Below are 111673 nucleotides of genomic sequence, written 5' to 3'. Positions count from 1 at the left end.
GCCGCGCGTGATGAAACCGCTGCTGAAGCTGCCTTCGTCGACGTCGCTGCGCGTCGGATCGATGTCGACCAGCGACCAGTGGAAGAAGTCGACGCGCGGCAGGCTCGCCGGCACTTCGCGGTCGCTCTGGTTGACGTCCTCGCCGCTGCTCGGCACGTCGACGTCGTGGCACGTCAGCACCAGCGAGCGCGTGCCGGGCGGCACCCCGTCCCACGCCAGGTGCGGGTTGACGTCGTCGGCGAACGTGACGCCGCCTGCCGGGTCGATCCGGCCGGCGGCGTGGCGCTCGGGCAGCGGCTCGCCGTCGGTCCAGTTGCGGCTCCAGAGTCTCATCGATGCCTCCTCGTGAACGGGCCGGGAAAGCCGGTCCGGCTTCTCACGTGCCCCAGGTGATGTCGGCCTTCTCGGCCAGCGCGCGCCGCATCATCTCGAGCATCGGCCAGGCCCGCTGGCGCAGCGTGACGCGGCGGTTGCCGCGGCCGTCGGCGCGATCGTCGTCGCGAGTGGCGGTGTCGCCGTCGGTGACGTCGCCTTCCATCGCGCGCGAGCGCGCCTCGTCGGCCTCGATCGCGCGCTCGATCGCGTCGATCGCCGCCGGCAGCGCGGCCGCCTCGATGATCCCGCGCGGCGACGGCTCCTTGCCGACGATGCGCAGCACCTGCTCGCCCGGGCCCTCGAGCATGATCAGGTCGCCCGCGGCCTTGGACTTGAACTTGTAGATCATGGGTTGCCCTGGCGCCGCGGCGCGTACATGTAGCTGCGATTGAACGGAAAGACCGATTGTGCGCCGCGCATCGGACCGTCGGTCACCGAACCGGTGCGGCGCGCGCCCAGCATCTGGTGCAGCGACAGCCAGCCGCGCTCGAAGCACATCGCGCTGCCGGCGAGGTAGAGCCGGTACGCGCGCACGACCTCGGGGCGCGTCACCTTGGCCGCCTCGTCGAGGCGCGCCTCGAGCGCGTCGCTCCAGGCCCAGAGCGTCCTCGCGTAGTGCGGGCGCAGCGACTCGACGTCGACCGGCTCGAGCGCGGCCTCGCTCATCACGCGCAGCACGTGCGAGACGTGCAGCAGCTCGCCGCCCGGAAAGATGTTGCGCTCGATGAAGTCGCCGAGGCCGGCGCCGAGGCGGTCGTTCTGGGTGCCGCCCGCGGTGATGCCGTGGTTCATGAGAAGGCCGCCGGGCTTGAGCAGGCGGTGGATCTTGTCGAAGTAGCGCGGCAGCTGGGCCCGCCCGACGTGCTCGAACATGCCGACCGACGCGATCTTGTCGAACGGCTCGCTCTCGGGCAGGTCGCGGTAGTCGAGCAGCTGCACCGACACGCGGCCGGCGAGCCCGCGCTCGTCGATGAGCCGGCTCACGTGCGCGTGCTGGTTGCGACTCAGCGTGATGCCGTGGCCGCGCACGCCGTAGTGCTCGGCGGCCCACATGAGCAGGCCGCCCCAGCCGGCGCCGATGTCGAGGAAGCGCTCGCCCGGCTGCAGCATCAGCTTGCGGCAGATGTGGTCGAGCTTGGCTTCCTGCGCCTGCGCGAGCGTCATCTCGGAAGACGCGTAGTACGCGCACGAGTAGAGCCTGAGCGGGTCGAGCCAGAGCTTGTAGAAATCGTCCGAGACGTCGTAATGGAACTGGATCTGCTCGGCGTCGGTCTCGGGCCTGTGGCGCTTGCGCGAGCGCAGCACCAGGGCGAGCTCGCGCACCCAGGCGAGCGGCGGCGGCACCGCGGGCGGGCGCGTCGGGTCGGCGCCCATCAGCTCGGCGCCGATGTCCATCAGGTCGCGCATGCTGCCGTCGATGTCGAGCCGGCCGTCGACGTAGTCCTGGCCGACCTTGCCGACCTGCCCCGACGCGATGTGGGCGAGCGGGCCGAGCTCCTTCAGGCGCACGGTGACCGCGGCGTCGGCGGGGCCGATGCGGCTTCCGCCGGGCAGCACGACGGCGAGCGGCAGGGTGAGCGAGCCGAGCTTGTGTTCGAGGATTCCTTCGACGGCAGACATCCGGGCGCAACCTCCTGGCGCAACTTTAGCGAGTCGCACCGGGCGGCCGCAGGGACCGCACGGCGATTGCGGTTGCTGCAAGCAAGTCGCCGGCCCGGATGACGAGCCGCGCGACGCCGGCCGGCGCGTCAGGCCGGCTCGAGCTCGGGGGTGAACGGCTCGAAGAAGTACGCCACGCGCTGGGCCGGCGCGAGGTAGTCGAGCGCCGGACGCGGCAGGTGCGTCGGCTTGATGCTGCGCCGCACGCCGATCCCGTCGGCGGTCTCGAGGTCGAGGTGCAGCGCCTCCTCGCGCGGCACCGAGGGCTCGTAGACCAGCACGCGCGGCTTGAGCGGGCGCGTCGAGTTCACCGACACCACCATTGCATACCGATCGTCGGTCAGCTGCACCGTCGAGCCCGGCGGGTACACGCCCATCATCTTGATGAAGCGGTTGAGGAGGGTCGCGTCGAACGTGGCCTGACCATTCGCGAACAGCGTCGACAGCGCCTCGTGCGGCGTCAGCGCGCGCGCGGCGGCCGGCGGGTTGCACAGCTTGTCGTAGCGGTTGACGAGCGCGACGATGCGCGCCGCCAGCGTGATGCGGTCGCCGTTCAGGCCGGCCGGAAAGCCGCTGCCGTTCACCGCCTCGTGGTGCTGCTCGATCACCGCGGTCGCGCCGGGGGTGAGCTGCATCGACTCGGCGAGCGCGGCGCCGAGCGCCACGTGCTCGCGATAGGCGCGCTTCTCGCTCGGCAGCAGGCTCTCGTCGAAGTGATGCAGGCGCGAGGGCAGCTTGATCTTGCCGATGTCGTGCAGCAGCGCGCCGAGCCCGAGGTCGAGCAGCTCGGCCTCGTCGAACCCGAAGCAGCGCCCCATCAGCATCGACACCACCGACACGTTCACCGCGTGCGCCGACGCGTTGTCGCCGGTCGATTCGGTGAGCAGGCGCACCGTGAGCTCGCCGTCGCCGACCATCTTGTCGATCAGCGTGCGGGTGAGCGTCTCGGCTTCGGCGCGCGCGTCGGCGGGCCGGACGAGGACCAGCGCGGCGGCCTGCTTGAACGCCTGCGTCGCCGCGGCGTACTGGCGCTGCGCCGCCTTCTGGGCGGCGCGCTGCACCACCAGCCGGCGCCGCCGCATGGCGCGCTCGCGCGCCTCGCGCTGGGCCGCTTCGGCTGCTGCGACCTCGTCGGTGGGCACCTCGGCCACGTCCGCGTTCGCGGTGGCCCTGGCCGCGCCGGGCGGCGCGGCGTCGACGAGGTCGGCCGGGCGCGTCTGCGCCGGCACCACGCCGCCGACCGTGGCGTCGCTCTGCTGCGGGCTCCAGTAGACGCGCTTGAGGCCGAGCGAGCGGATCGTCGCGATCTGCGCCGGCGAGCTGATCTTGAAGCTGCTGGTCGGAAACGGGTGCGACATCCAGCCCATGTCGAGATGCACGAACATCCCGACACGCAGGGCTTGGACGTCGATCAAATCGGGGTGGGCGACCTTCATGCGGAGAACCGGAACCGCTCGGGCAACCACGCCCGAAACCTGTGAACCGTTATCGGCGCGGCGCGCAAGCGCTTGAGTCCGCGGGCCGCGTGAGGACGTCACGCCCGCCCGAACCGCAGCGCGCTCGAGCCGGCGAACTGGCGGGTCTTCAGCCGCCGAACGCCGCGATCCCCGTGATCGCGCGGCCGAGGATCAGCGCGTGCACGTCGTGCGTGCCCTCGTAGGTGTTGACCACCTCGAGGTTGACGACGTGGCGGATCACCCCGTACTCGTCCGAGATGCCGTTGCCGCCCAGCATGTCGCGCGCCACCCGTGCGATGTCGAGCGCCTTGCCGCACGAGTTGCGCTTCATGATCGACGTGATCTCGGGCGAGGCGATCCCCTCGTCCTTCATCCGCCCGAGCCTGAGGCACCCCTGCAGGCCCAAAGCGATCTCGGTCTGCATGTCGGCGAGCTTCTTCTGCACGAGCTGGTTGGCGGCAAGCGGCCGGCCGAACTGCTTGCGCTCGAGCACGTAGCTTCTGGCGCGATGAAAGCAGTCCTCGGCCGCGCCGAGCGCCCCCCAGGCGATCCCGTATCGGGCGCTGTTGAGGCAGGTGAACGGGCCCTTGAGCCCTCTGACGTCCGGAAACGCGTTCTCCTCGGGGCAGAACACGCCGTCCAGCACGATCTCGCCGGTGATGCTGGTGCGCAGGCCCACCTTGCCATGGATCGCGGGGGCCGTGAGGCCCTTCATCCCCTTCTCCAGGATGAAGCCGCGGATCGCGCCCTCGTCGTCCTTGGCCCAGACGACGAACACGTCGGCGATCGGGCTGTTGGTGATCCACATCTTGGCGCCGCTGAGCGAATAGCCGCCCTCGACCTTCCTGGCCCGCGTGACCATGCCGCCGGGGTCGGAGCCGTGGTCGGGCTCCGTCAGGCCGAAGCAGCCGATCCACTCGCCGCGCGCGAGCTTCGGGAGGTACTTCTGCTTCTGCGCCTCGGTGCCGAACGCGTTGATCGGCACCATGACGAGCGAGGACTGCACGCTCATCATCGATCGATAGCCCGAGTCGACGCGCTCGACCTCGCGCGCGACGAGGCCGTACGAGACGTAGTTGAGGCCGGCGCCGCCGTAGGCCTCGGGAATGGTCGCGCCCAAGAGGCCCAGCTCGCCCATCTCGCGAAAGATGGCCGGATCGGTGGTGCCGTTCCGGAACGACTCGGTCGCGCGCGGCAGCAGGCGCTCCTGGCAGTAGCTCGCGGCGGCGTCGCGGATCGCGCGTTCGTCGTCCGTGAGCTGGGCGTCGAGCAGGAGGGGGTCGTCCCAGTGGAAGCGAGCCTTCGGGTCAGCCATCGCGCAGTCTCCCGTGAACCGAACGCCGACGCGAAGCGCCCTCTCGTCGAGGACGCACCGGCGCGACGCGGCGGGACCGGCCGGCCGGCGGAGCGTAGCGCAGCCGCGCGAGCCTTCGCCCCTACACTCGCCCGCAACCCTGCGTCCCGCGAGGCTTCCGATGGCGTACGAGTACGGCTCGGGGTCCAAGACCCTCGAGCTGCCGAACCCCTACCAGCTGCAGAACCGGCTGCTCGCGCTGTGCGCCGTGCTGCTGGCCGGCGCCGGCGTCACCTGCCTTTTCTGGGCGCAGGGCGCGATGCAGGAGAGCGCGCTCGGCCGCGTTGCCGCGCCGCTGCTGGTCGGACTGGCGCTGCTCTCGGGCGGCGTGGTGGCCGGCGCGACGGCGTCGACCCGCCTGCGCTTCTTCTTCGGGCGCGGCCGGCCGAAGTCGCTGGCGGAGGAGTTGCCGCCCGGCGTCACCGGAACCTCGCCGCGTGCGGACGCCCTCAAGGAGCTGATGCGTCAGGGCGGCCTCACCTACGAGGAGCCGGTGGGCGCCGTCGAGGGCCTGCTCTACCACTGGGTGCCGACGCTGATCACCGCCCCGAGCGCGGTGCAGCAGCTGGCGCGCCGCACCATGTTCAACCTGGCGGCGATCGCGGCGACGCTGCTCAGCTTCATCGTCTCGTGGCTGGTGTTCGGGTCGGCGGCGACGCGGCCGTGGATCGGCATCCTCTATTTCGTGTTCGGCGTGGTGTTCCTGCTGCGGCCCGTGTGGACCGAAGGCCGGGCGCGCGTCAGCATCGCCGCGCTGGTCGGCCTGGTGGCGGCGGCGATCCTGGCGCCGGTCGCGATCGGCCTCGTCGCGCCGCACCTGCCGTCGCTCGGCAACTTCTCGGTCAACACGCAGACCTTCGTGATGCTCGGAGCGGCGCTGGTCGCCTGCGCACTCTCGATGGCCGCCGTGCTCGCGCAGGTCGACGCCGCGCCGCAGACGCGCGCCAGCGTCGAGCAGCACCGGCTCTCGATGAACGCGCCGCCGGCGATGCTGATGGACGAGCTCGACCGCATCCTGCAGGCGGCGTGGACCGAGCGCATCCCGAACCGGCGCTACGCGCGCATCGACCCGGCGACGGACGCCTCGACGCCGAGCGGCGCCTTCGCCGGCGAGCTGCTCCAGGAGAGCCAGCCGATCCCGGTGTCGGGCACCAGGGCGCCGACGTTCGCGGTGGCGCTGCAGGCGCCGCGCTACCGCGCGCTGCTCGCGCTCGACGTCTTCGCAACCGTTCTGGTCGCTCTCGCCTGCGCGATCGCGCTGGTCTTCGTGCACGGCTTCGACGTCACCGTGCCGTGGCAGCAGAACCGCTTCTCGCTCGCCGGCACCTCGGCCATCCTCGCGCTGGTGGCGATGTTCTGCTTCCAGTCCGCGGCCCGCCTCTGGGGCCGCTTCAACTTCGAGTCGATGCTGACCTGGGTCGAGCTGATGGGCAGCTACCAGACCTCGCGCATCGGCACCGGCAACAACTTCTCGAGCCGCATGAACACCGACAACACGGTGGTGCGCACCGAGTCGATGACGCTCAGGGTCTGGCGTGCGCGCATCGAGTCGGTGGTGTTCGGCAAGGACGCGCCGCGTCAGGTGACGGCGATGTTCTCGACCGACGCCGACGCGCAGGCACTGGCCGCCGACCTGATGCAGTTCGCGCGCAGCCAGAGCGTGCTGGTGGCGCCGTTCAGCGGCGAGGACGAGACCCGCATTGCCGCCTTGAACGCCGGCGAGCGCGCGATGCTCGGGCCCGGAGAAGGCGCATCGGCGGCTCAGGTGCAGCACCACCTGCGCACCGCCGCGGCGCTCGCCGGCGGCAGCGCCGCGAGCGCGCCGGCCGCGCCCGCCACGCGCTTCTGCCCCGCGTGCGGGCACGCCGTGACGCCGGGTGCGCGCTTCTGCGCCAACTGCGCCGCGCCGCTCACCACTTCCACCGATACGGAAAGGCTCCCATGAGAACCCAGGTCGCGATCATCGGGGCGGGCCCGTCGGGCCTGCTGCTGGGCGCGCTGCTGCACAAGGCCGGCATCGACGCCGTCGTCATCGAGCAGCGCAGCGCCGACTACGTGCTCGGGCGCATCCGCGCCGGCGTGCTCGAGCAGGTGACGGTCGACCTCCTCGAGCAGGCTGGCGTCGCCGAGCGCCTGCACGCCGAGGGCCTGCCGCACGACGGCATCGAGCTCTGCTTCGGCGGCGCGCGGCATCGCATCGACATGCACGCGCTGACCGGCGGCAAGCGGGTGACGGTCTACGGCCAGACCGAGGTGACGCGCGACCTGATGCAGGCGCGCAGCGCCGCAGGCCTGCCGACGGTCTACGAGGCCGCCCAGGTGACGCCGCACGACTTCGACGGCGCCCGGCCGTACGTCACCTACACCGCCAAGGACGGCAGCGCGCAACGCGTCGACTGCGACTTCATCGCCGGCTGCGACGGCTACCACGGCGTCTGTCGCCAGAGCGTGCCGGCCGTCGCGCTCACGACCTTCGAGCGCGTCTACCCCTTCGGCTGGCTGGGCGTGCTGAGCGACACCCCGCCGGTGTCGCACGAGCTCATCTACTCGAACCACGAGCGCGGCTTCGCGCTCTGCAGCATGCGTTCGCCGACGCGCAGCCGCTACTACGTGCAGTGCTCGCTCGACGACGCCGACGCGTGGAGCGACGCCGCGTTCTGGGACGAGCTGCGGGCGCGCCTCGACCCCGAGGCCGCCGAGTCGCTGGTCACCGGGCCCTCGATCGAGAAGAGCATCGCGCCCCTGCGCAGCTTCGTGGCCGAGCCGATGCGCTTCGGGCGCCTGTTGCTGGCCGGCGACGCCGCGCACATCGTGCCGCCCACCGGCGCCAAGGGGCTCAACCTGGCGACCGCCGACGTCGGCTACCTTGCCGCGGCCATCGGCGAGCACTACGCCGAGCGCAGCGACGCCGGCATCGACGCCTACTCGGCGCGCTGCCTGCGCCGGGTCTGGCGCGCCGAGCGCTTCTCGTGGTGGTTCACCTCGCTGATGCACAAGTTCCCGGAGACCGGCGCGTTCGGCCAGCGCATCCAGGCCGCCGAGCTCGACTACCTCGTCCACTCGGTCGCGGCGTCGACCGCGCTCGCCGAGAACTACGTCGGCCTGCCGCTCGAGCTGCCGCTGCAGCGCGGCTGACGCAGCGGCGCTGCACGCCACGCGGCCGACCGCTTCGGGCCGCCAGGCAACGCCGCTAACATCCGCCGCAATTCGCCTCAACCCGCCGCCGTCGCGCGCTCGTCAGGACCCGCCTTGGAACAGTTCCTCACCCCCGCCTTCTGGCTCGCGGTCGGTCAGATCATCATGATCGACATCCTGCTGGGCGGCGACAACGCGGTGGTGATCGCCCTCGCGTGCCGCAAGCTCCCGGCCGATCAGCGCCGCAAGGGGATCATCTGGGGCACGGTCGGCGCGATCCTGCTGCGCGTGATCCTGATCTTCTTCGCGCTCACGCTGCTGCAGATCCCGTACCTCAAGATCGTGGGCGCGCTGCTGCTGCTGTGGATCGGCGTCAAGCTGCTCGCCCCCGACGACGAAGGGCACGGCGAGATCGAAGGCAGCGACCGCCTCTGGTCGGCGGTCAAGACCGTCATCGTGGCCGACCTGGTGATGAGCATCGACAACGTGATCGCGATCGCCGGCGCCGCCGAGAGCGCGGGCGGCGACCACAAGATGCCGCTGGTGATCTTCGGCCTCCTGGTGTCGATCCCCATCATCATCGGCGGCAGCCAGCTGGTGCTCAAGCTGATGGACCGCTTCCCGTTCATCATCACGCTGGGCGGCATGCTGCTCGGCTGGATCGCCGGAACCATGGCGGTCACCGACCCGGCGATCGTCGGCCACGTGCCGCAGACCGACGCCGTGCGCTACGGCTTCGGGGTGGCCGGCGCGCTCGTCGTGCTGGCGATCGGCAAGCTCGTGAGCGCACGCCGCGGCGGGGGCAACGCCGCTCCCTGACGCCCGGCGGCGCGCCCGTGCACGGGCGCCCCGCGCCCTCGGCCCCCCGGCGAGCCGGCGCCTACACCCCGCACGCGATGTGCGAGCGGCGGCTGCGGGTCGCCGAGGCGATCCGCTCGAGCGGGATCTTGGGCGAGCGGTCGGCGCCGAGCAGGCCGTTCGACTCCTGGAACGTGTCGGCGAACTGCGTGTAGCAGAAGCCGCTGAAGAGCGGCGTGTGGATCACGGTCTGCATCAGCTTCTCGAACTTGCCGGCGAATTCCTCCGCGTGGTCGGCATTCGAATAGCCCCAGATGTCGGCGCCGGTGCAGCCCTCGGGCGCGAACGCCACGCCGCCGAACTCGGTCAGCATGATCGGCTGGCCGCGGTGCGGATAGCCGTCGAGCAGCAGCACGCGGCCGCCCGGGCGGCGCCGGTCGAACAGTTCCTCGGTGTTCGACTCGGGGCCGTAGCGCTGGCGCATGTGCTCGGTGTTCGCGTCGTAGTCGTGGATGCCGATGATGTCGGTCGCGCAGCTTTCCCAGCCGTCATTTCCGATAACCGGACGGGTCGGGTCGAGCGTCTTGGTGAGGTGGTAGAGCGCCTGGACCGCATGGCGCTGCTCGCCCACCGACGCGAGCTCGGGCACGCCCCACGACTCGTTGAACGGCACCCAGACCACGATGCAGGGGTGGCTGTAGTCGCGCGCGATCACCTCCGTCCATTCCTTCACGGTGCGCTTCACCGCGGTCGGCGTGAAGCGATAGGCCGATGGCATCTCTTCCCAGACCATCAGCCCGAGGCGGTCGGCCCAGTAGAGGTAGCGCGGGTCCTCGATCTTCTGGTGCTTGCGCACGCCGTTGAAGCCCATCGTCTTGGCGAGCTCGACGTCGCGGCGCAGCGCGGCATCGTTCGGCGCGGCGAGCAGGCTCTCGGGCCAGTAGCCCTGATCGAGCACCATCCGCAGAAGATAAGGGCGGCCGTTCAGCATGAAACGGTCGCGCAGCACGCTCACCGAGCGCAGCGCCGTGTACGACGTGAACTCGTCGATCACCTCGTCGCCGCGCAGCAGGCGGATGCGCGCATCGATCAGCGTCGGGCGCTCCGGGCTCCAGAGCAGCCGGTTGCGGAAGTCCTCGATGCCGGGGTCGGGCAGCGCGATCGATCGATCGACGTCGCGGTCGACCACGCGGTAGCGGTCGTGGGCGAGCAGACGCTCGCCGCAGCTGAGGCGGATGTCGATCGACAGGTCGTCCGCCGCGTCGCCGCTCACGCGGGCCTCGAAGCCGATCGCGAAATCCTCCACGCGCGGCGTCCAGCGCACCGACTCGACGTAGGTGCGGCCAACCACCTCGAGCCACACCGTCTGCCAGATGCCGGTGGTGCGCGGGTACCAGATCGAGTGCGGCTCGCGCTCCCAGTCCTGCTTGCCGCGCGGCTTGGCGAGGTCGTGCGGATCGTCCTCCGCGCACACCGTCACGGTCTGCAGGCCACCCTCGCCCAGCAGTGCGGTGATCTCGACGGAGAACGGCGTATGACCGCCTTCGTGGACCGCCGCGAGGGTGTCGTTCACCCACACGCGGGCCGAGTAGTCGACGGCACCAAAGTGCAGGATCACCCGGCCCTCGTCCCTGGCGACCGCGAACTCGCGCTGGTACCAGCACGCCTGGTGGTAGCCCTGATCGGCAATGCCGCTGGCGCGCGACTCGGGCGGGAACGGCACTTCGATGGTGCGCGGCCAGGCGTCGACGTCGCGCGGCGTGCGAAAGCGCCGCTCGTTGTCGATGCAGAAGCGCCAGGTGCCGTTGAGCGAGCTCCACTGCGCACGCTCGAGCTGTGGCCGCGGATAGCCGAAGCGCCCGCTCGTATCCGCCGCGCCCGGAACGGGCTCCATGAACCGCATGTTCGACATGTCCATCGCGTTCCGAACCTCTCTTCCGCTGGCGGTGGTCGACACCCCACTGTGATGAAGAAAACGACGTACGGTTCGCGCTGTTGACGAGTCGAGGGCCCGACTCGTGATGAATGTCGGTAAAGAAGGTTGGAGTTGTTTGCCTGAGGCGACGGTGCGCACCGCCGGCCCCGTGGTCGAGCGCTTCCCGGAACCTGCGGCCGCCCCGCAATGACGGCTCCCGACGATCGACGAGGTGCGCCGCCGCGACGTGTCCGACCGCGCTGCGCAAGCGCCGTGGGACAGCGTGTCAGCCCGGGCAGCGCCTCGCGCGGGGACGTGGTCAGTGCTGCGCCACCGCGAGCCAGCGGTCGAGCCGCTCCCGGTCGGCGAGCAGCTCGGCGCTCGCGCCCTCGTGCACCACCGCGCCGCGGTCGAGCACCACGGCACGGCTGGTGATCGGCAGGATGAGGCGCGGGTTCTGCTCGACGATGATCGCCGACATGCCTTCGTCGCGGACCACGCGGGCGATCGATGCCAGCAGCTCCTGCACGATGATCGGCGCGAGGCCCTCGAGCGGCTCGTCGAGCAGCAGCAGCTTGGGGTTGAGCACCAGCGCACGCGCCACCGCGAGCATCTGCTGCTCGCCGCCCGAGAGCTGGTTGCCGAGGTTGGCGCGCCGTTCCGCAAGGCGCGGGAACATCTCGTAGGCGCGCTGCACCGTCCACGGGCCCGGCCGCGCGACCGCGGTGAGGTTCTCGTCGACCGTGAGCGACTTGAAGATGTTGCGCTCCTGGGGGACCCAGCCGATGCCGGCGGCGGCGCGCCGGTGCGACGCCAGCGCCGTAAGGTCGACGCCGTCGAGCGCGATCGTCCCGGCGTGGCGCCGCGTCACGCCGATCAGCGAGTTGAGCAGCGTCGTCTTGCCGGTGCCGTTGCGGCCGAGCAGCGCGAGCGAATGGCCGGCCTCGAGCGTGAGGTCGACGCCCTGCACCACCACCGCCTGGCCGTAGCCCGACTTCAGTCCGCGCACCGCGAGCAGGTCAGCCATGCACGTCCTCGCCGAGGTACACCGCCTTGACGCGCGGATCGTTCGAGATCGTCGCGACGTCGCCTTCGGCGAACACCGCGCCGTTGACGAGCACCGTGACGCGCCTGGCGAAGTTGAAGACGAGGTCCATGTCGTGCTCGATGAGAAGGATCGACACGTCCGCCGGGAGCGCGTTGATGGTCTCGAAGATCTCCTGGCGCTCGCCTTCGGGAACGCCGGCGACCGGCTCGTCGAGCAGCAGCACGCGCGGCTCGCAGGCGAGCGCGGTCGCGATCTCCAGAAGGCGGCGCTTGCCGTAGGCGAGCTCGCCGACGGTCTGGTTCATCACGTCGGCGAGGCGGAACTGCGTCAGCAGCCGCTCGGTCGACTCCACCACGCGCGGATCGCTGCCGAGCGGGCGCCACCAGCGCGCGCTGCGCCCGAGGTGAACCGACACCGCGAGCGCGAGCGACTGCAGCGGCGTCAGGGCATTGAAGAGCTGGTTGATCTGGAACGTGCGCACGACGCCGCGGCGCACCCGCCGATGCGGCGCAAGGTGCGTGATGTCGGCGCCGTCGAGCGCGATCGTTCCGGAGGTCGGCTCGAGCACGCCGGTCAGCAGGTTGATCAGCGTCGTCTTGCCGGCGCCGTTCGGGCCGATGAGGGCGTGGCGGGCGCCGCGCTCGACCTTGAGCGACACGTCGTCGGTCGCCGCCAGGCCGCCGAAGCGCTTGACGAGCGAGCGCGTCTCGAGGACGGTGGCGGTGCCCGCCGGCATGCCGGCGGCCGGCGGGGCCGATGCGAGGGGAACGGCGCTCATCGGCGCGCTCCGAACCAGGTCCAGGGGCGGATGAAGCGGTCACGCCCGACCAGCACCAGCACCACCAGGAAGAGGCCGAGCCAGAAGTTCCAGTACTGCGGCGTCCACGCGGCGATCAGGTCGCGCAGCAGCGTGAAGACGATCGCGCCGAAGATGCCGCCGTACAGGTACCCCGTGCCGCCGACCACCAGCACCAGCAGCACCTCGGCGCTGCGGTGGAAGTCGAACACGTCGAGCGAGGCGAAGCCGCCGGTCTGCGCCTGCAGCGCGCCGGCCGCGCCGGCGATGCCGCCCGCCACCGTGTACGCCGCGACCAGGCGCCAGTTGGTGGAGATGCCGATGCTGGTGGCACGCAGGCGGTTGTCGCGCAGCGCCTGCAGCGAGGCGCCGAACGGCGACAGCACCAGGTGGCGCATCAGGAACAGCACGACGATCAGCACCGCGAGCGCGTAAGCGTAGGCGACCCGCCCCGAGAGGTCGAAGTCGAACGCGCCGAACGGCGTGAGGAGCGGCCCCATCACGACGCCCTGCAACCCGTCGGCGCCGCCCGTGATGTGGTCGAGCTTGTTGGCGAGCTCGTAGAGGATCGACGCGACGCCGAGCGTCACCATCAGCCGCGTGAGGTCGCTGCCGCGCAGGATCAGCACGCTGGTCACCGCACCGAGCAGCGTGCTGACGCCGATCGCGAACGCCAGGCCGACCCAGGGGTCGGGCATCACGTGCTTGGCGAAGAGGGCCGCCCCGTACGCGCCGAAGCCGAAGAACGCGGTGTGGCCGAGCGAGACCACGCCGGCGTAGCCGAGCACGAGGTCGAGCGACATCGCGAAGATCGCGACGATCGCGATCTCCTTGAGGATCAGCGCGTGCTGCGGCAGCACGAACCAGCTCAGCACGAGGCCGGCGATCAGCGCGAACTCCCACCAGCGCCAGCGCGCGTGGCGCCCCAGGCTGCGCGCGATCGCGCCGCGCGGGTCCTGCGCGGTCGACACCGGGATCGGCGCGGCGGCGCCGGGCGACGCGCTCATCGGGCGCCCGCCCGCGCGAACAGGCCCTGCGGGCGCATGAGGAGGATCACGATCATCAGGCTGTAAACGATGAAGGCACCGAGCTTGGGCACGTAGTACTTGCCGGCGACGTCGGCGATGCCCAGCAGCAGCGCGGCGAGCAGGGGGCCGGTGATCGTCGTCGTGCCGCCGACCGAGACGACGATCAGGAAATAGATCATGAACTTGAGCGGGAACGACGGCTCGAGGCCGAGCACTTCGGCGCCGAGCGCGCCGCCGAGCCCGGCAAGGCCCGAGCCGACGGCGAAGGTGAGCAGGAAGATGCGGTTGACGTCGAGCCCCATGCCGCCGGCCACCCGCGGATCGTCGACCGATGCGCGCAGGCGCGCGCCGAAGCGCGTGCGCGAGATCGTCCACTGCAGCACCAGCGTGAGCGCGGCGCAGACCACGATGATGAAGAGGCGGTACTTGCCGATGCCGACCGCCTCGATCGGCAGGCGACCCTGCAGCCAGTCCGGCAGCCGGATGATCTGCTGCATCGACCCGACGGTGTAGTCGACCGCGGTCACCACCATGAAGACGAGGCCGATCGAGAACAGCACCTGATCGAGGTGCGGCTTGGCGTACATGCGCCGGTAGAGCGTCGGCTCGAGGATCGCGCCGAGCAGCGCCGCCCCGAGGAAGGCGATCGGCAGGCAGGCCAGAAACGGCACGCCCAGCCGGTTCATCAGCAGCACCGTGATGTAGCCCCCGGCCATCGCGAACGCGCCGTGCGCGAGGTTGATGAAGTTCATCAGCCCCAGCGTCACCGCCAGGCCGACGGCCAGCACGAAAAGCAGCATGCCGTAGGCGACGCCGTCGAAGAGGAGGGTCAGCATCGGAAGAGGTGTCGCGGTCGAGGCCGATGAATCGCGAAGGGGCGCGCCGGAGAATAGCCGGAACGGGCGCTCGAGCCGCCCCGCTTGCGGCCGCGCCGACCGGCGGCGCAGAATCGAGCGCCGCCACGGAGGGAGCCGTCCATGCTGGCCGATTCACCCGTCACCACCATGTTGCCGGTCAAGGACCTGCAGCGCGCCCGGGACTTCTACGAGGGCAAGCTGGGCCTCCGGCCCGGCGAGCTGCGCCCCGACGGCAAGTTCACCTACGTCTGCGGCGGCAGCACGCTCGCGCTCTTTCCCAAGGAAGGCGGCACCAAGGCCGACCACACCGCGGTGAGCTTCCGCGTCGGCGACATCGCCGGAACGATCGCGGAGCTCGAGCGCGCCGGCGTGGTGTTCGAGGACTACGACTTCCCGGGCCTCAAGACGGTCGGACACGTGTGCGTGCTCGGCGCCGAGAAGGCGGCCTGGTTCGTCGACACCGAAGGCAACATCCTCTGCCTGCACGAGGAGCTGTCGGAGGCCTGAGGCGCTCGCGCGAGCGGCGCGGTCGAACGGACGTCGGCGAGGGCAGCCGGGCGCGCTTCGTGCCCGGAACGCGCAGCCTGTCCGCCACGAGGAGCGCCCGTTCATGCCCCCGACCCGTCGTCGCCTGCTCATCGCCGGTTCGCTCGGCCTTGCCGGCTGCGCGTCGCCGCGCGGCACCCAGCCGCTGCGCCGCGATACCGTGGCCCTGCTCGACGTGCCGACCGTCGAGTGGCAGGAGGCTTCGCCCGAGCGCCACGGCATCCCGGCGCCGACGCTCACGGCGGTGCTCGACGACGGCGTCAAGGTCGAGGGCCTGCGCGGCATGGTCGTCGTTCGCGACGGCTTCCTGCTCGGCGAGCGCTACTACGCGGGCGCCGAGCCCGACGACCTGCAGCCGATCAACTCGGTGACCAAGAGCGTCACGTCGATGCTGGTCGGCAAGGCGCTCGAGCGCGGCACCCTCCGCGGCCGCCTCGATGCGACGGTGCGCGAGCTCTTGCCCGACGCGATACGCAAGAACCCCGACTCCGCCCTCGGCGGCCTCACGCTGCGCGCGATCCTCGCGGGGCGCAGCGGCTTCGCCTGGGACATCTTCGACAGCAGCGATCTCGCCAACGCGCCCGACCCGGTGGCGGTCGCGCTCGGCCAGCCGCGCGGCGTACCGCCGCCGTCGGGCTGGACCTACAACGACCCGGTGGTCGGCCTCGTCGGACCGATCCTGGCCGAGGCCGAAGGCACCAGCCTCGCGATGCTGGCCGCGCGCGACCTCTTCGCGCCGCTCGGCATCGGCCGCTACTCGTGGCGCCGCGACCGCCAGCGCCGCCCGCTCGCCTACGGCGGCCTCGCCCTGCGGCCGCGCGACCTCGCGAAGCTCGCCTGGACCATGTGCGACGGCGGCAAGTGGCGCGGCCAGCAGGTGCTGCCGGCCGACTGGGTCGCCGAGAGCACGACCCGCCATGGCCCGGCCGACTGGCGCGTCGCGCCGGTCGACGACGTCGGCTACGGCTATCTCTGGTTCACCGGCGCGATCGGCGCGCGCCGCGTGGTCTGGGGCTGGGGCTACGGCGGCCAGTTCGCCCTCTTCGTGCCGGAGCACCGCCTCGCGATCGCGACCGCCGCGACGTCGCCGCGGCGCGCCCAGCTGCGCGCGCAGACCGACGCCGTGATGCAGCTCGTCGCGCGGGTCGTCGAAGCCGCGAAAGCTTGAGCCCCCGCGACGCCGCGCAGGAGGCGCGGGCGCTCCGTTTGCTTCGCCGCGGCATGGCTCACGGCGAGCTCCGCATCGGCATCTCGGGCTGGCGCTACCCGCCGTGGCGCGGCGTGTTCTATCCGCCGGGCCTCGCGCAGCACCGCGAGCTGACGTTCGCGTCGCGCATGCTGCCGACGATCGAGGTCAACGGCTCGTTCTACTCGCTGCAGCGCCCCGAGCTCTACGCGGCGTGGCACGACGAGACGCCCGACGACTTCGTGTTCGCGCTGAAGGGCTCGCGCTACATCACGCACATGCTCAAGCTCAACAACGTGCGGGTCGCGCTGGCGAAATTCTTCGCCTCGGGCGTGTTCCGGCTGCGCGGCAAGCTCGGGCCGATCCTCTGGCAGTTTCCGCCGCAGCTCGCGTTCAACCCGGATCGCTTCGACACGTTCTTCGACCTGCTGCCGCGCGACACCGCAGCGGCGCGCGAGCTCGCGCGCGAGCACGACGGCCGGCTCGAAGGCCGCGCCGAGCTCTCGATCGATCGCCGCCGGCGCCTGCGCCACGCCGTCGAGATCCGCCACCCGAGCTTCGTCGACCCGGCGTTCATCGCGCTGCTGCGCAAGCACGGCATCGCGCTGGTGGTCGCCGACACCGCCGGGCGCTGGCCGCTGATCGAGGACCTGACCGCCGACTTCGTCTACGTGCGCCTGCACGGCGACAAGGAGCTCTACGCGAGCGGCTACGGCGACGACGCGCTCAACCGCTGGGCCGCGCGCATGGCCGCTTGGCGCGACGGCACGCAGGTGCCCGATGCCCGCCTCGCCTCGCCGCTCAAGGTGCGCCGGCGCGGCGGCCGCGACGTGTTCTGCTACTTCGACAACGACGTGAAGGTGCACGCGCCGTACGACGCCGGCCGGCTCGCGGCCCGGCTCGGCGTGCCCACGGGCATGAACGCCATCGGGCACTTCGTGCCGCCGCCGGGGCTGGTCGGACCGCGGGCGAGCTGGCCGGCGCTGGGCCGCGCCGCCTAGGACGCGGCCGCGTGCATGGAGCCCAGGCTCAGAGCCCGAGCTCCTTGAGGATCGCCTCGCGCAGCGCCTGCGACTCGGGGCTCGCGAGGCGCCGCGGGTGCGGCATGTCGACGCGGAACGTCGCCTGGATGCGCGTCGGTCGCGGCGACAGCACCATGATGCGGTCGGCCATGTAGACGGCCTCCTCGACGTCGTGCGTGATCAGCAGCACCGTGTGGCGCTCCTCGGCGAGGATGCGCAGCAGCTCGTTGCGCATCCTGAGGTTCATCAGCGCGTCGAGCGCCGAGAACGGCTCGTCCATGTAGAGGATCTCGGGCTTGACGACGAACGCGCGCGCGAGCTCGACGCGCTTGAGCATGCCGCCCGAGAGCTCGTGCGGGTACGCCGCCTCGAACCCCTTGAGCCCGACCATCGCCGCGTAGTGGTCCGCGAGCGCCGCCTTGTCGCCGCGGTCGGCGTGGCGGTCGTTGGTCAGACCGAACATCAGGTTCTGCTGCACCGTCAGCCACGGGAACACCGAGCCGTGCTGCGAGATCACGATGCCCTTCGGGCTCGGTGCCCTGTGCTCGACGCCGTCGACCTCGACCGAGCCGCGGTCGGGCCGCTCGAACCCCGCGATGATGTTCATCAGCGTCGACTTGCCGCAGCCCGACGGGCCGACGATGGCGACGAACTCGCCGTCGGCAACGTCGAAGCTCACATCGTCGATGACCGGAAGCTCGGCACCGTTCGAGACGAAGCGCTTGGAGACGCGGTCGACGACGATCTTGCGGGGCTTACCGGACATAGCGCCAGCGCACGGCCTTGAGTCGTTCCAGGAGGCGCGTGATGCCGTCGAGCAGCAGGCCGATCACGCCGATGATGATCATGCTGGCGATCACCAGGTCGTAGCGGTTGCCGGCGTTGCGCGAGTCCATGATCAGGTAGCCGAGCCCGGAGCGCAGGGCGATCATCTCGGCCGCGACCACCACCAGCCAGGCGACGCCGATGCCGATGCGCATGCCGACGATGATCTCGGGCAGCACCGCCGGGATCACGACCTGGCGGAACAGCACGCCGCGCGAGACGCCGAAGTTCGCCGCCGCGCGCAGGTAGCGCCGCTCGATGGTGTGAACGCCCGAGGTGGTCTGCACCATCATCGGGAACACCGACGAGATGAAGATCAGGAAGATCGGCGAGACGTCGCCGACCCCGAACCAGAGGATCGCGAGCGGGATCCAGGCGATCGGCGAGATCGGCCGCAGCATCTGGAAGACCGGGTTCAGCGTGCGGTATGCGCCGCCGACCCAGCCCATCCACAAGCCCAGCGGAATCGCCACCAGCAGCGCGAGCCCGAACCCGCTGCCGACGCGGAACAGCGACGCGCCGATGTGCTCGAACAGCGTGCCGTCCTGGGCAAGCTCCCAGGCGCCCGTGAGCACCTGCCACGGCGTCGGAAAGATCGGGCTCTCGGTGCGCGCGACGACGATCCACCACACCGCAATCAGCAGCGCGATCACGAGCGCCGGCGGCACGATGCGGCCGAGCCCGCGGCCGCCGCGGCGTGCGGGCCTGCTCGGTGGTGGCGCCGGCACCGCCTCGGTTTGCACGCCGTTCATGCTGCAGCGCCCGGTGCCTTGCCGGAAAGGCGCCGAGCCCAGTCGCCGAGGCGCCAGCGCAGCGTCTCCCAGCCGCGCGCCGGCGTCGGCTCGACGATCACCTCGAGTTGGCCGTTGGCGTGCGCGGTGCAGGCGAAGCTGTAGGTCGACGCCACCGTGAACGGCAGGCGGAAGCTCTGCCCCGGCATCACGAGCGCGGGGCCGAAGGTCTGCGGCACGCTGTCCGCGTTGCGCAGCAGGAGGACGTCGTTGATGCCGAGCGTGAGGCGAATCGTGCCCGGCAGGACCTCGACGCGGTCGCCGGCCATGCGGCGCGCCCAGGTGCCCGGCGGAATCTCGAACAGCGCGTCGCGCGACGCGGGGACGATCGGCGCGAACGCCGCCCACGCGAGGGCGCCGGCGAGCGCGAGCACGAGCACAGCGACGCCGACGGTGCGCCTGCGCTGCCCCGCGGGACGCGAGCCCATGACGGCCGGCGCCGCCGGTGCGAGGTCGAGGGCCCGCATCACGAGCCGAGCAGCAGCTTCACGTCGTGCGCGTAGTCGCCCGCGCTGCGCCCGTAGGGCATCAGCGCGCGCAGCTTGCCGCCACGGTCGATCAGGTAGACCGACGACGAATGGTCCATGACGTAGCCGTCGCCGGTGGGCACCTTGCGTGCGGTGACGCCGTAGTCCTTGCGCATCGCGGCGAGCGCCGCGGGCGTTCCGGTCGCGCCGATGAAGCTCGGGTCGAACGCCGCCATGTGGGCCTTGAGCCGGGCGACGTCGTCGCGCTCGGGGTCGACGGTCACGAACACCACCTGCACCGCCTCGCCGGCCTTGCCGAGGCTCCTGCGCGCTTCGGCCAGCGTCGCGAGCGTCACCGGGCAGACGGCGGCGCAGTGGCTGAAGCCGAACGACATCAGGACGACCTTGCCGCGCAGCCGTGCCAGGCTGAGCTCGTTGCCATCGGAGCTGCGCAGGGTGAAATCGGGCGCCTGGCGCGGCGGCTCGAAGGTGCCGGCGCGCAGCGCCGGCGCCACCGGCGTTGCCGCCGGCAGCGCGAGCGATGCGCTCGCGAGGCAGGTCGCCAGCAGCGCCGGCAGCACGCGCATCGGGCCTGAACGGGGCATGCGTCTACAGGGCGATCGCCGCCGGGCGGGCCGCACGCGCGAAGCTCTCGTCCACGTACTTCTCGTAGGGCACGGGCGTCTTCAGCGTGCCGGCGGCGACCGAGAGCTGCATCAGCTCGTCGAACTCGGCCCGGATCATGCGCAGGTCGCCGTAGGTCACGCGGTCGGTCGGGTTCTCCATCACGAAGCGGATGATCGCCGGGTCCTGGTTGAAGAACTTGCGGCCGGCGGCGATGGTGACCGCCTTGTTGCGGTTGTCCTGCTTCTGGTCGAGCCACAGGCCCGCGCCGAGCACGTGGTTCACGAGGTCCTGCACCAGCGGCCGGTTCGACCGGATCAGCTCCTCGCGCACGGTGAGCACGCAGCAGATGTAGTTGCGCCATTCGTCGCGCGTCATGCGCAGCGGCCGCGCATAGCCGGCGCGCTGCGCCGCGGCGCCGAACGGCTCGCCGGTGCAGTAGGCGTCGACCGCCTTGGCGTAGAGCGCCGCCGGCATGTCGGCCGGCGCCATCTCGACGAGCTGGATCTCGCTGGCCTGCATGTTCTCCTGCGCGAGCATTCTGCGCAAGAACAGGAAGTCGACCGCGAAGCGGCTCGGGATCGCGATGCGCTTGCCGGCGAGGTCCCTGAAGCGCTTGTAGGCCGAGTCGGTGCGCACCATGATCACCGCGCCCGAGCGATGGCCGAGCGACACGATCTTGACCGGGATCTTCTTGTCGGCCAGGTCCATCACCAGCGGCGCGAGCATGTACGCGGCCTGGATCCGGTTCGCCATCAGCGACTCCTTCACCTCGGGCCAGCCGTTGTACTTGCTGTACTCGAACGCGAACGGCGGCGCGCCGCTTCGGTCGGCGCTGTTGGCCTGCGCCCTGGCGACGCAGGCGACCGGCAGCGTGAGGTTGCAGGTGACCGCGAGGCCGCCGACCACCAGCGGCGCGGGCGCGGCGCGAGCCGTCCCGAGCACGCCGGGCAGGGTCGCGGCGAGCGCGCCGCCGACGAGGCGGCGGCGAGCGGGATCAGGTGTTCGGAGCGGCGCGAATGGCATCCAGGTAAGGCGCGGTTGACCGGCGCGCATTCTCCGCCAAGCCTCGCGAGGCCGGCAGCCGGCGACGTCGACTCGCACCGCCGCTCACAAGCCTCGCGGCAAGCGGGCGCCGCCGCAGCAGCGCCTACTTCGTCTTCGCCGGATCCTTGACCGCCTTCTGCACGTCGAACTCGACGTTGTAGAGCTGGTTGCCCATCGCGGGCACGCGCTCGACCTTGCGGATGTAGACGTCCTGCACGATGTCGCGCGTCTGCGCGTCGATCAGCACGGTGCCGCGCGGGCTCTCGAAGAGCTGGCCCTTCATCGCGGCGAGCAGCTGGTCGCCCGTGCCGCTGCCCTTGGTCGCCTCGAGCGCCTTGTAGATCACGCGCATGCCGTCGTAGCCGGCGACCGCCATGAAGTTGGGGCGGAACTTGTTGGCCGCCTCGAACGCCTGCACGAAGCGCTTGTTGAGCGGCGACGGGTGCGCGGCCGAGTAGTGGTGCGAGTTGACGACGTTGAGCGCGACGTCGCCCATCTCGTTGAGCTGGTCGTCGTCGGTCACGTCGCCGGTCGCGATGAGCTTGATGCCCGACTTGTCGAGCCCGCGCTCGCCGAACTGCTTCATGAACGCGGCGCCCTGCCCCGACGGCAGGAACACGAACACCGCATCGGGCTTGAGGTCGGCCACGCGCTGCAGGAACGGCGCGAAGTCGGGGCTGCGCAGCGGCGAGCGGATCTCGCCGACGATCTTGCCGCCGTTGAGCTGGAACTGGCTCTTGAAGAACTTTTCGGCATCGAGCCCCGGGCCGTAGTCGGCGACGAAGGTGACGACGCTGCGGATCTTGTTCTTGGCCGCCCACTCGGCGATCGGCACCGTCACCTGCGGCAGCGTGAAGCTGGTGCGCACGATGTACGGCGACTGCTCGGTAATGATCGACGTCGCCGCGGCGGTGACCACCATCGGGGTCTTGCTCTGGGTCGCGATCGGCGCGGTCGCCAGCGCCAGCGGCGTGAGGCCGAAGCCCGCCAGCACGTTGACCTTCTCGTTGACCACCAGCTCCTGCGCGAGACGGCGCGTGGTGTCGGCAACGCCGGCGTCGTCCTTGATGACGAGCTCGATCTTGCGGCCCGCGACCGTCGACCCGTTCTGCGCCATCCACAGCTTGGCAGCCGCCTCGATCTGCTTGCCGGTCGACGCCGACTGCCCGGTCATCGGGAGGATGAAGCCGATCTTGAAGGTGCCGCTGGTCGGCGCCTGGGCGAACGCGGGCGCGGCACCCCCGGCGAGGGCGACGGCCAGCGCCGAGAGTGCGAACGAACGACGATGCATGAGGGAGTTCTCCGTGAGTGAGCCGGCGCCGCGACGGTGGGCCCGGCAAGCGCCCGGGGCGCCGAAGGCCCGGAAATCTAGCGCGATTCGTGCCGGGCGGCATCCTGCAAAACCAGCACCGCATGTTCGCCCCCGACCACGGGCTTTCACGGGTGCCGAGCGGCACATGCCTTGCCGCGACCTCGCCGGCCGGCGACGTCGCTCGCCCGGATCGCACCACCAAGGAGACATGCCGATGAACCACCCCGCGCATTCGCGCCCTCTTGCCAAACGCCCGTTCGCCCGCGCCGGCCTCGTCGCCGCCGTCGCAGCCGGCGCGCTGCTCGCCGCCTGCGGCGGCGGCCACGACGACGATGACGACGACGACGCCGCGTCGGCGCTGCAGCAGACGCCCGCCACCTGCGCGGCACTGAACGGCCGCACCGTCGCCGCGTCGAGCATCGGCGAGCCGACCACCGGCGCCGTGGTCACGTCGGCGACCTACGTGTTCGCGGTGCCCGACACGCTCAACGCCGCCGGCACCGCCGTCACGCAAGGCCTGCCGGACTACTGCCGGCTGCTGGTCGACATCAAGCCGGTCGACCCCAACGCGCCGCTGATCAAGAGCCAGGTCAACCTGCCGACCAACTGGAACGGCAAGAAGCTCCAGTTCGGCGGCGGCGGCTACAACGGCACGCTGGTCACCGGCACCGGCGCGCTGGTGGGTGCCGGCCCCGACATGCCGCTGCCGCTGACGCGCGGCTACATGACGGCCGGCACCGACAGCGGCCACCAGACGGCCGCCGGCGTCGAGGCGTTCGCGTTCGCGCTCAACGCCGAGGCGCTCGCGAACTTCGGGTACGCGTCGTACAAGAAGACGCACGACGTCGCCGTGCAGCTCGGCGAGGCGTACTACGGGAAGAAGCCGACCAAGAGCTACTACGGCGGCAGCTCCGAGGGCGGGCGCGAAGGCATGGTGATGGCGCAGCGCTATCCCAACGACTTCGACGCGATCATCTCGAACGACCCGGTCATGAACTGGAGCGGCCTGCAGACCTTCGGCAACCAGGCCGGCGGCGCCAACCAGCAGGGCGCCGCGTGGCTCGGCACCAAGATCAACCTGGTGCACCAGACCGTGCTCGGCGCCTGCGACGCGCTCGACGGCATCGCCGACGGCGTGATCAGCAACTACCGCGGCTGCAAGGGCCCGGCCGATGCGGCGCTCGCGGCCATCGTGTGCCCGGGCGGCGGCGACACCGGCTCGAGCTGCCTCTCGACCGCTCAACTCCAGGCGGTGAACGCGCTGCACGCCGGCTACACGTTCAGCTTCCCGCTCGCCAACGGCATGACGTCGTACGCCGGCTGGGGTTACGGCGGCGAGGCGCTGCCGGGCAACTGGTCGAGCTGGACCACCGGGTCGGCGGCGCCGACGTTCACCGCGGCGCCCAACCCCGCCGGCATCAGCAACATCTTCGCGTTCGGCAACGGTTACGTGCGCTACTTCATCGCGCAGAACCCGAACTTCAACCCGCTCACCTACAACCCGGCGCAGTTCCAGGCGCGCGTGCAGGCGGTGTCGCAGATCATGGATGCGACCAATCCCGACCTCGGCCCCTACTTCCGGCGCGGCGGCAAGCTGATCCTGAAGGAGGACATGGCCGACTACGCGCAGAGCCCGTACACGGGCCTCAACTACTACGACGCGGTGGTCGCGAAGCTCGGCGCGTCGACCGTGACGCCGTCGTTCAAGGCCTACGTGGCACCGGGCCTGTCGCACAGCAGCGCCGGGATCGCCGCGGGCACGGCCAATGCGCCGAGCTACGGCATTCCGGGCCGCATCGACTGGCTCGCGGTGCTCGAGAACTGGTCCGAGAAGGGCGTCGCGCCGGCCGACCAGCTGACGGTGACGCTGAACCAGGCGGTGCCGCCGTACCTTGCCACGGCATCGAAGCCGCTCTGCGCATACCCGAAGTACCCGCGCTTCACCGGCACGTCGACGGCGACGGCGAACCTGGCGTCGAGCTACACCTGCGTGAACTCGTGAGCGCGGCTTGAGTGGGCGGGCCCGCGGCGCTGGCGGGCTCGTCCACTTCGGCTTCATGAGGGGCCGGCCGAGCGCCGGCCTTTTCGCGTCGACGCATCCGCAAGCGCCGCTCGAACGATCTGCGCCGGTCGGCTGCCGCCGCTGGGCATCGGGCCGGCGCGAGCGCCGCAGCGACGGTCGCGCGTAAGATTTCCCGCTACTTTCCTCAGCCGCCGCGAGTCCGCGCCGGCGTGTTCCCGAACCGGAGATATCGAATGAGCCAGAACCCGCCGTTCCGCGCCGACCACGTCGGCAGTTTCCTGCGCCCCAAGCGCCTGCTCGAGGCGCGCGAGCGCAAGCACAAGGGCGAGATCTCGGCCGAGGAGCTGCGCAAGGTCGAGGACGACGCGATCACCGAGATCGTCAGGTTCCAGCAGGACGTCGGCCTGCAGAGCATCACCGACGGCGAGTTCCGCCGCACCTACTTCCACATCGACTTTCTCGAGCAACTCGGCGGCGTGAAGACGCAGCCGCCCGTGCTGGTCAAGCATGCCGACGGCACCGAACACCTCGCGCCGCCCGTGATGCACGTGGTCGACAAGGTGCGCCACGTAAAGGAAATCCAGCGCGCCGACTTCGAGTACCTGCAGTCGCAGCTCGCGCCGGGCAAGACCGCCAAGGTGACGATCCCGTCGCCGACCATGCTGCACTTCCGCGGCGGCCGCGCCGGCATCAGCCGCGAGCACTACCCCGACCTCGAGCCGTTCTACCAGGACGTCGCCAACGCCTATGGCGAGGAACTGCGCTCGCTCGCCGCCGCCGGCTGCACCTACGTGCAGATGGACGACACCAACCTCGCGTATCTGTGCGACGACCAGATGCGCGAGGCCGCCCGCCAGCGCGGCGACGACCCCGACGAGCTGCCGCACCGCTACGCCAGCTTCATCAACCGCGTCGTCGCGCAGAAGCCGCAAGGCATGACGCTCGCGGTGCACCTGTGCCGCGGCAACTTCAAGAGCACCTGGGCCGCGCAGGGCGGCTACGAGCCGGTCGCCGAGGCGCTGCTGTCGGAGATGAACATCGACGGCTACTTTCTCGAGTACGACGACGCGCGCAGCGGCGACTTCAAGCCGCTGCGCCACCTGAAGCCCGGCAAGACGGTGGTGCTCGGCCTCGTGACCACCAAGCTCGGCGAGCTCGAGCACAAGGACGATATCAAGCGGCGCATCGACGAGGCGGCGAAGTACGTGCCGCTCGATCAGCTCTGCCTGTCGCCGCAGTGCGGGTTCTCGAGCACGGTGCACGGGAACGACATCGCGGTCGAGGCGCAGCGCGCGAAGCTGGCGCTGATCGTGGAGGTGGCGAAGGAGGTCTGGGGCTGAGCGGCGACATCGGCGAGCAGCGCGGGAAGTCCGGGCCGATCGACCCAGCGGAAGCCGCGCACGTCAGCGTCGTGCCGGCTCTGCGACAGGTTCAGCCCGAGCCCGCCCTCGAGTGAGCAACGCTCAAGCGGGCCGGCGCCTCGTCCCAGGCGCTTCCAGCCCGCTGCTCCCGCCCTCTGCGGAGCGCCTGCCGTACCAACCGAATGCCCAGCGCACGGCGACGTAGTAGACGAGCGATCCGACCACGAGCACCGGCACGGCGACCGCGAGCACGATCGGCAGCCGCAAGGCGTAGAGCGCCAGTTTCGCCTGCGACCACGGAAGCACGGCCAAGAAGACGACCGCCGCCGCCAGCAGCCCGAGCGCCCAGGTGGCACCGATCGCCTGACGCGCGAACGAGATCCGCTCGGCAGGCGTCGGACCGCGGGCGTGGTCACGCACGAAGACGTGTGCGGCGATGAAGGCGGCGCCAAGACCGGCCGCCAGGTTGAAGGCGCTGCCGCCTTTCGCCTTCAGCATCTCGGCCAGCAGGCCCACGGCCACGCTGCACAGCACATAAGCAAGCAGATAGACGGCGGTGTACTTCTTCATCGCAGTGCCGCGTCGGCGATGACGCGCGAGAGCTGTAGCGAGCTCCGGCACTCTAGGCACCTGATCGGCACGCGGGCCGCGGCCGCGGAGGGATTCGCGGGGGAAAGGGATTACGCGCGCGTGCAAGTCGTCGCAGGTTGCCGCCGCGCGAATCGTCAACCCGGAATGTCGGGCTCCACCAGCGCCGCGAGTTGCAGCAGCGACTCCTGCCAGCCGAGGTAGCACATCTCGAGCGGAATCGCCTCCGGAATGTTGGCTTGCTCGATGCTCAGTTCCGTGCCGCAGATCACCGGCTTCAGCGTCACCGTGACCTCGATGAGGCCCGGCAGGTTGGGGTCATCGAACCGGTCCGTGTAGCGGATTCGCTCGTTCGGCACCAGTTCGAGGTACTCGCCCCCGAACGCGTGCGAGCTGCCCGACCCGAAGTTGCGGAACGACATGCGGAACGTGCCGCCGACGCGCGCGTCGAGGTGGTCGACCCTGCACGTGAAGCCGTACGGCGGCAGCCACTTGGCTAACGCGTCGGCGTCGAGGAACGCGCGGTAGAGCTTCTCGGGTTGGGTGCGGAGGACGCGGTGGAGGTGGACGGTGCGGTTGGGCATAAGGGACCTTCTTCAAGTGGCGGCAAGCTACTGCACGACGAGTGACCATGAAGGACAGTGCGCTGCGGTCGGCCGGGGCCCATGGTCGCCAGACGATGAAGACCCTGAGGAAGCCAGCGTCCCGCAGCGACCAACTTGCGCACCCGCATACGCAGGCAATCCGGGTCCAGCGGGCTCCTGGCCTTGTGTCGTGTACGGTTGCAGTGAACGCACGCGGCGACGATGTTGTCGCGGCAAACACTCCCACCCGCGGATCGAGGAAGCAGATGCTCTGCACTGCTCCGCAGCAGGCTTGCCTGGCGCGCAGACAGCTGGTGGTACCCGGCGAAACGCGCGAGGTCTTCTTCCCACATCAGACATTGGCAGTAGTAACAACGGCCACTCTGACGTGCGAAAGCTTCACGCCGATACCGAACGAGAGAACGAGGCATACGGAGACTCCAGGTTGGTTGAAGTCCCGTTGCCTTCTATCGAAGAACTTACGGGGCGCCGGCGCCACAGGCACTCCGACGGCCGGTCGCCAGCAGCGATCCGGTTCCGCCCATGCCGGGCGGCGCTTGCATTGTTACTTGGCGCCGTCGAGCGTCGCAAGGTGGTGCCATCCCTAAGCTGCCGAGCGGCGGCATCAGCGATCCGCTTTTCGTAGGCTGAGTGTCCGGTATGACGTAAGCCTCGCCATCACCGTTGCGACGGCGGACTGTCCACCACCTTCATCAACAACTCCACGAGCAACGCTCTCTCGGCCCCCGAGAGACCCTTCAGCGCTCCACTCTCCATGTTCGCGGCGATCTTCTCGCTCTTGCGCACCAGTTCCCGCCCCGCATCCGTCAGGTGAATCTGCTGCGCGCGCCGATCCCGCGTGCTGCGCACCCGCTCCACCCAGCCGCGCTCGACCATGCGATCGAGCGTCACCGCCATGTTCGGCGGCGAGATGTCGAGGGTCTGGCCGAGCTGCTTCTGGTTCACGTCGGGGTTGGCCGCGAGCAGCATCAGGATCGAGTACTCCGTCGTCTTGAGGCCGAGCGGGCCGAGGTTCTGGGTGAAGCACTTGCGCAGCTCGAGCGAGGCGCGCGACGCGGCGTAGCCGACCAGCGACGTGAGGCGCGACTGATCCAGCGGGCGGTCGCTGCGCGCGCCGCGGCGCTCTGGCCGCTCGATCGATGGCGAAGCCGCTTCGACAGCCGCCTCGTTTGTGCCGACGTCTTCAGCGCCGGTTGGGAGCGACGCCGCACGCGCTCTGCCAGCACCCGCCCGCCCACGCCGCACCGACCCGGCCACAGCAGCGACGTTGTCCGCCGCGCCGCGCCCGTCCATGCTCACGCGTCGGCCGCCTTGCGGGCGGCGCCAAGGTAGGTGTCGACGACCCGCGGGTCGGCGGCGAGCTCGCGGGCGGGGCCCTGCAGCGCGATCTCGCCCATCTCGAGCACGTAGCCGTAGTCGGCCACCTCGAGCGCAGCGCGCGCGTTCTGCTCGACGAGCAGGATCGTCACGCCGGTCGAGCGCAGCGTGTCGATGATGCGGAAGATCTCCTTCACGATCAGCGGCGCGAGTCCCAGGCTCGGCTCGTCGAGCATCAGCAGCGCAGGCCGCGCCATCAGCGCACGCCCCACCGCGAGCATCTGGCGCTCGCCGCCCGACAGCGTGCCGGCCAGCTGCTTGCGGCGCTCCTCGAGGCGCGGGAACAGCTTGAACACTTCGCCGAGCGCCGACGCGCTGTCGCTCTTGCCGAGCCGCACCTGGCGGTAGCCGCCGAGCAGCAGGTTGTCCTCGACCGGCATGCTGCCGAACAGCGCGCGCGTCTCGGGCACCAGCGACATGCCGGCCATCACACGGTCTTCGAGCGACAGGCGACCGACGGGCTTTCCGGCGTAGGCGATCGTGCCGCGCGACGGCAGCACGCCCATCAGCGCGTTCAGCAGCGTCGACTTGCCGGCGCCGTTGGGGCCGATCACCGTGATCACCTGGCCGGCGTTGGCGGAAAGGTTGAGGCCGTGCAGCACCTCGGCGCGGCCATAGCCGGCGTGCAGGTCGACGACGTCGAGCAGGCGCTCGGAAAGCCCCGTGCCGTGGCTCCCGGTGGCGTGCGCCGCGGCGGCGGACGAGCCGGCCACGCCGCTCGGAGCGGGTTGCATCGGGGCCATCAGTGCTCCGTCCCCAGGTAAGCCGCGCGCACTTCGGGGCTCGCCTGCACGACCTCGGGCGTTCCCTCGATCAGCTTGGTTCCGAACTCCATGACGACCACGCGATCGACAAGGCCCATCACGAGGTCCATGTCGTGCTCGACCAGGAGGATCGACAGGCCTTCGCTCCTCAGCTGACGCAACACGTCGGCGAGGCCCTGCTTCTCCTTGTGGCGCAGGCCCGCGGCGGGCTCGTCGAGCAGCAGCAGCGTCGGGTCGGCGCACAGCGCCCGGGCGATCTCCATCAGGCGCTGCTGGCCCAGCGCCAGGTTGCCGGCGTACTCGTGCGCGAGCTCGGCCATGCCGATGCGCGCGAGCTGGCGCTCGGCCTCGCGCATGAGGCGGCGCTCCTCGTCGCGGTCGAGGCGCAGCATCGCCGACGCGACGCCGCGGCCGCCGCGGAGGTGCGCGCCGAGCGCGACGTTCTCGAGGACGGTCATGTTGGGGATCATCTTGACGTGCTGGAACGTGCGGGCGACGCCGCGCCGCGCGATCTCGCGCGAAGCCTGGCCGTCGATGCGCGTGCCCTGCAGCCGCACCTCGCCGCCGCTCGCCGGCAGCACGCCGGTCACCAGGTTGAAGGTGGTCGACTTGCCGGCGCCGTTGGGACCGATGAGGCCGAGGATCTCGCCGGCGCGGACCTGGAACGACACGTCGTTGACCGCCACCAGCCCGCCGAACACCTTGCGCACCGCCTGCACGTCGAGCACCACCTCGCCGTGCGGCGGGCGGGTGCGTTCGGGCAGCGGCTGCGCGTTCTGCCAGTCGACCTTGCGGCGCAGACGCGGCAGGCGGGCCTCGACGAAGGCCCAGATGCCGTCGCGCGCGTACTGCAGCACCAGCACCAGCAGCACGCCGAACACGATGACCTCGTAGTTGCCGCTGCGGCCGAGCAGCTTGGGCAGGAGCACCTGCAGCTGGTCCTTCAGCAGCTGCACCGCGCCGGCGCCGACGAGCGCGCCCCACACGTGGCCGACGCCGCCGACCACCGCCATGAACAGGTACTCGATGCCCATGTTCAGGCCGAAGGGTGACGGATTGACCGTGCGCTGGAAGTGCGCGAACAGCCACCCCGAGATGCTGGCCAGCAGCGCGGCCAGCAGGAACGCGGTCACCTTCACCGCAAAGGTGTTGACGCCCATCGCCTCGGGCATGGTCGATCCGCCCTTCACCGCGCGCATCGCGCGGCCGACGCGCGAGTCGAGCAGGTGCGTCACCGCGATCGCCGCGAGCAGCACGATCACCCACAGCAGGTAGAAGAAGCTGCGGCCGGACTTGAGCTCGATGCCGAAGAAGTTGAGTGCCGGCACCCCGAGCAGGCCGTCGTACTTGCCGAGGCCCTCGATGTTGCCGAGCAGGTAGAACAGCGACAGGCCCCAGGCGATGGTCGCGAGCGGCAGGTAGTGGCCCGACATGCGCAGCGTGACCACGCCGAGCACCAGCGCGACCACGGCGGTGATCGCGAGACCGGCCCACACCGTGAGCCACGGCGACATGCCGTAGGTGAGCGCGAGATAGGCCGCGGTGTAGGCGCCGAGCCCCACGAACGCGGCCTGGCCGAACGACGTGAGGCCGGCGATGCCGGTCAGCAGCACGAGGCCGATCACGACCAGCGTGTAGAGGCCGATGTAATTGGCCTGCGTGATCCAGAACTCGGGCACCGGCAACGCCGGCAGCAGCGCGAGGACGACGACGAACGCGATGAGAAAGGCGCGGCGCATGCTCAGCCCTCCTCGTCGTCGTGCGGGTTCTGGAACGAACGCCAGAGCAGCACCGGAATGATGATGGTGAAGACGATCACTTCCTTGAACGCGCTGGCCCAGAACGAGCCGAAGCTCTCGATCACGCCGACGAAGAGCGCGCCGAGCGCGGCCGCCGGGTAGCTGGCGAGGCCCCCGAAGATCGCGGCGACGAAGCCCTTGAGGCCCACGAGGAACCCCGAGTCGTAGAACATCGTCGTCGCCGGGCCGATGAGGAGGCCCGAGAGCGCGCCGATGAACGCGGCAAGACCGAAGCTGAGGCTGCCGGCCTGCGACGTCGAGATGCCCATCAGCCGCGCCCCGAGCCGATTGACCGCGGTTGCGCGCAGCGCCTTGCCGCGCAGCGTGCGCTCGAAGAAGAGGTAGAGCGCCAGGATCAGCGCGGCCGACACCGCGAAGATGATGATGGTCTGACCGGAGAGCGTGAGCGCGCCGGCCGAGAAGCGCTCGTTCCAGAAGCTCGGGTTGCGAAAGCCCTCGGCACCGAAGAACACGAGCCCGAGCCCGGTGAGCGCGAAGTGGACGCCGACCGAAACGATCAGCAGCACCAGCACGGTCGCGTCGGCGAGCTTCTGGTACGCGAGACGATAGACGAGCGGGCCGAGCGGTGTGACGATCGCCAGCGTGAGCAGGCACTGCACCAGCAGCGGCAGCTTCAGCGGCGCGGCCCACAGCGTGAGGCCCAGCACCACCAGCGGCACCAGCAGCAGCTTCAGCACCGCACGCATCACCGCGGCCGGCGCGGCGCCGCGACTGCGCGCCGACAACACATCGATGACCGCGCACACGGCCGCGAGCACGATCAGCAGCCACACCGTGCCGGGCACCTTGCCCATCTGCAGCAACGCCAGCGTGAGCGCGCCATAGGCGACGAACTCGCCCTGCGGGATGAAGATGACGCGGGTGACCGCGAAGACCAGCACGATGGCCAGCCCCAGCAGCGCGTAGATGGCGCCGTTGGTGACGCCATCGAGCAGCAGGATGCTGGCGATTGAGAAATCCATGGGGGAGCCGGATGGTCGACGGCCGGCGCGAGCGCCGGCCGGCTTCAGAGCGACGGGATCAGTTCGGAACGACTTCCCAGTCGCCCTTCACGACCTTCAGAAGCACGCCCGTCTCGGGCGTGTAGCCGAAGTGGTCGGTCGCGGTCCAGTTCAGGACGCCCTGCGAGACCGGGGTCCGGCCCATGGTCTCGAACGCCTCCTTGAGCGCGGCGCGGAACTCGGGCGTGCCCGGCTTGCCCTTCTTCAGCGCGATCGGCACCGCCTTCTGCAGCACGATCACGACGTCGAATGCGTGGGCGCCGAACTGGTTGGCGCTGCCCTTGCCGTAGAGCTTCTCGAACTCGCTGATGTAGCGCATGCCGAGCTGCTTGCTGGCGTTGCTGGCCGGCAGCTTGTCGGCGACGACCGCCGGGCCCGACGACACGAACGAGCCCTCGACGTCGGCACCGCCGACGCGGATCAGGTCGAGCGTCGCGGCGCCGTGCGTCTGGTAGATCTTCGACTTGGCGTAGCCGCGCTCGACCAGGCCCTTGTGCGGCATCGCCGCGCCGCTGCCCGAGGCGACGACCAGGATCGCGTCGGGGTTGGCCGAGACGAGCTTGAGCGCCTGCCCGGTGACGCTGGTGTCGGTGCGCGCGAAGCGCTCGGTCGCGACGAGCTTGATGCCGGCCTTCTCGGCGAGCGGGCGGATGTCGCTGAGCCACGCTTCGCCGTAGGCGTCGGCGTAGCCGAGGAAGCCGTAGGTCTTGACGCCGGTCTTCTTCCAGTGCTCGACGATCGGGATCGCCATCACGGCCGTCGATTGAGGCATGCGGAACGACCAGCCGCCGCGACCCTCGGGCAGGTTCACCGGCGACAGCATCAGCTGCACCGTCCTGCCTTCGGCGGCGACGTCGGCCATCGCCGCGGCGACCGGCGTCGCGACCGAGCCGACGATGATGTCGACCTTGTCCTCGGTGAGGAACTTGCGGGTGTTCTGCACCGCCTTGGTCGGGTCGGTCGCGTCGTCGAGCACGATCACGTTGAGCTTCTCGCCCGCGATCTCCTTCGGCCAGAGCGCGATGCCGTTCTTGGTCGGGATGCCGAGCGCCGAAGTCGGGCCGGTCAGCGAGAGGCTCACGCCGATCGTGATATCGGCGTAGGCGCCGGTCGTCGCGGCGAGCGTCAGCAACGCGGCAGCCAGGGGTTTGCAGAGCTTCATCTTCGTCGTCTCCTTGAAGAGGCAGGGTTCGGGCAGTTGCCCGCTATTCGCACAAGGCGCGGATGTCGTCGGGAACCGGCAGCGCGCGCAGCCGGTCCGGGTCTTCGGGGTCGCGGTGCACGAAGGCGCGCACCTCGGTGCCTTCGCAGATCAGGTCGGCCCCGCCGCCGTCACGCGCCCGCGTGACGCGGTGCACCTGGGTGAACGTCCGGGCGCGCCACTCGGACACGTGGGTCTCGACCGTGAGCCGCTGCCCGTAGGTGGCGGCCTGCTTGAAGCGGGTGTTGATCTCCAGCAGCGGCGTGCCGACGATGCCGCGCGTCTTCACCAGCTCGCGCCACGGCGGCACCCCGCACTGCATGAAGAACGAGAGCGACGCCGCATCCATCCAGCGCGAGAAGTTCGGGAAGAACACGATCCCGGCGGGATCGCAGTCTCCGAATTCGACTTGAACGGAATGGGTCGTGGTGCGCGGCATGCGGCAGGAAAAACGAAGGGCGTGCTCAGCGCGGCGCGAGCCGCAGCGCGCCGTCGAGGCGGATCACCTCGCCGTTGAGCGAGGGGTTCGCGATGATGCCGGCGGCGAGCTGCGCGAACTCTTCGGGTTTGCCCAGACGCTTGGGGAACGGAATGCTCGCGGCCAGGGATTCCTGCACGTTCTGCGGCAGCTCGGCCATCAGCGGGGTGAGGAAGAGCCCCGGCGCGATGGTGACGACGCGGACGCCGAACTGGGCGAGGTCGCGCGCGAGCGGCAGCGTGAGCGAGACCAGCCCGCCCTTCGACGCGGCGTATGCCTCCTGCCCGACCTGGCCGTCGTACGCCGCGACCGATGCGGTGCAGACGATGACGCCGCGCTCGCCGTCGGCGAGCGGGTCGAGCTTGGCCATCTCGGCGGCGGCCTGGCGAATCACGTCGAAGGTGCCGACCAGGTTGACGTCGATCACCTTCCTGAAGTCGGCCAGCGGCATCGGCGCGCCGTCGCGCCCGATCACGCGCTTGGCGGTGCCGATGCCGGCGATGTTCATCAGCAGGCGCGCCGGGCCGTGCGCGGCACGCGCGGCGTCGAGCGCGGCGGCGATGCTGTCGCTCGACGTGATGTCGCAGCCGACGCCGATGCCGCCGATCTCGGCCGCGACCGCGGCGGCACCCTCGGCGTTGCGGTCGAGGATGGCGACCTTCGCGCCCTGCCGCGCGAGCTCGCGCGCGGTCGCGGCGCCGAGGCCCGAAGCGCCGCCGGTGACGATCGCGGCCTGTCCGTTGATGTTCATGCCGAGGAGTCCTTGCTGACAGGGTCGCGCGGGACGGCGCCGCGCGCGACGAAGACGCGCTGGCCGGGTGCCGCGGGTTGCGCACCCGCCGGCGTGGCGTAGAGGCGCGCGACCAGGGCGGCGCGATGCGCGAGCACCGCGCGCTGGTTGATCGATCCCTTGTCGGTGACCTCGCCGACGTCGATGCTCGGCGGGTCGGCGAGCACCATCAGACGGGCGACCCGCGACGCGCTGCCGGTGCCGGCCGCGTGCAGGTCGTCGACGAGCTGCTGGAAGAAGTCACGCAGTGGCGCCGACTCGAGCGCGTCGACGAGCGGCACATCATCGGCCAGCCCGGCGCGCGCACGGCACGCGTCGGCGCGCGGGAAGATCAGCGCGCCGACCTCGTCGCGGTCGATGCCGGCGATCACCGCGTCCTGCACGCACGGATCGCCGAGCGCGATGATGCGCGCGCGCAGCGGCCCGACCGAGACGAACGTGCCGGTCGAGAGCTTGAAGTCTTCGGCGGTGCGGCCGTCGAACGCGAAGCCGCGCTCGGGGTGCGCCGGGTCCATCGGCCGCACCGCGTCGCCGCTGCGATAGAAGCCTTCCTCGTCGAACGAGTCGGCGGTCTGCTCGGGTGCGCGCCAGTAGCCCGGCGTGACGCTCGGGCCGCGGTAGCGCACCTCGACCTTGTCGCCTTCGGGAACGAGCTTGACCTCGACCCCGGGCGCCGGCAGTCCGACGTGGCCCGACTTCACCGGGTAGGCGTTGGCGCACATCGCGAACGGCGAGGTCTCGGTCATGCCGAGGCCGGTGAGCATCTTGATGCGCTCGCCGCAATGCGCTTCGGCGATCTGCTCGAGCTTGTCCCAGACCGGCTGCGACAGGCCCGCGCCCGAGAAGAAGAACATCTTGACGCGGCTCAGCAGCGACTGGCGCAGGACGGCGTCGACCTCGAGGGCGTTGGCGATCTCCTCGAAACCGCGCGGCACGTTGAAGTAGATCGTCGGCGCGATCTCGCGCAGGTTGCGCAGCGTCTCGGCCATGCCCGCCGGCGTCGGCTTGCCCTCGTCGATGTAGAGCGTGCCGCCGTTGTAGACGGTGATGCCGACGTTGTGGTTGCCGCCGAAGGTGTGGTTCCACGGCAGCCAATCGACCAGCACCGGCGGCTCGCGCCCGAGGTCGGGGAACGACTGCAGGATCATCTGCTGGTTGCTGCAGATCATGCGCTGCGTGTTGATCACGCCCTTGGGCAGCTTGGTCGACCCTGAGGTGAACAGGAACTTGGCGATGGTGTCGGGGCCGACCGCGGCATGCGCGCGGTCGACGGCCGAGGTCGGCACCTTGGCCAGCAGCGACTCGAACGCAAGGGTGCTGCGGCCGGGCACCGTGCCGCTCGTGACGACAACCGGCGTGTCGGCCGGCACCACCGCGTCGATGGCCTTCGCGTAGGCCGCGCCGTCGGCGGCGAACACGAGACCGGGCGTCAGCACGCCCATGATGTGCTTCAGCTTGCCGTGATCCTGCGAAACCAGCGAATAGGCCGGCGAGATCGGCGCGAACGGCACGCCGGCGAGCATGGCGCCGAGCGCCAGCAGCAGGTGCTCGATGTCGTTTTCCGAAAGGATGGCGAGCGGCCGCTCGGGCGACAGGTCGTGCTCGAGCAGCGCCTGGGCGATCGAGCGCGCGCTCGCCAGCGCCTCGGCGAAGCTGACGCGGCGCCAGTCGCCGCCGTTCACGCGCTTGGCGACGAGGGTGCGGTCGGGCGCCTCGGCGGCCCAGTGCAGCAAGCGGTCCGTCAGGCGCCGCGGGTACTCGCCTAGCGGTTCGGTCGACTCGACGTAGGTGACGCCGTCGGCGCGCCGCGTGAAGCGCGCCTCGAGCGAGCCGCCGAGCGCGACCGCGCGGTAGCGCGGCGCGCCGCCGTCGCCAGCCGAGGAAGCCGGGGCAGCCTCGCTCACCGGGTCACCCGTTCGACGCCGGCGGCCGCGCACCGGTCGAGCCGGTGGGCTGCGCGACCTTGGCGGCCTTGCCGTCGAGGAAGGCCTGGATGCGATCCTTGGCGGCATGGTCGCCCTGCGCGATGGCCGCCATCAGCGATTCGACGAACAGCCCTTCGGCCTGCCCCATGTCGGCGATGCGCGGCAGCGCGTGCAGCACCGCGAAGTTGGAGAGCGGCGCGTTGGCGGCGATCTTCCCAGCGAGCTCGAACGCGGTCGCGAGCCCCTGGCCGTTCTCGACGACGTATTGCGAGAAGCCGACGCCCTGCCCCTCGCGCGCGTCGTAGACGCGGCCGGTCAGCATCATGTCGGCCATGCGCGCGGCGCCGATGAGGCGCGGGATGCGCGCCGAGCCGCCGCCGCCGACGAAGAGGCCGCGCTGGCCTTCGGGCAGGCCGTAGAACGCGCTCGCCTCGGCGACGCGGATGTGCGCCGAGGCCGCGAGCTCGAGGCCGCCGCCGACCACCGCGCCCTGCAGGACGGCGACCACCGGCACGCGGCCGAACTGGATCTGCTCGAACGCGCTGTGCCACGAACGCGAATGGAAGACGCCCTCGGCGACGCTGCGCTCCGAGAGTTCGGAGAGATCGAGGCCTGCGCTGAAGTGCGCGCCTTCGCCGCTCAGCACCACCACGCGGGTGTCGCCCGGCAGGCCGCCGAACGCCGCCTGCAGCTGAGCCACGAGTCCGTCGTTGATGGCGTTGCGCTTGGCGGGCCGGTTGAGCCGCACGTGCGTGATCGGGCCGGCATGCTCGATGCGCAGCAGGTCGAGCGCGGCGAGCGCGCCGGTGGCCGGTCGTGGCGCGGCCGCAAGGGTGTGTTCGGGCGAATCGGACAAGGCAGCGTGCTTCCTGAATTGATTAAGCATCGTAAACACCTGGATGATTCACGCGCCGGTACTTACCCCTAGTCGGCGGCTGCGTGGTTCCGACTCCGTGCCCTCGCGACGTCAGACGAAAGGCTCCGGGTAACCACCGAGCGCGGGGCCGATGATTCGGAAAGATAGTTATCGAACGTCACCGTTTTCGGTGCCTTGCAGTGCGCGATCGGTGCCCTGCAGACGTCCAGATCGTTCACTCAGCTCTTCATCATCCTGGAGTTCGCATGAAGCCCGTTCGCATCCTCCTGCTGCTCGCATCCGCGACGCCGCTCGCCCTGCTGGGCGCCTGCGGCGGCGGAGACGACGACGACCGTGACCCGATCCCGCAACTGGGTGCCGCGACCGGCGGGACCCTCGCGTCGTGCGCCAACCTGGGTTCGTTCACGTACGCCAACACCACGGTGAGCGCCGCGTCGGCCGTCGCCGCCGGAACGCTCAGCGTCGCCGGCACGCCCATTCCCGCCCACTGCCGGGTCACCGGCTCGATGTTCCAGCGCACCAGCGCCGTCGACGGCAAGCCGTACGCAATCGGCTTCGAGATGCGGTTGCCGAACACCTGGAACGGCCGCTTCTGGTATCAGGCCAACGGCGGCACCGACGGCTCGGTCTCGACCGCCGTCGGCGCGCTCGGCGGCGGACCGACGACGAACGCCCTGCTGCAGGGGTTTGCGGTGATCAGCTCGGACGCCGGCCACAACGCCTCGCAGAACCCGACCTTCGGCATCGATCCGCAGGCACGCCTCGACTTCGGTTACCAGGCGGTCGGCAAGCTCACGCCGATGGCCAAGGCGCTGATCGCCAGCGCCTACGGCAAGGGGCCCGACCGCTCGTACATCGGCGGCTGCTCGAACGGCGGGCGCCACACGATGGTCGCCGCGGCGCGTTACGCCGACCAGTACGACGGCTTCCTCGCGGGCGATCCCGGCACGGTGCTGCCACGCGCCGCGGTCGCGAACATCGCGGGGGCACAGACCTACGCGAGCCTCGCCACCAACCCGGCCGACCTCGGAACCGGGTTCACCCAGGCCGAGCGCCAGCTCGTGTCGAGCGCGGTGCTCGCCAAGTGCGACGCACTCGACGGCGCCAGCGACGGCCTGGTCCAGGCGACCAAGGCGTGCCAGGCTGCGTTCGACCTCGCCCGCGACGTGCCGACCTGCAGCGGCACGCGCAACGGCAGCTGCCTGACGCCGGCCCAGAAGACCGGGATCGCCAAGCTGTTCGCACCCGGTGCGCAGACCAGCAACGGGACCACGATCTACTCGAGCTTCCCGTACGACGCCGGCCTCGGGACGGCCGGCTGGGCGTTCTGGAAATTCAACGTTCCGACGTCGCTCGACTCGGGCGCCGTGGCCTTCATCTGGGCCGTGCCTCCGGAGAACCCGACCGGATTCAACGGCACCACCTTCGCGCTCGGCAGCAGCATCGACAACCTTTACGCGCGCATCCAGGCGACGAACGCGACCTACACCGAGAGCGCGCTGTCGTTCATGACCCCGCCGCACCCGACCGAGATCGACACGCTGCGCAACCGCGGCGCCAAGATCATGATCTATCACGGCACCAGCGACCCGATCTTCTCCAGCGACCACAGCGTCTCGGTCTGGGAAGGCTGGCGCAACACCTACGGCAGCGAGGTCTCCGGCTTCGCGCGGCTGTACCTGATTCCCGGCATGAATCACTGCAGCGGCGGTCCGGCGACCGATCAGTTCGACATGATCACGCCGCTCGTGAACTGGGTCGAGAAGGGTCAGGCGCCCGAGTCGGTGGTCGCCAGCGCCCGCGGCACCGGCAATGCCGGCGGCGCCAACGCCGACCTGCCCGCGACGTGGGCCGCGAACCGCACGCGCCCGCTCTGCACGTATCCGAAGGTGGCTACCTACGTCGGCAGCGGCAGCCTCGAGGCGGCCTCGAGCTTTGCCTGCCGCTGACGCGGCACCCCGCCCGGGCCTTATAAGGGCGGAGGGTGGCGCACCACCGGTGCGCCACCGGCCCTGCGGAGCACAGCCATGAACCACGCCGACCTGATCGCGATCGACACCCACACGCATCTCGAGGTGTCGTGCTGGAACCCGTTCGACAGCTACGGCGAGGAATACGACCGCGCGGCCGACAAGTACTTCCGCTCGAGCCGGCGGCCGACGCTCGAGGAGACGGTGAACTTCTATCGCGAGAAGAAGATCGGCCTCGTGCTGTTCACGGTCGACGCCGAGACCCAGCTCGGGCGGCGCCGCATCCCGAACGAGGAGATCGCCGAAGCGGCGCAGAAGAACCCCGACATCCTGATCGCGTTCGGCTCGATCGACCCGCACAAGGGAAAGATGGGCGCCCGCGAGGCACGCCGGCTGATCGAGGAGCACGGCGTCAAGGGCTTCAAGTTCCACCCCACGGTGCAGGGCTTCGAGCCGCAGGACCGGATGGCATGGCCGATCTACGAGGTGATCGCCGAGTACAAGCTGCCGGCGATCTTCCACAGCGGCCATTCGGGCATCGGCAGCGGCATGCGCTGCGGCGGAGGCCTGCGCCTGCAGAGCTCGAATCCGATGCTGCTCGAGGACGTCGCGATCGCCTTCCCCGACATGGAGATCGTCGTCGCGCATCCGTCGTGGCCATGGCAGGACGAGGCGATCTCGCTGGCCATGCACAAGCCCAACATCTGGATCGACCTTTCGGGCTGGAGCCCGAAGTACTTTCCGCCGCAGCTCGTTCAGTACGCGAACACGCTGCTCAAGGACCGGGTGCTGTTCGGCAGCGACTTCCCGCTGATCACGCCCGACCGCTGGCTCAAGGACTTCGCCGAGGCCGGCTTCAAGGACGAGGTGCGCCCGCTGATCCTGAAGGAGAACGCGAAGCGCCTGCTGAAGCTGGTCTGACCAGCACTCAGCGCGGCGAGCGCGCCGGCTGCGGCGCGGCGACCAGCTCGTCGAACACCTCGGCGAGCCGACGCGCGGTCTCGCGGCGATCGAAGCGACGCACCGCGGCGGGGTCGGCGCCCTCGCGGTCGAGCGTTCCGGCGCACCACGCTGCGTAGAGTCGGCCGAGTTCGGCGGCGACGCCCGGCACGTCGGCCGGATCGAGGGCGCGGCCGCCGCCGACGGCGCCGAGCAGCTCCGAGACGGCACCCTCGAGCACGAGCGCGAGGATCGGCCGGCCGAGCCGCAGGTACTCGTAGAGCTTGGCCGGCACCAGCCCGCGCGTGTCTTCGGACGCCTGCAGCAGCAGCAGCACCGACGCGCGCGCCGACGCCGCGAGCGCCTGCGCGTAGGTGACGCGGTCGACGAACTCGACCGCCTCGCGCAGGCCCAGCGTGTCGATCTCGGTCTGCAAGGCGACCGATCCCGCGTACGCACCGCCGCCGAAGAAGCGCACGCGCACCCGCGCCGGGTCGAGGGCGCCGGCATCAGCGGCGCGGCGGATGGCGCGCAGCAACGGGATCGGGTCGCGGAAATCGGCGTTGATGCTGCCGGCGTGCAGCAGCTCGAAGCGATCGACGCGAGGCGCGTCCTGCGGCAACGCGGCGAAATCGGCCTCGTCGTAGCCGTTGGCGAGCGCGATCGTCCTCGCCTCGATGTCGGGGTGGCGCCGCACCAGCTCGCCGCGCAGATGGCCGGTGCTCGCGACGACGCGCGACGCTTCGGCGACGACGCTGCGCTCGAGGCGGCGGTCGATCGCGCGGAACACGCGCCCGCTCGGCGCCCCGGGCTCGGGCGGCTCCTCGAACCATGGGTCGCGGAAGTCGGCGACCCATGGAACGCCAAGCCGGCGCGCGACGGCGCGTGCGACGAGATGCGCAGTGGCCGGCGGACTCGTCGAATAAACCACCTCGAAAGGGTCGTCGGCGGCGATGCGCCACGCCGCGCGCAGTGCGAACGGCAGCCAGCCGACCCACACGTCGGGCAGCGCGCTGAGCGCGAGGTAGCGGCCACGCACGCCGAGGTGTCGCTTGCTGTTGAGATAGCGCGTGCGCACCACCTTGACGCACTCGGGCACCTGTGCAACGAGGTCGCGGTCGAGGTGCTCGTAGGCGTCGACGCTCGGGGCGAGCACCGTCACGCGCCAGCCGAAGTCGACCAGGTAGCGCGTGTGCTTGAGGGTGCGCAGCACGCCGCTGCTGCTGCCGTCGGGCGGATACTGGAACGCGGCGAACAGCGCGTGCTTCATGGGCGCCGTCGGCCGCGTTCGGCCGTGGCTCGGCGGCTGTCGCAGCGCCGCGCGGGGCTCCGCCACTTACATCTTGCAAGCACTCGCACCGGTAGACGCCCCGATAGGGTTAGCACCGCCGCACGCTAGCATGCCCTCACCCCATGAAGACCACCCGCCCGTCCGACGCTGCGTTGCGCATTCGTGTCGTCGACGACGACATCGGGTTTCGCGGACTCGAGGCGGGCTGGAACGCGCTCGCCGCGCGTGGCGGCGGCTCGGTCTTCATGCGCCACGAATGGCACGCCGCGGCCTGGGCCTGGCGCCGTCTCGATGCCGACCTCCTGATCATCTGTGCGCACGGTGCGGATGACGATCTGGTCGGCGTGCTGCCGCTGCTGCGGCCGCGCGCCGCCAGTCGCACGCTCGAATTCCTGGCCGTGCCCGACGCGCAATGGTGCGACGTGCAGACCGACCCGACGCGCGCGTTCGCCGTCTGCGAGGCGATCGCCCACGCGCTGCTCGACATCGCGTCGACGTGGGACGTGCTGCGGTTCGATCGCCTCGCGCCCGACTCCCTGCTGCAGCGCGCGCTGCTGCCGGCGCTCAAGGCGCGTGAGGCGACCTGGCGCCTCGCCGCCGACGACTGCAACCTGTACGTCGACCTGCGCGGCACCTGGGACGCGTACCACGCCGAGCGCTCGCGCAAGCTGAAGAAGGCGTTCAACCTCGCGTCGAACCGGCTCGCGCGAATCGGCACGGTCGAGATCGAGTGCATCGACACTGCCGCGCACGACGTTCGCCGCGCGCAGGCCGCCTTCGACGAAGCGGTAGGCATCTCGCGGCGCAGCTGGAAGCACACCACCAGCACCGGCCTCGAACAACCCGGGCCGCTCGCCTTCATGCGCCAGCTCACCGACGTGGCGTTCGCCAACGGCTGGCTCTCGCTTTGGCTGCTGCGCGTGGGTGGCGAGCCGATCGCCATGGAGTACCAGCTCGTCTATCGGCGCTGCGTGCATGCGCTACGCGCCGACTTCGACGAGACCCACCAGCACGCCTCGCCGGGCACCTACCTGAACCGCGAAGTCATCCGGCGCCTGTTCGACGGCCGCCACGACCGCTACTACCTCGGCCCCGGCCGCAACGCGTACAAGCGCTACTGGAGCGTGACGGGCGATGCGGTGTACTCGGCAGCGGTATTCGCCCCGACCGCGCGCGGCCGTGCGCTGGCGCTCTGGTCGGGGCTCAAGCCGACGTTGCGGATGCTGCGCAACCGCATCACTGCCGGCAAGCCCGAATTCGACCCGGAGTACGACCTGCCGATGCTCTGAAGCGGCCGCCGCGGGTCGTGCCGAGCCGCCGGTGCGATCGCGATTCGGAAGCCGTCGTCAGGGCCTGGGGGCGCGGTGCTTTGGCGTCTGCCGGTCAGCCGGCGATCCGCAACACGCTCGAGCCGCCGTGGCGCGAAACGCGCCCCGGCGCGCGCGGCACCGGGGCGGCGCCCGCCTATTGGCAGACGAAGCTGCTCGCGCTGTTGACGTCGCCGCCGACGTAGCGCGCCTGCCTCGGATAGGCGCAAATCGGTCGGCTCCGACCCGGGAACGCGGCGCCGGTGGCGAGCAGGCTGTCGGGCGCGTTGCCGTTCTCGACCCAGTCCATGATCGCTGCGAACGAGTCGAAGCGATCGGTCGCCGGGCCGCCGCTGCAATGCACCATGCCCGGCACCGGAAAGTGGCGCACGAAGGTCGAGCCCTCGGCCTGACCGCCGTTCCTGGCCCAGACGCGGTTCACGTAGTCGATGCTCTCGACCACCGAGAAGATCGGGTCCGCGATGCCGTGGTAGATGAGCAGCTTGCCGCCGTGGGCGCGGTACGCGGCCAGCTGATCGTCCTTCCACGTGCCGTAGATCGCGTCCTCGGCGAGCATGCGCGCCGGGTCGGTATCGAAGTTGAAGTTGAAGATGTTGAACGCGGGGTCGGGCGGCGTGAAGAACTCGTTGGCCATCGCGTCCTGGATCAGCGAGACGAATGCCGAGTTGGGCGTCGCGGTGGTCGACGTGCCGAGCTTCCAGGAGCGCCAGCCGGCGTTGGAGATGTCGGGATCGTAGGCCCAGTTGACGTAGAGCGGCTGGCCAGCCGAGTTGCGCGGCCCGCCGAACCCGGTGCGCAGCGCGGTCACCTGCTCCGGCGCGAGGCAGCTCGCGGTCTTGGGTCCGGTGCACTGCAGCACGCCGGGGTCGAAGTTGCAGGCCTGGTAGTTGTTGACGCTGCCGTCGGCGAGGCCGTCGAGCGCATCGCACTGCTGCAGGATCGCGTTGCCCACCAGCGTCAGGTCGGCGTTCGAGAACGCCTGGCTCAGAATGGGCTGACCATTCGCGTTGGTCGGCGCGATCGAGCGGTAGACCTGCGATTCCCAGGCGGCCGAGATCGACGCGCCGGTCGCGACGCGCATCGCCGGGGCGCCGGCGATCACGCCGTCGAAGTATTCCGGGAAGCGTTGCGTGAACATCATGCCCTGGCGCCCACCGCCCGAGCAGCCCTGGAAGTACGACCGATCGGGGTTCTTGCCGTAGTAGAGGTTGGTGAGCGCCTTGGCGATCACCGCCGACTTGTCATAGGCGTTGTAGGCGTGATCGATGCGCGCCTGCTCGTCGAACCCGAACGACGCGGCGCTGCCGCCGGTGTGGCCGCCGTCGGTCGAGACCACCACGAAGCCGCGCGCCAGCGTCGGCAGCCCGCCGGTGCTGTTGCCGGTCGCGGCGCCGATGCTGCCGTCGTTGCCACCGCCGCCCTGGAACGAGAGGCGGCCGCTCCACTGGGTCGGCAGGCGCACCTCGAAGCCGATCGCGAAGCGGGTGCCGTTGGCGCCGACGTGCGGGTTGGCCGTGCCGCGCACGATGCAGTGGGCCGGCAGGGTGGCCGTGGCCGCCGTAGGTACCGCCGAGGTGATGGTGACCGCGTCGGCGGGCTCGTCGAGCAGCGCCGGCGGGATCTGGATACCGACCAGCGAGGCGCAGCCGAGCTGCGGCGTCAGCGCTGTCGAGACCGTGTAGCGCGCGAGCGGCGGGCCGGAGGTCTTGCCTGCGAAGACCTCGAACAGGTTGACGCCGGTGCGCAGGCCGGTGACGGTGCCGGCCAGGGCGCCGCTGCCGTCGGGGACGAGCAGGGACGTGACGTTCTGGCCGTTGAGCCGCACCGTCGAGCGCAGCACGAGTGCCGTGCTCGGCGCCGTCACGCGGATGCGGACGCTGTTGCCGTCGCGCACGAACTCGGGTGTCGGCTGATCGTTGAGGCTCTGGATGGTGTAGCCGTCGGCGGCGTGGGCGGCACCCGCCCCGCCGGTCGCCACGGCCGCAGCCAGGGCGATCGGGCGGATCGATCGAAGGTTCATGTTGTCTCCAGGGGCGCCGGTACGTGCCGGCGCCCTCGTTGGGTCAGCGCGTCATGCGCGGTGCGTCAGAGGTTGGCGCAGCTGTAGCTGGCCGCGTCGGTCACGCTGCCGGTGCCGTTGTAGCGCGGGTACTTCGGGTACTGGCAAAGCGGGAGCGAGCGCGCACCGCTCGTCACCGTGGCCGTGAGCGGCGGGGCGACGCCGCGCTCGACCCAGTTCACCAGCATCGTCACCCGATCCAGGCTGTTCGGGATGTTGAAGGTGGTGTTGGGCTGACCCTCGCCGTTGACGTTGTAGCTGGTCCCGCCCAGGCCGTGGTTGCCCATCGGCATGACCCAGAAGCGGGCGAACTGGTCGAGGGTGCCCTGTCCCATCAGGTTGATCACCGACTGGTAGTAGTCGAGCTGCGAGCCCGGCGAGGCCAGCGTGTCGTTGGTGCCGATCACCGACAGCAGCTTGCCGCCGGAGGCGCGGAACGGATTGAGGTTCGGATCGGTCGCGTCGAGGAACGGCGAGATCGCGACGCGACGATCGTTCAGCGCGCCGCCCTCGACATAGTCGAGCGGGTTCGCGTTCAGGTCCTGGTACAGGAACCCGGTGACGCCGGCGATGCCCAGATGCGAGTGGATCGGCGCGTTGGCCGCGGCGCCCTCCTGGCCGCGGTAGCGCTGCGATTCGATGAGGCCGCTGCCGCCCGGATCGGTGCCCGGCAGCCACATGCCGAACGACGGATTGTTGAACGCGAGCGGCGTCGCGAAGAAGTAGCGCTGGTGCGTGAACTGCAGGGTCGAGATCTGCCCGTCGGTAAGGCAGGCGGCGGCGGTGGTGTCGGCCGGGTTCGGGTCGACGTTGCCGGGGCAGCGCTTGGCGGCCCACGGCTGCCGGCCCGGGGCGCCCTGCGTCACGTCGAAGATCGCACGGCACGCCATGTAGTTGTTGATCACGCCGTCGGCGAGCCCGTCGAGCCCGTCGCACTGGCGGATCACCTCGGTGGCGATCGCGGTGCGCTTGGCCGGCGTGACCCAGTTGGCAAGCGGCTTCTCCTGGATGCGGATCCACTCGGGCGCGAGCATCAACGACGAGAAGTTGACGATCGGCACGCTGACCGAGATGCCGTCGTAGTCGTTCGGATAGCGCTGCGCCATCGTCAGGCCCTCGCGCCCGCCTTGCGAGCTGCCGAACCAGTAGGCCGCGGTCGGCGTGGCGCCGTACGCGCTCTGCTGCAGCACGAACGCGGCGTCGCGCGTCTTCTTCATCTGCATGTAGCCGAGGTTCTTCATCGCCTCGTCGTTGACGGCCCAGGCGTTGCCGAACCCCGAGTGGCCGGAGTCGCTCCCGGCGGTGGCCATGCCGCGGTTGTTGTAGTCGGCGCCGGCGAGGCCGGGGACCGAGCCGTTCATGCCGCCGCCGCCCATTTGCGCGTAGCGATAGGCCCAGCGCTGCGGCAGGGTGACGCCGAAGTTGATGTTCGGTGCCGCCGGATCGATCGGCGTCATGTTGCCGTTGACGCGGCAGTACGCCTGGTTCGAGCCGTTCGCGGGCGCCGCGGTCCAGACGAACCCCGTGAGGTTGACGCCGCTCACCGGCTCGCCGATGGCCGACGTGGGAATCGCGGTCCCGAGCTTGGCGGCGTTGCAGTCGGCCTGCGTGATGACCTGCACCCGCACCTGGGCGAGCGGCGCACTCGAGGTCTTGCCCGAGAGCAGCGTCAGCGTGTTGGCACCCGCGACGAGGCCCGGAACCGTGCCGACCATCGATGCGGTGCCGGGCACCGGAACGAACAGCGACGTGACGTTCTTGCCGTTGAGCAGCACCGTCGAGCGCAGGACGAGCGCCTGCGAGGGCCCGGTGATCGTCACCGTCGTGGCGTCGGGGGCCGAGCCGGGAAAGGTGAAGGTCTCGAAGTCGTAGCCATTGATGGCGAGCGCGGGCTGCGCCGCAAGGGTACCGAGCAGCGCGACGGCAGCGCCGAGGCACTTGAGCTGGAACGTCATGTCGTGTCTCCTGTGCGTGTGTTGTGGTTGCGGCGGCCGCTCAGGCGGCCGGCTCGCGACGCCGACGCAGCAGACCGGCGACGGCGAGGCCGGCGAACGCCAGACCGAGGCTCGCGGGCTCGGGAATCGAGGTGACGCCGGTGATGTTGAGTGCCCAGTTGGCCGTGCGGGCGTTTCCGGTCCAGTCACAGAATGAAGTCGCCGGGCAATTGCCCGAAAGCGCCGGGGTGAAGTTGCCGGCACCCGCGTTGAAGAAGCCCGCCGAGAGGTCGCCGAGCGCGGAGTTGTCGTACTGGGTGAGCGCGAGGAGGTAGTTGCCGATGCCCAGCACGATCGACAGCCCGGCGTCGGCGGCGAGGCCGGTCACCGGATCGGTGGCGGCGTTGACGCCGTCATCGCTCTGCGCGAGCAGCGAGCCGGCACTGCTGTAGAGGTACAGCATGGTGTCGAAACCGCCGCGGCCGATGGTCTGACCATTGACGCCCGTGCCGCCCGCGTAGCCGATGCTGGTGGCGGTGACGAGGCCGGCGGTCGACACCGTCAGCGAGAAGAAGCGGACGTCGTCGTCGCGCGCGAACGAGCCCCGCGCGGTGTACGCATCGGCCGAGGCTGCCTGTGCCGTGGCGGCAAGGCCGGCGGCGAGCAGCAGGCGGGCGAGCGTTTTCTTGGTCTTCTCGAGAGCGTGTGACATCGTGTCCCCCAGATGTGTTGAATGGAATCCAGCGAGCCAACCTGCTGCGGATGCCCGGGCGGGCTGGTCGTGGATTGACCGCCCGTCAACTAATTTACGGAATGAACTAATTCGCCGAATAGGGGTTTGTGCGGAACGGTCCTCCTGGAACGCCTGCGCGCTGCGACCGTCCGGCCGTTCCGTTTGCTTCGTTCCAGGCGCGCGCGAGGCACCGGAGGGCGCACGTCCGATGCTTCCCAAGATGAAGCTTTGCGTCCTGTCGCGACGGTGCCCCCGGCACCGAGCGAACCGTCCGCCGAAGCGCGACGGGCTGCGACACCGGCGACTTCATCGGTCGGCCGCACCGGCGCGCTCAGCCGGCGCGGCGCCTCGCGTGCGCGCGTCAGCGCAGCCGAGCGACCTTGTGCAGCAACTCGCCGAGGATGAGCCGCTCACCCGGCGTCAGCGTCGACAGCGTCTCGCGTTCGCCCTCGAGCAGGCGCGCGGTCGCTTCCCTGACGAGCGCCGCGCCCGCCTCGGTGGTGCGCAGGTGCCGACCGCGGCGATCGCGCAGGTTGCGCTCGCGTGCGACGAGCCCGCGCCGTTCGAGCTTGTCGACCCACGACGTGATGTTGGGCGGCGTCACCGCGAGCGCCTTCGAAAGCTGCGCCGGCGACCCGCCGGGGTTCTCGTCGATCAGCGTGAGGATGGTGTACTCGACCGGCCGCAGCTCCATCGGCCCGCCGACCAGCCGCTCGAACACGCCGAAGGTGACGATCGCGGCCTGCGCGACCTGGTAGCCGATGAGGTGCTGCAGGCGCGCTTCGCCGAGGCCGCCGGCCGGCGTCGCGTCCCGCGGTTCACCGGCAGCGGAAGGGCGTGCTTTGCGGATGTCCATGGCAGCGGCTCCGGCGCATTGTTGCAGCCGTCCGGCATGCGCGGCCGCGCCTCGGGCCGGTCGCCGTTCGCCTCTGCCATGCATCGGCGGTGATCGTTCAATCCTTGAAAGAGATGGCATGCGTCGAGCGCTTCGCCACCGCCGCGACGGCAGCCACGGGTATCCACCAGAAGAGGCCCTTCGAGGCGCGAACTACATTGCTTCGCACCCCGCGCTCCCCGCCGGCTGGCAACGTCCCCGAGGTACCCGCATGCATTCGCTTCTGAAGCTTCGCTCCCTGTTCGCGGTCGCTACCGCGGCGGCGCTCGCCGCCGGCTGCGGCGGCGGCGGCCACGACGACGACGACGAGTCGCCCGCGCCGGCCGCGCTGCTGAACAACCCCGATCCGCTCGGCGGCTGCAGCGCGCTGGCGCCGCTCGCCAGCGCGCTCTCGAGCCCGGGCATGCAGGTCGCGATCACCTCGGCGACCTTGCGAAGTACCGCCACCACCGACGCCAGCGGCAACTATCGGCCGTACTGCGCAGTGGTCGGAACGATCAACGGCGGCCGCGTCGGCAACCGGGTCGCCGGGCAGACCGAGGCGGTCGCCACCTATGCGATCGCGTTCCAGGTCAACCTGCCGAGCACGTGGAACGGCAACCTCTTCTTCGCGGGCGGCGGCGGCAGCAACGGCTCGATCCCCAACACGACGGGCACGGTCACCAACGGCGAGGCGGTCAACCCGTTGCTGGCCGGCTACGCGACCGCGTCGACCGACACCGGCCACAGCAACGCCACCAACAACGATCCGGCCAACGGCGGCACCGCCGCCTTCGGGCTCGACAACCAGGCCCGCCTCGACTTCGGCTACAACGGGATTGGTCTGACCAAGCAGCTCGCCAACAAGCTGATCGAGCGCTACTACGGCAAGGCGCAGACGCACTCCTATTTCGCGGGCTGCTCCGAAGGCGGCCGCGAGGCGATGATGGTCGCGCAGCGCTTCGGCAGCGAGTTCGACGGCGTCGTCGCCGGCGACCCCGGCTCCGACCTGCCCAAGGCGTGGCTCGCCGAGGCGTGGGACACCCAGCAGTTCGCGAGCGCAGCCCGTGCGCAGAACCTCTTCGAGACCACCGGTCCGGGCGCCGGCACCACGCCGCTGCTCAATGCCGCGATCCGCCCGGCGCAATGGACCGCGTTGCAGCAGGCCGTTCTCGCGCAGTGCGACGCCGCCGACGGGCTGGCCGACGGCATGACCAACAAGCCGTGCAATTTCGACCTGAGCCGGGTCACCTGCGGCACGGCGGGTGCACCCGCCGAATGCCTGTCGTCCGTGCAGGCGACCGCGCTGCAGCGCGTGATGGCCGGCGCACGCAACAGCGCCGGCACCGCGCTCTACAGCGACTGGCCGTGGGACCCGGGCATCGGCGCGCCGGGCTGGCTGGCGTGGAAGACCGGCGCCTACAGCACCACCGGCACCAACACCGCGATCAACGTCACCCTCGGTGGCGGGGCGGGGCCGCTGATCTTCACGACCCCGCCGACGCTCGGCCTCGGAACCGCGAACTCGCTGGTGCAGTACCAGCTCAACTTCAATTTCGACACCGACGCCCCCAAGATCAGCGCGACCAGCGCCACCTATCCGGTCGCGCCGATCGACTTCATGGGCACGCACTCGACGGACCTCTCGGCGTTCAAGGCGCGCGGCGGCAGGATGATCCTGTACCACGGTCTCGCCGACCCGGTGTTCTCGTTCAAGTACACGGCGCGCTGGATCGACTCGCTGAGCGGGAACTCGGCCAACGGCAACCCGCGCGACTTCGTGCGGCTGTTCGGCATTCCCGGCATGAACCACTGCTCGGGCGGCCCCGCCACCGACAACGTGCCGGTGTTCACCGCGCTGGTGAACTGGCTCGAGAAGGGGCAGGCGCCCGACCGCATCGTCGCGCAGTCGAGCCCCGCGGCACCGGCGGCGTTCGGCTGGGCACTGCCCGCGGGAGCGACCACGCGGGTGCGGCCACTCTGCCCGTACCCGCAGTACGCGCACTACATCGGCGCGACGGGCACCAGCGCGGCCGCCCTCGCCGCTCAGAACAACCCGAGCAGCTACGTGTGCACGAACCCGTGAGGCAGCGCCGCGAGGCCGGCGCCGCGCGTGGACGGCGGGTCGTGCGGCCCTGCGGCCGATAAGGGGTCGGCAGGCCGCGGCGGTCAGCCGACCGGCAACGCCTGCAGCAGCACACCCGCTGCCGCACACGCCGCGAGCAGAGGCAGCACACCGACGCCGAAGCGGAACAGCGCGATCGCGGCGCCGAGCGCGATCGCAGCCGCACCGAGGTCGATCGGGCCGGCGAGGCCCTGCGGCCACAGCACGTGCCCGGCGAAGAACAGCGCCAGGTTGACGATCACGCCGACGACCGCGGCGGTGATCGCGGTGAGCGGCGCCGTGAAGCCGAGCCGCCCGTGCGTCGCTTCGACGAGCGGACCGCCGGTCAGGATGAAGACGAACGACGGCAGGAAGGTCACCGCCGTCACGACCGCGGCCGCGGCGAGCCCGGCGGCGAAGCGCGCCTCGGCGCCGAACGTCGCGGCGAACCAGCCGCCGACGAAGCCGATGAACGTCACCACCATGATCAGCGGGCCGGGCGTCGTCTCGCCGAGCGCGAGGCCGTCGATCATCTGGGTGGCGCCGATCCACTGGTGCTGCTCGACGGCGCCCTGCACCACGTAAGGCAGCACCGCGTAGGCGCCGCCGAAGGTCAGCAGCGCCGCCTTGGTGAAGAACCACGCCATGCGGGTCAGCGTGCCGGCGGGGCCGAACAGCGCGAGCAGCGAGCCGATGAGGCCGGCCCACAGCACGAGACCGGTTCCGACGACACCCGCGAACCGCACGGCCGAGTGACGCGCGTGCGGCGGGGGCGGCGCCGCGTCGTCGATCAGCGCCGGCGCCTGTCGGGCCTCGGCAGCGGCAGCGCTGACCCCGCTCGGCCGTGGCGCGAAGACCGTCGGCGCGACACGCGCACCGATCGCGCCGAGCAGCGCGGCCACCCCGATCAGCAGCGGGAACGGCGCGCCCAGGCGCAGCGCGACGAACGCCGCCGCAGCGATCGCGACCAGGCCCGGGTGAGTCAGGGTCCGCCGCCCGATGCGGTGCGCCGCGTGCAGCACGAGCGCGACCACCGCGGGCTTGAGGCCATAGAACACGCCGGCGACGAGCGGCAGGGTCCCGTGCGCCACGTACAGCCACGCGAGCCCGACGAGGACGACGAACGACGGCAGCACGAACAGCGCGCCGGCGGCAATGCCGCCGCGCACGCCGTGCATCAGCCAGCCGATGTAGGTGGCGAGCTGCTGCGCTTCGGGGCCGGGCAGCAGCATGCAGTAGTTGAGCGCGTGCAGAAAGCGGCGCTCGCCGATCCAGCGACGCTGCTCGACGAGCTCGCGGTGCATGATCGCGATCTGCCCGGCCGGGCCGCCGAAGCTGATGCAGCCGAGCTTGAGCCAGAACGCAAGGGCGCGACGGAACGAGGGTGCGGTCGCGCGCGGCGGGCCGGCTTCGGGCGGCGCCGCCCGCGACGTGTCGTCCGCGCGCGCTGCCGCTCGCGACCCCAGGTCGCTCACCGCGCCAGCGTCGCGATGATCGGGCACGGCTGCTCGAGACCGGTGTGCTCGCACGCGTCGACCAGGTGACGCAGCGCGCGTTGCATGCGACGCAGGTCGGCGAGCTTGGTCTCGATCTGCGCCAGGCGGTCGGCGGCGACGCGGCGGATCGAGCCGCGCTCGCTGCCATCCTCGAGCCGCAGCAGCTCGGCGATCTCGCCGAGGGAGAAGCCGAGCTCCTGCGCGCGCTTGATGAAACCGATCCGCTGCACCACCTGAGGCGGGTAGTGCCGGAACGCGCCGCGGCTCTCGGGCACCGGCAGCAGCCCGCGTTGCTGGTAGTAGCGGATCGTCTCGACGCCGACGCCCGCCGCCCTGGCGAGACGCCCGATCGTGAGGTCCTGCATGGTCGCCAGTTCGCTCATTGCAAGCTCCCGTTGCCGCCCCGCCGCCTGCATGGAATAGCGCTTGACTCTGGGGTGCACTACGGAGTCTAAGCTCACGCCATCGCCGATCAAGGGATGCCCGTGATGAACCGCCTCGAAACCCCTGTCTCCGCATCCGCACCGCTGCTGGACCCTGCCCAGGACCCCGTCTGCGGCATGAGCGTCGGCCCGCAGTCGAAGCACGTGCTCGAGTACGAAGGACGGACGCTGCGCTTCTGCTGCGCCGGCTGCAAGGCCCGGTTCGCGGCCGATCCCGCGACCTACGTGTCGCGTGCCGCGGCGAAGGCGCGCGCGAGCGCCGAGACGGCGGCGGCGCCGGGCGGATCGTGCTGCGTCCGCGCCAGTGCCGCGACGCCCGATCCCGGCCATGGCGCTGCTGCACGGTCGCGCGACTCGCATGTGGGCCACCAAGGTCACGCCACCGCTGCGGCGCCGGTTGCGCGGCACGGCCGTGGCAAGCACGCAAACGCCGCCCATCACGCCGACGCCGGCCATGGCCATGCCGGGGCCGCCCCTGCCGACGCGCACGGCTGCTGCGCGCACCGCGGCCACGCCAACCACGGTGCCGCCGCCGTCGTCGACGCGCCGCCCGGCACCCTGTACACCTGCCCGATGCACCCGGAGGTGCGGCAGGACCATCCGGGCGACTGCCCGAAGTGCGGCATGGCGCTCGAGCCCGAGATGCCGACGCTCGACGAGGGCGAGCACCCCGAACTCGTCGACTTCCGGCGCCGCTTCTGGTGGAGCCTGCCATTCACGCTCGCAGTCGCGGTGCTCGCGATGGCCGGGCACCGCCTGGGCTGGTTCGCACCCCAGACGCAGAGCTGGGTCGAGTTGCTGCTCACGCTGCCGGTCGTCGGCTGGGCCGGCGCGCCGTTCTTCCAGCGCGCATGGCAGTCGCTGGTCAACCGCAGTCCCAACATGTGGACGCTGATCGGCATCGGCACCGGCGCCGCGTTCGTCCACAGCGCGGTCGCGACGCTCGCGCCGGGCGTGTTCCCGTCCTCGTTCGCGTCGATGGGCCGCGTCGCGGTGTACTTCGAGGCCGCCGCGGTGATCGTCTCGCTGACCCTGCTGGGCCAGCTGCTCGAGCTGAAGGCGCGCTCGCAGACCTCGGCCGCGATCAGGTCGCTGCTCGGCCTCGCGCCCAGGACCGCGCGCCGCATCGCCGACGACGGCGGCGAGGAGGACATCCCGCTCACCCACGTGCACGTCGGCAACCGCCTGCGCGTGCGGCCCGGCGAGACGGTGCCGGTCGACGGCGTGGTGCTCGAGGGCGCGAGCGCGGTCGACGAGTCGATGCTGACCGGCGAGCCGCTGCCGGTCGCCAAGCGGCCCGGCGATGCGCTGATCGGCGCGACCCAGAACACGACCGGCGCGCTCGTCATGCGCGCCGACAAGGTCGGCTCGCAGACCGTGCTCGCGCAGATCGTGCAGCTCGTCGCGCAGGCCCAGCGCAGCAAGGCGCCGCTGCAGCGCATGGCCGACCGCGTGGCCGGCGTGTTCGTCGTCGCGGTGGTCGCGATCGCCGTCGCGACCTTCTTCGCCTGGGGCGTGTTCGGCCCCGAGCCGAGCTGGGTCCATGGCCTCATCAACGGGGTCGCGGTGTTGATCATCGCGTGCCCGTGCGCGCTCGGCCTCGCGACGCCGATGTCGATCATGGTCGCCACGGGCAACGCGGCGCGGCGCGGCATCCTGTTCCGCGACGCCGCCGCGATCGAGCACCTGCGCCGCGTGGACACGCTGGTGGTCGACAAGACCGGCACCCTGACCGAAGGCAGGCCGGCGCTCGACGCCGTGCTGGCGGCGCCCGGCTTCGACGCCGCCGAGGTGCTGCGCATTGCCGCCAGCGTCGACCAGGCGAGCGAGCACCCGCTGGCGGCAGCGATCGTCGCGGCGGCACGCGAGCGCGGCCTCGCGCTCGAGCGCGCCGACGGCTTCGAGTCCGGCACCGGCAGCGGCGTCCGCGCCACGCTAGGCGGCCGCCCGGTCGTGCTCGGCAGCGCGGCGCTGATGGCGGCCGACGGCATCGGGACCGAAGCGCTCGCCGACGAGGCCGCGCGCCGCCGCGCGGGCGGCGCCAGCGTGGTCCACGTCGCCGTCGACGGACGCCTCGCCGGCCTGCTCGCGATCACCGACCGCGTGAAGGCGACCACGCCCGACGCCCTGGCCGACCTGCGCGCGGCGGGCGTTCGCGTGCTGATGGCGAGCGGCGACGGCGCAGCCACCGCGCAGGCGGTCGGCCGCACGCTCGGCATCGACGAGGTGCACGGCGACGTCACGCCGGCCGACAAGCTCGCGCTCGTCGAGCGCCTGCAGCGCGAGGGCCGCGTCGTCGCGATGGCCGGCGACGGCATCAACGACGCGCCGGCGCTCGCGCAGGCCGACGTCGGCATCGCGATGGGCAGCGGCACCGACGTCGCGATGAACAGCGCCCCGGTCACGCTGGTCAAGGGCGACCTGCGCGGAGTCGCGATCGCGCGCCGCCTGTCGAGCGACACGGTCGCCAACATGAAGCAGAACCTGGCGTTCGCGTTCGTCTACAACGCGATCGGCATTCCGCTCGCCGCCGGCGTGCTCTACCCCGTCACCGGCTGGCTGCTGTCGCCGATGCTCGCCGCGCTCGCGATGAGCCTCAGCTCGGCATCGGTGATCGGGAACGCGCTGCGGCTGGCCGCGCGGCGCGAGACCGCGACCTGAGTGGCACGACGCCCGCGACGGGGCGGGAGCGGGCCCGCGCGCGGTGCCGGCCCGCTCTCACCGTCACGGCGCCGTCGCGAACGTGAACGACTTCGTGAACGCGACGCCGTTGGCCGTGCCGGTAGCGTTCAGGCGGTATGTGCTGCCTCTCGGCAGCGGCTGGGTCGGCACCAGGAACGCCTCGTGACTGCCGAGCTGGCTGTTCGCGTCGTTCGCGCGTGTGAGGCTGCGCAGCGGCACCGCACTCGCGTCGGCGATGCGCGTCAGCGACGCCGCCTGCACCGTGAGCGTCGCGCCGAGGTCGGTCCGCAGATAGATCGGCGTGCCGTAGTTCACCGGACCGGTCACGTCGGGGAAGGGGTTGAGGACCTCGTTGGCCGGATCCAACGCGCCGCTGAAGCCGCCCACACCCTCGCACGGCCACGTCGCGACGTTGCCGTTGCCGAGGCGCTGCGGATTGCCGGTGGTCGAGAAGTCGACGACCAGCCGGAACTGCTGCTGACTGAGCAATGAGAGGCTCGGCCCCGCCGGTGCCGTTGCCGCAATGCCGCCGACGCGTGCCGGCGTGAAGAGGTTCGCGGTGTTGTAGATGCTTTCCAGCAGGGCTCGCATGGACGCGATCCCCGTGTTCGAGTTCAACGCGAGCGGCGGGTTCTGCCCCGCGACGTAGAACAGGCCGAGCGCATGCGACGACTCGACCACCGGTTGCCCTGTCGGGAAGCCGGCTGCGCCGCCACGCGCGGTCGGCGTCGCGCCGGTGAAGTAGCTCCAGCTTGGATCCTCGGACGGGCCGAGCGCCGCGGCGTTGCGATCGATCGAGTTCTGCGCCAGATAGCGGGCATGCGAGGCAGCGGCGGTGTCGAGCCGGGTGTCCTGCTGCACCAGGCCGAAGCCGCATGCGGAACGCGCGGCCATCAGCAGATCCCACGCCCCACGTTCGACGCTGCCTTGCAGGTAGGTGGCCGGGGTGACGCTCGTCACCAGATCGGGCCCGGTCGATGCGGTCGCGGTGCCGGAAAGGTTCACCGCCAGCGACGCCGGCGTACCGCCGGTCGCAATGGTGAGGGTGCCGCTTGCGTCGCCGACCGTGACCGGCACGAAGGTCACCTGCACATTGCAGCTCTGCCCCGCCGCGAGCGTGGGTGACGTGGTGCAGGTACCGCCGGCGACGTTGAAGACGGCGCTGCTGCTGGTGACGCCGGTGACCGGCAGCGCGCTGCCCGTGCCGTTGCTCAGCGTCACCGTCTGCGCGGCGCTCGGGAGGCCGACCGATGTGGAGAAGGCGAGCGCGTTCGGCGACAGTGTCACGGCGGCGCCAGGGCTGCCGGAGCCGACGCCGCCACCCGTCCCGCCGGTGCCGCCGGTTCCCCCCGTGCCACCCGACCCACCCGTGCCGGAACCGACGCCACTGTCGCTGCCAGGCGCACCGTCGTCACCACCGCCGCCTCCGCCGCCACAGCCGGCGATCAGCAGGGTGGCGCCGAACAACACGCCGCAGGCCACGGCCGAGAAACGGCGGCCGGAGCCGCAACCCGCGCGAGACCGCGCGCTGAAAGAAGACGTCGTCAACATGCTTGCCAGGTTCCTGTGAATTCGAGAAGACAAACGGCGGCGACGCTCGCGCGAGGTGCCGCTTCTCCAGAGGCAGTGCTGGCAAGCGGCCCTCCCGAACCGCCCGGACAAGGACAGGCGGCGTGTAAAGCTGGCACGAGCGGCTCAGCGCCGGATCCAGCGCCGGTTGGTGATCGGGATCCAGTAGCCCAGCACCGCGGCGGCCGCGAAGCTGAGCAGGGCGGTCGACCAGATGCCGGCGGCGAGCGACGCTGCCGCGCTGACCGCCGACAGCAGCATCGGCCCGAGCGCGAGGCCGACGTCCGCCAGCAGGCGCCAGATGCCCAGGAAGTGCGCGCGGCCGGGCGACGGCGAGTAGTCCGCGCCGAGCGTCATCACGAGCCCCGAGCCGATGCCGTTGCCGAAGCCGATCAGCAGCGCCGCCACCAGCAGTGTCGCGGTGCCGTGGGTGAACGGCATCAACGCGAGCCCCACGCCCATGATCAACATCGACGGCACCGCGACGATGACGCGGCCGCGCTGGTCCATCACCTTGCCGGCCGGGTAGAAGACGAGCATGTCGATGGCGCTCGACAGGCCGTAGATCATCGACGTGGTCGCGGCGTCGAGGCCGACCGCGTCGGCCCAGAGCGGAATCACCACCTGGCGAGACGCGCGCACCGCCATCACCAGCATCACGCCGATGCCCACCGTGAGGAAAAGGCTGCGGTAATGCGTGGTCATGCCGCGCAAGGTCGGCGGTGCGGCAGCGAGCGGCTTGGTCGGGTCGCCTTGGGGCGGCGCGACCCGAACCGGCTCGGGCGCTTCGAGGTCGGGCATGCGCAGCGCCAGCCACGCCGCCGCGACGAGCGCGACGATGCCGACGCCGTACGCGCCCGCGATGCCGACGGCGTGGATCGCGCCGGCGGCGATGAACGGCCCGATGAAGAGGCCGATGCGCAGCACCCCGCCGAGCGTCGAGAGCGCGCGCGCCCGCATCGCGATCGGCACCGCCTCGGTGAGATAGCTCTGGCGGGCGAGGCCGAACACCGCCGACGCCATGCCGACCATGAACACGCCGACGGCGAGCGCGACGACGTGGGCGACCACGATGCAGAGCGCCATGCCGAGCGCGCCCCAGATGGCGGCGCCGATGATCGCGCGGCGCTCGCCGTACCGGGTGGTCAGCAGCGACGCCGGAATGTTGCTCAGCATCGAGCCGATGCCGATCAGGGTGACGATCAGTGCCGCGAGCGACACCGAGGCGCCGAGCTGGCGCGCGCTGAGGGCGACGATCGGCAGGATGGCACCGTCGCCGATGCCGAACAGCAGCGAGGGGCCGAAGGCGGGAACGGCGATGCGCCTGAGGCTGAAGGCTTCCGAAGGCATCGGGCGACTATGGCACGCCGCCGCGGGCGCGCCTTGGAGCCGGTCCCGTGCCGGCGACGCTGCCAAGAGCGCAACGGCGGCAGGCGCCGTGCGGAGCTTCGGCATGCTCCGCCGCTAGACTGCGGTCCCCTCGTTCGGAGCCCGTCCGATGATTCTCGAAGTTGCCGACATCCGCATCGAGCCGGGCCGCCAGGCCGAGTTCGACGCCGTCATCGCGAAGGCGCTTGCCGAGGTCGTCTCGCAGGCCGAGGGCTACCGCGGCCACCGGGTGCAGCGCGGCGTCGAATCACCCGAGCGCTACCTGCTGATGATCTGGTGGGATCGCCTCGAGAGCCACACCGTCGGTTTTCGGCAGAGCGAACGCTTCGTCGCCTGGCGCGCTACCGTGGGCCCGTTTTTCGCCACGCCGCCGCATGTCGAGCACTTCGAACTCGTCGACGCCACGGGCGCCGACCCGTCGCCGGCCCGGTGAATCGATCGCCGCGGTGCGGCCGGCGGTGAAACGGACCGCCGTTCGAGCGGCTCTCCTCGGCCTGACCGCGGCCCTGCTCGGCCGCGCCGCGCTCGCCGCCGAGCCGTCCGCAGCGCCGGAGCTGCCGATCCCGCCGATCGCGTTCCGCGCCCGCGTGCTCGACAACGGCCTGCGGGTGATCGCGGTCGAGCGGCGCGCCACGCCCACGGTCGCGGTGCAGGTCTGGTATCACGTCGGCAGTCGCGACGACCCGCCCGGCCGCTCCGGGTTCGCGCACCTCTTCGAGCACATGATGTTCAAGGCGACGCGCAACCTCGCCGACGAGCAGTTCGACCGCCTCACCGAGGACGTCGGAGGCGCCAACAACGCGTTCACGAGCGACGACGTGACCGCCTACCAGTCGGTGGTGCCCGCGAACCATCTCGAGACGCTGCTCTGGGCCGAGGCCGAGCGGATGGCGAACCTGCGCGTCGACGCCGCCAACTTCCGCTCCGAGCGCGCCGTCGTGCAGGAGGAGTACCGCCAGCAGATCCTTGCCGCGCCGTACGGCCGCTTCTTCAACGCGATCCCCGGCGCGTCGTACCGCGTCCACCCGTATCGGCGCACGACGATCGGCAGCATCGAGGACCTCGACGCCGCCGAGCTCGCCGACGTGGTCGCGTTCCACGCCGCCCACTACCGCCCCGACAACGCGACGCTGGTGGTCGCCGGCGACTTCGACCCGGCGCAGCTCGACGCCTGGGTCGATCGCTATTTCGGCCACCTGCCCAGGCCCCCGGCCGCTCCCGCCCGCGCGCCGGCCGACGAGCCGCCGTGGCCGGCCGACCGGCGCGTCGACCTGGCGGCGCCGCGCGTCCCGCTGCCTGCAGTTGCGCTCACCTGGCTCGCCCCGCCGCTCACGCACCCGGACGCCGCCGCGTTGCGGGTCGCCGCCGCGATCCTGGCCAACGGCGATTCGAGCCGGCTCAATCAGGCGCTGGTCTACCGTCAGCAGGTCGCGAGCCAGGCCGGCTTCGACGCCGACCTGCGGGTTGGCCCCGGTCTCCTGATCGGTTATGCGATCGCGGCGGGCGACAGCGCGCTCGAGCGCGTGCGCGCCGCCCTGCTCACCGAGGTGAAGCGCCTGATCGCGCAGCCGCCGCACGCCGCCGAGCTCGCAAAGGTGAAGACGCAGCTCATCACCGCCGCGTTCATGACGCGGCAGACTGCGCTCGGCCTGGGCGCCGCGGTCGCCGAGGCGGCCGTGCTCGAGGGCGATCCGGCGCGCGTCAACGCCAGCCTCGATGACCTGCGGCGCGTCAGCGCCGCCGACGTGCAGCGCGTGCTGCGGCGCTACGTCGCCGGCGCCCACCACGTGACGATCGCTTACCGGCAGGCGCCGGCAGCCCGATGAGCAGCGTGCAAGCCCGGCTGGCCGTCGCAACCGCCCGCGGCGCGCGCCCCGGACGCGGGCCCCGCATCGCGGGCGCGTTGGCGCTGCTCGGCGGCATTGCGGTGGCGCCCGGGGTGCTTGCGCAGGCGCGCGAGACGCCGCCGCCGCCCGGGCCGCCGCGCCCGCTCTCGATCGAGGCGCCGGCCGAACGCACGCTGCCGAACGGCCTGCGCGTCATCGTGGCGCGGCGCGCCGACGTGCCGCTGGTGAGCGCGGTGCTGGTGATCCGCTCCGGCGCCGAGGTCGACCCGCCCGGTCGCGCCGGCCTCGCGTCGCTGACCGCGGGTCTGCTCACGCAGGGCACCCGACGGCACAGCGCCCCGCGCATCGCGGCGGCCGCCGAAGCCCTGGGCGGTTCGCTCGAGAGCGGCGCCGGCTGGGACCGCTCGGAGGTCTCGATCACGGTCACGACGCCGCGCCTCGACGCCGCGCTCGGGCTGCTTGCCGAGGTGGCGACCGAGCCGACCTTCGCGAACGCCGAGATCGACCGCCTGCGCGCCCAGACGCTCGACCAGCTCAAGGTCACCTACGCGAGCCCCGGCGCGCTGGCGCGCCTCGCGGTCGAGCGCCAGGCGTTCGGCAACGGCGCCTACGGCCATCCCGCGAACGGGACGCCGACGTCGCTCAAGCGCATCGGCCGGACCGACGTGACCGCGCTGCACCGCGCCTACTACCGGCCCGACAACGCCGCGCTCGTGCTCGCCGGCGACGTCGACCTCGACGCGGGCGTCGCCCTCGCGGCGCGGCACTTCGGCCGCTGGCGCGCGCCTTCCGACAGCGCCGTGCCGACCCCCGCCGACGCCGCCGGAATGCCCGGCGCGCCGCTGCTGCTGGTCGACATGCCGGCGTCGGGGCAGGCCGGCGTCGCGTTCGGCGTCGCCTTGCCCCGCCCGCGCGACGACGAGCGCGCGATCGCGAGCGTGCTCAACGCGGTGCTCGGCGGCGGCTATTCGTCGCGCCTCAACCAGGAGATCCGGATCCGGCGCGGGCTCAGCTACGGCGCCGGGAGCCAGCTCGAGATGCGGCGCCGCGCCGCGCTGCTGCGCGTTGCCGTGCAGACGCGCAACGAGACCGCCGGCGACGTCGCCGCGCTGATCGACGCCGAGATCGACCGCCTGATCGCCGAGCCGGTCGGTGCCGACGAGCTCGCGGCCCGCCAGGCGACGCTGCTCGGCGACCTCTCGCGCAGTCTCGAGACCACCAGCGGGCTTGCCGGCGCGATCGTGGCGCTGGTCGCCGGCGATCGCGACCCCGCGGAGCTGCCGGCGCGCGTCGATGCGCTCGCGGCAGTCACGCCGGCGCAGATCCAGCGCTATGCGGCGACGCACCTCGGCACCGAACGTCGCCGCGTCGTGGTTGCCGGCGAAGTGACGAGCATGGGCGAGGCATTGGCCAGGCGCGCGGCGCGCACGCTGAACGCGGCCGAGCTCGATCGCGACGGGGCATCGGCAGTGCCGAAACCGGCGCGCTGAGTCCGCCGAACGGCAAGAACGCCACGCCGCGCCGAACCCGTTCTCTCGCCACGCCGCAAGCGCCTACCACGGCCCGGCGCACGGCGCGTGCAAGGCCCTTGACCTGCGCGCTCGGTTAAACCCGATGGCGACAGGCGATGGCAATAACTGGGACAATAGTGCCCCCCTGCGGCGGGCATGCGTCACGGTGACACGGGTCATCGGCGCGGCCGGCCGCCTTCTTAGGTACCGACATGGCCACCCGACGCTCTTCTCCCGCTCCCGTCCCCGAGAACGCGCAGAAACTGCGCCAGACCCAGGCCGAGTACGTCGCCGCGCGCCCCGCCGGCGAGCCGGGCGTCAAGCCGATGATGTCGAGCTCGAAGATGTACGTGTGCCGGCGCTGCCAGGCCAACTTCAAGACCGGCGACGGCAAGCCCGACTCGCGCCTGCCGGGGCTCGGCAAGTGCAACAAGTGCCTCGCCGCGGCGTCGGCACCGATCGCCGCCTGAGCCCCCGACGCACGCTCCGGCGTGCGTTCTTGTTGATGGACGGCCGCTGCGCTTCGGTGCGCGCGCCGTACCGGCCCGTCTGCGGGTCCGTCCAGCGCCGAGCAGCAGCTCCCGCCGATCCGCTCACCCCGGCAGCAGCCACTGCGTGAGCGCGTGGATCGCGAGTCCGACGAGGCCGCCGACCAGCGTGCCGTTGATGCGGATGAACTGCAGGTCGCGCCCGATGTTGCGCTCGAGCTCGTCGGTCATCTCGTCGGCGTTCCACTCGGCGACGCGGGCGATGATGTAGAGCCGGATGTCCTCGCGGTAGCGCTCGATCCAGCGCGGCGCCGCGACCCGCAGCTGCCCGTTGATCCACTCGCGCATCGCGGCGTCGGCTCCGAGCTTGGCGCCGACGGCGCGCGCGCCGAGCGCGAGCTGCTCGCGCACCACCGACTCGTTGCGCCCGAGGTCGTCCTCGAGCCAGCGCACGAGGTCGCTCCAGAGACCGTTCAGGTACTCGCCGACCGCCGGATGCGCGAGTGCCTCGCGCTGCCAGCCGGCGACGCGCTCGCGCAGCGCCGGCTCGCTGCGCAGGCGCTCGATCGAGATCGCCACGTGGTCGTCGAAGCGCTCGCGCAGCGGGTGCGTCGGGTCGGCGCCGAGCTCGCCCACGAGGCGCGCGACGCCACCGGCGATCTTCTGGGCGAGGTAGCGCCCGGCGACGCTGTCGAGCCCGACGTAGCGCAGCACCTTCAGCTCGCTGGCGACGATTTCGGCGATCGCGGCCCGCACCGAGTCGTCGTCGAGCACGCGGGCAAGCCGCCGCAGCACCGCATCGAGCAGGTGCTGGTGCCGCCCCTCGCTGGTCAGCAGCTCGAGCAGGTGCGCGGCGAGCGTCGCGCCGTCGACGCGCTCGAGGCGGCCGAGCACCGCGGCGCCGAAGAACTGGCGCAGGCGCGCGTCGTCGACCACCCCGGCGCCGTAGCGCAGCGCCTGCCCCAGATGACGCGCGAGCTGCGCGGCGCGGCGCGGATCGGCGAGCCAGGCCGCGGCGCGCCCGGCGGCGTCGAACGCCTCCACCTTCTTCAGCACCTGCTCGTTGCTCAGGAAGTTGGCGCACAGGAAGGTCGCGAGGTTGCGGCCGATCCGGTCCTTGTTGGTCGGGATGATCGCGGTATGCGGGATGCGCAGCCCGAGCGGGTGGCGGAACAGCGCGACCACCGCGAACCAGTCGGCGACCGCGCCGACCATCGCGGCCTCGGCGAACGCGGCCACGTAGCTCCACGCCGGCGCGCGCGCGCTCAGCGCATGGGCGACGGCATAGACCGCCGCGGCGCCCAGCAGCAGGCAGAGCGCGATCGCCTTCATGCGGCGCAGGTCGGCGGCGCGCGCCGCCGGCTGCCGCAGGTCGTCGGAAACGCCGCTCACCGGCCCGGGCCCGGCTGCTTCGGCGCGCGCGGCGCCGTCAGCCGCGTTCCTTCAGCCACGCCTCGTAGCGCGCCCGCGTCGCGGCATCGGCCGGGTAGAGGCCGGGCAGCGGCACGCCGGCGTCGACCTGCTCGAGCACCCACGACTCGTGGCGCTCCTGCTCGAGTGCCGGGCCGGCGACCTCGTCGAGCAGCGCGGCGGGGATAACCACCGCGCCGTCGTCATCGGCGACGATCACGTCGTTCGGGAAAATCGCGACGCCGCCGCACGCGACCGGCTCCTGCCATCCGACGAAGGTGAGCGAGGTCACCGACGCCGGTGCCGCGGTGCCCTGGCACCAGACCGCGAGGCCGGTCGCCTGCACGCCGGCGAGGTCGCGCACCACGCCATCGGTGACCAGCCCGGCGACCTCGCGCTTCTTCATGCGCGCGCAGAGGATGTCGCCGAAGATGCCGGCGTCGGTCACGCCCATCGCGTCGACCACGGCGATCACGCCGGGCGGCATCGCTTCGATGGCGGCCCGGGTCGAGATCGGCGAGGCCCACGAAGCCGGCGTCGCGAGGTCCTCGCGCGCCGGCACGAAGCGCAGCGTGAAGGCACGCCCGACACGGCGCGGGCCGCCCGGCTGCAGCGGCCGCGCGCGCCGGATCCAGACGTTGCGCAGCCCCTTCTTCATCAAGACGGCGGTCAGCGTCGCGGTCGTGACCGAGCGCAGGGCGTCGATGAGGTCGGCGCCGAGCGGCTCGACCGGGCGTTTTTCCACGTTCTCTCCTGTCTGGGTGGCGCGGCCGACCCCTGGTGCGGGCCCCGCCGGGCACCCTCTCGCGGGGGCGAGGCCCCATTCTGCAACCCGGCTCCGGCGGGCTGCACAATGCAGCCCTTTTTGAGGATCCCGATCGGCCATGGCCCCAGATTTCCCCGAGGCGCCGGTTCCGAGCAGCGGCGCGCCGGCTGCTCCGAGCGAGGCCGACGGAGCCGCACGGTCCGCGCCCGACGTGGCCGCGAGCGGCTCCGTCGATGCGCCGGCGACGGCTCCCGATGCGCCGCAGGGTGCGCGTGACGAGGGCGTGGCGACGCCGACCGGCGGCGCGGGCGCGCCCGGCGTCGACGCTGCCCAGGCCGCGTCGTCGGCCAGCGCCAGCAGCGCTGCCGAGGCGGGCGGAGAAGCTGCCGCCACGCCGTCGGCCGGATCGGCCACACGCGCGTCCGACGCCGCTGCGGCGGGTCCCGTCACGAAGGCCCAGGAGCCCGCGTCCCGCGGCGCCAGCGAACCGGCCGACGCCGGTCCGCGGCTGCGCGCCCTGTTCCCCAAGCTGTTCGGCAACCCGCCCAAGCCGCTCAAGCTCCGCATCCAGCAGGACATCCAGCAGCAGGCGCCGGGCCAGTTCAGCAAGCAGGCGCTCACCGCATTTCTGCGCCGCTACACCGGCGGCCACGGTTATCTGGTCGCGCTGGCAAACGGCAAGACACGCTTCGGCCTCGATGGCGAGCCGGCCGGCGAAGTGACCGCCGAGCACCGCCAGGCCGCGATCGACGAGCTGGGGCGGCGCCGCGCGAACCGGCAGGCGCGCATCGAGCTCGACGAGCAGCAGCGTCGCAACCGCGCCACGCTGTTGCGCGACTTCGAGACGACGACGCTGACGCCGGCCAACTTCTGCGCGCTCAAGGGCATCGCCCCCGAGGAGCTCGACGGGCTGCTCCAGCGCGCCCGCCAGGAAGCCGCCCAGCGCGCCCAGGCGGTGCGCACCGAGCCCGGCGCACGCCGAATGCCAAGCCCTGGAGAGCGGCGGCGCCGACCGCCGCGTCGACAGGAGACACGATGGACCTGAAGGTGCAGATCGAGATCAGCGACGAGCTTGCCGACGACGTGATCAAGTCGACCGGCATGCTCGACCTCGCGAGCGGTGAGATCCGCAACGTCGAGTACGACGGTTACGACGTCGAGAAGCTCGGCGTGCCGGCGCAGCGCCCCGACTACGAGTTCACCAGCGGCCTGCTCACCAACGAAGGCAAGGACGTCGAGTTCGGCATCAACGTCGAGCCGCTCAGCAACACCTACTCGATCACGCCGAGCGAGCTGCTCGAACTCAAGGTGCGTGCCGCCAAGCTGTTCGCCGGCATCGCGCCGAGCACGCTTGCCGAGGCGCCGGGCAGCAAGAGCGCGGCCAAGCCTGCCGCCAAGAAGGCGGCGCGCAAGACCGCGGGCGCCAAGGCGCGGCCGGGGACCGGCGACAAGCGCTCCTCGCTGCACTAGTCGAGCGAACCTTCTCTGACACCCCGATACCGACGCGCCTCGCCGCCGGTTGAACATTGCGCGATTCACGGGAGCAAGCCCATGAACCCAGACGTCGAACGCCGCGCCCAGGAGCGCGATCCCGAAGACGAGTTGTCGCCCGAATGCCTGGCGCTGCTCGTCACCTGCGGCGGCGAGATCCGCGAGAGCGACCAGCGCTCGGTCGCCCGCGTTCGCGACGTCGCGATGCCCGACCGCCGCCGCGGCGATCGGCGCGCCACCGCGCCGGTGTACGTGCCCGAGAGCGCCGCCGCAGCGCCGCCGGAAGCCACGCCGTACGGGCGACGCGCGACCGACCGCCGCTGAAGCCGGCCGGCCGCGCGTCGGCGCCGGGCCGACGCCGTTACTGCATCACCTGACGCGACCGGGCCTCGGGGGCCGGGCCCTCGTCGCTGCCGGCGGCCGGCACCGTCACGATCTGCACCGTGCGCGTCGGGAACGCGAGGCTGGTGCCGAGCTTCTGCAGCTCCTCGATCAGGCGCAGGTTGATCATCTGCTGCAGGTCCATGTAGAGCGCGTAGCTGGCGTCCCTGACGTAGTAGACGACCTCGTAGTCGAGCGAGCTCTCGCCGAGCGTCGCCAGGTGCGCCCGATCGAAGCGCAACTGCTCGCTCGACTCGACGATCCGCTTGACGATGCCCGGGATCTCGCGCGCCTTGTCGGCGGGCGTGTCGTAGGTGACGCCGAACTTGAACTGGATCCGGCGCTCGTTCATGCGCTTGTAGTTGCGAATCGTCTGCTTGAGCAGCTCGGTGTTCGAGATCACGATCTGCTCGCCGGAGAGGCTGCGCACGCGCGTGGTCTTGAGGCCGATGTGCTCGACGCTGCCGTTCACGGATCCGAACTGCACCGCGTCGCCCACCTCGAACGGCTTGTCGACCGCGATCGCGAGCGAGGCGAACAGATCGCCGAGCACGTTCTGCACCGCCAGCGCGATCGCGATGCCGCCGATGCCGAGACTGGCGACGAAGGCGGTGATGTCGACGCCGAGGTTCGACAGCACGGCCAGCAGCACCACCGTCCAGATCGCCGTGCGCAAGCCCCACGAGAGCAGCATCGCCGACGCGCTGACCTGCGTCATGCCGGCGGTCGCGTGGCGGTGCACGTAGACGCGCAGCGCGATCGTGACGAGCTCGTTGATCCAGAGCGCGAACTGGAGCGCGATGGTGATGAACCAGAGGTGGTCGATGCGCGTCGCCCAGCGCGCCGGCAGGTCGAGCAGGCTGGCGCCGATGAGCAGCGCCGTGAGCGCGATCAGCCAGCGGTTGGTGGCGCCGAACACCTCGACCGCCATGTCGTCGAAGCGATTGCGCGTGTGCGCCGCGAACGCGGCGGCGCGCGCGCTCGCGATGCGCAGCACCATGCTCATCGCGAGGTAGCTCGCGAGCGCGGCGATCACGGCGAACGCCCAGTTGGCGTACGGCGCATGCAGCCCGGGCAGGCTCGACAGCCAGCCGGGTTCGAGGGTGGTTGGATTCATGGTCAGGATCGCGATTGAAGGATCGGGCACGGACGCGATGCCGGCGCGGCGGCCGCAGCAAAGCGCCGAGAGGTGGCGCGGTGCGACCGGATCGCCCAGCGGGGCAAGAGCCGTTCCCGCCTGACGGCGGCACGACGCTTGCCGCACCTGGCCATCACTCGCCATGGAGGCACGCATGCCCGACAACAAGCAGCACACCGGCGGCCAGGATCGCCAGCGGATCAACGTCCACGAAGACTATGAGTTGCGCGATTGGGCGAAAAAGTTCAATGCGACGCCCGAACAGATCAAGGAAGCCGTGCAGGCGGTGGGCGATCTCGCGGCCGACGTCGAGATGCACCTGAACGGCACCCGGAGCACGACCAACAAGGAGCGCGTGGCCTCGGCCGGCGGCTGATCCACGCCCGGCGCAGCCCGTGCCGGGTGGCTGCCCGCTGCGGCTGCGTCTCACGCCACGCGCGGCCCGCGACGCCACGCTCCCGCGTTGATGCGGATGGCCGGGCCCGAGCGGCCGGGCTATCGTCGGTGCGCGACGCCGCGCTCGCCGCGTCGCACCACTGCAGGCGCGCGCGGCACCGAGCCGGTCGCGGCGTCACCGATCACCCGCGACGCGAGAGGACGACACCCGCATGGCCACCTTGGCTTCCCGGCTCAACCCGCGCAGCGAGTCGTTCCGGGCCTACGCCACGGCGATGCGCGCGCTCGTCGACGACCTGCGCCGGCGCCTCGACGGGGTCGCGCTCGGCGGCGGCGAGGCCGCACGGGCCCGCCACGTCGCGCGCGGCAAGCTGCTGCCGCGCGACCGCGTCGAGATGCTGCTCGACCCCGACACGCCGTTCCTCGAGGTGGCGCCGCTCGCCGCGCTCGACATGTACGGCAACGACGCGCCGGGCGCGGGTCTGATCGCCGGCATCGGCCGGGTCGCTGGCGTCGAGTGCATGGTCGTCTGCAACGACGCCACCGTGAAGGGCGGCACCTACTACCCGATCACGGTCAAGAAGCACCTGCGCGCGCAGGAGATCGCCGAACAGAACCGGCTGCCGTGCATCTATCTGGTCGACTCGGGCGGCGCCAACCTGCCCAACCAGGACGAGGTCTTCCCCGATCGCGACCACTTCGGGCGCATCTTCTACAACCAGGCGCGGATGAGCGCCCAGGGCATTCCGCAGATCGCGGTGGTGATGGGCTCGTGCACCGCCGGCGGTGCGTACGTGCCGGCGATGAGCGACGAATCGATCATCGTCAAGGAGCAGGGCACGATCTTCCTCGGCGGGCCGCCGCTCGTGAAGGCGGCGATCGGAGAAGTGGTGAGTGCCGAGGACCTCGGCGGCGGCGACGTGCACACGCGGCTGTCGGGCGTCGCCGACCACCTGGCGCTCAACGACACCCATGCCCTGGCGATCGCGCGCGACGCCGTGCGCCACCTCAACTGGAACAAGCGCGTCGAGCTGCGACTCGAGACGCCGCGTCCGCCGGCCTACGACCCGGCCGAGCTGCACGGCGTGATCCCGACGGATACGAGAAAGCCCTTCGACGTGCGCGAGATCATCGCGCGCATCGTCGATGGCTCCGAGTTCGACGAGTTCAAGGCACGCTTCGGCACCACCCTCGTCACCGGTTTCGCGCACATCGAGGGCATGCCGGTCGGCATCGTCGCCAACAACGGCGTGCTGTTCTCCGAGTCGGCCCAGAAGGGCGCGCACTTCATCGAGCTGTGCTGCCAGCGCAAGGTGCCGCTGGTGTTCCTGCAGAACATCACCGGCTTCATGGTCGGTCGCAAGTACGAGGCCGAGGGCATCGCCAAGCACGGCGCCAAGATGGTGACCGCGGTCGCGACCGCGAACGTCCCCAAGTTCACGGTGATCATCGGCGGCAGCTTCGGCGCCGGCAACTACGGGATGTGCGGCCGCGCGTACTCGCCGCGCTTCCTCTGGATGTGGCCGAACGCGCGCATCGGCGTGATGGGCGGCGAGCAGGCGGCAAGCGTGCTCGCCACCGTGCGCCGCGACGCCATCGAAGCCAAGGGCGGCCAGTGGCCGGCGGAGGACGAGGCCGCGTTCCGCCAGCCCATCCTCGAACAATTCGAGCGCCAGGCGCACCCTTACTACGCGAGCGCACGCCTGTGGGACGACGGCGTGATCGACCCGGCCGACACGCGCCGCGTGCTCGCGCTCGGGATCAGCGCGAGCCTCAACGCGCCGATCCCCGACGCGCGTTTCGGCGTGTTCCGGATGTAGCCCGATGGCGTCGACTGGTCCGACCATTCCATCGAACGTGCCGTCCGATGCACCCGCCATCGGCGTTTCGGCAACGGCTGGCGCCTCCGCACCCGGTGCGGTCAGCACCCCGTCGAGCGGCGAGGGCGGTTCCTTGGTCGAGGTCGAACGCGTCGGCCCGGTCGCGCGCGTCTGGCTCAACCGGCCCGACGTCCGCAACGCGTTCAACGACGACGTGATCGCCGCCCTGACGGCCACCTTCGAGGCACTCGGCGCCGAGTCCGACCTGCGCGCCATCGTGCTCGGCGGCCGCGGCAAGGCGTTCTGCGCCGGCGCCGACCTCGCGTGGATGCGCCGCATGGCGGGCTACAGCTGGGACGAGAACCGCGCCGACGCCGAGCAGCTCGCCGCCATGCTGTGGACGATCTACGCCTGCCCGGTGCCGGTCGTCGGCCGCGTGCACGGCGACTGCTATGCCGGCGGTGTCGGCCTCGCCGCGGTGTGCGACGTCCTCGTTGCATCGGATGCGGCGACGTTCTGTCTCAGCGAAGCGCGTCTCGGACTGCTGCCCGCGACGATCAGCCCGTACGTGATCCGCGCGCTCGGCGAGCAGGCATCGCGGCGCTACTTCGTCACCGCCGAGCGCTTCGGCGCCGCCGAGGCGCACCGGCTCGGCTTCGTTCACGAACTGACGAGCGTGGACGAGCTCGATGCGGCCGTCGACCAGGTCGTCGCCGCCCTCGTCGTCAACGGCCCCGCAGCGACCCGCACCTGCAAGCGCCTCGTGCAGGAGATCGCCGGGCAGCCGATCGCCGCCGCGCTACGCGCCGACACCGCCCGCCGCATCGCCGACGTGCGCGCCAGCGCCGAAGGCCGCGAAGGCGTGCAGGCGTTCCTCGGCAAGCGCAGGCCGGCGTGGCTGAACGAGTGACGCCGCTGACGAAAGTCGTGACGTTGGGAAGGTGCTGATGTTCAAGAAGATCCTCATCGCCAACCGGGCGGACATCGACTGCGCAGCAGTCGATGCGGTAGAGGCTCATGTCCGCGCAGCGGACGTGATGCCGGAACCACATCGCCGTACACGCGCAGCGTGCGGCGATCGAGCCGCGGAGCACTGATGTTCAAGAAGGTCCTGATCGCCAACCGCGGCGACATCGACTGCGCAGCAGTCGATGCGGTGGAGGCTCATGTCCGCGCAGCGGACGTGATGCCGGAACCACATCGCCGTACACGCGCAGCGTGCGGCGATCGAGCCGCGGAGCACTGATGTTCAACAAGATCCTCATCGCCAACCGCGGCGACATCGACTGCGCAGCAGTCGATGCGGTGGAGGCTCATGTCCGCGCAGCGGACGTGATGCCGGAACCACATCGCCGTGCACGCGCAGCGTGCGGCGGTCGAGCCGCGGAGCACTGATGTTCAAGAAGATCCTCATCGCCAACCGCGGCGAGATCGCCTGCCGCGTCGCCGCGACCGCGCGCCGGCTCGGCATCCGCACGGTCGCGGTCTATGCCGACATCGACGCGCATGCCAAGCACGTGCTGGCGTGCGACGAGGCGGTGCGGATCGGCGGCGACGCGCCCGGCGAGAGCTACCTGTGTGGCGAGCGCGTCATCGAGGCGGCGCGGGCGAGCGGCGCCGACGCGATCCACCCGGGCTACGGCTTCCTCAGCGAGAACGCCGGGTTCGCGCAGGCCTGCGCGGACGCCGGCATCGTCTTCATCGGTCCGCCGCCTGCGGCGATCCATGCGATGGGACTGAAGTCGGAATCCAAGCGCCTGATGGAGGCGGCGGGCGTGCCGCTGGTGCCCGGCTACCACGGCGTCGATCAGGATCCGGCGCTGCTGCGCCGCGAGGCCGACCGCATCGGCTATCCGGTGCTGATCAAGGCGAGCGCGGGCGGTGGCGGCAAGGGCATGCGCGTCGTCGAGTCGGCCGACGCGTTCGACGCTGCGCTCGCCTCGTGCCGGCGCGAGGCGAGCAGCAGCTTCGGCAACGATGCGGTGCTGATCGAGCGCTACGTCACACGGCCGCGCCACGTCGAGATCCAGGTCTTCGGCGACACGCACGGCAACCTGGTCCACCTGTTCGAGCGCGACTGCTCGGTGCAGCGGCGCCACCAGAAGGTGCTCGAGGAGGCGCCGGCGCCCGGCCTCGGCGAGGCGCGACGGCGTGAGATGGGTGCCGCGGCGATCGCGGCGGCGCGCGCGGTCGGCTACGTCGGCGCCGGCACCGTCGAGTTCATCGCCGAGCCGACCGAAAGCGGCGACCTTCGCTTCTGGTTCATGGAGATGAACACCCGGCTGCAGGTCGAGCACCCGGTGACGGAAGCGATCACCGGGCTCGATCTCGTCGAGTGGCAGCTGCGCGTCGCCGCCGGCGAGGCGCTGCCGCTGACGCAGGACGAGCTGCGGATTCGCGGCCATTCGATCGAGGCACGCATCTGCGCCGAGAACCCCGACGCCAACTTCATGCCCTCGACCGGGCGGCTCGACGTGTTCCGCGTCCCCGACGCCACCGAGTTCGACCGTGCGCCGGTGCGCATCGACGCCGGCGTGCGCGAAGGCGACACGATCTCGCCGTTCTACGACCCGATGATCGCCAAGCTGATCGTCTGGGGCGCCGACCGCGCCGAGGCGCTGGCGCGGCTCGACCAGGCGCTCGCCGCGACGCACCTCGTCGGCCCGCATACCAACGTCGCGTTCCTGCGCCGCGTGATCGCGACGCGATCGTTCGCGGGCGCCGACCTCGACACCGCGCTGATCGAGCGCGAGCGCGCGGCGCTGTTCGAGGCGCCGCCGCTCGCCGTCGAACTGGTCGCCGGCGCGGTGGTCGCCGACGCGATCGCGGCCGAGCGTGCACTCGAGGGCGCCGACCCGTGGTCGCGGCGCGACGGCTGGCGCCTGCACGGCAGCGCGCTGCGCCGCTTCGACATCGAGATCGACGGCACGCACCACGTCGCGCGCCTCGAGCGCAGCCGGGACGGCGCGCCGACCCTTGCGCTCGGTGAGCGGCGCTGGCCGATCGAGGTCGCGGCGCGCGGCGCCGGCCGCCACGACGTGACGCTCGGCGAGGCGCGCCACGCGGTCACCGTGCTCGGCGCCGGCGAGCAGCTCGCGGTGTTCGCCGCCGACGGGACGGCGAGGCTGCGCCTCGTCGACCCGATCGCGCACGCCCGCGACGCGGCGACGCCCGAAGGCGGCCTCAGCGCGCCGATGCCGGGCAAGGTGGTCGCCTTCCTCGCCGGCGTCGGCGACCGCGTCGAGGCGGGTCAGCCGCTCGCGGTGATGGAAGCGATGAAGATGGAGCACACGATCACCGCGCCGCACGCCGGCCGGGTGAAGGAGCTGCTCTACGCGGTCGGCGACCAGGTCGCCGAGGGCGGCGAGCTGCTCAGCCTCGAACCGGCGTAAGGTCGGCCCTGGCCCACGATTCCGCTGCGAGGACGAAACCATGCTTCCCGACCACGTGACGCTCGTCGACGTCGGCCCGCGCGACGGCCTGCAGAACGAGAAGGAGCCGGTCAGCGCCGCGCACAAGATCGAGCTCGTGCACCGGCTGCAGGCGGCCGGCCTTCGCGAGATCGAGGTCACCAGCTTCGTCAGCCCCAAGTGGGTGCCGCAGATGGCCGACAACCGCGAGGTGATGGACGGCATCGAGCGTCGGCCCGGCGTGCGCTACTCGGTGCTGACGCCCAACCTCAAGGGGCTCGACGCCGCGCTCGCGACGCGGCCCGACGAGATCGTCGTGTTCGGCGCGGCGACCGAGGCGTTCAGCCAGCGCAACATCAACTGCAGCATCGCCGAGAGCTTCGAGCGCTTCCGGCCGGTGGTCGAGACCGCGCACGCGAACGGCATCAAGGTGCGCGGCGCGATCTCGTGCGCGCTCGGCTGCCCGTACCAGGGCGAGGTCTCGGCCGACGAGGTCGAGCGCGTCGTGCGGCTCATGAAGGACATCGGCGTCGACCACTGCGGCGTGGCCGACACGATCGGCGTCGGCACGCCGCGCAAGGTGCAGGCCGCGATGGAGCGCGCGCTGCGCCACTACCCCATCGCCGAGGTGAGCGGCCATTTCCACGACACCTACGGGCAGGCCCTGGTCAACATCCACGCCTGCCTCCAGATGGGCATCGCGATCTTCGACGCCAGCGTCGCCGGGCTCGGCGGCTGCCCCTACGCCAAGGGTGCGACTGGCAACGTCGCGACCGAGGACGTGCTGTTCCTGCTGAACGGCCTCGGCATCGAGACCGGCATCGACCTCGACCGGCTGGTCGACGCCGCAGCCTTCATCTCGGGCGTGCTCGGCCGCAAGCCCGTCTCGCGCACCGGCAACGCCCTGCTCGCCAAGCGGGCCGGCTGATCGCGCGGGCTGGGCACACGGGTTGCAAGCCCGTGCGTGCCGCGGCGACGCGGCCCTGCCCTCACTCCAACCGCGAGACAGCCAACCGTGCAGACGCTCGACGAGATGCTCGCCCTCCACCTCCTCACGCCCGAGCAGCACGCGCAGATCGGCGCGTGGATCGCCGAGGTGCGTACCCCCGACGCGATCGCCCGGATGCCGGCGCACCTGTGGCGCGCGCTCTCGCTCGCCAGCGTGCTGATGGGCTTCGACAACGACCTCATGCAGGCGCCGGCGTTCGAGCGCGACGCGCCGCCCTAGCGGCGCCTGGGCACGCCGGGCAGCGCGTGCATTCGATCCAGCCATCGGCGTGCCGGCGCCGTGCCCGATCGACCCCATCGGCCATGGACGAGGCGCCACGCGCACCCGCCGTCGCGCGGTTTGTACCGATGGGCCATGCCGGTCGCCCATGCACAATGCCCGCGATCCAGGCGGCGCCCGCGGCGACCGCCTTCCATCGCGCCAGAACAAGGGAGACATCGATGGAGACGAAGGTTTGGCGGCGTGCGTTCCTGGCAGCGGCGCTGCTCTGCGGGCTGCAGGGCGGCGCGGTCGCGCAGCCCGCGTCGGCGCCGTTCGAGCCGCAGCCCGGGCAGTCCGGCAAGGACGTGATCTGGCTGCCGTCGCCCGACGCGGTGGTCGACCGCATGCTGCAGATGGCCGAGGTCAAGAGCTCGGACTTCGTGGTCGACCTCGGGTCGGGTGACGGCAAGATCGCCATCGCCGCCGCGCGCAACCACGGGGCGCGTGCGCTCGGCCTCGAATACAACCCGCAGATGGTCGAGTTCTCGCGCCGCCGCGCGCGCGAGGCGGGGTTCGCGGGCAAGGTCGAGTTCCGCCAGGCCGACATCTTCGCGAGCGACTTCTCGCAGGCGACGGTCGTCACGATGTACCTGCTGCCCGACCTCAACATGCGCCTCAGGCCCACGCTGTTCAAGCTGCGCCCGGGCACCCGGATCGTCTCGCACTCGTTCGGCATGGGCGACTGGACGCCCGACGAGGTCGGCCGCTCCGGCACCGCGCGCATCTCGGCGTGGGTGATCCCGGCCAACGCCAGCGGCGAATGGGCGCTGACCTTCCGCAACCTCGAAGGCGGCGGGCCGCAGACGCTCACCCTGCGTCAGCGCTTCCAGATGGTCGAGGGCGACGTCTCGTGGGAGAACCTGTCGTCGACGCTGGTGCGGCCGCACCTGCAGGGCGATTCGCTCTCGTTCGGCGCCCGCCATGCGACCGGCGAGATGCTGCAGTTCCAGGCGCGCGTGGCGGGCAATCGCATGACGGGCACCGTCACCCGTCCGGGCCGTCCGCCGGTCGCGTTCGAAGCGGTCCGCAAGGGCGCCGCGCCGCCGATCGAGGGCGTCGAGCCCGAGCGGCAGACCAGCCAGGCGCCGGCACGGCCGCGCGCCGGCGCCTGAGCGGTCGCCCGCCACGAGCCGCTCGCGCCAACCATGACCTCGTTTCCTCACCGGGCCGCCGCGGCCCGCCGCCACCATGCGTGACCGCATCACCGACAGCGCCACCGCGGCGCGCCCGCTCGACACCTTGGCGCCGCCGCCGAGCGCCAGCCTCGGGCTCGCGCACGCCGTCGCGATCATCGTCGGCATCGTCATCGGCGCCGGCATCTTCAAGGCGCCGTCGCTGGTCGCCGGCAACGTGCCGTCGACGGGATGGCTGTTCGCGGTGTGGGCGCTCGGCGGCCTCTTCTCGCTCGCCGGCGCGCTCTGCTATGCCGAGCTCTCGGCAACGTACCCGAGCCGTGGCGGCGACTACCACTTCCTGTCGCGCGCGTTCGGCAAGAGCACCGCGCTCACCTACGCGTGGGCGCGCTTCTCGGTCGTCACGACCGGCTCGCTCGCCTTGCTCGGCTTCGTGTTCGGCGACTACATGAGCCAGCTGCTGCCGCTCGGTCCGCACGGCAGTGCGCTCTACGCGGCGGTCGCGGTGGTGGTGCTGACGGCCGTCAACCTGCGCGGCATCCGCAACGGCGCGACCGCCCAGGCGTGGCTCACCGCGGTCGAGGTCGGCGGCCTGGTGCTGATCGTGGTCGCCGGGCTCTGGCTCTGGCTCGGCGCGCCCGCCGCCGCGCCGGCACCCGTGGTCGCGCCGCCCGGCAGCGCGTCGGCCAGTTCGATCGGCCTCGCGATGGTGTTCGTGCTGCTCACCTACGGCGGCTGGAACGACGCCGCCTACATCAGCGCCGACCTGCGCCAGCGTCGCTCGATCATGCGCGCGCTGGTGCTGTCGGTCGGCGTGATCACGGTGCTCTACCTGCTCGTGAACTGGGCTTACTGGCACGCGCTCGGCCTTGCCGGAATGGCCAGGTCGGAAGCGATCGCGACCGACGTGCTCACCGCGGCATTCGGGCCCGCCGCCGGCAAGGCCGTCGCGGTGATGGTCGCGGTGTCGGCGCTGACCTCGATGAACGCGACGCTGATCGTCGGGGCGCGCACCGCCGGCGCCCTGGCGCAGGACTGGCCGCAGCTCCGCATACTCGCCGCCTGGGACGACGCCCGCGGCGTGCCGCGCAACAGCTTCCTCGCGCAGGCCGGCTTCGCGCTGGTGCTGATCGCGATCGGCGCCGCCTACCAGAGCGGCTTTCGCGCGATGGTCGAGTACACCGCGCCGGTGTTCTGGCTGTTCTTCCTGCTGGTGGGACTGTCGCTCTTCAAGCTGCGCGTGCAGGAGCCCGATCAGCCGCGGCCGTTCAAGGTGCCGCTCTACCCGCTGACGCCGGCGGTGTTCTGCCTCACCAGCGCCTACATGCTGTGGTCGAGCCTGTCGTACGTGCGCAGCCAGCAGCTCGGCGGCATCAACGCAGCCTGGGTCGGCGTCGCGGTGCTGGTGAGCGGGCTGGTGCTGCTGATCGTGTTCCGGCGCGGCACGCGGACCACCTGAGGCCGGTCCGGACCCCGGCGTCGAAGCCGCCGTCGTTCGGGCCTTACCAGCCGAGCCCGACGTGCAGCGGCAGGTACACCGCCATCCCGGCGACGATGGTGCCGAGCACGCTCCGGCGCCAGAAGTACCAGGCGATGCCGACCGCGGTCGCGTAGAGCCGTGCGTCCTTCCAGGTCGAGATCAGCGCGCCGTCGGTCATCACGATCTCCGGGATGATCACCGCCGCGAGCGCCGCCATCGGCGCGTAGTGCAGGCCGGTCTGCGCCCAGCCCGGCAGCGACCAGGGCTTGCCGGACAGGAAGAACAGCGAGCGCGTCAGCACCGTGATGCCGGTCATGCCGACGATGGTGAGCACGGTCCAGGCGTCGGTCCCGTTCACGGCCGGCCCCCGTCCTCGGCCAGCGCGCCGGCGTGCGGCCGCATCCGCTCGAGCATCAGGCAGATCGCCACGGCGGCGCCGATCGCGACCACGATGTTGAGGCGCAGCGGCCACGCGAAGGTCGCGACCGCGACCACCCCGGCGGTCAGCGCCGCGAGGGCCTGCATGCGGCTGGTGCCGATCGAGCACGTGATGCCGACGAGCGCCAGGATGCCGGCGAACGCGAGCCCCCAGTGCACCGGGATCGAGTTGGCGAGCGCGATGCCCAGTAGGCTCGAGCCGACCCAGATCACCCAGTTAGAGAGGCCCGTGCCCAGCCAGTAGGCGTGCTGCGCCTCGATGTCGCGTGGCGCGGTCGCCGGCTCCGGGTGGCGCTTCGTGAACAGCACGTAGTTGAGGTCGGCCATGAAGTAGCCGCTGAGGAGGCGTCGCCACAGCGGCTGGTGCATCACATAGGGCCTCAGGTGCGCGCTGAACACGACGAAGCGCAGGTTCACGCAGAAGGCGGTCGCGAGGATCACCCACATCGGCGCCCCGGCGGCGATCAGCGGGATCGCGGCGAGTTGCGAGCTGCCGGCGAGCACCGTCACGCCCATCAGCAGCACCTCGAACAGGCTCATGCCCGACTTGACCATCGCGACGCCGGTCATCAGCCCCCAGGTGGCGATGCCGGGCGCGACCGAACCCATGTCGCGCACGCCGGCGCGGAACTCGGGGTGGCGAAACAGGGACCTCATGGACGCGTGGCTCGGAAGCGAAACCCGCGCCGCGACCGGGCGGTCGCCCGGTCGGGGTCACGGCCAGGGATTGTACGGAGAGGGTCGACCCGACGTCGGGCGGCGGCGCCGACGAGCCTCGCGCGATTCGGCCATCCCGTGTCTTGCAGCGGTCCGCGTGCGCGGCCTGCACTCCGCGCGGCGCGGCCAGCGCCGGCCCCTCGCCGGCCCGCTCAGGCGCTGCGCCCGCGCGCCGGTGCGTCGATCAGGATGGCGCGGAAATCGTTGACGTTGGTGAGCGTCGGCCCGCAGACCAGCGAATCGCCGAGCGCCTGGAAGAAGCCATGGCCGTCGTTGGCGTCGAGGCTGGCGCGCGGGTTGATGCCCTCGGCCCAGGCGCGCGCCAGCGTGTCCGGCCCGGCGAACGCGCCGGCGATCTCCTCGGCGCCGTCGACGCCGTCGGTATCGCCCGCCAGCGCGTGCACGCCGTCGAGGCCGCCGAGCGCGACGGCGAACGACAGCAGGAACTCGACGTTGCGGCCGCCGCGCCCCTTTCCGCGCAGCGTGACCGTGGTCTCGCCGCCCGACAGCAGCACGCACGGCCCAGGGAAGGGCTGGCCGCGCAGCGCCGTCTGCCGTGCAATGCCGGCGAGCGCCTTGCCGAGGTCGCGCGCCTCGCCTTCGAGGCTGTCGCCCAGGATATACGGCGTGACGCCGGCGGCGCGCGCCACCTCGGCCGCGGCGTCGAGCGCGAGCTGCGGCGCCGCGATCATGCGCGCCTCGCTGCCCGCCAGACGCGCGTCGCCCGGCTTGACGGACTCGGCCTCGGGGCGCCCGAGCCAGGCGCGCACCGCCGGCGCCAGCTCGATGCGGTAGCGCTCGACGATGGCGAGCGCGTCGGCGCAGGTCGTCGGGTCGGCGACGGTCGGACCCGAGCCGATGTCGATCGGGTCGTCGCCCGGCACGTCGGACATCAGCAGCGTGACGAGGCGCGCCGGATGGCAGAGCGCGCCGAGCCGCCCGCCCTTGAGCGCGGAGAGGTGCCGGCGCACCGCGTTCATCTCGGTGATCGTCGCGCCGCTCTTGAGCAGCGCGGCGTTGACGGCCTGCTTGTCGGCGAGCGTGAGACCGGGTGCGGGCGCGACCAGCAGCGACGACGCCCCGCCCGAGATCAGCGCGATCACCAGGTCGTCGGGCGTGAGGCCCTGCACGAGCGCGCCGATGCGCTGGGCGGCGGCGAGACCGGCGGCGTCGGGCACCGGGTGCGCGGCCTCGACGATCTCGATGCGCTCGCACGGCACCGCGTAGCCATAGCGCGTGACCACGAGGCCTTCGAGCGGCGCGTGCCAGTGGTCCTCCAGCGCGCGCGCCATCGCCGCCGACGCCTTGCCGGCGCCGATCACGATGGTCCGACCTTTCGGCGGCGCGGGCAGGTGCGGCGGCAGGCAGAGCGCCGGCTGCGCCGCGGCGACCGCGGCGTCGAAGAGGCTCCGCAACAGCGCGCGCGGGTCGGCGACGCCCGCCGTCACGAGCCGGTTTCCGCCTGCGCGACCTCGTGGGCGCCCATCATCTCGAGCGCCCTGACCAGCGCCGAGTGATCGAGATCGTCCATGCCGTTGGCGGCGCACACCTGCATCAGCTGCGCCGCGCTCGCCGTCTGCGGCAGGGCGACGCCGAGCTCCCTGGCGCCCTGCAGCGCGAGACCGAGATCCTTCTGATGCAGCCTGATGCGGAAACCGGGGTTGAACGTGCGCCTGATCATCCGCTCGCCGTGCACCTCGAGGATGCGGCTGGCGGCAAAGCCGCCCATCAGCGCCTGGCGCACCTTGGCCGGGTCGGCGCCCGCCTTGCTCGCGAAGAGGAGCGCCTCGCCGACCGCGGCGATGTTGAGCGCGACGATGATCTGGTTGGCGACCTTGGTGGTCTGACCGTCGCCGTTGCCGCCGACGAGGGTGATGTTCTTGCCCATCGTCTCGAGCAGCGGCCGCACGCGCTCGAACGCGCGCTCGGGCCCGCCGCACATGATGGTGAGCGAGGCCGCCTTGGCGCCGACCTCGCCGCCCGAAACCGGCGCATCGACGTAGTCGGCGCCGAGCTCGTTGATTCGCGTCGCGAAGGCCTTGGTCGCCATCGGCGAGATCGAGCTCATGTCGACGACGACCTTCGGGTGGCCATCCTCGGCCGTTGCTCCTGCCTTCAGGCCCGCGGCGACGCCGTGCTCGCCGAACAGCACCCTCTCGACGTCGGGCGTGTCGGGCACCATCGTGAAGACCACGTCGGCCTTGGCCCCGACCTCCTCGGCGTGCGCGCAAGGCGTCGCGGAGCTCTGCCTGATGAGCTCGGGCAGGTGGCTGCGCGTGTGCACGAACAGCTCGTGCCCGGCGTCCGCGAGGTGGCGCGCCATCGGAGCGCCCATGATGCCGAGGCCGATGAATCCGATCTTCATGGAGGTTCCTGGTTGCGGCGCAGCGCTGCTGCGGGATCGGCCGAAGGCGTGCCGGCGCGGGGTCGGTGTGCGCTCGTGCCCGTCTTCGCAGACCGGGTCAGTACGGCCCGACGGGTGCCGCCGGCAGGCCCTTCCTCATCTCGGCCATCACCTGCTGCGCGCCGGCGGCCATCAGCCGCGCGTCGGAGCTGATGGTGACGAACTGGAAGCCCTTGGCGATGCGCGCGAGCGCTGCCGCGGGCGCGCTGTTGTGGATGCCGGCGACCACACCGTGCGCCTTGGCGCGCGCGAGGATGTGCTCGACGGCCTCGGCCGCCTTCGGCTCGAGCTCGTCCATCGACGGCTTGCAGCCGAGCGAGAGCGAAAGGTCCGAGGGGCCGATGTAGATCGCATCCAGCCCCTCGGTCGAGAGGATGGCATCGAGGTTGTCGAGCGCCTTGGCGGTCTCGATCATCGCGAAGGTGACGATGGTGTCGTTGGCGTGCGTCGGGTAGTCCGCGCCACCGTAGAGGAGCGAGCGGATCGGCCCGAAGCTGCGGGTTCCGCGCGGTGCGTAGTGGGTGTAGGCGACGAGCTTCTCCGCGTCCTCGCGGCTGTTGACCATCGGGCAGATCACCGCATACGCGCCGGCGTCGAGCGTCTTCATCAGGATGCCGGGCTCGAGCCAGGGCACCCGCACCATCGGCACCGTCGGCGTCGTCGAGATCGCCTGCAGCATGCCGACCATCGCGGCGTAGTCGACCACACCGTGCTGCAGGTCGATGGTGAGCGAGTCCCAGCCCTGGTGCGCCATGGTCTCGGCCGAGAACGCGTCGGGAATGGCGAGCCAGCCGTTGACGGCGGCGCCGCCCGATTGCCAGAGTGCCCGCAGGCGGTTCGCTCTCATGTCCTCTCCTGGTGGTGTGGGCCGCCGATGATGCAGCCTCCGCCCGCCGTGCGTCAGCGGTCGAACGCCGGCCGCTTGGGATCGAAGCTCCAGCCGGGGATCAGATATTGCATCGCCGCGGCGTCGTCACGGGCACCGAGGCCGTGCTCCATGTAGAGCCGGTTGGCCTTGTCGACCTCCTGCATGTCGAGCTCGACGCCGAGACCGGGCCTGTTCGGTACCTGCACGTGACCGCCCTCGATGCGCAGCGGCTCCTTCGTGAGGCGCTGGCCGTCCTGCCAGATCCAGTGGGTGTCGATCGCCGTCACGCGCCCGGGCGCGGCGGCACCGACGTGGGTGAACATCGCGAGCGACACGTCGAAGTGGTTGTTCGAGTGCGAGCCCCAGGTGAGGCCCCAGTCGCGGCAGGTTTGCGCCACGCGCACCGAGCCCGCCATGGTCCAGAAGTGCGGGTCGGCGAGCGGGATGTCGACCGACTGCAGCGCGAGCGCGTGGCTGAGCTGGCGCCAGTCGGTTGCGATCATGTTGGTCGCGGTCGGCAGGCCGGTCGCACGGCGGAACTCGGCCATCACCTCGCGGCCCGAAAAGCCGCCTTCGGCGCCGCACGGGTCCTCGGCGTAGGCGACGATGCCGTGCATGTCGCGCATCAGGCGGATCGCGTCCTTCAGGAGCCAGCCGCCGTTGGGGTCGAGCGTCACGCGCGCGTCGGGAAAGCGCTCGTGGAGGGCGCGGATCGCCTCGACCTCTTCGTCGCCCCGCAGCACGCCGCCCTTGAGCTTGAAGTCGTTGAAGCCGTAGCGCGCCTCGGCCGCCTCGGCCAGGCGCACGACCGCCTCGGGGGTGAGCGCGACCTCGTGGCGAAGGCGCGTCCAGTCGTCCTCGGCGTCGCTGCCATCGTGGTACGGCAGGTCGGTCTTGCTGCGGTCGCCGACGAAAAAAAGATAGCCGAGCATCTCGACCGCCTCGCGCTGCTGGCCTTCGCCGAGCAGCGCGCAGACCGGCACCTCGAGGTGCTGGCCGAGCAGGTCGAGCAGCGCCGACTCGAGCGCCGTGACGGCATGGATGGTGGTGCGCAGGTCGAACGTCTGCAGCCCGCGCCCGCCGGCGTCGCGGTCGGCGAAGCGCGCCTGCACCTCGCGCAGCACGCGCTGCCAGGCGCCGATCGGCTGGCCGACGACGAGCGGGCGCGCGCCCTCCAGGGTCTGGCGGATCTTCTCGCCGCCCGGCACCTCGCCGACACCGCTGCGGCCCGCACTGTCGGTGAGGATGACGAGGTTGCGCGTGAAGAACGGACCGTGCGCACCGCTCAGGTTGAGCAGCATGCTATCGCGGCCGGCGACGGGGATGACGCGCAGCTCGGTGACGTGCGGGGTCGATCGTGCGGGGGTGGGCGTCATGACGTGTTCCGGTTTCGGCAGTCGCGCATCGTGCACCCGATTCGCACGCCGTGCGGGGCGCCATCGGTGAAAGCACCAGCGGCCCGAGCAGAGAAACCGGACGGTGCCGAGCCTCGGAAGAAAAAAGCCGGCGGGTGCCGGCCTGGAAGCCTGCCGCGGCGGGAACCCCGGGCAGACGGCTTCGGGAGCAACGAGACTCAGTCGGCCTTGCGGCGGCGCAGCGCCGCGGCGGCGGCGAGCCCGCCAGCCATCAGGAGCAGGGTCGACGGTTCCGGCAGCGCGCTGACGCTCACGCTGTCAAGCGTGTAGAAGCCGTCGACGTTGGTGGCCGCGAAGCTCAGCACGCCGTTGGCCGCGCTCGACCATACCGGCAGCGACACCAGCCCGAACGCGAAGGCCGACATCGGTGCCGTGTAGACCGGCGTGCCGCCGAGGCTGACGACGAACGAGCCGTTCGCGCTGTTCGCATCGACGTCGAGCATGAAGCTGAGCAGGTAGCTCGTGTTGGCCAGCGTGGCGATCGTCTGCGAGATGCTGTCGCCAGGCGCGGTGCCGGCGAAGAACGCCGAGTAGTTGCCCTGGCGCGGGCCGGCGGTATCGACGCCGTACATCGACGCCAGGCCCGGTGCGTTGGTCGTGGTCCAGCCGCTGAAGTCGCCGGTCTCGAAGCCGCCGTTGGTCACGAGTTCGGGGGCGGCATGCGCGGCCATGCTGAACGCGGCCGCGAGGGCCAGTGCGGCCCGTGCGATGGTCTTCTGAAGATTCATCGGATCTCTCCTCTTAGCGTTTCTTGGTCGTGCTCGCGGGGACCTGCGTGGTGCGGCCGTCGACCGACACCGGCGCCGGGCCCATCGGCTTGCCGCGCACGCCCGAGTAGTCCATCCATGGCTTGGTCCAGTCCATGTCGACGAGCGGCTTGCTGAAGTCGCACACGCCGCTGGGGAACGTCTGCTGCAGGGTCTGCCACTGCTGCGCGGTGAACGCGACGCCAGGATAGTCGGCCGAGTTCAGTGCTTTCAATTGGCAGGCACCGACGTCGGTCGAGTCGGGCGCCCCCGCGAGCACGCGGGTCAGCTCGAGCGGGCGCGTGCAGACGCCGAGGTCCTGGTCGACGCCGTTGCCGGTGGTGCAGCGATCGCGCGCCAGCGCCGGCTTGTTGTCGATGACCTTCTGCGCCTTCGGCACGTTGCGCGTGTCGGCCTTGATCGCCCGCAGCCACTCGACCATGGTGTCGAACGCGGCGTTGGTGAGCACCGGATCGGTCGTCGCCAGCGTGCGCCAGCGCACGTGGTTGTCGTGATGCCCTTGCGCGCGGTCGAGGCGGGCGCGCAGCACGTAGGCGTGGAACACCTGGTGGAAGTCGGTCGCGAGCAGACGCGTCTCGAGGATCGCGGTCTCGCTCATGTTGTTCATCATGTTGTTGGCGCCGGACCAGTACAGAGGCTTCAGGCCCGGGCGGTCGGCGGTGATGCGCGTCGCGATCCGATTGAAGTTGATGTCGTGACCGCCGATGTTGGCGTTCAGCTCGACAAACTGCGCCGGCGTGATGATCCCCGCGAGCAGCGCCTTCAGGCCGAACTGCAGGCCAACGGTGTCGAGGCGGCCGTTGGCGTAGCCGTCGGGGCGACGGCCGACCAGGTTCACCTCGTAGTCCTGCAGCGTGCAGCGCACGCCGGTCGGGTTGGTGACCTGGTCGAACCGCAATGCCGCGGGCACCGTGCAACTGGTGCCGACCGAGGGGTTGTAGACCTCGTAGCGCGTGGTGTTCACGTGCGAGTCGCAGCCGCTGATCATCCCGACCACGGCCTCGCGCTGCGCCGGCGTGAACGGGATCGTTCCGGGCCGGGCCCAGTAGTCGTACACCACCTTGCAGTCGTACGACGCCATTCGCGACGCGTCGCTGTCGACGAACACGTGGCTGATGACGATGCCGTCGTAGAGGCCCGGGTAGGCGTTCTGGTCCATCAGCTGCGAGATGGCACCGCCCGAGCTGCCCTGCCCGAAGATGATGTCGAACAGGCCGTACTGCTCGGCGACGCGCTCCTTGGCCATCAGCACCGACTCGGCCTGCACCACGTGGTTGCAGTTGTGGGTGTTGTGGACCAGGCTGATCTGCACCACGAGGAAGCCCTTGCGCAGGGCGTTGTCGTTGAGCGGCGAGCCGGGCACGGCTTCCTCGAAGCCGGTGCCGCAGCCCGCGCCCTGCAGCACGTGCACACCCTTGTTCCAGGCCGCCTGCGGCGCCCACGGCGTCCACGGCTGGTTCGGGTTGAACAGCACTGCGAACGTCACGCCGTCGCGGTTCTGGGTCAGGCTCTCGACCCGCACGATGTACGGAACGGTCTGACCGTTCACCGTGATCTGCTGGACGTTGGTCGGCGGCGACGCCGGGTTGTAGGTCTGGAAGGTCGTGCTGCCGACCGGCATGTACGAGTACGAATACGACACCGGCCGGTTGCACTGGGCGTCGAGCGCACCCGGGAGGCAGGTCCACGGCTGGATCTGCGGGCCCGAGAAGATCGGCCCGCCGTTCGGATGGTTGGTGACGTCGAGACGCGCCACCTCCGCGTTCGACGTGACGGTGAGCGAGTTGGCGCCGAGCTGCAGGCCGCTCACCAGGGCAAGCCAGCCGTTGCCGTCGGGCGCGGGGTGCAACGCCCCGGGCAGCGGTGTGCCGTTGCGGGCGAGCACCGCCTGCGCCGGGTTGTCGGCGGCCGGCAGCGTGACGCGGACCAGTACGTCCCCGCCGGAAACCAGGTCGGCGCGCGTCGAGACCGCCTCGACGGTGAGGTCGGCAGGCTTGGCGAGCGCGGCGCCCGCTCCGCACATGAGCGCGACGGCGGCGATCGCGCGGGACAGCCGCCGCCCTCGCCGGGGCGGCGTCATTCGATTCAGCATGGTTTGTCTCCTCTCAGCTTCTGAAGGTGCGCGGGTGCGCAAGACCTGCGCGGCACGTGGCCCGCAGGGTTCGGTCAGCCGCGACGCCGTGGATTCGTTCCATCTGAGGCGCCGAGGCGATCGTCAGGGGCGGCGCGGACCGGCGGTTGCGGCCATCGCCGCGCGGGCCCGCGTCGCGTCACTCGACCTTGATGTTCGCGTCGCGCGCGATCTTCTTTCGCAGGTCGAGCTCGCGCCGGATCATCGACGCGAAGTGATCCGGGGTGCCGCCGTCGACCGCGGCGCCGTTGTCGGTGATGCGCTTGCGAACGCCCGGGTCGTTGAGCGCCTTGGCGGCCGCCGCGTTGACCTTGGCGACGATGTCGGCCGGCGTGCCCGCCGGCGCCACGATGCCGTACCACGCCATGTTGTTCATGTCCCTGAGGCCGAGCTCGGCGAAGGTCGGCACGTCCTTCATCGTCTCGAGACGGCGCGGCGCCGCGATGGCGAGCGCGCGCAGCTTGCCCGCCTCGATGTGCGGGTACGACGACGGCAGGTTGTCGAACTGCACGCCGACCTGGCCGGCCAGCACGTCGTTCAGTGCCGGCCCGGACCCCTTGTACGGGATGTGCGTCATGCTGGTCCCGGTGAGCGACTTGAAGAGCTCACCGTCGAGGTGCGCGATGCTGCCCATGCCCGGCGTCGCGTAGCTGTACTGGCCCGGCTGGCTCTTGAGCAGCGCGATGAACTCGGCGAGGTTCCTGGCCGGGACCTTCGGGTTCACCGTCAGCACGTTCGGCACGTTGGCGAGGTTGATGACCGGCACGAAGTCCTTGATCGGGTCGTACGCCAGCTGCGGGTTGGTCGCCGGGTTGGTCGCCATCGTGCTCACGGTGGCGACGCCGAGCGTGTAGCCGTCGGGCGGCGACTTGGCGAGCGCGAGCGCGCCGATCGACCCGCCGCCGCCGCCGCGGTTCTCGATGATCACCGGCTGACCGAGCTCCTTGGCGAGCGGATCGCCGACCGCGCGCGCGACGATGTCGGTGGTGCCGCCGGGCGCGAACGGAACGATGAGGCGGATCGGCTTGCTGGGGTAGCCCTGGGCGGCGGCGAGCCCGCTCGCGAGCGCGAGCGTGCTGCCGAGCAGCCAGTGCAGCGAGGCGCGGCGCGTCGGGTGGGTTGGCTTCATGCTTGTCTCCTCGGGTTCTTGGTGTCGGATGCAGTCGGGCGGCGCTCGCTTCAGGGCGGTGCACGGCCGAGCCAGTCGGCGAGCACCTCGTCGGTGTGCGCGCCGAGCGCGGGGGTCGGCAGCCGGTACTCGACCGGCGTTTCAGAGAGGCGCACCGGGTTGGCGACCACCGACACCTGCCCCCGCGCGGGATGCGGGATCTCGACCCGGAGCCCGCGCGCCTCGACCTGCGGGTCGGCGAACACCTGGTCAATGCGGTTGATCGGCCCGCACGGAACGCCGGCGCCCTCGAGCAGCGCGATCCATTCGGCCGTGGTCCGCATGACCGTGAGCTGACGGATCAGCGGCACCAGCTCGGCGCGGTGCGCGACCCGCTCGGCGTTGGTCGCATAGCGCGCGTCCTTCGGCCACTCGGGCCGCCCCGCGGCTTCGCAGAAGCGCGCGAACTGGGCGTCGTTGCCGACCGCGAGGATGAGGTCGCCGTCGGCGGTCGGGAAGTCCTGGTACGGCACGATGCTCGGGTGCGCGTTGCCCATGCGCACCGGCGCCTTGCCGCTCACCAGGTAGTTGGTCGCCTGGTTGGCGAGGCTCGCGACCTGCACGTCGAGCAGCGCCAGGTCGATGTGCTGGCCGCGCCCGCTCTTCTCGCGATGCGCAAGGGCGGCGAGGATCGCGATCGCGGCGTGCAGCCCGGTCATGATGTCGGTGAGCGCGACGCCGACCTTCTGCGGCCCGGCGCCCGGCTCGTGGTCGGCGCGGCCGGTCACGCTCATCAGCCCGCCCATGCCCTGGATCAGTACGTCGTAGCCGGCGCGCGGCGCGTACGGGCCGGTCTGACCAAACCCCGTGATCGAGCAGTAGACGAGGCGCGGGTTGAGCGCACTGAGGCTCGCGTAATCGAGCCCGTAGCGCGCGAGTCCGCCGACCTTGAAGTTCTCGATCAGCACGTCGGCCTTGGCGGCCAGCGCGCGCACCGTCTCGCGGTCGGCGGGGTCGCCGAGCTCGAGCGTGATCGAGCGCTTGTTGCGGTTCGCGCAGAGGTGATACGCCGACTCGCGCGCGGCACCGTCGACCTCGTCGAGCCACGGCGGGCCCCAGGCGCGCGTGTCGTCGCCGACCTCGGGCCGCTCGACCTTCACGACGTCAGCGCCGAGGTCGCCGAGCATCTGAGCGGCCCACGGCCCCGCGAGCACGCGCGACAGGTCGAGCACGCGAAGGTGCGACAGCGCGCCGGCCATCAGCCGCCGAACGCCGCGATGCCCGTGATCGCGCGGCCCAGGATCAGCGCGTGCACGTCGTGGGTGCCCTCGTAGGTGTTGACCACCTCGAGGTTGACGACGTGGCGGATCACGCCGTACTCGTCCGAGATGCCGTTGCCGCCGAGCATGTCGCGCGCCACCCGCGCGATGTCGAGCGCCTTGCCGCACGAGTTGCGCTTCATGATCGACGTGATCTCGGGCGAGGCGATTCCCTCGTCCTTCATCCGCCCGAGCCTGAGGCACCCCTGCAGGCCCAGCGCGATCTCGGTCTGCATGTCGGCGAGCTTCTTCTGCACGAGCTGGTTCGCGGCAAGCGGCCGGCCGAACTGCTTGCGTTCGAGCACGTAGTTCCGCGCCCGATGAAAGCAGTCCTCGGCCGCGCCGAGCGCGCCCCAGGCGATGCCGTATCGGGCGCTGTTGAGGCAGGTGAACGGGCCCTTGAGCCCTCTGACGTCCGGGAACGCGTTCTCCTCGGGGCAGAACACGCCGTCCAGCACGATCTCGCCGGTGATGCTGGTGCGCAGGCCCACCTTGCCGTGGATCGCCGGGGCCGTGAGGCCCTTCATCCCCTTTTCCAGGATGAAGCCGCGGATCTGGCCCTCGTCGTCCTTGGCCCAGACGACGAACACGTCGGCGATCGGGCTGTTGGTGATCCACATCTTGGCGCCGCTGAGCGAGTAGCCGCCCTCGACCTTCCGGGCCCGCGTGACCATGCCGCCGGGGTCGGAGCCGTGGTCGGGCTCCGTCAGGCCGAAGCAGCCGACCCACTCGCCCCTGGCAAGCTTCGGGAGGTACTTCTGCTTTTGCGCCTCGGTGCCGAACGCGTTGATCGGCACCATGACGAGCGAGGACTGCACGCTCATCATCGATCGATAGCCCGAGTCGACGCGCTCGACCTCGCGCGCGACGAGGCCGTACGAGACGTAGTTGAGGCCGGCGCCGCCGTAGGCCTCGGGAATGGTCGCGCCCAAGAGGCCCAGCTCGCCCATCTCGCGAAAGATGGCCGGGTCGGTGGTGCCGTTCCGGAACGACTCGGTGGCGCGCGGCAGCAGGCGCTCCTGGCAGTAGCTCGCGGCGGCGTCGCGGATCGCGCGTTCGTCGTCCGTGAGCTGGGCGTCGAGCAGGAGGGGGTCGTCCCAGTGGAAGCGGGTGTCGGAGTTCCTGGATGGCATGAATCGTCCTCGATGTGCGACTCTAGAATGCGACGCTCGTCACGCGCAAACGCTTTGTCGGCACTCACTCGTGCGTGAATGGAACTCCGAGGAACGAGCCGCATGCGCCGCAAGATCCCCTCGACCCATGCGCTGACCGCTTTCGAGGCGGCCGCCCGCCACCAGAGCTTCACGCGCGCCGCCGACGAGCTCGCCCTCACGCAGAGCGCGGTGTGCCGGCAGATCGCGGCGCTCGAGCGCTTCGTCGACGTCAAGCTGTTCCGCCGCACGCGGCGCGGCATCCTGCTCACCGAAGCCGGCGCGCGCTTCAGCCAGAACGTGCGCGCCCGCCTCGACGAGGTCGAGCGCGACACCCTCGCGGTGATGGCCAACGGCGGCGCCGAGCGCTCGCTCGAGCTCGGGGTGATGCCGACCTTCGCGACGCGCTGGCTGCTGCCGCGCCTTCCCGCCTTCAAGCGCGACCACCCCGGCATCACTCTGCATCTCACGCCGCGGGTGCGGCCGTTCTCGTTCGAGGAGACCGCGCTCGACGCGGCGCTGCACGCCGGCTACGCGGGCTGGCCCGGCACCGAATCGACCCTACTGATGCACGAGCAGCTGATCGCGGTCGGCAGCCCGGCCCTGGTCGGCGCGCGCAAGAAGCTCAAGCCGGCGGACCTGACGCGCTTCGAGCTGCTGCAGGCGACCACGCGGCCGTACGCCTGGCGGCGCTGGTTCGAATCGGTTGGCGTGCGCTTCGAGGGCGACCTCGCCGGCCCGCGCATGGAGCTGTTCTCGATGATGTCGCAGGCGGCGATGCACGGCCTCGGCATCGCCCTCGTCCCGCGCTTCCTGGTCGAAGACGAGCTCGCCGACGGCAGCCTCGTGCAGCTCACCAGCCACAGCCTGTTCAGCGATCGCTCGTACTACCTGATCTGGCCCGAGCGGCGAGCGCACGACCCCACGCTCGCGGCGTTCAAGGCGTGGGTGGAAGGCGAGGCCAAGGCGTACCGCGACCGCGCCGGCGCCGAGTTCGCCGAGTAGCCTCTGCGCGGAGCGGGTTTGCCGATTGCCCGCACGCCTACCCGTCGCGCCCCCTCGACCCGAAGCCATCATGAAGATCGTCGACATCCGCGAAGCCACCAAGCCGATCAAGTCGGACATCCGCAACGCGTACATCGACTTCTCCCGGATGACGCTGAGCCTCGTCGCCGTGGTCACCGACGTCGTGCGGGACGGCAAGCCGGTGATCGGCTACGGCTTCAACTCGAACGGCCGCTACGGGCAGGGCTCGATGATGCGCGAGCGCTTCTTCCCGCGCCTGCTGGAAGCCGACCCCGCGAGCCTGCTCGATGACGTGCGCGATAACTTCGACCCGCACAAAATCTGGCGCACCTTGATGACCAACGAGAAGCCGGGCGGCCACGGCGAGCGCTCGGTCGCGGTCGGCACCATCGACATGGCGGTCTGGGACGCCGTCGCCAAGATCGAGGGCAAGCCGCTGTTCCAGCTGCTCGCCGAGCGCTACGGCAACGGCACGCCGAACCGCAAGGTCTTCGTCTACGCGGCAGGCGGCTACTACTGGCCCGGCCAGGGCATCGAGGGCCTGCAGCGCGAGATGCAGAGCTATCTCGACCGCGGCTACTCGGTCGTCAAGAAGAAGATCGGTGGCGCGCCGCTCGACGAGGACCGGCGCCGCATCGAGGCGGTGCTGCGCCTCCTCAAGCCGGGTCAGGAACTCGCGGTCGACGCCAACGGCCGCTTCGACCTGCCGACCGCGATCGAGTACGCCAAGGCGCTCTCGAATTACGACCTCTTCTGGTACGAGGAGCCGGGCGACCCGCTCGACTACGCGCTGCAGGCCGAGCTCGCGAACCACTACGCCGGACCGATGGCGACCGGCGAGAACCTGTTCTCGATGCAGGACGCGCGCAACCTCATCCGCTACGGCGGCATGCGTCCCGACCGCGACTGGCTGCAGTTCGACTGCGCGCTCAGCTACGGCCTGGTGGAGTACCTGCGCACGCTCGACATGCTGAAGGAGCACGGCTGGTCGCCGCGCCGCTGCGTGCCGCACGGCGGCCACCAGATGTCGCTCGCGATCGCCGCCGGGCTCGGCCTCGGCGGCAACGAGTCGTACCCCGACCTGTTCCAGCCGTACGGCGGCTTTCCCGACGGCGTGCAGGTCGAGGACGGCTACGTCACGCTGCCCGACCTGCCCGGCATCGGCTTCGAGGGCAAGTCCGACCTCTATCGCGAGATGCGCGACCTCGCGAGCTGAGGGCCGCGGGCGCCCGCCCTCCTTGCACCACCCGGCGGGAGGCAGACCGCCTCGCGCGGGGTGCTACAAGACGGCGCATGAACGACATCTCGAAGGCCGCCACCGCCCCGCCGGCGCTCGACCTCCCGCCAGCCGCTCCCCAGGTCGCCCACCCTCGAACGCTCTCGCCGCGCACCCGCTGGGTCGCGCTCGGCGTGGTCTGCCTGGGCGTCCTGATGGCGGTGCTCGACATCACCATCGTCAACGTCGCGCTGCCGTCGATCCGCGCCGACCTCGGCTTCAGCGAAGCGACGCTGGTCTGGGTCGTCAACGGCTACATGCTCACCTGCGGCGGGTTCCTGTTGCTCGGCGGGCGGCTCGGCGACCTCTACGGCCAGCGGCGCCTGTTCGTCATCGGCGTCGCGATCTTCACGTTGGCGTCGCTGGCGTGCGGCATCGCGTCGTCGCAGGTCACGCTGGTGGTCGCGCGCGCCATCCAGGGCGTCGGCGGCGCGATCGTCGAGGCGGTCGCGCTCGCACTCCTGATGAACCTCTTCACCGAGCCCGCCGAACGCGCCAAGGCGATGGGCGTCTACGGGTTCGTGTGCGCCGGCGGCGGCTCGATCGGCGTGCTGCTCGGCGGCACGCTGACCGACCTCTACAGCTGGCACTGGATCTTCCTCGTCAACCTGCCGATCGGCATCGGCGTGATCGCCCTCAGCCTGGCGCTGCTGCCGACGGCACGCAGCACGAACGAACGGCCGCGCCTCGACGTGTTCGGCGCGATCACGGTGACGGCGGCGCTGATGCTCGCGGTGTTCGCGATCGTCGGCGGCACCGAGATCGGCTGGACCGCGCCGCGCACGCTCGCCGGGCTCGGCGCCGCCGCCGTGCTGCTCGGCGTCTTCGTCGCGATCGAGGCACGCGTCGCCCAGCCCCTGATGCCGCTGCGCCTGCTGCGCTCGCGCGCGATCGCGGCATCGAACGTGATCGCGGTGCTCTGGTCGGCCGCGATGTTCGCGTGCTTCTTCCTGTCGGCGCTCTACCTGCAGCGCGTCCTCGGGTACAGCGCGTCGCAGGTCGGTCTCGCGTTCCTGCCGACCAACCTGGTGATGGCGGTGTGCTCGCTCGGCCTCTCGGCGCGCGTCGTGATGCGCTTCGGCATCCGCGGACCGATGGTGGCCGGACTGCTCGCGCAGGCGGTGGGGCTGCTCCTCTTCGCGCGCGCGCCGGTCGGCGGCAGCTTCGTCGTCGACGTGCTGCCGGGCATGCTGCTGCTCGGCCTCGGCGCCGGCATCGCGTTCAACCCGCTGCTGCTCGCCGCGATGGGCGACGTGCCCGAGAGCGAGTCCGGCCTCGCATCGGGCATCGTCAACACCTCGTTCATGATGGGCGGCGCGCTCGGCCTGGCGGTGCTCGCCAGCCTCGCGGCGGCGCACAGCGGCGCTGCCGGCACGGCAGCCGGCAGCGCCGACCGCGCGACGCTCAACGCGGGCTACCAGCTCGCGTTCGCGATCGGGGCAGGCTTCGCGTTTGCCGCAGCGGCACTGGGCGCCTGGGCCTTCCGGGGCACGGTCGCCCGACGCGCGGGCGCCGCGCCGCATTGAGCCGCCTGCCGGAGCGCAGGGCCCGGAACCGGCGCCGCACCCGCGGGTCCGAAGCTCATTGTGCCTTCAGGAGATTCGAGATGTTCGTTGCCAGACCCTTGCGCGGCGCTGCCGCCGCGCTGCTCGCGGCGCTCGCCGCCAGCGGTTGCTCGATGATGCTTGCCGGCGGCCCGCGACCGACCGAGGCCGCGCTGCGCGCGATCCAGCCCGGCATGAGCCGCCAGAACGTGCTCGACCGCGTCGGTCCGCCGACCTGGGCGTTCGGCGTGCGACAGGAGAACCTGACGATCTGGAACTACCGCTACAACCGGGCCGACTGCATCATCTACCAGGTGAGCCTGCGCCCCGACGGAACGGTGCGCGACATCGGCACCGCGTGGGATCCGGCGTGCGACGCGCCGAGCCGCTCGTGATCCGGGACGACCGCCTCAGCGCGACAGGTCGCGCGTGAGTTCGTCGATGCTCGACAGGAACTCGTCCTGGCCGGGCAGGCGTCCCTCGGGGGTCATGCGATCGACGACGTGCGGCAGCAGCTCCGCGAGCCCGGAGCGCGCCTCGTCCTCGCCGACGCCCGCCTGGCTCGCGATCTGCGCAAGCTGGTCGCGGCCGAAGACGTTGTCGACCGCTTCCGGCGGAATCGGCTCGTTCTCGCCGGTGCCGACCCACGAACTCGCCTGCCGACCATAGCCGCGCTGGGTGAACTGCTCGAGCAGGCCACCCAGACCTCCGAGGCCGCCGCCATCCGCGAGCCCACCGAGGCTGCCCGGCGCAGCCCCGCCGAGACCGCCGAGCAGGCCGCCCAGGCCGCCGAGCCCGCCACCGCCCGACGCCCCGCCGGCGCGGTTCGCGAGCATGCCGAGCAGCACCGGCAGCAGCGCCATCAGCACGCCGCCTCGTCCGCCGCCGCGCGGGTCGGAGCCGCGGCCGAGTGCGTTGCCGGCGAGTCCGCCGACGATCTGATCCAGCAAGCCCATCGCGCGCTCCTCGGGTCGATGTGCACAAGGCACGGGAGCGGCAGCATACGCGCGCCCGCGAGCGGGTGCGAACATCGCCCCGCTGACCGCCGATCGACCATGCCACGCCTGCCGCTCCTCGCCGCCCTCGTCGCCACGTCGATCGGCGCCGCGCCGGCGCCCGGCGCCGAGACCGGCTGGCCGGCTTACGGTGGTACCGACGAAGGCCGGCGCTGGAGCGACGCCGACCAGATCACGCCGGCCAACGTCGACGGGCTGCGCCGGCAGTGGCTCTACCGTACCGGCGACGCCGCGCGGCGCGACCCGGCGCTGATGCGTCGCGTCAAGTTCCAGGCGACGCCGATCCTCACCGAGCGCCACCTGGTGTTCTGCTCCGCCTTCAACGAGGTGATCGCGCTCGACCCGGCGAGCGGCGCCGAGCGCTGGCGCTTCGACCCGCGGGTCGCAACCGACCGCCGCCCGGCGAACCGTTACAACTGCCGGGGCGTCGCGCAGTGGCGCGATGCCCGCGCGCCGACCGATGCCGCCTGCGCCACGCGCATCTTCAGCGCGACCGTCGACGCCCGCCTCATCGCGCTCGACGCCGCGACCGGCCGACCGTGCGCCGGCTTCGGCGACGCCGGCACGGTGCGCATCGACACCGGCCGGCTCGACTGGCCGGGCGAGTTCCAGGTCTCGTCGGCGCCGATCGTGAGCCGCGACGTCGTCGTGGTCGGCTCGGCGATCGACGACAACCGGCGCGCCGACGCACCGTCGGGTGCGGTACGCGGCTTCGACGCGCGCAGCGGCCGCCTGCTCTGGACCTGGGATCCGATCGAGCGCGGCGCCAAGCCGGCGACGAGCCCGGGCGCCGCCAACGTGTGGGCACCGATGTCGGCCGACGCGGTGCGCGGTCTCGTGTTCCTGCCGACGTCGAGCCCGAGCCCCGACTTCTACGGCGCCGAGCGCCCGGGCGACAACCGCCATGCCGACTCGGTGGTCGCGCTGCACGTCGAGACCGGCCGCCTCGCCTGGGCGTTCCAGATCGTGCGCCACGATCTCTGGGACTACGACGTGCCCGCGCAGCCGACGCTCGCCACGCTCGCGATCGACGGCGCGCGGCGCGACGTGGTGATCCAGGCCACCAAGCAGGGCTTCGTGTTCGTGCTCGACCGGGAGACCGGAAGGCCGCTGTTTCCGGTCGAGGAACGCCCGGTGCCGCAGGGCGGCGCGCCGGGCGAGCACGTGGCGCCGACGCAGGTCTTCCCGGCCGATCTGCCGGCATTGGTGCCGAGCCGCCTTGCCGCCGGCGACGCCTGGGGCTTCACGCCGTACGACCAGGGCGCCTGCGCGCGAGCGATCGGCGCCCTGCGCAACGAGGGCCTCTACACGCCCCCCAGCGAGCGGGGCACGCTGGTGTTCCCGTTCACCGGCGGCGGGGTCAACTGGGGCGGCATCGCGGTCTCGCCCGCCGGCGTGATCTACGCGAACACGAGCCGGATGGCTCATCGCATCCGCCTGATCCCGCGCGCGGACTTCGCCGCCGTCAAGGCCGCGCATCCGAACAGCGAAGTGAGCGCGCAGGCCGGCACCGCGTACGGCATGCAGCGCGACGTGCTGCTGTCGCCGTTCGGCGCTCCCTGCAACCCGCCGCCGTGGGGGGCCCTGGCCGCGCTCGATCTCGGCGCGCGGCGCATCGTCTGGCAGTCGACGCTCGGCACCGGCGAGGAGATCCTGCCGCTCGGGCTCGCGCTCCGGAGCGGCACGCCGAATCTCGGCGGCCCGCTCGCGACCGCCGGCGGGCTGGTCTTCATCGGCGCCGCGATGGATCGCTACCTGCGCGCCTTCGATGCGGCGAGCGGCGCCGAGCTGTGGCGCGGCCGGCTGCCCGCGCCAGGGATGGCAACGCCGATGACGTATCGCTGGAACGACCGCCAGTACGTGGTGATCGCCGCCGGCGGCCACGGCCAGGTCGGCACCGCGACCAGCGACGCGCTGGTCGCGTTCGCGCTGCCGGCGCCCGGAGAGCCGGCGCGCAGCCTCGTCGACCGCACGTTCGATCAGCCGGGCGGGCGCTTCGTGGCGGGCGCGCTGGTCACGGTCGGCTTGCTGGCGCCGGGGTTGGCCGCCGGCCTCGGGTGGCGAGCGCGGCGGCGAGCCCGGGCGGCGAGGCCGCGCTGAGCGCCGTCCAAAGTCGAGCCGGGAAGCGAACGCCGCGATTGGCGCTCGAGGTCGGCTGACGTGGACGTGCGGCGCCCCGCGCGCCGCGCTGCCCCGCGCCGACGCCTCAGCGCAGCGGCGGCCGTGACGCGACGCGGTCCTCGAACTCGCCAATCATCGCGGCGAGCGAGTTGGTGCTCTCGCGCAGCTCGGTGCGCATCGCCTCCTGCGACTGCTCGATGCGCAGCGCGAGGCGATCCATGTTCTCCTGCATCGCCGCGCGCAGCTCGGCGATGCGCGACGCCTCGGCCTGGTCGACGAGCGCACGCTGGCTCTGCAGCTCCTTGGCGTGCCGGCGGCTCTCGAGGATCACCGAGCCCTGCCAGAAGATGGTGTGGATCGCGAACAGCGCCGCGACGGCGCCCACGAGGCCCAGCATCACGACCCAGAGCGGCGCCTCGTACGCTGCGAAGCCGAGGCTGAACACGGTCGGCGTGACGAACGTGGACCAGTTGAGCGCGACGAACGCGAGCAGCAGAACCACGCCGACGAAGATGATGATCGAGCGAGCACGCATGGCGATGTTGGCTGCCGGGCAGCCGCTGGCGTTAACGGGGCCGAATGGTTGCACGGAGCATGGCGCGGCCGATGCGGGACAGCGGCGCGCCGGCGCATGGGACGACGCTGACACGCTGGCGCTGAGAACCAGGGCCTGTTAACGCTACGGGAAGGATCACCCTGCGGGCCGAGGCGGCGCAAGGCCCTAGCCGGCGCCCTCCACCGCGGCGTTCTTCATCTGCGCCAGCAGCCGCTTGCGGCCCGCGGCATTGGTGCGACGCCACGCGGCGAGCGCGTGTGCCAGGAACGCCTTCTCGGCCGCGCTGAGCGGCGCGTCGGCGTGCGTCTGGTCGAGCCAGCCGGCCGGCTTGCCGGCGAGCACCTCGATCTGGCGCGCGAGCTTGTCGCCGATCGGGCGTGCCGACTTGATCTGGCTCCACATGCTGGGGGAGATCTGCATCGCCGCCGCGAACGCCTGCTCGAGGCCCTTTGGCGCCTCACCCGCGGCCAGCGCGCGCTCGGCGTACGCCTGGAACAAGGCGAGCGCGTTCTGACGACGGGTGACGGTGGGGTTCGACATGCCTTCGGGTTTGCTCGGGTCACATCGATTGTCTGCCCCTGTTGACGCTCGGGTAAAGAGTCTTTACAGTTCGACCCACATTGCAGAAAGCGCCTCGCGCGCCGACGCAAACCGAACGCAAAGACCCGACGAACCCGGATCCCACGAGCTCATCATGAAGCGCCAGCCCGACCACTGCTGCACCAGACCCGTCGCCGGGCTTGCGCCTGCGTGCGTCGTCGCCGCGCTCGGTTCATTCGATGCACTCGAGCCTGCGACCGTCGTGCTCGCCGAGCGGCCATCGCTTCGGGGAAACATGACCTCCAATCCGGGAGCGGGAAGCGCCTAGAAGCGCCCCGCACGCTGCTCACGCAGGCCCGGACTCCGCAAGGATCCGGGCCTTTTCGTTTTGGTCCGGCCATTCGAGAAAGGAACGACTCCGATCGACGGCGGCCGCCCGGCTTCGGGTGTGCCCATGCACTCCGCGCCGCGCGACATGGTGTTGGCGGCGCGGGATGTGCGCGACGCTGGCCCCGTCGCGTGCAGCGAGACACCGCATCCGACGGGATGTTCGCGCGTGGACACAGCCGAAGCCGAACGGCTTGTTCTCGGTGTAGCTCAGATGGCAGAGCGCGTGGTTAGGGACCACGAGGCCGCAGGTTCGATGCCTGCCGCCGAGACCATTCAGGCGGTGCGCCGATTCATCCGCAGCGCGCCGAGACGAGCGAAACGTGGTGCCATCGGGCACCGGATGGGGGAGCGCGCATCGGCGCGCTCCCCAGGACTCGGAGAACGAAGAACATGCAAACGCAATACATCGAAGAACCCACCACCGGCGGCGTGCCCGTCAAGATGTGGACGCGCGGCGTGCCCGTCGAGGAGCGCGCCAGGCAGCAGCTCGCCAACGCGGCGCGGCTGCCGGTCGTCTTCAGGCACATCGCGGCGATGCCCGACGTCCACGTCGGCATCGGCGCAACCGTCGGCTCGGTGATCCCGACCGTGAAGGCGGTGATCCCCGCCGCGGTCGGCGTCGACATCGGCTGCGGAATGATCGCGAGCAAGACCACGCTGCGCGCCGAGGACCTGCCCGACAACCTGGGCCCGCTGCGCAGCGCGATCGAGCGCAGCGTGCCGCACGGCCGCGCGCCCGGCAAGCGCGACCCGGGTTCGTGGGGCAAGGTGCCGGGCAGCGTAGACGACGCGTGGGCCCAGCTCGCGCCCGAGTTCACCGAGCTGTGCCGCGACTACCCGAAGCTGAAGAACACCAACAACCGTTCGCACCTCGGCACGCTGGGCACCGGCAACCACTTCATCGAGATCTGCCTCGACGAGGAAGGCGCCGTGTGGTTCATGCTGCACTCGGGCTCGCGCGGCGTCGGCAACGCGATCGGCTCGATGTTCATCGAGCTCGCCAAACAGGACGCGATGCGCAACGACGTGCACCTGCCCGACCGCGACCTCGCGTACTTCGAGGAAGGCTCGGCCTACTTCGGCGACTACGTGCGGGCGGTCGGCTGGGCGCAGAAGTTCGCGCGCCTCAACCGCGAGGTGATGATGCGGCACCTGATCGCCGCGGTGCAGACGGTGATCGCCAAGCCGTTCCAGGCCGAGGTGGTGGCGGTGAACTGCCACCACAACTACGTGCAGCGCGAGCGCCACTTCGGCGAGGACGTCTGGGTCACCCGCAAGGGCGCGGTCAGCGCCAGGGCGGGCGAGCTCGGCATCATCCCCGGCAGCATGGGCGCGCGCAGCTTCATCGTGCGCGGCAAGGGCAACCCGGAAAGCTTCACGTCGTGCTCGCACGGCGCCGGCCGCGTGATGAGCCGCACCGAGGCCAAGCGCCGGGTGAGCCTCGACGAGCACGTCGCGGCGACCGCCGGCGTCGAGTGCCGCAAGGACGCCGGCGTGATCGACGAGACGCCGTCGGCCTACAAGGACATCGACAAGGTGATGGCCGCGCAGGCCGACCTCGTCGAGGTGCTTCACACGCTCAAGCAGGTGGTGTGCGTGAAGGGCTGACGCGACACTCGCGTCGGCCCTGCGGCGGCCTCCTGGCCGCCGCACTCACGTCTGCAGCTCGCGTTTCCACGTCACCGCGGCGTTCGTCAGTCCGGCCGCACCATGCGGCAGGTCGTCGGCTGTGCGGTCTGCTCCGCCGCGAAGGTCCGCACGATGCGAAAGCCGTAGCCCGAACCCTCGACGTCGTGGCGCACGCCGGGCGTGCCCTGCCGGTCCATCACGCCGATCACCAGCGGCTGGATGAACTGGTGGTCGTCGGCACGCATGAAGCCGGTCGACCCGGCCATCGACACCCGTGCAGTTTCGAGGCGCGCCGCGACGTCGTCGATCCGCGTGCTGCCCGCGCGTTCGATCGCCTGCACCAGTGCCTCGATCATCAGCTGGTAGCGCAGGTGCAGATAGTCCTGGCGCGGGTCCGGAAAGCGCGTACGGAACGCGGCATAGAGGCGCTCGCTCTCGGCGCCCGTCACGTTCGGCATCCACTCGGCGAGCGCCACGACGCGGCCGATGCCCGCGGTGCCGATCGCCGCCGGCGCGCCGAGCGCGTTGCCGTAGAACGTGTAGAAGCGCCCCGTAAAGCCGACCTCGGCGGCCGCCTTCGCGAGCAGCGTGAGGTCGTTGCCCCAGTTGGGCGTGACGACCGCCTGCGCACCGCTCGCCTTGATCTTGAGCGCGTACGGCACGAAGTCCTTGATGCGGCCGAGCGGATGCAGTTCCTCGCCGACGATGCGCACGTCGGGCCGGCGCGCGGCGAGCTCGCGACGCGTCGAGAGCAGCACCGCACGCCCGAAGCTGTAGTCCTGCGCGATCAGGTATGCGCTCGTCACCGCACGGTCGTCCTGCAGCAGCTGCATCAGCGCGGCGACGCGCATGTCGGCGTGCGCGTCGAAGCGGAAGTGCCAGTAGCTGCAGCTCTCGTTGGTGAGCGCCGGGTCGACCGCGGCATAGTTGAGGAACAGCACGCGGCGCGCCGGGTCGCGCTGGTTGTGCTTGTCGATCGCTTCGACGAGCGCGAGCGCGACCGCCGAGCTGTTGCCCTGCAGCACGACGCGCGCGCCGTCGTCGATGGCCGAGCGCAGCGCCGCGAGCGCGCCTTCGACGCCGCCGTTGCTGTCGTAGCGCAGCAGCGCGAGCGGCTGCCGGCTGGCCGGCAGCGCGACACCGCCGCGCTGGTTGACGCGCTCGACGGCCCACGCCAGGTTGCGCAGCGACGCCTCGCCGGTGTTCGCGAACGGGCCGCTCAGGGACTCGATCAGCGCGAGGCGGATCGGCGTGGCGGCGGGCTCAGCGGCATGTGCGGTCCCGACGAGCGCGAGGCCGATCGCGAGCGCGAGTGCGAGCAGCCACGACAGCGCTCCACCGACGCCCATGCGGCGTCGGCGCACCTGCAGGAGCGCCGTCACGCGGCGTGCCAGAACGGCGTGCCGAGCACCGGCGTGCTCGGCTGCGCGCTCTCCTGCTCGGCCATCGCGCCGGCCCTGAACGCGCTGCGCCCGGCCGTCACCGCGTCGGCGAACGCGCCGGCCATCGCCACCGGATCGGCCGCGAGCGCGACCGCCGTGTTCAGCAGCACCGCGTCGTAGCCCCACTCCATCACCTGGCACGCGTGCGACGGCAGGCCGAGACCGGCGTCGACGATCAACGGCACGTCGATGCGCTCGCGCAGCTGACGCAGCGCGTACGGATTGAGCGCGCCCTTGCCGGTGCCGATCGGCGCCGCCCACGGCATGAGCGCCTCGCAGCCGACGTCGACGAGGCGCCGGCACAGCACGAGGTCCTCGGTGCAGTACGGCAACACCTTGAAGCCGTCGCGGATCAGCCGGTCCGCGGCTTCCGGCAGGTTCAGCGTGTCGGGCTGCAGCGTGTAGTCGTCGCCGATCAGCTCGAGCTTGATCCAGGGCGTGCCGAACACCTCGCGCGCCATCTGCGCCGTCGTCACGACCTCTTCGACGCTGTGGCAGCCGGCGGTGTTCGGCAGCACCGGAACCGCGAGGCGCTGCAGCAGCTGCCAGAACGCGTTGCCGTTGGCACCCGCGTCGGTCGCGGCCTGACGGCGCAGCGATGCCGTCACCATTGCCGGCCGGGCGCGCTCGACCGCGGCCTCGAGCACCGCCGGCGACGGGTAGCGCGAGGTGCCGAGCAGAAGCCGGCCAGGAAAGGTCTGACCATAGAGACGCAGCGCGTCCGCATCGGTGTCGTTCATCGTCGGCTCCTTCATCCGCCGCTGATCGGCGCGATCACCTCGATACGGTCGCCGGCTTCGAGGCGATGCTCGGCATGCCGCTCGCGCGGCACGAACCGCAGGTTGACGGCAGCCGCGTAGGGCGGGCGGGCCTCGAGGCGCGCGATCGCGTCGGCGAGCGTCGCGCCGTCGGGCAGCTCGTGAGGCTGGTGGTTGATGTGGACTTGCATGGGGTTCATCCGTTGGCGGCGTCGCTGGCGAAAGTGACGAGGTTGGCCGGGCCTGCGGCCGGCTTGTCGCGCGCCGCACCGGCCGCCGACGCGCTCTCGACCGCGAGCCCCACCCGCTCGGCGAGCGCCGAGCGGCCGTCCTCCATCAGCTCGAGCGCCGCGTCGAGCATCGCCGGCGCGACGAGGAAACCGTGGCGATAGAGGCCGTTGATCTGCAGGCGGCGCGGGCCGAGCCAGCGCAGCGCTGGCAGGTTGTCCGGGAGGGTCGGGCGGAGCTGCGTCGCGAGCTCGACGATGCGCGCTTCGGCAAAGCCCGGGTGCACGCTGTACGCCGCGCTCAGCAGCTCGAGGGTCGAGCGCACGCTGGCCGGCGAGAGGTCGTCCGACTCGATCTCGGTCGCGCCGATCACGAACAGACCGTCGGGCTTGGGCGCGATGTAGAGCGGGTAGCGCGGATGCAGCAGGCGCGTCGGCCGCGACAGCCTCACCTCGGGCGCGTGCACCCGCGCAACCTCGCCGCGTACGCCGCGCAGCGCCGGCCACTCGGGGCGCGCCCCGAGGCCGCGGCAGTCGAACAACCAGCCCGCGGTGCCGACGTCGACGTCGTCCGGCGCGCACGCCCGGTTCCAGTGCACCCGCACGCCGAGCCCCGCCATGCGTGCGAGCAGCGCCGCGAGCAGCGCGCGGTTGTCGAGCTGACCCTCGTCGGGCAGGAAGAAGCCCTGCACGAAGCGGCGGCCGAGCGCCGGCTCGAGCCGTTCCACGCCCGCGGCGTCGAGCGCCTGCGCGTGCGGCAGCTCGGGCACCGCGCGGGCGGTGCGCGCGAACTGCGCGCGCAGGCGCTCGGCCTCGGGCGCGTCCTGCCGGTGCCAGAGCACGAGCGTGCCGGTGCGCTGGAAGAACACGGGGGCCGGCAGGGCGGCAATCAGCGCCGGCCAGCGCTCGATCGAATGCGCACCGAGGCGAACGACGACGGGCTCGGTGACCGCCGACTCCGCCAGCGGCGCGAGCATGGCGGCGGCGACGCGCGCAGCCGAACCCGAGCCGTCGGCACCGCCCGCGTCGAACACCTCGACCGCGTGGCCGCGCTCGGCGAGCGCGCACGCGAGGAGGCGCCCCATGAGGCCGGCGCCGAGGACGGTGGCGTGGCTGGCCATCGATTCAGGCGGACGACGGGCGGGCGGCGGCGACAGGGCCCGGGCGACTGCCACCGCGCGACGCGTGCGCGCCGGACGGCCGCCCGCGCACTGAGAACGTGGATCGCTGCTGCGGCCGACGAGCGACACCGGCCGCGCGGCGCCGTGCACGGCCGCGCAGGAACGGGGCAGCGCCCGCGCCGCGCGTGTCCGCGCGCCGAAGGCGCGTCGCGAGCGAAGCAGCAAAGGAAAGGCTCATGCGGTCTCGAGGAAGCTCAGGAAGAAGGCCTGCCTGGGTTCCGTTCGCGCCGCGGCGCGCCGAAGACCGTCGCACTTGATTCCTACGCGGGAACGACCCCGATCAGGTTCAGCGGGTTCCACCGGTGGGTGGTCTCAGCCCGAGCATTCGCCCCGGCGCCCCGACAAGCTCGACGATGTTAATCGGCGCCGCGAAGCACGGGGCCGGAGGGGCTTGCGCCGGGTTGCGCCGACGGGCGCCGAGCGCGGTTCGCGGTGGGCGCGCCAGCCGCACGGCGACCGCCTCCCCGTGGTTCCCGGTCCACAGCGCTGCAACCAATGGCAACGTTCCGGACCGCCGGTCGCAGCCGAAGAGGCCGCTCGTCGAAAATCACGCAACTCCCGATGGCCCTCGCCGGCTCGCGCGGGGTAAGTTCCACGCCCCGTCCGCAGTTCCGCGAAAGGAAAAATCATGTCTTCATTCCGCGCGGCTGCGCTGGCTGCCGGGGCCTTCCTCGGACTTTGCGGCAGCGCCGGTGCGCTCCCGGCCAACGCGAGCGTCGTCGCGGTCTGGAACGAGGCTGCCCTGCAGGAGATCCGGCTCAGCAAGTTGGGCCCCCCGGTGGTCGCCCGTGCCCTGGCGGTGGCGCACACCTGCATGTACGACGCCTGGGTTCCGTACGACGCGCGTGCGGTGGCGTCGACGACGTCGATCGCACGTCGGCCGGCCTCGGAGCAGACCGCCGCGTCTAAGGCCGCGGCGGTCAGCTACGCCGCGTACCGGTGCCTCGCGAATCTGTTTCCGTCTGCCGCCTCGACGACGCGGCTGACGAACGTGATGAGCTCGCTCGGCTACGACCCGGCCGTCACGACCACCGATCCGTCGACGCCGGCCGGCGTCGGCAACAGCGCCGCTGCCGGCGTGATCGCGTCGCGCAGCAACGACGGCGCCAACCAGGCCGGCGGCTATGCCGACACCAGCGGCTACATGCCGCGCAACGCGCCGATGGCGTTCTGCCTGCCGACAACGGTCGGTACGTGCCCGGTCAACATCGCCGATGCGCTGCACTGGCAGCCGCTGATCAACGACAAGGGCGTGCTCCAGTCGTTCGTGGCGCCGCACTGGGAGAACGTGCGGCCGTTCGCGCTCACCTCGGCGGCGCAGTTCGACACCCTGAAGGAGATCGCCGACGGCCCGGCCTACGCGCGCGGCGACAAGCCCTACAAGGCCGACGTCGACAACATCCTCTCGTACAGCCGGAACCTCACCGCGCAGCAGAAGCTGATCGTCGAGTACTGGGCCGACGGCCCGGCGTCCGAGCTGCCGCCGGGACACTGGTCGATGTTCGCGCAGTACGTGTCGCAGCGCGACGCCAACAGCATCGACAAGGACGTGAAGATGTTCTTCGCGATGCAGAACGCCTCGTTCGACGCCGGCATCGTGGCCTGGCACCTCAAGCGCAAGTTCGACGGCGTGCGGCCGATCACCGCGATCCGCTACCTGAAGCAGGGCACGCAGGTGCAGGCGTGGGGCGGGCCGGGGCGGCCGATCGAGACGATCGACGGCGGCAAGTGGTCGCCGTACAACCCCGGAAGCAACCTGACGCCGTCGTTCCCGGGCTACCTGTCGGGCCATTCGACGTTCTCGGCAGCGAGCGCGACCGCGCTGCGCGCCTTCACCGGCACCGACCTCTTCGGGCTCTCGACCGTGATACCGGCCAACTACGGGCGCGTCGAGCCGGGCGTGCCGGCAGTGCCGACCACCCTGAGCTACCCGACGTACACCGACGCGGTGACCGAAGCCGGGATGTCGCGCCTCTACGCCGGCATCCACTTCGCCGATGACAACAAGGACGGGCAGATGCTCGGCAACCTCAGCGGCAAGGCGGCCTGGCTGAAATCGTTCACCCTGTTCACGGGCGCGCTCCCGGTCGCCACCTACGCGAGCGGCAGCAAGGTCACCTGCCAGAACCAGATGCTGCTCGAGCAGACCTACGCGAGCGTCACCGTGCCCGCCGGCGCGCGCTGCGTGCTGGCCGGCACCCGGGTGAGGGGCCCGATCGACCTCGGCTCCGGCGCCAGCATCGACATGAGCGACGCTAACGTCGAGGGCGACGTCACCGGGCAGGCGGCGGCCGCCGTCAACGTGACGGGCGGCAGCGTCAACGGCTCGATCGTGGTCTATCTCGGCAAGGTCGCGACCCTCGCCGGCACCAGCGTCGGCGGCTCGGTCCAGCTCGGCGGCAATGCCGGGCCGCTGGCGCTCTCGGATCTGCGGGTCCGGGGCGACATCCAGCTCTACTACAACCAGGGCTCGTCGTGGCTGCTCCGCAATGCCGGTCGCAAGCTCCAGTGCCAGGGCAACCAGCCGGCGCCGGTGGGCTCGTACAACCAGGGTGCCAAGGAAGATCAGTGCCAGAACCTATGATCGGCGCCCGCGCTGCCGATGGAGCAGCGCCGACGAGCAACCTGGGAATCATTCGATGACGATCTTTTCGGCACCTGCACGCGCGCGGCTTCGCGCCTCCCGATCGACGCGACGGGTCGGTCGACTCGCGGTGATCGGCGCGCTTGTCGCCGGCTTCGGCGTCGCGCCGGTCTCGGCGCAGGCGCCGTCGGTGGTCGAGGTGCAGCCCGGCGACACGTTCTCGGCGATCGCGGCCCGCTTCACCGGCAGCGCCAACCAGTGGCGCAAGCTCTACCGCGCCGACCGAACGGGCCTTGCCAACCCGAACCGCATCACCGTCGGCATGCGCTTCGAGCTCGCGAGCGACGCGCGCGGCGGACGCTACCTGCGCCTGCTCGCGCCCGGCCCGCACCAGGCGAGCGCCGATGCGTCCACGCGGGTCGCGACCGGCACCGCGCCGGCTCCGGCCACCACGCCCGCGGCTCCGGCCGCTCCCGCGACGACCGCGGCCGTGCCGGCGGCCGCCACCAGCGTGCGCGATCCGCTCGTGATCGGCGTGCTGCCGAACATCCCGGCCGCTGCGCTGACGGCGCAGTACGAGCGCATGCAGCGCTACCTGGAACGCGGCGGCGCCCAGAAGGTGACCATCGTCGTGCCGCGCACCTTCAAGGACTTCTTCGACGCCACGATGCGCGGCGACTACGACCTCGCCGTCGCCGCGCCGCACTTCGCGCGCGTGGCCCAGGTCGACCGCAACATGATCCCGCTGGTGGTCTACCAGCCGCAGATCAACGCGCTGTTCGTGGCCCCCAACGATTCGAAGGTCGCCGGCGCGCGCGACGTGCGCGGCGCCGCGGTCGGGTTCGCGAACCCGACCTCGCTGGTCGCGATGTACGGCCAGCAATGGCTCAAGCAGGCCGGCCTCGAGCCCAAGACCGACTACGAGATCCGCCCCGCGCGCACCGACCTCGGGGTCGGTCGCATGCTGCTGTCGGGCGACGCCGCCGCCGCGATCATGAGCAACGGCGAGTTCCGCGCGCTTCCCGGCGACGAGTCGTCGCGCCTCAAGGTGGTCGACGTGATCGCCAAGATGCCGAACTTCATCATCGTCGCCCATCCGCGCATCGACCCGAACCAGCTGAACCGCGTCAAGGGCCAGCTCAAGGGCTTCCTCGCCGACCCGGAGGAAGGCGCGCCCTTCTCGCAGGCGTCGGGCTTCACCGGCATCGTCGACGTCGACAGCTCGACCATGAACGAGCTCGACGCCTTCGCCCCCGCGACGCGGCGCGCGATGGGTGTCGGCAACTGATCGACGACCCGCGCATCCGCCGCCGCAGGCGATGAACCGCGAGTTCCCGCCCGACTCGGGCCCGGAGTCGGGCTTCGCGCCCACCAGTCCGCCGCTCGAGCCCAACCTCGAGGTCGCACTGCTGCTGGTGCGCCTCGGCATCAAGACGCTCCAGGTCTCGCTGATCGACCTGGCCGCGCGCACGTGCGACAAGCGCTGGAACATTAACGAGCTCGGCAAGTCGGCGCTGGTCGCCGACGACGGCAGCTTCGACCCGAGCCTGCCGACGGTGATGGGCTCGATCGCGCAGCTCGAGCACACGCCGGCGACGGGCATCCTGTCGCGCCAGCTCGGCCCACGGCTGTGGGCGTTCGCATGGCGCGTCGACGCGCACCGGGTGGTGGTCACCGAGGCGTACTTCCGGCTCGCGCACGCCGGGCTGCCCGAGTCCGACGCCCGCCTGCTGCGCAGCATCTGCAACGGCGGGCTGCAGCTGCCGGTACCGACCGACACCGCTCCCGGCGACCTGCCGGCGGCGCCAGCGAACATCGCCGGCAGCGGCGCCGCTCAGCGCACGCGTCCTACCCCCCTGGACCCGCTTGCCGTCGCCCCCGCGAGCGCGGCGGCCGACACCCCGAACCGCCGGCGCACGCCGCTGCGGATCGGCATGCTCGTGCTGGTGGTGCTCTGCCTGGCGGCAGCGGCGATCTTCGGGACCGCCCTGCGCGGCCTCCACGCGTCGGAGCGCGAGGTCCTGCGCCTGCGCGGGCAGGCCGACGCCGTGATGAGCATGCGGCTCGGCGAGGTGCTGCGCGGCGGCGACTACGGCGAGGTCCAGGCCGAGCTCGAAGCCTTCGCGGCGCTGAAGTACTTCGAGCGCGCGATCGTCACCAACGCGCAGCACCGCGTGATCGCGGTGGTCGGACCGATCGAAGGTGTGCGCATCGGCAACGGCGTCCCGGGCGGCGTGGTCGGAGGGGCACGCGTGCTGGCGCTGACCGGCGCCGGGCAGACAAGCGGCCCCGAGCTGATGGTGTGGGACGCCGAGGCGGCACGCGGGAACGGCTGGGTGTCGCAGCGCACCGGCCTGATCGGCGGGCTCGTCCTCAGCGTCGTCGCGGCGGCCGCGGCCCTGTGGATGCTGTTGCGGCACCGCCGCTCCGACCGGCGCGCGCCGCGCGGCGGCGAGGCGGCGGGCTGAGCGCCCGACCCGGACGGCGCGCCAAGCGCCGGCTCGTCGGCCGCCTGCTGCGGCGCGAGCCTCTCGATCCTGAGCTCGAACTCCCCGAGGCTGCTACCCTCGCGGCCCAGCAACGATCGGAGATCCGACATGAGCGCAGACCGGGACCGCGGCATCCGCCGCCAGAAGCAGAAGCGGGCCAAGCAGATGAAGAAGGCCGCCAAGCGGCAGAACCAGGCCCCCCGCAGCGGCGGCCCGCTCGCCACCAGCCCGGCCGGCCAGCAACCCACCTGAGGCGGCGCTCCCGACAGCCCGCAGCAAGGCCCTCCTCGCGAGGGCTTTTTGCTGCCTGCCGCAGCGTTCAGTCGGCGGGCGACACGAGCTTGAGCCCGACCACGCCGACCACGATCAGCAGCAGGCACACGAGGCGCGCGGCATCGCGCGGCTCGTGGAACAGGACCATTCCGAGCAGCGCGGTCAGCGCCGCACCGATGCCGGTCCACACCGCGTAGGCGGTGCCGATCGGCAGCGTCTTCACCGCCATGGCGAGGAAGATCACGCTCAGCACCATGCCGACGATGCACGCCACGCTCGGCCACAGCCGCGAAAAGCCGTCGGTGTACTTCATCGTGATCGCCCACTGCACCTCGAACACGGAAGCGATCAGCAGGTAGATCCAGGCCATGGGTCGGGCGGTCGCAGTCGAGGTCATTGGAGGGTTGGTCGGCGGCGGCGCGGATCGCCGAGATTTGCGACGGCCGAGCCGTTGCGGGTCGGCCGTCACGCGCCGGGCGCCAGTGTGCGCCATCGGGCGCCTGCCACGCGCAACGCATCAACGGTCAGTGCAGATCGTCCTCGCCATGCGCTGCCTGGCCGGCCGTGCCGACCACCGGCACACGAACCCGCACGACTTGCCGCTGGCGCGTCCTGTCGTTTTCGACGACGGGCCGCAGGTCGATGCGCATGATGACCAAGGAAGGCTTCGTCAAGCGCTACGGCGTGCCGCTCTACACCGTGGGCGTGGGCGCATCGGGTGGCGGCATCCAGCAGTACCTCTACCCGCAGAACCACCCCGGGCTCCTCGATGCCGGCGTGGCGTCGCAGCCCTACCCCGACATGGTGGGCCAGATCCCGCACGTCGGCGACTGCGAGCTGCTCGAGTACTACATGGACGTCACCGACCGCACCAATGCGAAGTGGGCGACGACCAAGAACCGCACCTGGCTCGTCGGCATGAACGCCGAGGACAGCGTCGTGAACCCGTACAAGGTGTTCCAGACCACGCTGCAGCAGCTGGGCATGCCGACCAACATGGCGCCCGGCTCCACCGAGTGGCGCGAGGCGTGGCAGGGCCTGACCGCCGGCGCGCTGAACCCCAAGTTCGACGCCGATGGCATCGTCGCCAAGGCCGCCGGCCGGCTCGACCTCTCGAAATGGCCGACCATTCCGTTCGGCCACTTCGACGACGTGAGGAACGTGTACGGCGTGGGCGCCGACGGCTATCCGCGCTCGCACTGGGACAACGTGGGCGTGCAGTACGGCCTGCAGGCACTCAAGGACGGCAGGATCTCCAACGCCGAGTTCCTTGACCTGAATCTGAAGATCGGTGGCTGGAAGCAGCCCAAGGACGTGATCGCCGAGGGCTTCCCGTTCTACGGTACCAGCGCGGCCGAGCAGGCCAAGGTGCTGGCCGACGTGAGCTACTTCGACCCCTGGGGCTACCGCAACATGAACCGCTGGAACCCAGCCACGCCCGACGTGCCGGCCCAGCGCACCATCGGCAGCATCGAGGCCGCCCAGGCCGCGTACAAGTCGGGCCTGGTGTTCCGCGGTGAAGGCGACATCCCGGTCATTGACTGGCATCCGTACCTGGAGCACCGCCTCGACATGCACAACGTGCACCAGTCGTTCGCGATCCGGAAGCGCATCGCCGCCGCCGGCGCCAACACCAACCGCCAGGCGATCTGGATGACCGAGACCCGCGGCGCCACCAGCGACTTCGACCAGGTGCCCATGGGCCTGGACGTGATCGACCGACGGTGTGGGACGGGCTCATCGATCCAAGCAAGCCCAAGGGCGCGTGTGCGGCGCTGTTCCCGACGTACACGACCTCGCGGATCGTGGCGGGGGCGCCGCTGGAGGGCGGCATCTTCAAGTGTGCGTTGAAGACCCTCGATACGGCGCTGACCGATGGGACGTATGGGTCGCGGACGTTCAGCGATGCGGAGAAGGGGCGGTTGAGGACGATCTTTGCGACGGGGGTTTGTGATTACGGCAAGCCGGATATGGGGAAGCCGGGGGCCTGATCGGCCTAACAACGCTGAGAACAGGTCCCAACGCCCTGCCGTGCGATGCACGGCAGGGCGTTGTTCTTTGAACGAAGGAGGCATGCACATCAACCACCAAACCGCCAGGCCCGCTCACGCTCGGGCTGGTTGGTGGCCAAGGGCGGAATCGAACCACCGACACGCGGATTTTCAATCCGCTGCTCTACCAACTGAGCTACTTGGCCTGAGCCGCGAAGTATAGCGTCCTCGCGCCTGCCTTCCTGCACCCCAGCGGCCCACCGCCTCCGCCTAGGTGCCCGTGATCAGGCGCCCCCGCCACCCCCGCCGTTCCGCTTCCCCCGAGACAGATCCACCCCCAGCTGCTTCAGCTTCCGGTACAGGTGCGTCCGCTCCAGCCCGGTCTTCTCGGCCACCCGCGTCATGCTGCCGTTCTCCTGCGCCAGGTGGAACTCGAAGTAGCTCTTCTCGAACGAGTCGCGCGCTTCGCGCAGCGGCCGGTCGAGGTCGAAGCTCTGCTCGGCCTGGGGGCCCAGCATCAGCGGCGGGCTGGGGAGCATGGCGCCGCCGGTCATGGCGGCTTCGACGGTGAGGCTGGCTTCGCCATTGGTGTGGGTGGTCGCCGCCGGTGCGGCCGGGGCGCCGCGGCCGGCCGCCGGCTTGGCCAGGCCCTGCTCCACCGCGCGCAGCAGCTTCTGCAGAGTAATCGGCTTTTCCAGGAACGCCATCGCGCCGAACTTGATGGCCTCGACGGCGGTGTCGATGGTGCCGTGGCCGCTCATCATGATCACCGGCATGGTCAGCTGGCCGGTGGCGCCCCACTCCTTGAGCAGCGTGATGCCGTCGACGTCGGGCATCCAGATGTCGAGCAGCACCAGGTCGGGGCGGATGCGCTCGCGGCAGGCGCGGGCCTGGGCGGCGTTCTCGGCCAGCTCGATGGTGTGGCCCTCGTCGGCCAGGATCTCCGACAGCAGCGCCCGGATCCCGAGTTCGTCGTCGACTACAAGAATGGTGGCCATGGGTCAGGAGAACCTGCGTCTACGGAATCCGGGCTGTGGCGGGCGCCGCCGCAGCGCTGACGGTGGCGACCGCACCGGATGCCGAGGCCGGTGCGAGCTTCGAAAATGATAGCGAAACTTGGGCTCCGGATACCCGGGGCTCGCCCCCGGCATCCCCGCCCGTGGCCGGTGCATGCAGGTTGGTGATGCGCACCCGGGCGCCGTGCTCGTCGGCGATCTTCTTGACCACCGCCAGCCCGAGGCCGGTGCCCTTGCTCTTGGTCGTCACGTAGGGCTCGAACGCGCGCTTGAGCACCTTGTCGGCAAAGCCGGTGCCGTTGTCGACGACGTGCAGGCGAACCAGGCGCACCGTGCCGCTGTCGCTGCGCGGCGCCTCGGTCCGCACGGTGACGCGGCCGTCGGGCCGGTCGGCCACGGCGTCGAGCGCGTTCTGGACCAGGTTGTGGATCACCTGCCGCAGCTGGGTGGTGTCGCCGACGATGGGCGGCAGCCCGGCGTCGAGGTCGGCGTGCAGGCGCCCGGCCTCCTGCTGGCTGCCGTAGAGGCCGAGCACCTCGTGGACCAGCGCGTTCAGGTCGACGGCCTCGAACTGCGTCGCCGGCAGGCGCGCGTAGTCGCGGAACTCGTTGACGAGCGTCTTCATCGCCTGCACCTGGTTCACGATGGTGGTCACCGAGCGCTCGAGCATCGCCTTCTCGGTGCCCTCGAGCTTGGGCGCGATCTTCATCTGCAGGCGCTCGGCCGACAGCTGGATCGGCGTGAGCGGGTTCTTGATCTCGTGCGCCAGGCGCCGCGCGACCTCGCTCCACGCCTCGACGCGCTGCGCCGACACCAGCTCGCTGATGTCGTCGAACACCATCAGGCGCGCGCCCTGCGGCATGTCGGCGCCGCGCACCAGCAGCGTGATCGA

At 71.2% G+C, this 111673-nt stretch carries 106 protein-coding genes, 2 tRNA genes and 1 riboswitch (2 of these 109 running past the window's edge); of the genes, 45 read left to right on the top strand and 63 right to left on the bottom strand.

The genetic code is table 11. The features are described from left to right. The 5 genes from HQN59_RS03700 to HQN59_RS03680 all read right to left on the bottom strand — a co-directional run. On the bottom strand, positions 1–333 hold the 5' portion of the coding sequence (locus HQN59_RS03700) for a YbhB/YbcL family Raf kinase inhibitor-like protein (RefSeq protein WP_176066131.1). The gene continues 312 nt to the left of window position 1, outside the view; 333 of the gene's 645 nt are visible here — the first part of the coding sequence; it begins with the start codon at positions 331–333; its stop codon lies off the left edge, out of view. Between the two features lie 43 nt (positions 334–376). Then, on the bottom strand, positions 377–724 hold the full coding sequence (locus tag HQN59_RS03695) for a DUF1840 domain-containing protein (RefSeq protein ID WP_176066129.1): 348 nt from the start codon (positions 722–724) through the stop codon (positions 377–379). Then, positions 721–1995: a class I SAM-dependent methyltransferase gene (locus tag HQN59_RS03690; RefSeq protein WP_176066127.1), complete on the bottom strand. Its 1275-nt coding sequence runs from the start codon at positions 1993–1995 to the stop codon at positions 721–723. Before HQN59_RS03690 ends, HQN59_RS03695 begins: the two co-directional genes overlap by 4 nt. A gap of 128 nt (positions 1996–2123) precedes the next feature. Beyond that, the gene (locus tag HQN59_RS03685) at positions 2124–3470 is read right to left on the bottom strand and encodes an HD-GYP domain-containing protein (RefSeq protein ID WP_176066125.1); all 1347 of its coding nucleotides are present in this window, start codon (positions 3468–3470) and stop codon (positions 2124–2126) included. Positions 3471–3618: 148 nt separating this feature from the next. Continuing rightward, on the bottom strand, positions 3619–4806 hold the full coding sequence (locus HQN59_RS03680; protein ID WP_176066123.1) for an acyl-CoA dehydrogenase: 1188 nt from the start codon (positions 4804–4806) through the stop codon (positions 3619–3621). 160 nt (positions 4807–4966) lie between these two features. Here HQN59_RS03680 and HQN59_RS03675 point away from each other — a divergent pair, with 160 nt between their 5' ends. From HQN59_RS03675 to HQN59_RS03665, 3 genes are all read left to right on the top strand, one after another. Further along, the gene (locus tag HQN59_RS03675; protein WP_176066120.1) at positions 4967–6790 is read left to right on the top strand and encodes a zinc ribbon domain-containing protein; all 1824 of its coding nucleotides are present in this window, start codon (positions 4967–4969) and stop codon (positions 6788–6790) included. Further along, positions 6787–7980: a 4-hydroxybenzoate 3-monooxygenase gene (gene pobA / locus HQN59_RS03670; protein WP_176066118.1), complete on the top strand. Its 1194-nt coding sequence runs from the start codon at positions 6787–6789 to the stop codon at positions 7978–7980. Before HQN59_RS03675 ends, pobA begins: the two co-directional genes overlap by 4 nt. 114 nt (positions 7981–8094) lie before the next feature. Then, on the top strand, positions 8095–8799 hold the full coding sequence (locus HQN59_RS03665; RefSeq protein ID WP_176066116.1) for a TerC family protein: 705 nt from the start codon (positions 8095–8097) through the stop codon (positions 8797–8799). 61 nt (positions 8800–8860) lie between these two features. Here the strand turns inward: HQN59_RS03665 and HQN59_RS03660 are convergent, their stop codons facing one another. From HQN59_RS03660 to HQN59_RS03640, 5 genes are all read right to left on the bottom strand, one after another. Further along, on the bottom strand, positions 8861–10696 hold the full coding sequence (locus HQN59_RS03660; RefSeq protein ID WP_246294645.1) for a glycoside hydrolase family 2 protein: 1836 nt from the start codon (positions 10694–10696) through the stop codon (positions 8861–8863). Between the two features lie 316 nt (positions 10697–11012). Continuing rightward, positions 11013–11720, bottom strand: a complete 708-nt coding sequence (locus HQN59_RS03655) for an ABC transporter ATP-binding protein (RefSeq protein ID WP_176066114.1) — start codon at positions 11718–11720, stop codon at positions 11013–11015. Next, positions 11713–12519: an ABC transporter ATP-binding protein gene (locus HQN59_RS03650; RefSeq protein ID WP_425342679.1), complete on the bottom strand. Its 807-nt coding sequence runs from the start codon at positions 12517–12519 to the stop codon at positions 11713–11715. The genes HQN59_RS03655 and HQN59_RS03650 overlap by 8 nt, the downstream gene beginning before the upstream one ends. Then, positions 12516–13544, bottom strand: a complete 1029-nt coding sequence (locus tag HQN59_RS03645; RefSeq protein ID WP_176066112.1) for a branched-chain amino acid ABC transporter permease — start codon at positions 13542–13544, stop codon at positions 12516–12518. The genes HQN59_RS03650 and HQN59_RS03645 overlap by 4 nt, the downstream gene beginning before the upstream one ends. Then, entirely contained in the window at positions 13541–14401 is an 861-nt protein-coding gene (locus HQN59_RS03640) for a branched-chain amino acid ABC transporter permease (RefSeq protein WP_176066110.1), read from the bottom strand. The genes HQN59_RS03645 and HQN59_RS03640 overlap by 4 nt, the downstream gene beginning before the upstream one ends. Before the next feature lie 141 nt (positions 14402–14542). On the opposite strand from HQN59_RS03640, the gene HQN59_RS03635 reads away from it, so the two are divergent. From HQN59_RS03635 to HQN59_RS03625, 3 genes are all read left to right on the top strand, one after another. Further along, complete coding sequence (locus tag HQN59_RS03635) at positions 14543–14929, top strand: VOC family protein (protein WP_176066108.1); 387 nt, start codon at positions 14543–14545, stop codon at positions 14927–14929. A gap of 103 nt (positions 14930–15032) precedes the next feature. Continuing rightward, positions 15033–16136 (top strand): serine hydrolase domain-containing protein, encoded by a 1104-nt coding sequence (locus tag HQN59_RS03630; RefSeq protein WP_176066106.1) that lies wholly within the window; start codon positions 15033–15035, stop codon positions 16134–16136. Between the two features lie 53 nt (positions 16137–16189). Further along, positions 16190–17155, top strand: a complete 966-nt coding sequence (locus HQN59_RS03625; RefSeq protein ID WP_176066104.1) for a DUF72 domain-containing protein — start codon at positions 16190–16192, stop codon at positions 17153–17155. Positions 17156–17183: 28 nt separating this feature from the next. Here the strand turns inward: HQN59_RS03625 and HQN59_RS03620 are convergent, their stop codons facing one another. The 6 genes from HQN59_RS03620 to HQN59_RS03595 all read right to left on the bottom strand — a co-directional run bounded on the left by HQN59_RS03620 (position 17184) and on the right by HQN59_RS03595 (position 22221). Further along, entirely contained in the window at positions 17184–17942 is a 759-nt protein-coding gene (locus HQN59_RS03620) for an ABC transporter ATP-binding protein (RefSeq protein WP_176066101.1), read from the bottom strand. Continuing rightward, on the bottom strand, positions 17932–18753 hold the full coding sequence (locus HQN59_RS03615; RefSeq protein ID WP_176066099.1) for an ABC transporter permease: 822 nt from the start codon (positions 18751–18753) through the stop codon (positions 17932–17934). The genes HQN59_RS03620 and HQN59_RS03615 overlap by 11 nt, the downstream gene beginning before the upstream one ends. Next, the gene (locus tag HQN59_RS03610) at positions 18750–19259 is read right to left on the bottom strand and encodes a cupredoxin domain-containing protein (protein ID WP_246294644.1); all 510 of its coding nucleotides are present in this window, start codon (positions 19257–19259) and stop codon (positions 18750–18752) included. The genes HQN59_RS03615 and HQN59_RS03610 overlap by 4 nt, the downstream gene beginning before the upstream one ends. Continuing rightward, positions 19259–19864 (bottom strand): SCO family protein, encoded by a 606-nt coding sequence (locus HQN59_RS03605; protein WP_246294643.1) that lies wholly within the window; start codon positions 19862–19864, stop codon positions 19259–19261. The genes HQN59_RS03610 and HQN59_RS03605 overlap by 1 nt, the downstream gene beginning before the upstream one ends. 4 nt (positions 19865–19868) lie before the next feature. Further along, positions 19869–20909, bottom strand: coding sequence for an ABC transporter substrate-binding protein (locus HQN59_RS03600; RefSeq protein WP_176066097.1), 1041 nt, complete (start codon positions 20907–20909; stop codon positions 19869–19871). Between the two features lie 124 nt (positions 20910–21033). Then, positions 21034–22221, bottom strand: coding sequence for an ABC transporter substrate-binding protein (locus tag HQN59_RS03595; RefSeq protein ID WP_176066095.1), 1188 nt, complete (start codon positions 22219–22221; stop codon positions 21034–21036). Positions 22222–22456: 235 nt separating this feature from the next. Between HQN59_RS03595 and HQN59_RS03590 the strand changes: the two genes are divergently transcribed. Next, complete coding sequence (locus HQN59_RS03590; RefSeq protein WP_176066093.1) at positions 22457–24244, top strand: tannase/feruloyl esterase family alpha/beta hydrolase; 1788 nt, start codon at positions 22457–22459, stop codon at positions 24242–24244. A gap of 254 nt (positions 24245–24498) precedes the next feature. Next, positions 24499–25605: a 5-methyltetrahydropteroyltriglutamate--homocysteine S-methyltransferase gene (locus HQN59_RS03585; RefSeq protein WP_176066091.1), complete on the top strand. Its 1107-nt coding sequence runs from the start codon at positions 24499–24501 to the stop codon at positions 25603–25605. 123 nt (positions 25606–25728) lie between these two features. On the opposite strand, the gene HQN59_RS03580 is transcribed toward HQN59_RS03585, so the two are convergent. The 12 genes from HQN59_RS03580 to HQN59_RS03525 form a co-directional block, all read right to left on the bottom strand. Next, positions 25729–26196: an ABZJ_00895 family protein gene (locus HQN59_RS03580; RefSeq protein ID WP_176066089.1), complete on the bottom strand. Its 468-nt coding sequence runs from the start codon at positions 26194–26196 to the stop codon at positions 25729–25731. Positions 26197–26351: 155 nt separating this feature from the next. After that, positions 26352–26798, bottom strand: a complete 447-nt coding sequence (locus HQN59_RS03575) for an SRPBCC family protein (protein WP_176066087.1) — start codon at positions 26796–26798, stop codon at positions 26352–26354. Next, complete coding sequence (locus tag HQN59_RS26985) at positions 26711–27151, bottom strand: HNH endonuclease (protein ID WP_176066085.1); 441 nt, start codon at positions 27149–27151, stop codon at positions 26711–26713. The genes HQN59_RS03575 and HQN59_RS26985 overlap by 88 nt, the downstream gene beginning before the upstream one ends. A 325-nt stretch (positions 27152–27476) precedes the next feature. Then, entirely contained in the window at positions 27477–28112 is a 636-nt protein-coding gene (locus tag HQN59_RS03565) for a MarR family winged helix-turn-helix transcriptional regulator (RefSeq protein WP_176066083.1), read from the bottom strand. 2 nt (positions 28113–28114) lie between these two features. Beyond that, complete coding sequence (locus HQN59_RS03560) at positions 28115–28939, bottom strand: ABC transporter ATP-binding protein (protein WP_246294642.1); 825 nt, start codon at positions 28937–28939, stop codon at positions 28115–28117. Continuing rightward, positions 28939–30699 carry a branched-chain amino acid ABC transporter ATP-binding protein/permease gene (locus HQN59_RS03555; protein ID WP_176066081.1) on the bottom strand — a complete coding sequence of 587 codons (1761 nt, stop codon included), beginning with the start codon at positions 30697–30699 and terminating at the stop codon, positions 28939–28941. Before HQN59_RS03555 ends, HQN59_RS03560 begins: the two co-directional genes overlap by 1 nt. Positions 30700–30701: 2 nt before the next feature. Further along, the gene (locus HQN59_RS03550; RefSeq protein WP_176066079.1) at positions 30702–31742 is read right to left on the bottom strand and encodes a branched-chain amino acid ABC transporter permease; all 1041 of its coding nucleotides are present in this window, start codon (positions 31740–31742) and stop codon (positions 30702–30704) included. 58 nt (positions 31743–31800) lie between these two features. Beyond that, a complete protein-coding gene (locus HQN59_RS03545) occupies positions 31801–32943 on the bottom strand; it encodes an ABC transporter substrate-binding protein (RefSeq protein ID WP_176066077.1) in 1143 nt (380 codons plus the stop codon). Positions 32944–32986: 43 nt separating this feature from the next. Next, positions 32987–33421 carry an acyl-CoA thioesterase gene (locus HQN59_RS03540; protein ID WP_176066075.1) on the bottom strand — a complete coding sequence of 145 codons (435 nt, stop codon included), beginning with the start codon at positions 33419–33421 and terminating at the stop codon, positions 32987–32989. Between the two features lie 25 nt (positions 33422–33446). Further along, positions 33447–34211, bottom strand: coding sequence for an SDR family NAD(P)-dependent oxidoreductase (locus tag HQN59_RS03535; RefSeq protein ID WP_176066073.1), 765 nt, complete (start codon positions 34209–34211; stop codon positions 33447–33449). Further along, positions 34208–36154, bottom strand: coding sequence for a feruloyl-CoA synthase (locus HQN59_RS03530; protein WP_342451104.1), 1947 nt, complete (start codon positions 36152–36154; stop codon positions 34208–34210). The genes HQN59_RS03535 and HQN59_RS03530 overlap by 4 nt, the downstream gene beginning before the upstream one ends. A 4-nt stretch (positions 36155–36158) precedes the next feature. After that, entirely contained in the window at positions 36159–36959 is an 801-nt protein-coding gene (locus HQN59_RS03525) for a crotonase/enoyl-CoA hydratase family protein (RefSeq protein WP_246294686.1), read from the bottom strand. A 338-nt stretch (positions 36960–37297) separates the two neighbouring features. Here HQN59_RS03525 and HQN59_RS03520 point away from each other — a divergent pair, with 338 nt between their 5' ends. Together HQN59_RS03520 and HQN59_RS03515 are read left to right on the top strand one after the other, a co-directional pair. Beyond that, positions 37298–39001 carry a tannase/feruloyl esterase family alpha/beta hydrolase gene (locus HQN59_RS03520; protein WP_176066065.1) on the top strand — a complete coding sequence of 568 codons (1704 nt, stop codon included), beginning with the start codon at positions 37298–37300 and terminating at the stop codon, positions 38999–39001. Between the two features lie 78 nt (positions 39002–39079). After that, positions 39080–39943: an amidohydrolase family protein gene (locus tag HQN59_RS03515; RefSeq protein WP_176066063.1), complete on the top strand. Its 864-nt coding sequence runs from the start codon at positions 39080–39082 to the stop codon at positions 39941–39943. 7 nt (positions 39944–39950) lie between these two features. Here the strand turns inward: HQN59_RS03515 and HQN59_RS03510 are convergent, their stop codons facing one another. Continuing rightward, positions 39951–41231, bottom strand: a complete 1281-nt coding sequence (locus HQN59_RS03510; RefSeq protein ID WP_176066061.1) for a glycosyltransferase — start codon at positions 41229–41231, stop codon at positions 39951–39953. A gap of 143 nt (positions 41232–41374) precedes the next feature. Between HQN59_RS03510 and HQN59_RS03505 the strand changes: the two genes are divergently transcribed. Further along, positions 41375–42541 (top strand): GNAT family N-acetyltransferase, encoded by a 1167-nt coding sequence (locus HQN59_RS03505; protein ID WP_176066060.1) that lies wholly within the window; start codon positions 41375–41377, stop codon positions 42539–42541. A gap of 175 nt (positions 42542–42716) precedes the next feature. Here the strand turns inward: HQN59_RS03505 and HQN59_RS03500 are convergent, their stop codons facing one another. From HQN59_RS03500 to HQN59_RS03485, 4 genes are all read right to left on the bottom strand, one after another. Further along, positions 42717–44600 (bottom strand): tannase/feruloyl esterase family alpha/beta hydrolase, encoded by a 1884-nt coding sequence (locus HQN59_RS03500; RefSeq protein WP_176066058.1) that lies wholly within the window; start codon positions 44598–44600, stop codon positions 42717–42719. 65 nt (positions 44601–44665) lie between these two features. After that, on the bottom strand, positions 44666–46594 hold the full coding sequence (locus HQN59_RS03495; protein WP_246294641.1) for a tannase/feruloyl esterase family alpha/beta hydrolase: 1929 nt from the start codon (positions 46592–46594) through the stop codon (positions 44666–44668). A gap of 40 nt (positions 46595–46634) precedes the next feature. Further along, entirely contained in the window at positions 46635–47285 is a 651-nt protein-coding gene (locus HQN59_RS03490; RefSeq protein WP_176066056.1) for a DVUA0089 family protein, read from the bottom strand. A 382-nt stretch (positions 47286–47667) separates the two neighbouring features. Continuing rightward, complete coding sequence (locus HQN59_RS03485; protein ID WP_176066054.1) at positions 47668–48162, bottom strand: MarR family winged helix-turn-helix transcriptional regulator; 495 nt, start codon at positions 48160–48162, stop codon at positions 47668–47670. A 250-nt stretch (positions 48163–48412) separates the two neighbouring features. On the opposite strand from HQN59_RS03485, the gene HQN59_RS03480 reads away from it, so the two are divergent. After that, positions 48413–50266, top strand: a complete 1854-nt coding sequence (locus HQN59_RS03480; protein WP_176066052.1) for a tannase/feruloyl esterase family alpha/beta hydrolase — start codon at positions 48413–48415, stop codon at positions 50264–50266. A gap of 83 nt (positions 50267–50349) precedes the next feature. Here HQN59_RS03480 and chrA read toward each other — a convergent pair whose 3' ends face one another. Both chrA and HQN59_RS03470 read right to left on the bottom strand, forming a co-directional pair. Next, entirely contained in the window at positions 50350–51750 is a 1401-nt protein-coding gene (chrA, locus tag HQN59_RS03475) for a chromate efflux transporter (RefSeq protein WP_176066311.1), read from the bottom strand. 5 nt (positions 51751–51755) lie between these two features. Then, entirely contained in the window at positions 51756–52163 is a 408-nt protein-coding gene (locus HQN59_RS03470; RefSeq protein WP_217703810.1) for a MerR family transcriptional regulator, read from the bottom strand. Between the two features lie 105 nt (positions 52164–52268). Between HQN59_RS03470 and HQN59_RS03465 the strand changes: the two genes are divergently transcribed. Next, a complete protein-coding gene (locus HQN59_RS03465) occupies positions 52269–54884 on the top strand; it encodes a heavy metal translocating P-type ATPase (RefSeq protein ID WP_176066050.1) in 2616 nt (871 codons plus the stop codon). Between the two features lie 63 nt (positions 54885–54947). Here HQN59_RS03465 and HQN59_RS03460 read toward each other — a convergent pair whose 3' ends face one another. Together HQN59_RS03460 and HQN59_RS03455 are read right to left on the bottom strand one after the other, a co-directional pair. Further along, positions 54948–56192: a hypothetical protein gene (locus tag HQN59_RS03460; RefSeq protein ID WP_176066048.1), complete on the bottom strand. Its 1245-nt coding sequence runs from the start codon at positions 56190–56192 to the stop codon at positions 54948–54950. Between the two features lie 408 nt (positions 56193–56600). Beyond that, complete coding sequence (locus HQN59_RS03455) at positions 56601–57824, bottom strand: MFS transporter (RefSeq protein ID WP_176066046.1); 1224 nt, start codon at positions 57822–57824, stop codon at positions 56601–56603. Positions 57825–57972: 148 nt separating this feature from the next. Between HQN59_RS03455 and HQN59_RS03450 the strand changes: the two genes are divergently transcribed. The 4 genes from HQN59_RS03450 (at position 57973) to HQN59_RS03435 (ending at position 61691) form a co-directional block, all read left to right on the top strand. Further along, positions 57973–58296, top strand: a complete 324-nt coding sequence (locus HQN59_RS03450) for an antibiotic biosynthesis monooxygenase family protein (RefSeq protein WP_176066044.1) — start codon at positions 57973–57975, stop codon at positions 58294–58296. A 25-nt stretch (positions 58297–58321) separates the two neighbouring features. After that, positions 58322–59689, top strand: a complete 1368-nt coding sequence (locus tag HQN59_RS03445) for a M16 family metallopeptidase (protein ID WP_217703809.1) — start codon at positions 58322–58324, stop codon at positions 59687–59689. Further along, positions 59686–61200, top strand: a complete 1515-nt coding sequence (locus HQN59_RS03440; RefSeq protein ID WP_176066041.1) for a M16 family metallopeptidase — start codon at positions 59686–59688, stop codon at positions 61198–61200. The genes HQN59_RS03445 and HQN59_RS03440 overlap by 4 nt, the downstream gene beginning before the upstream one ends. A 233-nt stretch (positions 61201–61433) precedes the next feature. Beyond that, entirely contained in the window at positions 61434–61691 is a 258-nt protein-coding gene (locus HQN59_RS03435) for a hypothetical protein (RefSeq protein ID WP_176066039.1), read from the top strand. A gap of 123 nt (positions 61692–61814) precedes the next feature. Here HQN59_RS03435 and HQN59_RS03430 read toward each other — a convergent pair whose 3' ends face one another. Next, a complete protein-coding gene (locus HQN59_RS03430) occupies positions 61815–63101 on the bottom strand; it encodes a DUF445 domain-containing protein (protein ID WP_342451102.1) in 1287 nt (428 codons plus the stop codon). 37 nt (positions 63102–63138) lie between these two features. Beyond that, on the bottom strand, positions 63139–63864 hold the full coding sequence (locus HQN59_RS03425; protein WP_342451101.1) for a ribonuclease activity regulator RraA: 726 nt from the start codon (positions 63862–63864) through the stop codon (positions 63139–63141). 139 nt (positions 63865–64003) lie between these two features. Between HQN59_RS03425 and HQN59_RS03420 the strand changes: the two genes are divergently transcribed. From HQN59_RS03420 to HQN59_RS03410, 3 genes are all read left to right on the top strand, one after another. Further along, positions 64004–64930 (top strand): ProQ/FINO family protein, encoded by a 927-nt coding sequence (locus tag HQN59_RS03420; protein WP_176066035.1) that lies wholly within the window; start codon positions 64004–64006, stop codon positions 64928–64930. After that, positions 64921–65355, top strand: coding sequence for a hypothetical protein (locus tag HQN59_RS03415; protein WP_176066033.1), 435 nt, complete (start codon positions 64921–64923; stop codon positions 65353–65355). The genes HQN59_RS03420 and HQN59_RS03415 overlap by 10 nt, the downstream gene beginning before the upstream one ends. Positions 65356–65436: 81 nt before the next feature. Beyond that, positions 65437–65700, top strand: coding sequence for a hypothetical protein (locus tag HQN59_RS03410; RefSeq protein WP_176066031.1), 264 nt, complete (start codon positions 65437–65439; stop codon positions 65698–65700). Positions 65701–65737: 37 nt separating this feature from the next. Here HQN59_RS03410 and HQN59_RS03405 read toward each other — a convergent pair whose 3' ends face one another. Continuing rightward, positions 65738–66874 carry a mechanosensitive ion channel family protein gene (locus HQN59_RS03405; protein ID WP_176066029.1) on the bottom strand — a complete coding sequence of 379 codons (1137 nt, stop codon included), beginning with the start codon at positions 66872–66874 and terminating at the stop codon, positions 65738–65740. A 175-nt stretch (positions 66875–67049) separates the two neighbouring features. On the opposite strand from HQN59_RS03405, the gene HQN59_RS03400 reads away from it, so the two are divergent. From HQN59_RS03400 to HQN59_RS03350, 11 genes are all read left to right on the top strand, one after another. Continuing rightward, on the top strand, positions 67050–67271 hold the full coding sequence (locus tag HQN59_RS03400) for a DUF3606 domain-containing protein (protein WP_176066027.1): 222 nt from the start codon (positions 67050–67052) through the stop codon (positions 67269–67271). Positions 67272–67503: 232 nt separating this feature from the next. Further along, positions 67504–69111: a carboxyl transferase domain-containing protein gene (locus tag HQN59_RS03395; protein ID WP_176066025.1), complete on the top strand. Its 1608-nt coding sequence runs from the start codon at positions 67504–67506 to the stop codon at positions 69109–69111. A 4-nt stretch (positions 69112–69115) separates the two neighbouring features. Further along, a complete protein-coding gene (locus HQN59_RS03390; protein WP_176066023.1) occupies positions 69116–70021 on the top strand; it encodes an enoyl-CoA hydratase/isomerase family protein in 906 nt (301 codons plus the stop codon). Between the two features lie 37 nt (positions 70022–70058). Beyond that, positions 70059–70208, top strand: a complete 150-nt coding sequence (locus tag HQN59_RS03385) for a hypothetical protein (RefSeq protein WP_176066021.1) — start codon at positions 70059–70061, stop codon at positions 70206–70208. Beyond that, complete coding sequence (locus HQN59_RS03380) at positions 70208–70357, top strand: hypothetical protein (RefSeq protein WP_176066019.1); 150 nt, start codon at positions 70208–70210, stop codon at positions 70355–70357. Before HQN59_RS03385 ends, HQN59_RS03380 begins: the two co-directional genes overlap by 1 nt. Continuing rightward, positions 70357–70506, top strand: coding sequence for a hypothetical protein (locus HQN59_RS03375; RefSeq protein ID WP_176066016.1), 150 nt, complete (start codon positions 70357–70359; stop codon positions 70504–70506). Before HQN59_RS03380 ends, HQN59_RS03375 begins: the two co-directional genes overlap by 1 nt. After that, positions 70506–72503 carry an acetyl-CoA carboxylase biotin carboxylase subunit gene (locus HQN59_RS03370; RefSeq protein ID WP_176066014.1) on the top strand — a complete coding sequence of 666 codons (1998 nt, stop codon included), beginning with the start codon at positions 70506–70508 and terminating at the stop codon, positions 72501–72503. Before HQN59_RS03375 ends, HQN59_RS03370 begins: the two co-directional genes overlap by 1 nt. Before the next feature lie 40 nt (positions 72504–72543). Further along, positions 72544–73449: a hydroxymethylglutaryl-CoA lyase gene (locus HQN59_RS03365; RefSeq protein ID WP_176066012.1), complete on the top strand. Its 906-nt coding sequence runs from the start codon at positions 72544–72546 to the stop codon at positions 73447–73449. A gap of 87 nt (positions 73450–73536) precedes the next feature. Continuing rightward, positions 73537–73749 carry a hypothetical protein gene (locus HQN59_RS03360; protein ID WP_176066010.1) on the top strand — a complete coding sequence of 71 codons (213 nt, stop codon included), beginning with the start codon at positions 73537–73539 and terminating at the stop codon, positions 73747–73749. A gap of 221 nt (positions 73750–73970) precedes the next feature. Then, positions 73971–74903, top strand: a complete 933-nt coding sequence (locus HQN59_RS03355) for an SAM-dependent methyltransferase (protein WP_176066008.1) — start codon at positions 73971–73973, stop codon at positions 74901–74903. Positions 74904–74979: 76 nt separating this feature from the next. Beyond that, a complete protein-coding gene (locus tag HQN59_RS03350; protein ID WP_176066006.1) occupies positions 74980–76383 on the top strand; it encodes an APC family permease in 1404 nt (467 codons plus the stop codon). 43 nt (positions 76384–76426) lie between these two features. On the opposite strand, the gene HQN59_RS03345 is transcribed toward HQN59_RS03350, so the two are convergent. The 11 genes from HQN59_RS03345 to HQN59_RS03295 all read right to left on the bottom strand — a co-directional run bounded on the left by HQN59_RS03345 (position 76427) and on the right by HQN59_RS03295 (position 88704). Beyond that, positions 76427–76762: an AzlD domain-containing protein gene (locus tag HQN59_RS03345; protein ID WP_176066005.1), complete on the bottom strand. Its 336-nt coding sequence runs from the start codon at positions 76760–76762 to the stop codon at positions 76427–76429. Beyond that, entirely contained in the window at positions 76759–77499 is a 741-nt protein-coding gene (locus tag HQN59_RS03340) for an AzlC family ABC transporter permease (RefSeq protein ID WP_176066002.1), read from the bottom strand. Before HQN59_RS03340 ends, HQN59_RS03345 begins: the two co-directional genes overlap by 4 nt. 212 nt (positions 77500–77711) lie before the next feature. Beyond that, positions 77712–79007: a DUF4147 domain-containing protein gene (locus HQN59_RS03335; RefSeq protein ID WP_176066000.1), complete on the bottom strand. Its 1296-nt coding sequence runs from the start codon at positions 79005–79007 to the stop codon at positions 77712–77714. Continuing rightward, a complete protein-coding gene (locus tag HQN59_RS03330; RefSeq protein ID WP_176065998.1) occupies positions 79004–79924 on the bottom strand; it encodes a 2-hydroxy-3-oxopropionate reductase in 921 nt (306 codons plus the stop codon). Before HQN59_RS03330 ends, HQN59_RS03335 begins: the two co-directional genes overlap by 4 nt. A gap of 97 nt (positions 79925–80021) precedes the next feature. Further along, positions 80022–80810, bottom strand: a complete 789-nt coding sequence (locus HQN59_RS03325; RefSeq protein ID WP_176065996.1) for an HpcH/HpaI aldolase family protein — start codon at positions 80808–80810, stop codon at positions 80022–80024. 53 nt (positions 80811–80863) lie between these two features. Further along, on the bottom strand, positions 80864–82207 hold the full coding sequence (gene gudD, locus HQN59_RS03320; RefSeq protein ID WP_176065994.1) for a glucarate dehydratase: 1344 nt from the start codon (positions 82205–82207) through the stop codon (positions 80864–80866). A gap of 197 nt (positions 82208–82404) precedes the next feature. Next, complete coding sequence (locus tag HQN59_RS03315; protein WP_176065992.1) at positions 82405–82974, bottom strand: PEP-CTERM sorting domain-containing protein; 570 nt, start codon at positions 82972–82974, stop codon at positions 82405–82407. 13 nt (positions 82975–82987) lie between these two features. Further along, positions 82988–85105 carry a DUF6351 family protein gene (locus tag HQN59_RS03310; RefSeq protein WP_176065990.1) on the bottom strand — a complete coding sequence of 706 codons (2118 nt, stop codon included), beginning with the start codon at positions 85103–85105 and terminating at the stop codon, positions 82988–82990. A 178-nt stretch (positions 85106–85283) separates the two neighbouring features. Then, positions 85284–86273 (bottom strand): Bug family tripartite tricarboxylate transporter substrate binding protein, encoded by a 990-nt coding sequence (locus HQN59_RS03305; RefSeq protein ID WP_176065988.1) that lies wholly within the window; start codon positions 86271–86273, stop codon positions 85284–85286. A 50-nt stretch (positions 86274–86323) separates the two neighbouring features. Next, a complete protein-coding gene (locus tag HQN59_RS03300; protein ID WP_176065986.1) occupies positions 86324–87511 on the bottom strand; it encodes a CaiB/BaiF CoA transferase family protein in 1188 nt (395 codons plus the stop codon). Then, positions 87511–88704 carry an acyl-CoA dehydrogenase gene (locus HQN59_RS03295; protein WP_176065984.1) on the bottom strand — a complete coding sequence of 398 codons (1194 nt, stop codon included), beginning with the start codon at positions 88702–88704 and terminating at the stop codon, positions 87511–87513. Before HQN59_RS03295 ends, HQN59_RS03300 begins: the two co-directional genes overlap by 1 nt. A gap of 102 nt (positions 88705–88806) precedes the next feature. On the opposite strand from HQN59_RS03295, the gene HQN59_RS03290 reads away from it, so the two are divergent. From HQN59_RS03290 to HQN59_RS03275, 4 genes are all read left to right on the top strand, one after another. After that, positions 88807–89727 carry a LysR family transcriptional regulator gene (locus HQN59_RS03290; RefSeq protein WP_176065982.1) on the top strand — a complete coding sequence of 307 codons (921 nt, stop codon included), beginning with the start codon at positions 88807–88809 and terminating at the stop codon, positions 89725–89727. 70 nt (positions 89728–89797) lie between these two features. After that, positions 89798–90964: a mandelate racemase/muconate lactonizing enzyme family protein gene (locus HQN59_RS03285; protein ID WP_176065980.1), complete on the top strand. Its 1167-nt coding sequence runs from the start codon at positions 89798–89800 to the stop codon at positions 90962–90964. Between the two features lie 77 nt (positions 90965–91041). Then, on the top strand, positions 91042–92550 hold the full coding sequence (locus tag HQN59_RS03280; RefSeq protein ID WP_176065978.1) for a DHA2 family efflux MFS transporter permease subunit: 1509 nt from the start codon (positions 91042–91044) through the stop codon (positions 92548–92550). An 80-nt stretch (positions 92551–92630) separates the two neighbouring features. Next, the gene (locus tag HQN59_RS03275) at positions 92631–92963 is read left to right on the top strand and encodes an outer membrane protein assembly factor BamE (protein WP_176065976.1); all 333 of its coding nucleotides are present in this window, start codon (positions 92631–92633) and stop codon (positions 92961–92963) included. Between the two features lie 15 nt (positions 92964–92978). On the opposite strand, the gene HQN59_RS03270 is transcribed toward HQN59_RS03275, so the two are convergent. After that, positions 92979–93524: a YidB family protein gene (locus HQN59_RS03270; RefSeq protein WP_176065974.1), complete on the bottom strand. Its 546-nt coding sequence runs from the start codon at positions 93522–93524 to the stop codon at positions 92979–92981. Positions 93525–93623: 99 nt separating this feature from the next. Between HQN59_RS03270 and HQN59_RS03265 the strand changes: the two genes are divergently transcribed. Further along, the gene (locus tag HQN59_RS03265) at positions 93624–95684 is read left to right on the top strand and encodes a pyrroloquinoline quinone-dependent dehydrogenase (protein WP_176065972.1); all 2061 of its coding nucleotides are present in this window, start codon (positions 93624–93626) and stop codon (positions 95682–95684) included. 106 nt (positions 95685–95790) lie between these two features. Here the strand turns inward: HQN59_RS03265 and HQN59_RS03260 are convergent, their stop codons facing one another. Next, a complete protein-coding gene (locus HQN59_RS03260; protein WP_176065970.1) occupies positions 95791–96240 on the bottom strand; it encodes a LapA family protein in 450 nt (149 codons plus the stop codon). A gap of 186 nt (positions 96241–96426) precedes the next feature. Beyond that, complete coding sequence (locus tag HQN59_RS03255) at positions 96427–96801, bottom strand: hypothetical protein (protein ID WP_176065968.1); 375 nt, start codon at positions 96799–96801, stop codon at positions 96427–96429. A gap of 154 nt (positions 96802–96955) precedes the next feature. On the opposite strand from HQN59_RS03255, the gene HQN59_RS03250 reads away from it, so the two are divergent. From HQN59_RS03250 to HQN59_RS03240, 3 genes are all read left to right on the top strand, one after another. Next, on the top strand, positions 96956–97129 hold the full coding sequence (locus tag HQN59_RS03250) for a hypothetical protein (protein WP_176065966.1): 174 nt from the start codon (positions 96956–96958) through the stop codon (positions 97127–97129). Positions 97130–97387: 258 nt separating this feature from the next. Further along, positions 97388–97463 (top strand) — tRNA-Pro (locus HQN59_RS03245). A 118-nt stretch (positions 97464–97581) separates the two neighbouring features. Then, complete coding sequence (locus tag HQN59_RS03240) at positions 97582–98799, top strand: RtcB family protein (RefSeq protein WP_176065964.1); 1218 nt, start codon at positions 97582–97584, stop codon at positions 98797–98799. Between the two features lie 86 nt (positions 98800–98885). Here HQN59_RS03240 and HQN59_RS03235 read toward each other — a convergent pair whose 3' ends face one another. Genes HQN59_RS03235 through HQN59_RS03220 form a run of 4 tightly spaced genes read right to left on the bottom strand, consistent with a single transcriptional unit; the run spans position 98886 to position 102368 of the window. Beyond that, positions 98886–100169 carry a branched-chain amino acid ABC transporter substrate-binding protein gene (locus HQN59_RS03235; protein WP_176066305.1) on the bottom strand — a complete coding sequence of 428 codons (1284 nt, stop codon included), beginning with the start codon at positions 100167–100169 and terminating at the stop codon, positions 98886–98888. Between the two features lie 29 nt (positions 100170–100198). Continuing rightward, a complete protein-coding gene (locus tag HQN59_RS03230) occupies positions 100199–101002 on the bottom strand; it encodes a thiazole synthase (RefSeq protein WP_176065962.1) in 804 nt (267 codons plus the stop codon). An 11-nt stretch (positions 101003–101013) separates the two neighbouring features. After that, a complete protein-coding gene (gene thiS / locus HQN59_RS03225) occupies positions 101014–101211 on the bottom strand; it encodes a sulfur carrier protein ThiS (protein WP_176065960.1) in 198 nt (65 codons plus the stop codon). A 5-nt stretch (positions 101212–101216) separates the two neighbouring features. Next, complete coding sequence (locus HQN59_RS03220) at positions 101217–102368, bottom strand: FAD-dependent oxidoreductase (protein WP_176065958.1); 1152 nt, start codon at positions 102366–102368, stop codon at positions 101217–101219. Positions 102369–102668: 300 nt separating this feature from the next. Continuing rightward, positions 102669–102779, bottom strand: a riboswitch (TPP riboswitch). A 277-nt stretch (positions 102780–103056) separates the two neighbouring features. Between HQN59_RS03220 and HQN59_RS03215 the strand changes: the two genes are divergently transcribed. The 4 genes from HQN59_RS03215 to HQN59_RS03200 all read left to right on the top strand — a co-directional run bounded on the left by HQN59_RS03215 (position 103057) and on the right by HQN59_RS03200 (position 107753). Next, the gene (locus HQN59_RS03215) at positions 103057–105012 is read left to right on the top strand and encodes a vanadium-dependent haloperoxidase (RefSeq protein ID WP_176065956.1); all 1956 of its coding nucleotides are present in this window, start codon (positions 103057–103059) and stop codon (positions 105010–105012) included. 130 nt (positions 105013–105142) lie between these two features. Continuing rightward, a complete protein-coding gene (locus HQN59_RS03210; protein WP_176065954.1) occupies positions 105143–106300 on the top strand; it encodes a PhnD/SsuA/transferrin family substrate-binding protein in 1158 nt (385 codons plus the stop codon). Between the two features lie 31 nt (positions 106301–106331). After that, positions 106332–107480 (top strand): hypothetical protein, encoded by a 1149-nt coding sequence (locus tag HQN59_RS03205; RefSeq protein ID WP_176065952.1) that lies wholly within the window; start codon positions 106332–106334, stop codon positions 107478–107480. A gap of 129 nt (positions 107481–107609) precedes the next feature. Next, complete coding sequence (locus HQN59_RS03200) at positions 107610–107753, top strand: hypothetical protein (RefSeq protein WP_176065950.1); 144 nt, start codon at positions 107610–107612, stop codon at positions 107751–107753. A gap of 67 nt (positions 107754–107820) precedes the next feature. Here the strand turns inward: HQN59_RS03200 and HQN59_RS03195 are convergent, their stop codons facing one another. Continuing rightward, positions 107821–108144, bottom strand: a complete 324-nt coding sequence (locus tag HQN59_RS03195) for a DMT family transporter (RefSeq protein WP_176065948.1) — start codon at positions 108142–108144, stop codon at positions 107821–107823. Between the two features lie 154 nt (positions 108145–108298). Continuing rightward, on the bottom strand, positions 108299–108424 hold the full coding sequence (locus HQN59_RS26485; protein ID WP_259372688.1) for a hypothetical protein: 126 nt from the start codon (positions 108422–108424) through the stop codon (positions 108299–108301). Here HQN59_RS26485 and HQN59_RS03190 point away from each other — a divergent pair. Together HQN59_RS03190 and HQN59_RS26980 are read left to right on the top strand one after the other, a co-directional pair. Continuing rightward, positions 108423–109625, top strand: coding sequence for a DUF6351 family protein (locus tag HQN59_RS03190; RefSeq protein ID WP_176065947.1), 1203 nt, complete (start codon positions 108423–108425; stop codon positions 109623–109625). The two genes, HQN59_RS26485 and HQN59_RS03190, sit on opposite strands and share 2 nt — an antisense overlap. Next, positions 109580–109765, top strand: a complete 186-nt coding sequence (locus tag HQN59_RS26980) for a DUF6351 family protein (RefSeq protein ID WP_425342678.1) — start codon at positions 109580–109582, stop codon at positions 109763–109765. Before HQN59_RS03190 ends, HQN59_RS26980 begins: the two co-directional genes overlap by 46 nt. Positions 109766–109895: 130 nt before the next feature. Here HQN59_RS26980 and HQN59_RS03185 read toward each other — a convergent pair. The 3 genes from HQN59_RS03185 to HQN59_RS03175 form a co-directional block, all read right to left on the bottom strand. After that, positions 109896–109971 (bottom strand) — tRNA-Phe (locus HQN59_RS03185). A gap of 78 nt (positions 109972–110049) precedes the next feature. Continuing rightward, entirely contained in the window at positions 110050–110763 is a 714-nt protein-coding gene (locus HQN59_RS03180; protein WP_176065945.1) for a response regulator, read from the bottom strand. A gap of 19 nt (positions 110764–110782) precedes the next feature. Beyond that, positions 110783–111673, bottom strand: the 3' end of a protein-coding gene (locus HQN59_RS03175) for a sensor histidine kinase (RefSeq protein ID WP_176065943.1). It continues 1422 nt past the right edge of the window; the window shows 891 of its 2313 coding nt (coding positions 1423–2313); the start codon falls outside the window, past its right edge — the gene reads right to left on this strand; it ends in the stop codon at positions 110783–110785.

Source organism: Rhizobacter koreensis, from assembly GCF_013366375.1.
GTDB lineage: Bacteria > Pseudomonadota > Gammaproteobacteria > Burkholderiales > Burkholderiaceae_C > Schlegelella_A > Schlegelella_A koreensis.
This window is presented reverse-complemented; position numbering and strand designations above follow the sequence as displayed.

Coding starts and splice junctions, on each gene's coding strand:
- HQN59_RS03695 (WP_176066129.1), bottom strand. CDS start 724: ATGATCTACAAGTTCAAGTCCAAGGCCGCGGGCGACCTGATCATGCTC.
- HQN59_RS03690 (WP_176066127.1), bottom strand. CDS start 1,995: ATGTCTGCCGTCGAAGGAATCCTCGAACACAAGCTCGGCTCGCTCACC.
- HQN59_RS03685 (WP_176066125.1), bottom strand. CDS start 3,470: ATGAAGGTCGCCCACCCCGATTTGATCGACGTCCAAGCCCTGCGTGTC.
- HQN59_RS03680 (WP_176066123.1), bottom strand. CDS start 4,806: ATGGCTGACCCGAAGGCTCGCTTCCACTGGGACGACCCCCTCCTGCTC.
- HQN59_RS03675 (WP_176066120.1), top strand. CDS start 4,967: ATGGCGTACGAGTACGGCTCGGGGTCCAAGACCCTCGAGCTGCCGAAC.
- pobA (WP_176066118.1), top strand. CDS start 6,787: ATGAGAACCCAGGTCGCGATCATCGGGGCGGGCCCGTCGGGCCTGCTG.
- HQN59_RS03660 (WP_246294645.1), bottom strand. CDS start 10,696: ATGGACATGTCGAACATGCGGTTCATGGAGCCCGTTCCGGGCGCGGCG.
- HQN59_RS03655 (WP_176066114.1), bottom strand. CDS start 11,720: ATGGCTGACCTGCTCGCGGTGCGCGGACTGAAGTCGGGCTACGGCCAG.
- HQN59_RS03650 (WP_425342679.1), bottom strand. CDS start 12,519: ATGAGCGCCGTTCCCCTCGCATCGGCCCCGCCGGCCGCCGGCATGCCG.
- HQN59_RS03645 (WP_176066112.1), bottom strand. CDS start 13,544: ATGAGCGCGTCGCCCGGCGCCGCCGCGCCGATCCCGGTGTCGACCGCG.
- HQN59_RS03640 (WP_176066110.1), bottom strand. CDS start 14,401: ATGCTGACCCTCCTCTTCGACGGCGTCGCCTACGGCATGCTGCTTTTC.
- HQN59_RS03635 (WP_176066108.1), top strand. CDS start 14,543: ATGCTGGCCGATTCACCCGTCACCACCATGTTGCCGGTCAAGGACCTG.
- HQN59_RS03630 (WP_176066106.1), top strand. CDS start 15,033: ATGCCCCCGACCCGTCGTCGCCTGCTCATCGCCGGTTCGCTCGGCCTT.
- HQN59_RS03625 (WP_176066104.1), top strand. CDS start 16,190: ATGGCTCACGGCGAGCTCCGCATCGGCATCTCGGGCTGGCGCTACCCG.
- HQN59_RS03620 (WP_176066101.1), bottom strand. CDS start 17,942: ATGTCCGGTAAGCCCCGCAAGATCGTCGTCGACCGCGTCTCCAAGCGC.
- HQN59_RS03615 (WP_176066099.1), bottom strand. CDS start 18,753: ATGAACGGCGTGCAAACCGAGGCGGTGCCGGCGCCACCACCGAGCAGG.
- HQN59_RS03610 (WP_246294644.1), bottom strand. CDS start 19,259: ATGCGGGCCCTCGACCTCGCACCGGCGGCGCCGGCCGTCATGGGCTCG.
- HQN59_RS03605 (WP_246294643.1), bottom strand. CDS start 19,864: ATGCCCCGTTCAGGCCCGATGCGCGTGCTGCCGGCGCTGCTGGCGACC.
- HQN59_RS03600 (WP_176066097.1), bottom strand. CDS start 20,909: ATGCCATTCGCGCCGCTCCGAACACCTGATCCCGCTCGCCGCCGCCTC.
- HQN59_RS03595 (WP_176066095.1), bottom strand. CDS start 22,221: ATGCATCGTCGTTCGTTCGCACTCTCGGCGCTGGCCGTCGCCCTCGCC.
- HQN59_RS03590 (WP_176066093.1), top strand. CDS start 22,457: ATGAACCACCCCGCGCATTCGCGCCCTCTTGCCAAACGCCCGTTCGCC.
- HQN59_RS03585 (WP_176066091.1), top strand. CDS start 24,499: ATGAGCCAGAACCCGCCGTTCCGCGCCGACCACGTCGGCAGTTTCCTG.
- HQN59_RS03580 (WP_176066089.1), bottom strand. CDS start 26,196: ATGAAGAAGTACACCGCCGTCTATCTGCTTGCTTATGTGCTGTGCAGC.
- HQN59_RS03575 (WP_176066087.1), bottom strand. CDS start 26,798: ATGCCCAACCGCACCGTCCACCTCCACCGCGTCCTCCGCACCCAACCC.
- HQN59_RS26985 (WP_176066085.1), bottom strand. CDS start 27,151: ATGTGGGAAGAAGACCTCGCGCGTTTCGCCGGGTACCACCAGCTGTCT.
- HQN59_RS03565 (WP_176066083.1), bottom strand. CDS start 28,112: ATGGACGGGCGCGGCGCGGCGGACAACGTCGCTGCTGTGGCCGGGTCG.
- HQN59_RS03560 (WP_246294642.1), bottom strand. CDS start 28,939: ATGGCCCCGATGCAACCCGCTCCGAGCGGCGTGGCCGGCTCGTCCGCC.
- HQN59_RS03555 (WP_176066081.1), bottom strand. CDS start 30,699: ATGCGCCGCGCCTTTCTCATCGCGTTCGTCGTCGTCCTCGCGCTGCTG.
- HQN59_RS03550 (WP_176066079.1), bottom strand. CDS start 31,742: ATGGATTTCTCAATCGCCAGCATCCTGCTGCTCGATGGCGTCACCAAC.
- HQN59_RS03545 (WP_176066077.1), bottom strand. CDS start 32,943: ATGAAGCTCTGCAAACCCCTGGCTGCCGCGTTGCTGACGCTCGCCGCG.
- HQN59_RS03540 (WP_176066075.1), bottom strand. CDS start 33,421: ATGCCGCGCACCACGACCCATTCCGTTCAAGTCGAATTCGGAGACTGC.
- HQN59_RS03535 (WP_176066073.1), bottom strand. CDS start 34,211: ATGAACATCAACGGACAGGCCGCGATCGTCACCGGCGGCGCTTCGGGC.
- HQN59_RS03520 (WP_176066065.1), top strand. CDS start 37,298: ATGAAGCCCGTTCGCATCCTCCTGCTGCTCGCATCCGCGACGCCGCTC.
- HQN59_RS03515 (WP_176066063.1), top strand. CDS start 39,080: ATGAACCACGCCGACCTGATCGCGATCGACACCCACACGCATCTCGAG.
- HQN59_RS03510 (WP_176066061.1), bottom strand. CDS start 41,231: ATGAAGCACGCGCTGTTCGCCGCGTTCCAGTATCCGCCCGACGGCAGC.
- HQN59_RS03505 (WP_176066060.1), top strand. CDS start 41,375: ATGAAGACCACCCGCCCGTCCGACGCTGCGTTGCGCATTCGTGTCGTC.
- HQN59_RS03500 (WP_176066058.1), bottom strand. CDS start 44,600: ATGAACCTTCGATCGATCCGCCCGATCGCCCTGGCTGCGGCCGTGGCG.
- HQN59_RS03495 (WP_246294641.1), bottom strand. CDS start 46,594: ATGACGTTCCAGCTCAAGTGCCTCGGCGCTGCCGTCGCGCTGCTCGGT.
- HQN59_RS03490 (WP_176066056.1), bottom strand. CDS start 47,285: ATGTCACACGCTCTCGAGAAGACCAAGAAAACGCTCGCCCGCCTGCTG.
- HQN59_RS03485 (WP_176066054.1), bottom strand. CDS start 48,162: ATGGACATCCGCAAAGCACGCCCTTCCGCTGCCGGTGAACCGCGGGAC.
- HQN59_RS03480 (WP_176066052.1), top strand. CDS start 48,413: ATGCATTCGCTTCTGAAGCTTCGCTCCCTGTTCGCGGTCGCTACCGCG.
- HQN59_RS03470 (WP_217703810.1), bottom strand. CDS start 52,163: ATGAGCGAACTGGCGACCATGCAGGACCTCACGATCGGGCGTCTCGCC.
- HQN59_RS03465 (WP_176066050.1), top strand. CDS start 52,269: ATGAACCGCCTCGAAACCCCTGTCTCCGCATCCGCACCGCTGCTGGAC.
- HQN59_RS03455 (WP_176066046.1), bottom strand. CDS start 57,824: ATGCCTTCGGAAGCCTTCAGCCTCAGGCGCATCGCCGTTCCCGCCTTC.
- HQN59_RS03450 (WP_176066044.1), top strand. CDS start 57,973: ATGATTCTCGAAGTTGCCGACATCCGCATCGAGCCGGGCCGCCAGGCC.
- HQN59_RS03440 (WP_176066041.1), top strand. CDS start 59,686: ATGAGCAGCGTGCAAGCCCGGCTGGCCGTCGCAACCGCCCGCGGCGCG.
- HQN59_RS03435 (WP_176066039.1), top strand. CDS start 61,434: ATGGCCACCCGACGCTCTTCTCCCGCTCCCGTCCCCGAGAACGCGCAG.
- HQN59_RS03420 (WP_176066035.1), top strand. CDS start 64,004: ATGGCCCCAGATTTCCCCGAGGCGCCGGTTCCGAGCAGCGGCGCGCCG.
- HQN59_RS03415 (WP_176066033.1), top strand. CDS start 64,921: ATGGACCTGAAGGTGCAGATCGAGATCAGCGACGAGCTTGCCGACGAC.
- HQN59_RS03410 (WP_176066031.1), top strand. CDS start 65,437: ATGAACCCAGACGTCGAACGCCGCGCCCAGGAGCGCGATCCCGAAGAC.
- HQN59_RS03405 (WP_176066029.1), bottom strand. CDS start 66,874: ATGAATCCAACCACCCTCGAACCCGGCTGGCTGTCGAGCCTGCCCGGG.
- HQN59_RS03400 (WP_176066027.1), top strand. CDS start 67,050: ATGCCCGACAACAAGCAGCACACCGGCGGCCAGGATCGCCAGCGGATC.
- HQN59_RS03395 (WP_176066025.1), top strand. CDS start 67,504: ATGGCCACCTTGGCTTCCCGGCTCAACCCGCGCAGCGAGTCGTTCCGG.
- HQN59_RS03390 (WP_176066023.1), top strand. CDS start 69,116: ATGGCGTCGACTGGTCCGACCATTCCATCGAACGTGCCGTCCGATGCA.
- HQN59_RS03385 (WP_176066021.1), top strand. CDS start 70,059: ATGTTCAAGAAGATCCTCATCGCCAACCGGGCGGACATCGACTGCGCA.
- HQN59_RS03380 (WP_176066019.1), top strand. CDS start 70,208: ATGTTCAAGAAGGTCCTGATCGCCAACCGCGGCGACATCGACTGCGCA.
- HQN59_RS03375 (WP_176066016.1), top strand. CDS start 70,357: ATGTTCAACAAGATCCTCATCGCCAACCGCGGCGACATCGACTGCGCA.
- HQN59_RS03370 (WP_176066014.1), top strand. CDS start 70,506: ATGTTCAAGAAGATCCTCATCGCCAACCGCGGCGAGATCGCCTGCCGC.
- HQN59_RS03365 (WP_176066012.1), top strand. CDS start 72,544: ATGCTTCCCGACCACGTGACGCTCGTCGACGTCGGCCCGCGCGACGGC.
- HQN59_RS03355 (WP_176066008.1), top strand. CDS start 73,971: ATGGAGACGAAGGTTTGGCGGCGTGCGTTCCTGGCAGCGGCGCTGCTC.
- HQN59_RS03350 (WP_176066006.1), top strand. CDS start 74,980: ATGCGTGACCGCATCACCGACAGCGCCACCGCGGCGCGCCCGCTCGAC.
- HQN59_RS03340 (WP_176066002.1), bottom strand. CDS start 77,499: ATGAGGTCCCTGTTTCGCCACCCCGAGTTCCGCGCCGGCGTGCGCGAC.
- HQN59_RS03330 (WP_176065998.1), bottom strand. CDS start 79,924: ATGAAGATCGGATTCATCGGCCTCGGCATCATGGGCGCTCCGATGGCG.
- HQN59_RS03325 (WP_176065996.1), bottom strand. CDS start 80,810: ATGAGAGCGAACCGCCTGCGGGCACTCTGGCAATCGGGCGGCGCCGCC.
- gudD (WP_176065994.1), bottom strand. CDS start 82,207: ATGACGCCCACCCCCGCACGATCGACCCCGCACGTCACCGAGCTGCGC.
- HQN59_RS03315 (WP_176065992.1), bottom strand. CDS start 82,974: ATGAATCTTCAGAAGACCATCGCACGGGCCGCACTGGCCCTCGCGGCC.
- HQN59_RS03310 (WP_176065990.1), bottom strand. CDS start 85,105: ATGCTGAATCGAATGACGCCGCCCCGGCGAGGGCGGCGGCTGTCCCGC.
- HQN59_RS03305 (WP_176065988.1), bottom strand. CDS start 86,273: ATGAAGCCAACCCACCCGACGCGCCGCGCCTCGCTGCACTGGCTGCTC.
- HQN59_RS03300 (WP_176065986.1), bottom strand. CDS start 87,511: ATGGCCGGCGCGCTGTCGCACCTTCGCGTGCTCGACCTGTCGCGCGTG.
- HQN59_RS03295 (WP_176065984.1), bottom strand. CDS start 88,704: ATGCCATCCAGGAACTCCGACACCCGCTTCCACTGGGACGACCCCCTC.
- HQN59_RS03290 (WP_176065982.1), top strand. CDS start 88,807: ATGCGCCGCAAGATCCCCTCGACCCATGCGCTGACCGCTTTCGAGGCG.
- HQN59_RS03285 (WP_176065980.1), top strand. CDS start 89,798: ATGAAGATCGTCGACATCCGCGAAGCCACCAAGCCGATCAAGTCGGAC.
- HQN59_RS03280 (WP_176065978.1), top strand. CDS start 91,042: ATGAACGACATCTCGAAGGCCGCCACCGCCCCGCCGGCGCTCGACCTC.
- HQN59_RS03275 (WP_176065976.1), top strand. CDS start 92,631: ATGTTCGTTGCCAGACCCTTGCGCGGCGCTGCCGCCGCGCTGCTCGCG.
- HQN59_RS03270 (WP_176065974.1), bottom strand. CDS start 93,524: ATGGGCTTGCTGGATCAGATCGTCGGCGGACTCGCCGGCAACGCACTC.
- HQN59_RS03265 (WP_176065972.1), top strand. CDS start 93,624: ATGCCACGCCTGCCGCTCCTCGCCGCCCTCGTCGCCACGTCGATCGGC.
- HQN59_RS03260 (WP_176065970.1), bottom strand. CDS start 96,240: ATGCGTGCTCGCTCGATCATCATCTTCGTCGGCGTGGTTCTGCTGCTC.
- HQN59_RS03255 (WP_176065968.1), bottom strand. CDS start 96,801: ATGTCGAACCCCACCGTCACCCGTCGTCAGAACGCGCTCGCCTTGTTC.
- HQN59_RS03250 (WP_176065966.1), top strand. CDS start 96,956: ATGAAGCGCCAGCCCGACCACTGCTGCACCAGACCCGTCGCCGGGCTT.
- HQN59_RS03240 (WP_176065964.1), top strand. CDS start 97,582: ATGCAAACGCAATACATCGAAGAACCCACCACCGGCGGCGTGCCCGTC.
- HQN59_RS03235 (WP_176066305.1), bottom strand. CDS start 100,169: ATGGGCGTCGGTGGAGCGCTGTCGTGGCTGCTCGCACTCGCGCTCGCG.
- HQN59_RS03230 (WP_176065962.1), bottom strand. CDS start 101,002: ATGAACGACACCGATGCGGACGCGCTGCGTCTCTATGGTCAGACCTTT.
- thiS (WP_176065960.1), bottom strand. CDS start 101,211: ATGCAAGTCCACATCAACCACCAGCCTCACGAGCTGCCCGACGGCGCG.
- HQN59_RS03220 (WP_176065958.1), bottom strand. CDS start 102,368: ATGGCCAGCCACGCCACCGTCCTCGGCGCCGGCCTCATGGGGCGCCTC.
- HQN59_RS03215 (WP_176065956.1), top strand. CDS start 103,057: ATGTCTTCATTCCGCGCGGCTGCGCTGGCTGCCGGGGCCTTCCTCGGA.
- HQN59_RS03205 (WP_176065952.1), top strand. CDS start 106,332: ATGAACCGCGAGTTCCCGCCCGACTCGGGCCCGGAGTCGGGCTTCGCG.
- HQN59_RS03200 (WP_176065950.1), top strand. CDS start 107,610: ATGAGCGCAGACCGGGACCGCGGCATCCGCCGCCAGAAGCAGAAGCGG.
- HQN59_RS03195 (WP_176065948.1), bottom strand. CDS start 108,144: ATGGCCTGGATCTACCTGCTGATCGCTTCCGTGTTCGAGGTGCAGTGG.
- HQN59_RS03190 (WP_176065947.1), top strand. CDS start 108,423: ATGATGACCAAGGAAGGCTTCGTCAAGCGCTACGGCGTGCCGCTCTAC.
- HQN59_RS26485 (WP_259372688.1), bottom strand. CDS start 108,424: ATGCGCATCGACCTGCGGCCCGTCGTCGAAAACGACAGGACGCGCCAG.
- HQN59_RS03180 (WP_176065945.1), bottom strand. CDS start 110,763: ATGGCCACCATTCTTGTAGTCGACGACGAACTCGGGATCCGGGCGCTG.